Source organism: Xenorhabdus sp. XBWT (genome assembly GCF_059072735.1).
In genome coordinates, this window is record NZ_CM180990.1 from 2710561 (window position 1) to 2825903 (window position 115343).

Genomic DNA, 115343 nt, shown 5'->3' on the forward strand with positions numbered 1-115343 from the left:
CTGCAAGGTGCTGGATGCGTTCTTGCTGGTTGGTGATGAGGGCGGTTTGTTTAGAGAAATCATCAGACAATTCTTTATATTTCCTGCTGAGTTCCTCATAACCCTTCACTACTACCCAAAGTGCAGCCAGCAATGATACAGAAATGACAATAAATGCGTACAATTGCCATCTCATAACATCTCAAACGCTTTTTCAAACGTCGCCTCAGAATAAGGTTGCTCGCCGTTCTCGTGGTAGATAATAGATTTAGCCAGGGCAATCAGCGTCGTTTTGTTCACTTCAATGACTTGGTGAGGAACGACCCCCAGAGACTGAGCAACACCCTTGATATAAGCCGAAGTGTTGTTTTCGTTAGTGGGTGCCCAGCGGTCGATTATCTTCGCGACGGTCTGATAGCCTTTTTTGTGGTAGTTACATAACAACTTCATCAGTGCCCGGATACCATATTCAGGCGATTCAAACCGACAGAACCGCTTTTCAATACTTAGGTCATGCGGCAACTGACCCTGCCACTTATTCGCCGGATTATGGTCAATGTTGCCGGGGTTGTTATTGCGTAGGCCTCTGGTCATCTGTTCACCCCGAATTTGTTTTTGAAGAAGGTAAAGACCGCATCAAAAATAGAGCCGATCTTCTTGGTGCCCAAAAAGCCAATGAGGACACCGAAGAACTGGGCGAGACTCAGGGGCAGTTGCGCATATTCCAGCGCGTTAATAATCCCGACACTGATCGCCGCACAAATAAAGGCTTCTACTAACGAAGCTGTCCAGCTTGAACCGTCCCTTTTCTCTCGGGCAAGGGCGGTCGATGCCGCCAGAAACATCCCGCCAAGAAAGGGCGCATTGATAATTAACCAGTCCCAAACGTGAGACCAGAATTCCGCGTCTTTTTCAGTCATGCGCATATTCCACCCCATTAAGACAATGGGCTTCCGTGGGGTGAGTTATGATCGCCCCTGTGAGTTAATAATGAGTGGGAGGTCGTTATCGGAATTCCGATATCGGATGAATTTCAAGTAGTTAGATTGCCAGCCGCAATAGGAGATACGGAGGTACTGGGAGTGATTGCGGTGGCAAATTAGGTAATAAGCAATATCGAGCGCCCAAATATAGACGCTCTGTATTGGTTACTGTATGGAACCAGCTACAAGTCCACTTCGGCCTCGACAGACCGTGCGAACAGTGTCACCCGTTAGAGTGGTTATGTAAGCTTGATCTGTTTTTTTGATGTCGTGATAAATCAGGTTGCCGTTCTGGCTATTCTCGACACGGGCAATAACGCCCTCAGCGACATCTTTCGGGAAAAACTCCAGACGGTACATGTCTCCCAAGATCCATGACTCTTCTACTGAACGACCGTTTCTTTCTGTGATTAGCTTTAATGCGTACATGGTTAATTCCCTCATTGCGTAGGCAACAAAAAAGGCCACCTAAGTGACCTTTTGCTGATATCAAATTCATCTTTCATGGATGCTCTCTATACCAATCCGAGGAGTTGCTCGAATTGGTTGTAAACTCAACGCTGACAACTGTTCGTTTATCTCCCGCTCAGTCTGCCTAAACCGTGCCTCTTCCAGTTCAACCCCCAGCACCCGACGATTGAGTTTTAACGCCGCTTTCAGTGTCGCCCCGGAACCCATAAAGAAATCGGCTACCACATCCCCTGCCCGGCTGCTGGACTGGATAATGTGCGTCATCAGATCAAGGGGTTTTTCACAGGAATGTTTGCCCGGATAATACTGAACAGGCGCAAACTGCCAGACATCGGTATAGGGTACATCGGGTGTGACCGAGAACGGGCGGCGCAATGACGTGTAATTTTGTTGTGTCAGCGACTCTTTATATTGCCGTGATAAAAATTGATGTTCTGCCACCAGCTCATGATGTGGCCGGTTCAGTTTCCCGCGAAACAATACCTGTATTTTTGATAGTCCATTTCATTGGGTAATGACCATTGGCTCTCGCTGAACCAGTGGCGGGACATCTGCTTACCCGTTGCTTGGTTGATTTCTTTCAGCCTGATACCTGATGATTTCAGGGCATCACGGAAATAATCTATCAGGGGTTTAAAAACCTGCGCACTCAGTGCCTGATATTGCCGGTAACGTCCGTCAGATTTCGGGTGATCAAACCGCTGATAATGTTCAGCGAAAATTATTCGTTCCGTCGCTGGAAAATAGGTTCTGAGGATTTCTTTATTTTGTCTTAGCCACGGGCCATACGATTTTGCCCAGATAATATGGTTCAACACATTGAACCGTTCACGCACGAGCAGTTCCGTATCAGACGCCAGACGCGACCCACAGAACATATACAGACTGCCGTTGGGTTTCAGTACCCGCCAGAACTCGGCCAGTACTTCATCCAGCCACGCAAGGTATGCCGTGACATCTTTCCACTGGTTATCCCATTGGTGCTCTTTCATCTGATAATAGGGCGGGTCAGTGGCGATCAGGTCAATGCAGTTATCCACGTTAAAACCCCGGGCGATCTCCTGTTTAAAAGTCGCGGGTAAGGTATAGAAAATCATCGGATCATTATCATGAAGGCCTTTCTTTTCCCGATACCCAGCCAAATCTCGAATCGGTAAGTCCCGCTCATCATAGGGCAGAGGGGCATAGCGGCTCATACCATGAGCGTTAAGAAAGGAAACGGCCTGCTCGACAATCTGTTCAAATTCTTTATTGCCTGTCCCAAACTCCGCCACCCAGACATTAAAGATATATTGCAGCACATCGCGGCAATCCTGCGCGTTCCAGCCCGTGATGACCCGCCCCAACATTAAAGCCGCCTCCAGTACAGCAAAGCGGTCGCTGATCCGTTGTACCTGCTCACCATAACTTTCCGGTATTAGCTTGCCCCACCGTGATTGCGCCTCAATATAAGCCTGTCTGGCTTCCTCATGGTGTGACGATAGATAACCGATCCATTCCCGCCCTGCCGCACCATAATGTTCACGACAGCCGCGCTTTAACGCATCCGCATGCGCCTTACCATTTTCTGAACCGTGCAAGGTTTTAGCCCTTTCCATCGGGATATTCAGCAATCGGACTAATTGCCCGGCATTAATTTTAATCCCGGCCTCCATCAAGAACGTGGGGATATCTTTCTCACCGGTACTGATCGCCGCGGTTCGCCAGCTTGCCAAAGGACGGTTACCGCCTTCTTTTGCCCCCTGTATTTTCCCCTTACCATTAAACAGGGTATAGGCTGAGGTGTGGACATGCTTAGGGTTCGCACCCTGTCCTACCTCATCGAGTGACAACAGCCCGTCATTGTGTGCCAGGGCTTCATTGGCTATCCCCAGCGCGGTGCCATACCACGTCAGCCGTTGCTCATCCGGTTTACCGTATAGGCTGGTTGCAATATCTGCCGTCGTGGTTTTCCCGGCAGTCGATTGTGCATACAGATGGACACCAAACCCGTCCGTCCCCACAATCCCTATCATCGGGGCCGCTAACGCCGTCGCAATGCCCAGCATCATAAAGGGGTTATTATTTGCCAGCCGTACCACCTGTTCACGCCAGCTTTCCGTTGTCCCTGAAACGGTGTAAGCATGGGCGGCAGCGCTTCCCCCGTTAAACAAAACAGGCTGTTCAGGCTCGCCAATCACCGAACCGTCCGGCATGATATACGCCCCTTTATGCCAGCCTGATTTTGCCGTCATACTCCAGATTTCTTTTGTGTGGCTTCGTATCAGCCAGTCAGCCAGGATCGCTCTGAGGTTACTTTTTGTAGTCACCTGCACGCCCCCCGCCTTGAGTATTCGCCAGCCTTCGCGTTCTCCAATGTCGGCCGACGCCACCCTTTTAATGACCGGGTCTTTACCCTGAGCCGTGTAGCCCTGAACTCGAACACCCTCAACGCGGTGACGTTTTTTAGTCAGAAAACGGATGTGATCGGCATAGACATAAAGCCACTGACCATCCACAGCAATATGTTCGAAGGCTCTGACTGGTCGTTTACTGTACTGGACAAAAGGATTAAACTTATTGATTTTATTGTTTTTATTGGTCGACAACCCCTTGTCATTACCTGTCACGCGATAGAGCCAGAATCGCTGTTCTCTACCTGTGAGCTTTTTCGTTCTGACTGGCACATAACCAGCTTTACGCATTGCTAAACTAAACTCCGCATCATTCTTGTAATATTGGCGACGTAACTCATTTGATACTGAGACAGCGAAACTTTGTTTAGTCCATATCTCTACCCATTGACTCACTAATTCAATTGGCAACCCATTGACTAATATTCCGCTAGTCTGATTTTTGGCGTAGGTACGCCCCTGACCGGATAAAGCCATATTTTTCGATGTCATAGTTTTACCCTGTCTTAATTAATTTGATTTTCGGCTATAGGGGTTATTGACGTTCTCTACTTTGGGCGGATTGCGTATCCACCATAAAACATCGCTTAATAACCACGCACAAGAATTACGCCCGAAATGACAACGTGGCGGAAATAAACCTAATCCCTCTAATTTATGGCAATGGCTGCGAGAAATGCCGGATATCCTTTCTCTTTCCCTTTCTCTTATTCGCCTTTCATTTTCACCATAAACAGAAAGAATATATTTCCGCTGTTCGTCGGTGGGTAATATAAATTTGGGCATTACATCACCTCACCGCGCGATTCAGCGATACGTTGTGATATCCAGTCATCTATTTCTGATTCAATAAAAGCGACTGAGCGAGTACCGATTTTAACTTGCTTAGGAAATCTGTTATCTGCAATGAGTTTGTAGATCCATGCTTTACCGTAGCCGGTTCTGCGCTGAACTTCAGGTAAGCGGATAAGGGTTTCTTTAGGTGTGATAGTTGTTGGCATGTAGCCCCCTGTTATCTAGTCCTTGAGATGTTGTAATGGACGTTTTTTGATTACAGGGAATATTTTCATATCATAGTTCTGTTTTAGATAGACATAATCATAAAAATGATTTATCCAATAAGATCATAAAATTTAAAGTTCTGCGAGTTTCATGATATCTGAAAATCTCATATTTTTAAGGTGTTCATTTTTCTTTATATAGAACGACATAGCGCGCAAAAGATCACCAAAAACTATTATTACAACGAATGGCTTAACCGTGTCCTTAATCTGAACCCCACCAACCACATTTCCATCACTTAAAGGAAATAATAATCTAGCATATAATTCGTTGCTGATTTTTTTATTATTTATCTTTTCCCAAAGCATCAAATCAATGAAAGGAAACACTTTGTAAGAAAATATTTTTTTCAAAGAAGATAACCCAACTCTATTATTGCTTTTTTCTGGTTCATCTATTCCTGTACCTAGCCTCCATGTTTTTAGATGCTCTTTAAATTCTGTAACCAGCTCATCATCTGAGTAATCTCCTATGTTAAATTTAACAACCAACTCTTCATTAAACCAATCTCCCAAGTAACCAATATGATTTATACTTGTAAATATATTTCCATCAACTATTTTTATAGGATTATTAATCTCTTCTATTATATCACCTTGCCTTAATAAGGCTCTGTAGTAGGATACTAGATCTCCGACATTAAACAAATTACAAGACTCTCCTTCAATAGAATATTCATTGTATTCTTTATCAAGAAGATCGATGCATTTTATAGGGTGACCATTTATAATAAACTCAAATTCACTAATTTCATTGGAAGATTCATCTTTTATAACTTCACCCCACTCATCACAAAAATCATCGGGTGAATCTGAAATTATATCATGAGAAATTAAATCATCGTGATGAACTAATCCTTTCTCTAATCCTTTAAATATTAAAGTCCTTATTTTATTATCTATATCATCGTCTTTTTCATAATCATATAAATAAGTCACTCTGTTTTTTAGATCATCAATAACTTCTCATACCGTTAAATCTAATAATTTCTCATACCTACGCACATCAAACCATGACATAATTTCTTTAGGTTTTGCCCTTGTCATACCGCCACCTCACGTCCTCTATTGGTAGAAGCTATGCCAGTCCGTAGAGGTATACGGTTTTTCGGGATAGATTTATTCTTTAACGTCTTGGATAGTCTACTAAAGTCAATTATCGCTGTCTATTCATCCAGTTAAGCAAGTTTCTTAAATTTGCCATGTACCACATTTCCGCCTTGTTCGAGTGCGTCCATATAGTCCGCATACCATTGCAGCATTTCCCTTCGGCCATCCAGATATTGGGCATGGTTATACGTTCCACGAATAGAGTTCTTATCAACGTGTGCAAGCTGCGTTTCAATCCACTCAGAGGGGTAATTTTGTTCGTGCAAAATAGTACTCATGGTATGGCGGAATCCGTGGCTCGTTGCTTGACCGGTGTAGCCAATTCGCCTAATTAATAAATTTAATGCCATTTCACTCATAGGTTTATTTGTATCATTCCTGCCCTGAAAAACATATTTTCCTTGGCCTGTGATGGGCTTTAGCTGTTCTAAAATATCAATAGCCTGATTTGATAATGGAACAATATGAGGACGACGCATTTTCATTTTTGCAGCAGGTATTTCCCATTGCGCTTTATTAAAATCAACCTCTGACCATTCAGCATTGCGTAATTCACCGGGACGGGCACCAATTATCATTTGTAATCGCATCCCCATTTTTACGATGAAACTGCCTGTATAAGCATTTAAGGATTTATAGAACTCAGGGATTTCATCAACAGTTAAAAATGAATAATGTTCTTTTTTATGTGGAGCAAAAGCAGACACTAAATCCGGGGCGGGGTTATATTCAGCTCTCCCTGTTACTATTGCATATCGCCATACCTCCCCACACCGTTGACGAACTTTTCTGAGTTTCTCGGTCGCTCCCCGCTCGTTCATTCGTGATAAAACAGCCATAAGTTCCATTGGCTTAATCTCAGCAATAGGCCTATTGCCTATATATGGGAAAACGTCTTTTTCAAATGTTTCCATCATTTCTTTGGCATAAGAAGCTGACCACCTGTCTACGCGTTTTTCATACCATTCACGAGTTATATTTTCAAAGATGTTTTCTATTTGGTTTGCTGCGAATATCTTTTCGGTTTTTCTTGCTTCGCTGGGGTTGATTCCGTTAGCCACCAGCTTTCTTGCCTCATCGCGTTTAGTTCTAGCCTCAGTGAGTGTTACTACCGGATAAACTCCTAATGAGATCATTTTGGTTTTACCCGCAAATTGATAACGATATCGCCAGCCTTTAGAACCATTGGTATCAACCAACAAAGATAGCCCGTTACCATCCGCCAACGTATAGGCTTTTTCCTTTGGTTTGGCCCGCTTGATTACTAAGTCTGTTAGCTTCATAAACCACCCAATATTGTATAGAAAAATTGTAGAGGGAATTTCTATACAGAAAACTATACAACAAATTGTAGAGATTTAGAAAGACACTACTAGACTTCGATAGATGAGGGATTTGGTGAGTTAGTTGATTTTACAGGAGTTAATTAACTTGAATAGACTGTGAGAGATGTTCATTTGGTGCCCCCTGCGGGAATCGAACCTGCAATTAGCCCTTAGGAGGGGCTCGTTATATCCATTTAACTAAGGGGACTTTTTTTGATGCTGCTTTAACTTGTTTCGAGCTGCTCGAAGCTTACCTCTTTCTACCTGTTTTAATCAAGTTTTTTTCCTGTGGTTGTTCCATTTTGTTCTCTCTGGTTTTTAGTTGGCATCCGTTCGTTCACTTGTCATTGTGTACATAATCATGATTCAATTTGTGTACAAGTTATAATTATGGCATTGAGCGACACTAAACTGCGCAGCATTCACAACAAATCCTACAAAGGAACGCCTGAATTAACCGATGGTGACGGGTTGAGTGTCAGGATCACACCAAACGGAACTATAACATTCCAACACAGATACCGTTGGAATGGCAAACCAGTACGTCTAACTGTTGGCCGCTATCCTGAGATGTCATTACGGGATGCGCGAGTAGTGGTAGGCGAGATGCGCTCATTGTACACAAAGGGGCTTGACCCTAAAACGTATTTTTCTGGTTCATAAGGTGAGGCTACGCTAAAAGATTGTCTTGATTACTGGTGGGATAAGTACGCATCCACTTTAAAGCCCAATACGCAAATACTCTATCGATCTGTCGTGTACAACACAATGTACACACAATTTTTGTGTACACCCGTTGCCAGTATACCAGTGTCATCATGGGTAAAGTTTTTTGATAAGCAGGAAAAAGAAAACCCCAAAAAGGCTAGAGTGCTTTTGACTCAAATGCGTTCGGTCATTAACTGGTGCGTAGGTAGACAGTTCATCCCGTCATGCGAAGTTATGAAGCTCAGCGTGAAAAACATAGGTAAAAAACCGGATACTGGTCATCGGGTATTGACCTATACGGAATTATCCAAGATGGTATTTGAACATTACGCCCGCTCAGCAGCTTCAACGTGTCAGTGTTCGGACTGTCGCGGAAAGGGGCTTATCTACCAAATGAAAGACGTTGAAAAACATCCCGGCATTATTCGTGAAGACGGCACGGTGATTATTGCGCCGTGGATTGAAAAAGAGCAGATGGGGAGCTTTGCCAGAAATGCAACGGGAAAGGTATTCTGTCAAACCGTTGTCGCTGCAAAGGGCGGGGCTTCATACTTGATGAGGAAGAAACCGCTTTACGGGGTGTGCCTGTTCATAAAATCTGCCCACGTTGCTCCGGGCGGGGTTATAGTCGAGTGCCGTCGTCAGTGGCTTATACGGCAATTAAGGCTTACCTGCCTGATTTGAACGAAAGGACATGGCGTCGGAACTGGAAGCCCTTTTATGAAAAGCTGGTGGAAAAATGTTACACGGAAGAAAAACGCACTGAAAAAGTATTTAATGAGGTGACAAAATAAACAATTGCTTTTTGTCCGGCATTGGCTTAATATCTCCAAAAAGTGGGAACTTGTAACTATACTCACTACGAACTTTAAACCTCGCCCAATGCGGGGTTTTTTAATACCCTATTTTCAATAAAGGGTATTTTGCCAGCACCAAATTTCAAATTTACACCCCAACCGATACCCATGACTGCGGATAATCAGATTTTATAATATGTCACCCGATATTAAGGCGTATTAATCCCTGTATAACGGTATTAGATTGAATTAAAAATCTGACCTAAGTAATATTAACTGGCTGTTTATTAGTAGGATGAAATGACCTTGAACTTTAACAAATAATAAATGAGGGATTTATGTCTGAAGTTAATAAGCTAGATGATAAAAAATGTTCATTTGCTCCTGACCAATATCAGAAGGATGTGAAGATTGATAATGTCGCTCCAGTTGGGTCTTTCCCGTGGGCGTTGATTCAGGTGTATTTGAATAAGCCAGTAGGGCGTAGTAACTGGGATTATGGTGTATATCTTATCCCTGAATACGATAAATCCGGTGACCTTATCTATATTCAGCAATCAGGTACAGATGGTAGCTCCTCGACTTGGGTTCCTGAACCGAAAGATATGGTGGCTTGTGATTGGGAACCGGTGAAGATAAAACCAAAGCCAGTTGATTGCATGCTGTCTTTTGATCTTAAGGTAGAGACTGCGCGAGATGATCTTGATGATGGTGGCAATTCAAAAAATGATAATCAATATTGGGGATATGCGAGTGTTGGTTTTAACCTTGTATCTGCTTTCGGTACGTTGACTAACCTTCAAAGCACTATAGGGGTTGGAAGCATCTCAGAATTCTATTTCTCAGAGGTTCCCATCGGTAGCTTTTATGCAATAGAATTGGCAGTTGATACTGAAAACCAACTAGGCTTAAGGAGTAAGAGTCTTGAAGTAACGGTTAACGGTTCAACTTATAATCTTGGCTCCAGTCTTGGGAGTCCTCAAAATTTCTTCTTGTATGATCTTAGTGATGCAACAAAGCAACAACAAGGTGACCTGCTGAAATTAAGCGATTTACTGAAACAAAATGTAGGCAAAACACTGCATTTTTGCTTCAACTGGAAATAATCACCCAAATCTACACCCTGAATTCAAGACCTCGCACTCGCGGGGCTTTTTCATTTCTACCCGTCGTAAATCCAACTACCAAAAGATTTTTGGTAGTTCGAAATCCCGCAAGTCCGGGATGTTTAGATGAATATTTTAATCCCCCCGAATTCGGGGGTTTTACAACTCAAGCAGCACTGATCAATACTTTATTTCATTTAAAATCAATATATTACTTGTATTTTAACCATTTCGAGCAACACCTCGGATTGGTATAGAGAGCATCCATGAAAGATGAATTTGACGGTTTTATTCAACTCTCCGGTAATTCCAGATAGTTCAAATTTGAGGCTGCGCTCCGGTGCGGCCTTTTTCGTATCTGGAACTTTGGCGTAGAGGGTTCGCGCGGATGCCTGAAGAGCATCAGGACTCGGTTCGATTCCGAGAGGTTCCACCAAATGATGATGAACACACTACTTTGATAATTGATAAAATAATTTTATTAATCTTTGAATGGTGTGATCATTGACCAAGAAGCGCTTATTTATTAATCGTATTATCTCCTGGCGTACGCAACAATAGGAGAAAATGCATGAAATATTACGTTCATACTAAAACTGATAAGCAGGGTGATCATGAAGTACACCGTGAAGGATGTAACCGTATGCCACTCGATGAAAACCGAGTACATCTCGGAGACTTTACTGGCTGTCAGTCTGCTGTGAAAGAGGCAAAACGACAGGGCTACAGTGCTGATGGTTGTTACTGGTGTTCAACCGAATGTCACACATCCTGATATCAGCAATATGAACATAACTAAAGGTCACTTAGGTGGCCTTTTTTGTTGCCTACGCAATGAGGGAATTAACCATGTACGCATTAAAGCTAATCACAGAAAGAAACGGTCGTTCAGTAGAAGAGTCATGGATCTTGGGGGACATGTACCGTCTGGAGTTTTACCCGAAAGATGTCGCTGAGGGCGTTATTGCTCGTGTCGAGAATAGCCAGAACGGCAACTTGATTAATCACGACATCAAAAAAACAGATCAAGCTTACATATCCGAGAAGGCATCATCAACGACCGGGCAAAATTAAGGTATTTGCAGAATTACGTTAAAACACAATGTCAGTAGCCCCTAAATTCAGGGGCTGCGGGTGTTTGTGGGGAGGGTTATGGTTTTATTAACGTCGAGGACTAGGTGATCGGGCATGAGAACGCAATGTAGCAAGTATGTCATCGAAATCTTCATCTGTGGGATTATCGTATATAGGTCGTATTGGCGAAGTTGCGCGTACTGGCGGCATTGGCGTTCGAGGCGGAGATGGTGGTTGTGGGGCGCCCGGAGGCTGTATATTTGATGGCACTGGTGAATAATAAGGAGATGGACTTCTTTGTGGTTGTTGATGTGGAGAGGATTGTTGTGATGCTGAAACAGATTGCCTTCTGATAGCGCCGCCAGACTGATCAGTTGGTAAGAAATTAGAAGGCCCCGGCATATCTCCTTGTAGATAAGCCGTAATGCGACTTTGCTGTATTGCTTCCTGCATATCTTGTTCATACTGTAAAGATTGCGCTAGATGCCCCATTGTATCGCTAGATTGAGATGGTTGTGGGAGTTGAACAGCGTTTAGTGTCTGCGCTATAGGGTTAAAGCGATTCTGCTGGCTATATTGCTGAGGGCGAGACCTCATTGGACCACCACCCGGAGCTTGCGATATGCCAGATGGGTCGGGTTGAGGGGGTGGCAAGTTAGGTGGGCTAAACTGAGACGGAATTCCTGCGTGACTTTGCCGTCCTGCTTCTCGTTGCGCTTGTTGTTGTATTTGATCACTATGCATCGTATGTATATGCGTCTTCAAACCTCGCTGGTTCTTAGCAACGACACCACAATAGTCGCATTTAACCGGTAGTAGTTGCTGCTGTCGTTGTTGTTGGTCTGCTAGTAGTAGTAGTTGTTGTTGTTGTTCTGCTAGTAGTCGTTGTTGTCGTTGTTGTTCTGCTAGTAGTCGTTTCGTTGTTGTTGCTGCTGTCGTTGTTGTTCTGCTAGTAGTCGTTGTTGTTGTTGTTGTATTTGTGGTCCTATCTCTTGGGCGTGAGCTTGGGCTTGGGCATTTCCAGAATGCACTCTGTTATAATGATTGTACAAGTTTTCCAGAGAACGCAATATTTGTGAGCAACACTTGCATGGGTATATATTTTTAACCATAACATTCACCTTTATGTTTATACAGAGAATAAAAGCTTATTTATAACAACCTCTACCTCCGTCTCCACCACAAAACAAACGAATAATGTTTAACAATCAGTTATCCTTTGAAACTAAACCCAATATTTCTTTACCCATTCCCTTGAGTGGTTAAAGCAATAACGCATGCCGTCATCCCGTTCTCACCGCGTACCCAACGCATACGGTCTGGTGGCATTTTATTTCCAATTGTAGAGCTATCTCTATAGTTGATTTATGCGTCGGGTTATCGCCGTCTGCCTGTATTAGCTGTGACATGTTCCTTAGCATTGAGCGTATAGACAGAATCAAAAATAACCCATGCCACCGTTGACGACGGGCATCATCAGCAACATCCGCTGTAGGCAGAAGAAGCGGTGTGACAGCCGGAGAGACGGCCTGCATTGCCATCATGATTCACTGAGTTGTGATCGCCATGCGGTAGACCTAAAGTCTATCGGACATTACCCCTATTTAAGGCGGTAACAGACGACTTACGCAGAACTTTATACAGTCCCGACTAAAAAATGACGGGGTTATATCCAACACATCAGTTGAATATGCTAAATGGAGGCCAGAACATGCCACCGCGTATACCCAGAGCCTGCCGTAAGCAAGGCTGCCCCAAGACCACCACCGATCGCAGCAGCTACTGTCCTGACCATTTCCACACGGGCTGGCAGAACCACCAGCAGGGCAAGAGCCGACACGCACGCGGCTATTCCCACCATACTAAACCACCCCGAGCAGGAATCACGCAAAATCAGTCCTATTACCGAGGTCCTCACTTTGGCCGGAGTCGCCAATCTGACGGCCTCGGCAAAATCAATGGGTTATTGTATTGGCTGAGACAGGAACTGCTATCCGATCATCGGACTTTGCTGTGCTTACTGCACGATGAGAGCTTGAGTTTAAGCCGTCCAGTACATACGGAATTATCCCATATGTTAAATTGATATCCCTCCCAACCACTGCATCATTGGTGGGGTGGGTGGGTGATTTTTTTATTAAATGGCAGGTGATAGTTGCGGATATACGAGATGGACATTTTTTAAATTGTGTACATATTGGTGTACTTTTTATATATTAACATTATATATTTTTACTTTTAAAACATATAGTTAATTATTTATATCTCCATATCCATTTAACTAAGGGGACAACGGAAGCTAGTATACCTGTTTTTTTTGCTGGAGATAAGGCATGGCAAACTGTTTGGCCATATAATAACCACTCTTTTTGATTACCATTAATGAAAAATTGGCAGTATATTTAACATATTGGGTACATTGATCGGTATACGGTGTGAGAGTCAATGTCTAAAAGTAATTATGTGGAGAACTATATGAAGTATCGTCTGAGCGGGGTTGCTCTTACAGTAGTCTTACTGGTGGGATGTGCCAGTTCATCGAATACGGTGCAACAGGGGCGTCCAGATCCACTGGAAGGCTTTAACCGTGCTATGTTCAACTTTAATTATGATGTTCTCGACCCGTATGTTTTGCGACCGGTTGCTGTGGCCTGGCGTAATTATGTACCCGTGCCTGCGCGAAATGGTATTGGCAATTTTATGAGTAATCTTGAAGAACCAGCCAGTATGGTTAATAGTTTTTTTCGTGGAGATATCCATGAGGGCGCAAAGCATTTTAACCGTTTCTTTTTAAATACTTTGTTAGGTATGGGTGGGTTTATTGATGTTGCTTCTATGGCAAATCCTAAACTGGCAAAAGAAGATGTGTTGCGTTTTGGCAGCACATTAGGGTACTACGATGTGGGCTATGGTCCGTATGTTGTTTTGCCCGGCTATGGTAGTTTCACACTGCGTGATGAAGGCGGTAATTTTGCGGATATGACTTATCCTTTACTGAGTTATCTCACTGGTTGGATGTCGGTAGGTAAATGGATGGTTGAAGGAATAGAAACCCGTGCTCGTTTGCTGGATTCTGATGGCTTGTTGAAGAACTCTTCAGATCCTTATTTGATGATGCGTGATGCTTACTTCCAGCGTCATGACTTTATGGCTAATGGCGGCAAGCTGGAGCCAGAAAAAAATCCTAATGCCGCAAGTATTCAGGATGAATTGAATTCTATCGATTAGTTTGGAACTCATAACTAAAAAGGATAGCAAGTGCTATCCTTTTTAGATTACGGCATTCGAATAAAACGAATATTAGAACGTGTAGTTAAAGTTCACGCCGTACAACCATGCAGTTCCTTTGGAATCGAATTCATACGGTGTGGAAAAAGGTGCTGGCATATCTTCTTTCAGTTTTTCACTGACATGTACTTTTTTACCGCGCATATAGGAAATACCGACATCCACGGAAGCATCTTTATTAAATGCATAAGTGGTTCCCACACTTAACCAGAAACGATCTTGATCCGGGATGGAAATAGAACGATTTTGGGCTGGTACTGGGCTTTCATCAAAGGCGATACCGGTACGGAATGTCCAATTATCGTCATAATAGTAAGTTGTACCGAGTGAAATGCGGTAAGCGTCGCGGAAGCCTTCATGTTTTTGGAATAAGGTTGCTCCGTTGTCTTTGCTCTTACCGCGTAATTCTTTGAACTCACTCCAGCCAGTGTATAAGAAGCTATAGTGAATTGCCCATTGAGGTGCAACACGGTTATAACCAGAAAATTCCCACATATCTGGTAAGTTTAGATCCAGAGTACCCCTAATGGTATTTCCGGCAAGACCACCAGGGAATTTTACTGGCAAATCATTACTGTAATCCCCTTTTTTGAACTTAACTTTGACTTTTGAACGGTAAGTCAAGCTATAACGGTTATTCTCGTCATACTGATACAAAAGGCCTGCATTCCAGCCATGACCCCAATCTTTTCCTTCCAGCTTGGCGGCTTCGTCGCTTGGTGAGATATTTAGCTTCATCATTTTAGATAGGGCAGGACCCGCCTCACCCATATGGCGAGAGATTTTTGCATCGGCATAAACAGCATTGTAGCCTACGCCAAAGCTGAAATGATCGTCAAGTTTGTAAGCACCGCTTAGGTTTAAGTTCACGGTTTTAAGATCAGTTTTACCGCCAACCAGACCAGCATTATAGTTATTGCTGAAATTGGTCGCTAGGCCAAAGTTGGAAGTTGCGGATGCACCCACAAACCACTGGTCATTAATTGGTGCAATAAAATGCAGGTTTGGGATCCATGCATTTGGTGCGATATTTTTAGCATTAGTGCTCTTGCGAGTTACTGGAGATTCACCTGTAATATCAACATTCGGGTTGACATAAATTAAGCCGCTGGAAAATGAAGGACGATCAAATAAGGTCATGGCAGCAGGGTTACGACTGCCCACAGTCGCGTTGTCTGCAATGGCACCTTCACCAGAAAATGCCCGACCTAGTCCTGATGTTGAATATTCATTCAATTGAAAACCGGCAGCACTAGCATTGGATGAAAGAATTGCAACCGCCACTGCTAGTGCTGAACGTGTAAATAGGGTTTTCTGGCTCATAACCAAAACCTCATTGTTTAATTATTATTTAACATGCTACTCAAGTAGCTGAGAGCGCGGGATTGTAGAGTCGGTTTGCCATAATGACAAATCAGACCAGTGCACGAAGTATAGGCCTGATAATAGAATGTGTTGCAAGAATGTTTTTAAAATATAGCTAAAATGATTATCAAAATGGGACTTGCTTAACAAAAAACAGACAATCATTGTTAATCAAATGTAAATGGCTATTGTTTGATGTATTGAGATCAATAAATAGTGAGATAAATGGTTTCAAATCGCACGAACACTGGTTATCAGTAACTAAGGCAACGTACAATCATCAGTAAGTTTTTATCGTTGGAGAAAGAAAAATGACTGATGCAATTAACCGTTGTAGCGCGGAAGAAACGGCTGCTTGCTGTTGTGTTGATGTAGGAACTGTTATTGATAATGAAGATTGCACCGCTTCTTATCAGCGTATTTTTGCCAGTGAACAAGAAGCTGAATTGATGCTTAATACATTGACTGGAAAGGCGAAAGAAGTGGAATCAGATCCGTGCTTTATACACCATAAAATAGATGCTGTTGATGGCAGAATGCAATTATCTGTGGATTTTACTTTTAGTTGCCAGGCAGAAGCCCTGATTTTTCAGTTAAGATTGCGTTAATTCATCTCAAACAACGATTTTCCCGCTGTTTTGTCATTTCAGGCAGTGGGAGAGTTGCTTGTCAACAGTTGTAAATAATAGTCCTTTTTTGTATATGAGCCGCACATTCCCCATCCAAGTTGTATAAATTATAAATGCCTCAAAGTTGCGCTTGCTCGCATTTTTCGTTTATTCCTGTTTGCTATTTACCAACATTGCGTTAACAATGCTTCATCAGGTCTGACCTCTTGTGAGGTGAGTAAATATTTTTAATCAATCAATTGATTTAATTAATAATTATTGCAGGAGTTGCTATGGGTCGTTCTTCAACAAAAGTAACACAGCAAAAAGACCGTGTTGCTATTGTCAGCGGGTTGCGCATTCCTTTTGCGAAACAGGCAACTTTCTACCACGGTGTTCCGGCTGTCGATTTAGGGAAAGCCGTCGTCAGTGAACTGATCATTAGGAGCGGTTTATCGCCTGAGAAGATCGACCAATTGGTTTTTGGGCAGGTTGTTCAAATGCCGGAAGCCCCAAATATTGCGAGGGAGATTGTTTTAGGTACTGGTTTAAGTGTGAATACTGATGCCTATAGTGTTTCTCGTGCTTGTGCGACGAGTTTTCAGGCAATTGCAAATGTGGCTGAAAGCATTATGGTGGGTTCAGTGAATGTCGGGATTGCAGGTGGTGCCGATTCTTCATCTGTTTTACCAATTGGGGTAACTAAATCACTGGCCCGCACTTTGGTTGATATGAACAAAGCCAAGAGCCTGTCTCAACGACTAAAACTACTCAGTCGATTGAAATTACGAGATTTATTGCCAGTATCTCCGGCAGTCGCTGAATATTCAACTGGGTTGAGAATGGGAGATACAGCAGAGCAGATGGCAAAAACCTATCATATCAGCCGTGAAGAACAGGATGCCTTGGCGCACCGTTCCCATGTACTGGCTGCGAAAGCTTGGGAGCAGGGGCTTTTGAATGATGAAGTTGTGTCAGCACATTTTCCGCCGTACCGTGAAACTTTGTTGGAAGATAACAATATTCGGAAAAGTTCAGTATTGTCTTCTTACGCTAAGTTGCGTCCGGCTTTTGACCGTAAATATGGTACGGTCACAGCGGCAAATAGTACGCCGCTGACTGATGGTGCGGCAGCAGTTATATTAATGCGTGAATCGGTTGCTAAAGAGCTGGGCATGATCCCATTGGGATATTTACGTAGCTACGCATTTTCTGCGATTGATGTTTGGCAGGATATGTTACTGGGACCCTCTTATGCGACACCGTTGGCGTTAGATCGTGCAGGCATCACGTTGAATGAACTCACCCTCATTGATATGCATGAAGCGTTTGCTTCTCAAACACTGACGAACTTAAAAATGTTTGCCAGTGAGAAATTTGCTCGTGAAAAACTGGGGCGTAATCAGATGATTGGTGAAGTGGATATGGATAAATTCAATGTATTGGGTGGGTCAATTGCTTATGGTCATCCATTTGCTGCGACAGGAGCCCGAATGGTTACCCAAACATTGAATGAATTGCGCCGCCGTGGTGGTGGTTTTGGGCTAACAACTGCCTGTGCCGCAGGTGGATTGGGTGCAGCAATGGTATTGGAGGTCGAATAATGGCTCTGGCTGAAAAAGAAACCGTCATCTCAACAACGCAATCAAATCAATCAGTATTCAATTTTTCTGTCAGAGACGACAATGTGGGTGTCATCACTATTGATGTACCTGGTGATAAAGTGAACACCCTGAAAGCCGAATTTGTTGAACAGTTCCTGACAACGTTTGAGAAAGCACAACAATTTTCTGGTTTAAAAGGGTTGGTGATTATATCTGGAAAGCCAGATACGTTTATTGCCGGCGCAGACATCAGTATGATTGCTGGCTGTCAAACACAAGAAGAAGCGACAGAATTGGCTCAAAAAGGGCAAAAATTATTTGCACAAATTTCCAGTTATCCTTTACCGATAGTGGCTGCGATTCATGGAGCATGTTTGGGAGGAGGGCTGGAACTGGCATTGGCTTGTCATGCTCGCATCTGTTCTTTGGATGATAAGACACGACTTGGTTTGCCGGAAGTTCAGCTCGGGCTATTACCGGGTTCAGGAGGAACTCAGCGGTTACCTCGTCTGATTGGTGTCAGCGCCGCTTTGGACATGATATTGACAGGGCGTCAGCTTAAAGCTAGGCAGGCGAAACGGTTGGGTGTTGTGGATGATGCCGTTTCTTTGGATATCTTGCTCGATGTTGCTGTGCAATATGTTAAAAAAGGCAGTGCCAAACGCAAGCCATTGCCATGGTCACAGCGAATGATGGCAAGCACACTGGGTAGGCCGCTGCTGTTCCATATGGTGCGCCGGAAAACGCAAACGAAAACCCATGGCCACTATCCGGCACCAGAAAAAATCATCAATGTGATCCGCACAGGGTTGGAAAAGGGATCAGAACAAGGTTTTCAGGCTGAAGCCAAGGCATTCGGTGAATTAGCGATGTCACCGGAATCAGCGGCACTGCGGAGCTTGTTTTTTGCTTCAACTACTTTAAAAAATGAAACTGGCTCGTCAGAGCAGCCTGCGGAAATTAAACAGGTGGGAATTTTGGGTGGAGGCCTGATGGGTGGCGGGATTGCCAACGTTACCATAACCCGGGGCAATCTATCAGCCCGCATTAAAGACATTAATGAAAAAGGCATCAATCAGGCACTGAAATATACATGGGATCTTCTTTCTAAGCGAGTAAAACAGCGTCGTTTGAAACCCAGTGAGCGTTCTCAACAAATGTCTTTATTGACTGGAACCACAGATTACAGTGGATTTAAGCAAGCAGATATTGTGGTTGAAGCTGTATTTGAAGATTTGGTATTGAAACGTAAAATGGTTTCAGAAATTGAAGACAACACAAAACCTGAAACTATTTTTGCTTCTAACACTTCCTCGCTACCAATCCATAAAATTGCTGAAGTCTCAACGCGGCCTGAGCAAGTCATCGGCCTTCACTATTTTAGCCCTGTTGACAAAATGCCTTTGGTAGAAGTTATTCCACATGCAGGGACAAGTGAAAAAACAATTGCCACCGCTGTTTCACTGGCGAAAAAACAGGGGAAAACGGCGATTGTTGTCGGTGATAAAGCCGGATTCTACGTAAACCGAATTTTAACACCTTACATTAATGAGGCAGGTTATTGTTTGGTGGAAGGAGAGCCTGTTGATCATATCGACAAGGCTCTGGTTAATTTCGGGTTTCCTATTGGCCCAATTAATTTGCTGGACGAAGTTGGCATAGATGTGGGTACAAAAATTATCCCGATATTAGTGGAGCAATTGGGCGATAGATTTGCTGCCCCAGAGATTTTGGAAGCTATCTTAAAAGACAATAGGAAAGGCAAGAAAAATGGACGAGGTTTTTATTCATATGTGAACAAAAAAGGCTTCTTTAAGTCTTTTGGTAAAACTTCCAAAGAAGTAGACACATCCATTTATCCTTTATTAAAAATCAGGCCCGCAGCAAACATGTCACCTGTTGATATTGCTGAGCGTTGTGTGATGCTCATGCTGAACGAAGCAGTTCACTGTCTGGATGAGGGAATTATCCGAAGCCCTCGTGATGGCGATATTGGTGCTGTATTTGGCATTGGATTCCCGCCGTTCCTTGGAGGGCCATTCCGTTATATCGATCAGCTTGGCTGTGATAAGGTCGTGGAAGTTTTACGTCGTTTGGAATCAAAATATGGAGAAAGATTTACTCCGTGTGAGAGACTAATCCAGATGGCTGAACAGAAAAAGAAATTTCACACATAAATATATATTTTTTAAAAATCAAACAGATCGGCTCTTTTAATTAAGAGTCGATTTTTTTATGGAAAATAATTTAATAATTGATTATCTATGGTTTTTATTTTTCATATAAACAATGAATAATAAACAACAAAATAAGGCATATATAAATCGTTTTTATTTATTTTATTTGCCCTTAATTTAGGGCAGAATGCGTACAATAAGAGCTGACGCGTTTTTTATCAACTATTATTTTTTATCAACTATTAGTTTGATAATCTCATTTAGATTTACTTATTAATTCCATCCATCTATACCCAATAAGTTACAAGTTATGGTTTGGCGGAAAAGGTACTAATCCCACAGAATGACTTATTAAGTCTTTAGTAACTATGTGGTTGGGCTAGTTAAATTGACCACTAGAGCAGCAATTTGAAAGATGAAAGGTATAGCTAATGACTTGTCCCAAGAAAATTAATCGTGCTTTGCCTTGAGACAGCTTGCAATTAACTAGACGGTGAATTATGTACGTTTTTATTATGCGTCACGGTGATGCTACTTTAGATGCAATCAGTGATATAGCGAGAGAATTAACTCCACGTGGTTATCAAGAATCCCGGGAAGTAGCATGCTGGCTTTCAAAACAAATATCTGATATTGATTCTGTTTTGGTCAGTCCCTATATCCGTGCAGAGCAGACGCTAAAGGTGGTTCGCGAAAAATTGGTTCTGCCAGACAACCAAGAAGTGCTGGCTGAATTAACACCATCGGGCGATGTGGCACTGGTAGCCAGTTATTTACAGGTTCTGGCAACGCAAGGGCATAAAGCTGTATTAATCGTTTCCCATTTACCGTTAGTCGGTTATTTGGTTTCTGAGCTTTGCCCCGGACAAACACCCCCGATGTTTGCTACATCCAGCATCGCTTGTGTGGAATGGGAGCAGCAAACGGAGAAAGGTCGCTTATTATGGCAAATTTCTCCGGCACAGTTAGCCAACAAAACCTAACGTTATACAGAAGAAAAACTAACGCTGTGTAAGCTCATCCAGTTCTACCAAAATGAGCAATGCAGCGTTTCCTCCCCATTCTTTGGGAGCCTGGTGGAAAGCAATGATATCCGGATGTTGGGCAAGCCATAATGGCGTTTGTTGTTTAAGGATATGTTTGCCATGACCATGCATAACACAGGCACAATAAACATGCTCACGACGACAGGCTGCGATCAAAGCGCCTATTTCCTGCTTAGCTTGTAATTGAGTTAACCCATGTAAATCAAGGAACAGTTCAGGGGGATAATCCCCACGGCGCAATTTTTTCAATTCATAATGATTGGCACCTTCTTTAACATAGCGGGTTGCTCCTTCTGTATCGAGATTAGGCTGGAACTCATCAGAAAAATAGTAACTGGCATCAATCTGCTCTTGCATAAGGCGTTCAGGAGCAACATGACTGACTTTTTTTCTTTTCGGAGTATGCAAAACCGTATCGTGGACAATTCGGCGGGTTCCTATTACAGATTTTCTGAATAGTTCAACATCTTCTTCGTTTAGTAGGTTCTTCTTCTTCATTACTCGTCAATTCACTAACAAATTTTGATAAGTGTACCTGATTTTCTGTGATTTTTCTTAGAAGCTATCGTCTTAAGGAACAAGATAAACATAAAATGATTTGACAATCATGCTTGGTTATAAAATAAATGTATATACAACATAAAGGCTGATGTTAATAAGAAAAAATAACAGGAAGAGAGTAATGTCGATTGAACTGAAAGATACCGATGTTATTTGGCGTAATGCCAGACTTGCCACAATGAACCCTGCAATTAAGCACATTGATGGTAAAAGTAATTATGGAATGTTAGAGCAGCATGATCTGATTATCCGGGATGAGAAGATCTTGGCAGTTTTACCGACAGAGAGTGTGCCAAGCAAAAATTGTAAAATTATTGATGCAGAACAGCGGCTAATTACTCCCGGCTTAATCGATTGCCACACCCATTTAGTTTTTGGCGGTAATCGGGCATCTGAATGGGAACTGCGCTTGAATGGAGTTTCTTATGAAGAGATTAGTGCCAAAGGTGGGGGGATTAATTCAACGGTCAATGCAACGAGAAACAGCCCTGCCCATCAATTGGAAATCTCTGCTCAAAAGCGGCTTGATGCTTTGATTGCTGAAGGTGTGACAACAGTCGAGATAAAATCAGGTTATGGATTAGATCTGGATAATGAAGAAAAGCAGTTGAATGTCGTGCGAGCGTTGACACAGAAAAATCCCATCGAAATTAGCCCAACATTACTCTCAGCCCATGCTGTTCCACCCGAATACAAACACAATCCTGATGCTTATATCGATTTAGTTTGTGAAACCATTCTTCCTGCGCTTTGGCAGAAAAAGTTATTTGAATCTGTAGATGTGTTTTGTGAAACAGTCGGTTTTAATATTGACCAGACCAAGCGCGTGTTTGATACCGCAAAACGGTTAAATATTCCAGTAAAAGGTCATGTTGAGCAACTTTCTAATTTAGGCGGCAGTGAATTAGTGGCTGAATATCAAGGCTGGTCAGTTGATCACATTGAACACTTAGATGAAAAGGGAATTGAAGCCATCAGCCGCAGTGGAACAGCCGCAGTGTTACTGCCGGGAGCATTTTATTTCCTGAGAGAGACGAAGCGTCCCCCCATCGCATTATTGCGCCAATATGGTATTCCAATGGCTATTTCGACAGATTTCAATCCAGGTACCAGTCCATTTGCTTCTTTGCGTCTGATTATGAACATGGCTTGCGTGCAGTTTGGTTTGACGCCAGAAGAAGCGTGGCAGGGTGTGACGATCCATGCAGCCCGTGCATTAGGGCGAGTTGATAGCCATGGTCAATTGGCCGCTGGTTATATGGCTGATTTTGTTGTCTGGGATGCCGAGAATCCGGTTGATATTTTATATGAATTGGGACGCAATCCATTGGTTTATCGTGTTTATCGCGGTGAAATCACAAACCATTCTCACTTAGATAACGATTGCAATAATTAACAGTGGCGAGGAATAAAATATGAACTTATGGCATCCAACATCGGAGAATATTTGGCAAGGGCGTGATGATCTTGCGGAAGCTGAGAATGCTCTGCGAGTATTCCAGACAATAAAACAACCCGCCAGTTTTTCCCCAGAAGAGTTTCCTCACCATATTGCATTATTGGGATTTGAGTGTGATGAAGGCGTCAAACTGAATCAAGGACGTCCGGGAGCGAAATCAGGGCCTGAATATTTGCGTCAATCATTGGCAAATCTGGCTAGCTATGATGGCCATGAGCGGCTGGTGGATCTGGGAAATATCCGGGCTGATTCTGAAAAATTGAGTGAAGCACAAGAGGCGCTTAGTGATGTGGTATATGAGTGTCAGCATCATAGCATGAAAACGCTGATTTTTGGTGGCGGGCATGAAACGGCATTTGCTCATGGAATGGGGATATATCGCGCGTTTCCGACTCAGCGTGTTGGTATTATCAATTTTGATGCGCATCTGGATCTACGAAATTCGTTACAACCCACATCAGGAACGCCATTTAGGCAGCTTACTCACTATTGTCAGCAGCACCAGCGTCCATTCAATTACACTTGTGTCGGGGCCAGTTTGTCATCGAATACTCAAGCGTTATTGGATGAGGCGAATCATCTTGATGTCACAATTATTTGGGATACTCATTGTGTCGAGTCGATGCTGGATAAGGTACAACAGCAATTGCAAGATATAATTAATCAAGTTGATATTATTTATATGACTATCGATTTGGATGTGCTGCCAATTTGGCAAATGCCAGCAGTTTCTGCACCAGCGGCATTGGGTGTTCCGCTAGAACGTTTATTGCCATTGGTTCAACTCATCTGCCAGAGTAAAAAATTGCAAGCTGTGGATTTGGTCGAACTCAACCCCTTGTATGATATTCAAGGAATGGGAGGCAAGGCGGCGGCGCGTCTCGCATGGCAATTGGTGCACTGGTGGAATAGATAAAAGTGGAATAGATAAAAGTGGTATGGATAAAAAGTGAGAGGCAAGTAATTGTGGCAGCCAATTTATCAGGTGAATTTGTCAAGCCAATACCTTTGTATGCGAAAGTCAAACAAACAATTATTGAGAAAATTTATACAGGTGAATGGAAACCGCATGATAGGGTTCCTTCTGAAGCTGAATTAGTCAAGCAATTTCACTGTAGCCGCATGACTGCCAATAGGGCATTGCGGGAGCTTACAGCAGAAGGTTTTCTATTCCGCCTGCAAGGAGTCGGTTCGTTTGTTTCTGAGCCGAAAGGACAATCCGCTTTGTTTGAAATTCACAGTATTGCGGATGAAATTATCTCACGTTCTCATCAACATAGTTGTAAAGTACTGAAACTTTCTGAGGTGAGTGCCAATATAACGCAGGCTGCGGAATTTAGTATTGCGGTAGACGCGCCTCTCTACCATTCGATTATTTTACATTATGAAAATGATGTGCCTGTGCAAATTGAAGATCGCTATGTCAACGCTCAGGCTGCGCCGGAATATTTGAGGCAGAATTTCAGCCAACAAACTGCCCATGATTACTTATCTCAAGTAGCTCCTTTGACAGAGGGAGAGCATATTGTTGAAGCTGTTGCGGGAGATGCCCGTTCTTGCCGATTACTGCAAATTGAGGCAAATGTGCCTTGTTTGTTAATCAGCCGCCGAACTTGGTCGAAAGAATTTATTGTTTCTAGTGCTAAGTTATTGTTTCCCGGACATCGATATAAATTGAAAGGTCATTTTAGTTCATAATCTGTCCGTTAAACTGTAAAAAGCCTCTTTTACCTTCTTTGGGTTGAAGAGGTTTTTTTTATTAATTCTTGTAAATATAATGTAAACAAAATGTGATTTGAAACACAAAATCAGTAAAAACATTAGTCTGCTTCTCACAGAATATATCATCATCACCTTATTGATATTTATAATAAATGATAATGTGTTCCATATTATCGACTTTATCTGTGTCACATTTTTTTCTATTGAATATACATGTATATACAACTATACAATTAACAAAATTCATAAAGATAAAATAGGAAAACCGTGACGATGCAAAATAATAAATTCAGCAACGTAACCATTCGTGCCCCCAGAGGGGCGCAACTCACAGCAAAAAGCTGGCTGACGGAAGCCCCACTCCGCATGCTTATGAATAATCTTGATCCGGATGTAGCTGAAAATCCCAATGAATTGGTTGTTTATGGCGGAATAGGTCGTGCAGCCAGAAACTGGGAATGCTATGAAAAAATCGTTGAGACCCTGAAAAATCTGGAAAATGATGAAACCCTGCTGGTGCAATCAGGTAAACCAGTGGGCGTATTCAAGACGCATGAGAATGCGCCGCGTGTATTGATTGCCAATTCGAATCTGGTTCCACATTGGGCAACATGGGAACATTTTAATGAATTGGATGCCAAGGGATTGGCGATGTATGGACAGATGACAGCGGGTAGCTGGATATACATTGGTAGTCAGGGCATTGTGCAGGGCACTTACGAAACGTTTGTAGAAGCCGGCCGCCAACATTACAACGGTAATTTAACCGGACGCTGGGTATTGACTGCCGGGTTGGGTGGAATGGGCGGGGCACAGCCACTGGCAGCAACTTTGGCTGGGGCTTCTTCATTGAACATCGAATGTCAGCAAAGTCGCATTGATTTTCGTCTGCGTACTAAATATGTGGATGAACAAGCTGTTGATTTAGATGATGCTTTGGCCCGTATTGAACGCTATACCCGGGAAGGAAAGACTGTATCGATAGCATTGTGCGGTAATGCCGCAGAAATCTTGCCTGAATTGGTACGTCGTGGTGTCCGTCCTGATATGGTGACAGATCAAACCAGCGCACATGACCCGTTACATGGCTATTTACCGGTAGGTTGGACATGGGAGGAATATTGCCGTCGCGCTGAGACAGAGCCGGAAGTCGTGGCTCAGGCTGCGAAATCTTCCATGGCTGCGCATGTTGAAGCTATGTTGGCCTTCCAAAAACAAGGTATACCGACTTTCGATTATGGCAATAACATCCGCCAAATGGCAAAAGAATCCGGTGTTGAAAATGCCTTTGATTTTCCGGGTTTTGTGCCTGCTTACATTCGTCCCTTGTTTTGCCGTGGTATTGGGCCTTTCCGCTGGGCAGCACTTTCCGGTGATCCTGAAGATATTTATAAAACTGACGCTAAAGTCAAAGAATTGTTGCCAGATGACACCCATTTACATCGTTGGTTAGACATGGCAAAAGAGCGCATTAGTTTTCAGGGTTTGCCTGCGCGTATTTGCTGGGTGGGTCTGGGAGATCGCGCTAAATTGGGATTGGCATTCAATGAAATGGTACGCAGTGGGGAACTTTCCACTCCGATCGTGATTGGCCGTGACCATCTGGATTCAGGCTCTGTAGCCAGTCCCAATCGGGAAACAGAATCAATGCAAGATGGTTCCGATGCCGTTTCTGACTGGCCGTTGTTGAATGCATTGCTGAATACTGCAAGTGGCGCAACATGGGTTTCTTTACATCATGGCGGCGGCGTTGGTATGGGATTCTCCCAGCACTCCGGTATGGTAATTGTTTGTGATGGTACGGATGAAGCGGCAGAACGTATTGCTCGTGTATTGCATAATGATCCAGCAACAGGTGTTATGCGTCATGCTGATGCGGGTTATGAACTGGCTATCCAGTGTGCGAAAGAACAGGGACTGAACCTGCCAATGATTGATGTAAAATAAGGGAGCATTGTTGATTATGAAAAATATTACTATTCATCCGGGTCAAATGACACTTGAAGAATTACGCCATGTTTATCAGCATCCTGTCCACATTAAGTTAGATGAACAATGTTTCCCTGCTATTGAGAACAGTGTCGCGTGTGTGAATCGCATCATCAGTGAAAACAGGACGGCGTATGGTATCAACACCGGTTTTGGTCTGCTGGCAAATACCCGCATTGCAGAACACGATTTGGAAGAGTTACAGCGTTCGATTGTGATGTCTCATGCTGCGGGGGTTGGCGAGCCTTTAGCGGATGAGATTGTTCGGTTGATTATGGTGTTGAAAATCAACAGCCTTGCCCGAGGTTATTCTGGTATCCGTTTGGAAGTGATCCAAGGATTAGCCGCTTTAGTGAATGCTGAAGTATATCCCTGTATCCCGAGTAAAGGTTCAGTCGGGGCTTCAGGGGATTTGGCACCTTTGGCACATATGAGTCTGTTGTTGTTGGGTGAAGGTAAAGCCCGTTATCGTGGTGAATGGTTGCCAGCAAAAGCAGCTCTGGAGAAAGCCGGACTCAAACCCATTTGTCTTGTAGCAAAAGAAGGGTTGGCACTGCTCAATGGAACACAAACTTCAACGGCTTTTGCTCTGAAAGGATTATTTGCCGCAGAAGACTTACTGGCATCGGCGATTGTTTGTGGTGCGTTGTCTGTTGAAGCGGCTCTTGGTTCCCGTAAGCCATTTGATGCGCGTATTCACGAAGCCCGCGGTCAGAAAGGCCAAATTGATGTAGCAACCCTTTATCGTCTCGTATTGGAAGAGCAAAGTGGTATCTCTGAATCCCACAAAAACTGCCCGAAAGTTCAGGATCCTTATTCATTGCGTTGCCAGCCACAAGTGATGGGGGCTTGTTTAACCCAGATCCGGCATGCTGCTGATGTGATTATGGTTGAGGCTAATGCGGTTTCCGATAATCCTCTGGTATTTACTGAAGAAGATGAAGTGATTTCTGGTGGTAACTTCCATGCAGAGCCTGTCGCTATGGCATCGGACAATCTGGCTATTGCACTGGCAGAGATTGGTTCATTGTCAGAACGTCGTATTGCCTTATTGATGGATAGCAATATGTCTCAGTTACCGCCGTTTCTGGTCGAAAATAGCGGTGTGAACTCAGGTTTTATGATTGCACAGGTAACAGCAGCCGCTTTAGCCAGTGAAAACAAAGCATTGGCACATCCTTCCAGTGTTGACAGTTTGCCAACATCGGCCAATCAGGAAGATCACGTATCAATGGCACCAGCCGCTGGTCGCCGCTTATGGGAAATGGCAGAGAACGTACGCGGAATTTTAGCGATTGAATGGCTGACTGCTTGTCAGGGAATGGATTTTCGCCATGGCCTGAAGAGTAGCCCAATACTGGAAAAAGCCCGTCATATCCTGCGAAATAAAGTGACACATTACGATAAAGACCGCTTTTTCGCGCCGGACATTGAAGAATCTATTCAGTTATTGGCGGAACAGCAACTGTCTGCATTGCTGCCTGCTGGAAAAATCTTAGAAAATTAAATAAAAACACATCGTTTTAGGCCGGCTAAAACCGGCCTTATCGTAGTATTTATCTTTTCCAATCTATACCCAATAGATATCGATCCGCAGTGCGGCAGCAATGGAACAAATCGCCAAGCATATAGCTCACTATTTGACTGAAGGGAATAAACATAGCCAACAAAACGGTAGCTGGAAAATGGCGGGTATTAATAATAAAAGACATAAGGATAAATCATGCAAAACATTTCACAACTCAAGCGAGGCTTAAGTGTTCGTCACATTCGCTTTATGGCACTAGGGTCGGCAATTGGCACAGGGCTTTTCTATGGTTCTGCGGGAGCCATTAAAGCAGCGGGGCCAGCGGTATTGTTGGCCTACGCGATTGGTGGTGCAGCGGTTTTCATGGTCATGCGAGCGTTGGGGGAAATGGCAGTTCATCGTTCTTCTCCGGGTTCTTTCTCTTATTATGCAACTCAATATTTAGGCCCATTGGCGGGTTTTTTGACTGGTTGGACTTACGTTTTTGAAATGCTGGTTGTTTGTCTTGCTGATGTCACCGCATTCGGCATCTATATGAAACTCTGGTTTCCCCATGTCGATCAATGGATTTGGGTACTTGGCATCGTCTTTTTCATCGGTGCGATAAATCTGTGTAACGTCAAAGTATTTGGTGAAATGGAGTTTTGGCTTTCAATCATCAAAGTTGTTGCGATTATTCTCATGATTGCCGGTGGTTTTGCCATTATGCTGTATGGTTTCGGCCAAGAAGCCGCCCATGTCATTGGTCTATCAAACTTATGGGAACATGGCGGATTTATGCCAAATGGTATTGCGGGGGTGATCGCCTCGTTTACGGTTGTGATGTTCGCATTTGGTGGTATTGAAGTTATCGGTATTACAGCCAGTGAAGCAAAAAATCCGGAAAAATCCATTCCAAGGGCAATTAATGCGGTTCCGTTCCGTATTTTGTTGTTTTATGTTCTGACTCTATTTGTTCTGATGTGTATCTATCCGTGGAATCAGATAGGACAAAATGGTAGCCCATTCGTTCAGATATTCTCTAGTTTGGGAATTGAATCGGCGGCGAATATCTTGAATATCGTTGTGATTACTGCTGCGATTTCAGCAATCAACAGTGATATCTTTGGCGCCGGTCGGATGATGTACGGTATGGCTCAGGAAAAGCAGGCTCCCTCTTCTTTCACGCAACTGACAAAAAACGGTGTACCGTGGGTCACCGTATTAACCATGTCAGGGATTTTGCTGCTTGGTGTCGTTTTGAATTATTTGCTGCCGGAAAAAGTCTTTTTAATCATTGCATCCATTGCAACATTTGCAACCGTCTGGGTATGGCTGATGATTTTACTGTCACAATATATGATGCGTCGTAAAATGCCGGCAGAAGAAGCGAAACAGCTTAAATTCCCTGTTCCTTTCTGGCCAATCGCACCTGCTCTGACTATTGCATTTATGGCATTTGTGATTGCTGTATTGGGATATTTTCCCGCTACCCGAATTGCATTGGGTGTTGGAATTGTATGGATAGCCTTGCTGACCATCAGCTATTACCTCTGGGTGAAAAAACCAAATAACAGCTAACCAATCTCATACCACTCTATATACATAGGGTGGTTTTTACTTTATAGATGGGGTAGTTTTTACTTTCCCGAATACATTTTATTTTTAATCACGCTATCTTCCCTTGAAAGCCCTTTTTCTTAATACGATGTTTTGTTTATACCATTTCACCCTAAGACAATTCTCATGCTAAGGAAGCTGATTTGTGTTCGGGATCATGGCAAACTAACAATCTGATATATCTTTTTTGTTATTTGGAGGTGTTTTTTGGATAAGATTTTAGCCGATGAGGCTGTTGCAGAGCTGCATACCATCCTAGATATGTTGCGTTGGTCTACCAGCCGTTTTAACGAATCGAATATCTATTGTGGGCATACCACATGTCATCCGTGGGATGAAGCTTTGCAATTAGTTCTTCCCACGTTGCACTTGCCTCTGGATATTCCGGATTCAATGATGGCTTCACGTCTGACATCAACAGAGCGTCAGCGCATAGTGGAACTTGTCTTGCGCCGTGTTAATGAACGTGTTCCTGTTGCTTATTTGATAAATCGTGCTTGGTTCTGTGGTCATGAATTTTATGTCGATGAGCGGGTTTTGATCCCACGTTCATTGGTTAACGATGTGATTGAAAAACGCTTCGAAGGACTTATCTCACGTCAGCCATCAACAATTTTGGATCTGTGTACTGGTAGTGGTTGTATTGCCATTGCCTGTGCCCATGCCTTCCCAGAAGCTGAAGTTGATGCAGTTGATATTTCTCCTGACGCTTTGGCTGTTACAGAAATAAACATAGAAAATCATAAGCTTACCCAACGTGTCATCCCGATTCGTTCAGATCTATTTCATGATATGCCACCAATGAAATACGATATCATTATTACTAACCCTCCTTATGTCGATGAAGAAGATATGAGTGATTTTCCTCAGGAATACGATCATGAACCTGAATTAGCCATGGCTGCAGGTGTAGACGGGTTGGATTTGGCTCGTCGTATTCTGGCTACAGCCCCAGATTTTCTTGCGGAAGATGGAATACTGGTATGTGAAGTAGGTAACAGTATGGTACATCTGATTGAGCAATACCCTGACGTACCCTTTAAATGGCTAACATTCGAACATGATTATGGTGATGGTGTTTTCGTACTGACTCGCCAGCAACTCGTTGAGCATCACGAATATTTCCAGCAATTCAAAGACTGATATTTTTTTCATTCATCCAATGGTTAAAACGGATATTTCATATATACACTTCGTCTTTCAAACTGCCTCTTTGTTGGCTGCGCTCGCTCATCCCGGTCACATAGTTATCTATGCTCCCGGGGATTTGCTCTCTTGCCGTCGCGATGCAACTTGAATCCATTGTGTATAAATTGTATCTCTGTCCAATGACTCTCGCGCTATAGCTAAAAAGCGTTGCAGCCTAAAAGCTGGAAGGATAGAAAGGTAAATCAATTTGTTGAAATAAGATAGGTTTTAATCATTGGGTGAGTTATTGTTATTCGCTCTCTTTAAATGCATAAATAATGATGGCAGGGTAAGAATGGCAGGAAATAGTATTGGGCAGTTTTTTCGTGTCACTACGTTTGGTGAATCTCATGGAATCGCGTTGGGATGTATTGTCGATGGTGTTCCACCGGGCATTGCTATTACAGAAGCAGATTTGCAGATCGACTTAGACCGACGCCGCCCCGGAACTTCCCGTTATACCACACAACGCCGTGAACCTGATCAGGTTCGCATTCTTTCTGGTGTTTTTGATGGAGTAACAACAGGCACCAGCATCGGTTTGATGATCGAAAACACTGACCAGCGTTCACAAGATTACAGTGCAATTAAAGACGTTTTCCGTCCCGGACATGCTGATTATACTTATGAACAAAAATATGGATTGCGTGATTACCGTGGTGGCGGACGCTCATCTGCCCGGGAAACAGCGATGCGTGTTGCAGCAGGGGCGATTGCCAAAAAATACCTGTTGGAAAAACATGGTATTCTTATTCGCGCCTGCCTGACTCAAATGGGCGATATTCATTGCGAACTGAAAGATTGGGATCTAGTTGAACACAATCCTTTTTTCTGCCCGGATGAGAGCAAATTAACTCAGCTTGATGAATTATTGCGGGCATTGAAAAAAGAAGGGGATTCCATCGGTGCAAAAGTCACTGTAGTTGCTGAGAATGTCCCTGCGGGATTGGGAGAGCCGGTATTTGATCGCTTGGATGCTGATATCGCTCATGCACTGATGAGTATTAATGCAGTAAAAGGTGTGGAAATCGGTGATGGCTTCACTGTTGTTAACTTACGGGGCAGCGAAAACCGTGATGAAATCACAGCCCGGGGATTCACCAGTAACCATGCTGGCGGTATTCTGGGTGGGATCAGCAGCAGTCAGCCGATTGTTGCACATATTGCGCTAAAACCGACTTCCAGCATTATGGTGCCCGGCAAAACCATTAATCGTCAGGGAGAAGAAGTGGACATGGTGACACGTGGCCGGCACGATCCTTGTGTTGGCATCCGGGCTGTACCTATTGCAGAAGCAATGATGGCGATTGTGTTGATGGATCACTTGCTGCGTCAGCGAGCACAATGTGCGGATGTGACACAATCACTTCCTCGCTGGTAAATCAGGACAGTAAAGGATCGTCTGACATAAGCTCCGGTCGATGCCGAAAGACATCATAGTGATAGGCAAGCTGTTTCTTGGTGAAATAAATAATGGAATGGTCATTCTTAGGCCCGGAAATTTATGTTTTTCTTTTTTTGGTTGCAATAGTTGCGGGTTTTATCGACTCTATCGCCGGTGGAGGCGGGTTATTAACTATTCCCGCTTTGTTATCGGCGGGTGTTTCCCCTGTTCAGGCATTGGCAACAAGTAAACTACAGGCTGCCGGAAGTTCGTTCTCCGCCAGTCTTTACTTTATCCGCCGTGGTGTTGTGGATTGGCGCTCTCAACGTTTTGCGATTGTCATGACGCTGATTGGTGCTATGTTGGGCGCTTTGCTGGTTCAATTTGTATCACCTGATTTTCTGCGTTATTTACTGCCAATATTAGTGATGATTATCGGTCTCTATTTTCTCTTGGTGCCCAATATTGGCGCTGAGGATCGACAGCATCGCCTTGGCCCGGTTGCATTTGGTTGTTTGGCTGGTTGTGGCATCGGTTTTTACGATGGCGTGTTCGGGCCGGGGACAGGTTCTTTTTTCGCTCTGTCTTATGTCATGCTTTGTGGCTACAATCTGGCAAAAGCAACAGCCCATGCTAAGGTATTGAATTTTGCGTCCAATATCGGTGCACTGGGTTTCTTTATTCTTGGTGGACAAGTTTTATGGCTGGTGGGTTTTGTGATGCTGATAGGGCAAATGATTGGCGCTCGAGTTGGCGCCAGCCTGGTTTTAAGCAAAGGACAGAAGTTAGTTCGCCCGATGTTGGTAACAATTTCTTTTTTGATGAGCATGAAACTCCTCTATGAGCATTACGAAGAGACTTTCCGTACTTGGCTGGCATTTTATTTTTGATTTTAGGATCCTGAATTAATACATGACTGCACATCATTATCATCAACTGATTGAAATTTTTGATAATTGCTTTAGCGATGACTGTAATACCCGTTTAATAAAAGGTGATAATGAGCCTATTTACCTGCCTTCAGACGATGAAGTGAGCTATAACCGGATTGTATTTGCCCATGGTTTTTATGCCAGTGGGTTACATGAAATCTCACATTGGTGTATAGCAGGAAAAGAACGTCGTAAGCTGGTCGATTTCGGTTATTGGTATTGCCCGGATGGTCGTGATGCTCAAACACAAGGGGAGTTTGAAAAAGTAGAAATTAAACCGCAGTCGTTGGAATGGCTATTCTGTGTAGCCGCGGGTTTCTCCTTTAACGTAAGTTGTGACAACCTTGAAGGCGATTTTGAACCGGATCGTTTAGGGTTTCACCGGAAAGTGCATGCACAGGTCATGCAATATCTTGAAAATGGAATACCCACACGAGCAGAGCGCTTTATTCAGGGTCTACAATCGTTTTACAATACGCCTCCACTAAAAGCAGAACATTTTCCTTACCCGGAAGAGCTTTTTGCTAAATTGAAATAGATTTTGAGGAAAAATAATGCTCGCAGAGTTTGAAACACGCATTCTGGCGCAAATTGATGATATGGTCGAATATGCCAGTGATGATGAATTATTTGCTGGTGGATACCTCCGCGGACATCTGACACTGGCTGTTGCCGAGTTAGAACAAGAAGGCGCAAATACGGCTGAACAACTCCATCAACGTGTTGAAGAAAGCGTTCATAAAGCAATTAAAGCGGGTGAATTGACGCCACCGGATCAGGTTTTAATTTTGTCAACCTGGCAAAAATTATTGGACAGCGCGACAGCCTAATTGATTGACACAAAAGACTGACTTGTGACTACTCTCCAAATTGTTAGGTTGACAACTTTTCGTTATGTCAGTTGGAATGCCCCTTGTTGAGAGTGGATAAATTGAAATTTGCATCAGGTATGCTGTTTTCTATACCTGATGCAGAAGAATAGGCTGGTTTAAGGTTTTTCTGTTTTAATCGCCTTGCCACGCAGTAGTTTTCTAACCCAAAAGCGATTCGGATGTAAGGCGGCTAATGTTTCATCATCGAGTGGCAATGCTTCCCCAAAAATCTGGCTTGCCAGTAATTCAGCACTTAATGGTGCAGAACATAAACCGCGGGAACCCAATGCCCCAAGTACAAATAAATCAGGGTAACAAGGTGATTCCTCAATAAGTTCATCGGTATTTATCCGTTGAGACAAATCCGCATATTTCTCCATAACTTCACTAAAAACAGGAACGTTCCCAACCATTGGCATATGATCCCGAATAACACATCGTATGCCTTGTCTGGATTTTCCTTCCGAAATATTAACTTCATGTACCCAATCGACATCAGGAAAACATTTTAATAAACGAGCACGGTTTTCTTGCTGATCGGCAGATGAATATTGAGTATCCAGTTGCTCACGTTGGTAACTGGCGCCAATACAGTGATATTGGTTATGGGGATTAACGGGTGTCATATAACCGTCATAACACAATACACTTTTCAGTTGATTAAGACTGGCTGTGGTTGGGATATGGCTAACTTGACCACGGACAGCGGTGACAGGAAGTTTTTGAGTTTGCTCAAACTGTGATAGACAATGACCATTGGCAATAATGACAACATGATGATTTTTCTGTCGGATTTTTTGCTGTGAACTTTTTTGTTTTTGGTACTGAATATGTAACTGCCAGTCATTTTCATCTTGAATTAACTGGAGCACTTTATGATTGAAATGAACCGACATTCCACGTTGTTCGGCAAGTTTAATTGCTGCTTGAGTTAATTGTGCGGGGTATAACCAGCCACCTTGTGGGTAATGTATGCCGCGATAATTAACGTCTAATCCGCTGACTTGGCTTAATTGCTGGCGATCCATACCAAATGCAAGTTCTTCCGGCCATGATGTTTGCAGCATTTTGTCAATTTTTTTGCCACTTTTTTCATCGTAAGCTAACTGACTAACGCCACACCACTGATGGTCAAACAATATAGTGTTATTACTTAATTGGTCATACTGACGACGGGCAAAAGTAAATGCGGATGTGAAGAAATGCTCAAGTGGATCGTCATGGCCATTAAGCAGGGGATAGAGAGCAGCTTGCTGATTACCTGATGCATTCTGGGCCGGTTGCTCGTCCTGACAATATAACGTGACCTTTGCGCCACGGCGCAATAACGCCAGTGCAGTCAATGCACTGGCAATACCACCACCGATAATTGCAATATCATCAGTATGAGAAGCCGCCTGGCGGGCAAACCATGGTGTGTGAGCCAGTGAGAGCGGAGGATTTTCTGATGGAGATAAAATACCGGTCAGCATCTCTCTTTTACGTCCAAATCCTTTGATCTTCGAAACAGTAAAACCTGCATTTTGTAAACCCCGCCGGACGATTCCGGCAGATGTAAAGGTTGCAAATGTACCTTCTGGACGACAAAATTTTGCCATTGCAGTGAACAGCTGTTCGCTCCACATTTGTGGATTTTTGGAGGGAGCAAAACCATCCAGAAACCAAGCATCAACTTTTCCAGTCAGGCTTGAATTTATCTTAGGCAATAGATCATTGACATCTCCAAACCAAAGATCCAGAGTGATGGTATCATTATCAAGTATTAATCGGTGGCAGCCCGCAAGGTGTAAGGGCCATTGCTGACATAATTGCTCAGAAAACGCCTGAAGTTCCGGCCAACGCTGATGTGCTGTTTTCAGGTCTGTAGGCTTTAATGGGTATTTTTCAAAACTGATGTAATGAAGCCGTTTTAGAGGGGCTTCAGGGTATTGCTGTCTGAAGAGCGAAAAAGCTTGCCAAAGTGTCAAAAAATTCAAGCCAGTACCGAATCCCGTTTCAGCAATGACGCAGTTTGAATGGTTATGGGTGTTAAAGCGTTGAGGGAACTTATTACCTTTCAAAAATACATATAAAGTTTCTTCTAAACCATCTTGATTTGAAAAATAAACATCATCAAACTGTTCTGAAATAGGTGTGCCCTGCTCATTCCAGCTTAGGGCAGCGCTGCTGATAGCACTGTTTTTCACAATAATGCCTGTATTGTTGACAATAATATTATAAGGATTTTAGCGGTCTTCATCTGGTTGCACCACCCGTGTGAGAGCTTTATAACTAAGTCCAGATCAATGTTTCCATGAATTTTTAACCTGATCGGACTTGTTCGGCGTACAAGTGTACGCTAAAGTGCGGGGGAATAAATCCCGCAGGTAAACATATTGATGAGGTAAGTAATGAGACGTGCAGTAATCACTGGTCTGGGGATTGTATCCAGTATTGGTAATAACCAGGAAGAAGTGCTTGAATCTCTGAAAGAAGGCCGTTCAGGGATAACTTTCTCAGAAAAGTTCAAAGAAATGGGTATGCGTAGCCACGTTTGGGGCAATGTTAAATTGGATACATCAGGTTTGATTGACCGTAAAATCCAACGTTTCATGAGCGATGCCTCTGTTTATGCTTATCTGGCAATGGATGAAGCAATTAAAGATTCAGGTCTGTCCGAAGAACAAGTTTCCGATATTCGTACAGGTTTAGTTGTTGGTTCAGGTGGTGGTTCCCCTTATAACCAAGTTGCGGGTTCGGATGGTATGCGTGCCCGAGGGTTGCGTGGTGTTGGGCCTTATATGGTTACACGCGCAATGGCTTCCGGTGTCTCAGCTTGTTTAGCAACCCCCTTTAAAATTAAAGGTGTTAACTACTCCATCAGTTCTGCCTGCTCGACCTCAGCACACTGTATCGGCCATGCTGTTGAGTTGATCCAACTTGGTAAGCAAGATGTGATTTTCGCTGGTGGTGGTGAAGAATTGAGCTGGGAAATGGCTTGTGAATTCGATGCAATGGGAGCACTTTCCACTAAATATAATGAAACACCAGAACGGGCTTCCCGTACTTATGATCAGAGTCGTGATGGTTTCGTGATTGCAGGCGGTGGCGGCATTGTTGTTGTTGAAGAATTAGAACACGCATTAGCCCGCGGTGCGCATATTTACGCTGAAGTCATCGGTTATGGTGCCAATTCTGATGGTGCTGATATGGTTGCACCTTCTGGTGAAGGGGCTGTACGCTGCATGCAGATGGCGTTAGACAATGTTGAAGGTGGCGTAGATTACATTAATACCCACGGAACTTCGACACCAATCGGTGATTTGAAAGAATTGGAAGCCATCAGAGAAGTTTTTGGTGATAATACGCCTGCTATTTCTGCCACTAAAGCGATGACAGGGCATTCATTGGGAGCGGCGGGCGCTCATGAAGCGATCTACAGCCTGTTGATGCTGGAGCATGGCGTTATTGCGCCAAGTATCAATATTGCAGATCTGGATGAAAAAGCCGCGGGTATGAATATTATCACTGAGCCTACCAAACGCGAGCTAAGAACAGTCATGTCCAATAGCTTCGGGTTTGGCGGCACAAATGCATCCCTGGTGATGCGCAAGTATTCAGACTAATGCTTTAAAATTACCAGTTATACACAATGGATTTCAAGTTGCATCGCGACGGCAAGAGAGCAAATCCCCGGGAGCATAGATAACTATGTGACTGGGGTGAGCGAGCGCAGCCAACAAAGAGGCAGTTTGAAAGACTAATTGTATAAAATGAAAGCCAATCCATTGATTATGTGGATTGGCTATTTTAGTTATGATGCCACGATTTTATTGCGGCGTTTATTAATGATACGCAAAGCAGGTGGAATAATAATCACCAATATTGCCAGAATCAGCAAAACTTGAGCGATGGTACTGCTCCACAGGATCTCAAAATTTCCATTACTGATTGATAGCGCACGTCGCAGGTTCTGTTCCAGCATTTCGCCTAAGACAAACCCTAAGATGAGAGGTGACATTGGGAAATTCATTTTTCGAAGGATATAACCGAAAACACCTAACCCAATCATCAACATAAGATCGAATGTGGTACTGTGAACGGCATACACCCCAACTGACGAAATAATGGCTATTGAGGGAACCAAAAACCACATTGGAACATTCAGCATACGGGTAAATAGCCCGATCATCGGAATATTCATGATCAGTAATAAAATATTGGCAATCAGCAAGGCGGCAATAAGCCCCCAGACGATATCTGGTTGCTCAGTGAACATTGTGGGACCGGGTGTAATATTATAAAGCGTCAACGCGCCTATCATTACAGCGGTTGTTCCTGAACCGGGAACACCGAGAGTGAGCATCGGGATGAATGAACCACAGGCTGAAGCATTGTTGGCGGCTTCCGGCGCAGCCACCCCGCGAATATCGCCTTTGCCAAACGAATCACTGTTACCGCTAAGCCGTTTCTCCGTCATATATGTGATTGCACTGGCGATGGTTGCCCCGGCACCAGGCAATATACCGACGAAGAAACCAATTACTGATGACCGTAATGTTGGCCCAATACAGACTGAGGCTTCTTTTCGATTAAATAACAGGCGTCCGGTTTTGCTTATCACTTTTTGCCCGGTAGAAGTGCTTTCCAGCATCAACAAAATTTCACTGACTGAAAATAAACCAATTACGACAACGATAAATTGAATACCATCGGAGAGATGTACGCTATCGAAAGTGAAGCGATAGACGCCAGTGTTTGAATCTACGCCTACGGTAGCTAAACTTAAACCAATTAAAGCGGCCAATAACGACTTAACCGGGTTTTGGCTCATCATGCTGCCGAGACAGGCAATGGCAAAAATCATCAGTGCAAAATACTCAGCGGGTCCGAATGCCAAAGACCATTGTGCCAGAAGAGGGGCAAATAAGATGATGCCAATGATAGCAAGAAGTGAACCACAGAATGAACTGACGGCAGAGATGGAAAGCGCAATACCTGCACGCCCCTGTTTTGCCATAGGATAACCGTCCAGAGTTGTCATAATAGCAGCAGCATCTCCCGGCACATTCAGCAGTATCGAGGAAATACGCCCCCCATATTCACAACCAATGTAGACAGTTGCCAATAAAATCAGGGCGGATTCAGCAGGTAATTTTAATGCAAAAGCCAGTGGCAGCAGGATTGCTACCCCATTAATGGGGCCAAGACCGGGTAGTAAGCCAACAATAGTGCCAATAAAACAGCCGATTAACGCAATAATCAGATTTTTGGGAACCAGTGCTACTTCAAAACCCTGACTCAGATATAACCAAGTATCCATCTTTGTCTCCTTAACTGAGCCAGTGACCTATGGGTAGAGTGACATCTAACAGACGATCAAAGGCAAAAAAGAGTGAAATTCCAAGAAATATGCCGGAAATAACTGCCGAGAGTAACGTGGCGTTAAATAGCAATGCTACGCTGATGGTCAATAATATTGTTGCCAGAGGAAATCCCAGCCATTCAAACAACCAGGCATAAATGACCAGTGATGCAATCAACAAAACTAAGCGACGTAACACTTGTGGTGTTGGCCAGTAGACAGGATCAGTTTTTTTAAATAGTAATAAGAATGAACAGAATGCCATTAATGAAATAATAATGATTGGGAATGGTCGCGGACCCAAAGGTTCGTAGCTATATTCACTATGAATTCCCCAGGCAATAAACAGCCCTATTCCACATAGCACCAGCCACACAGTAGCAAAGATACGATCGCTCATGATGGTACTCCTGCTACTTTGCTAAACCAAAGGATTTGGCCATATCATGGTATTGGACAACTTGTTTTTTCACATACTCATCCAGTTCGTTGCCAGTCATATTGAATTCAAACAATCCACGCAGATCGCGCTGTTTTTTGAACTCGGGAGTTTGCTGTAGCTTTTTAAAGGTATCGATCCACCATTGGTATTGCTCATCAGAGACTTTCGGGCCTACATAAAAACCTCGGATAACTGGCCAAACAAGGTCATAGCCTTGCTCTTTTGCTGTTGGAATATTTGCCAGATTGCCGTTCAGGCGTTTATCAGCATAGACAGCAAGAATGCGAATTTTGTCGCCATTAAGATAAGGTAAGGTTTCACCCAGATCGCCAGAAACAACTTGAATATGGTTGCCCAGCAGGGCCGTGATGGGTTCTCCACCGCCTTCAAATGCGACATAGCGCATTTTGCGGGGATCAATACCCACTTCTTTTGCCAGTAATGCTGTTTTCATCCAATCCTGACTTCCGATAGAAGCACCTGCACCAAATACAATTTTGTCGGGTGCTTTTTTGAAGGCATCCATCAGGTCTGTCAAAGTTTTGTAAGGAGAATCATAGCGCACAGCAATCATACCGTAGTCTGTACCCACACTGGCCAGCCAACGTACATCATTGACGTTGTAACGGCCAAACTTTCCTTGAGCAAGATTCAACAGAGAACCGCCGGAAAAAGCGACAATCGTACCCGGTTCAGCAGGTCGCTGAGCGATGATGGCATTGTAGGCAACCGCACCGACACCACCGGGCATAAATGTGACTCTCATTGGAGAGTTGATGGCATGGGTCTCCAATAGTGAAACCTGAACTAATTTGCAGGTTAAATCAAAGCCGCCACCCGGCTTGGCTGGAGCAATACATTCAGTTCTACCGGGAACGTTGGTGGCAAAGGCATGAGTACAAAGGAGTAGGCTTGCAGCGATTAATAATGTTTTGAATGTTTTCATTTTGATTCCTCACAAAGCGCCGGTAAGGGAGATGAGTGACAAATTCCTGGCGCATGCTTATTTATAATAATGAAACCTTTCAATTACCTTTCATTAACAAAAAAATTATCTGGATGTGACATTAGTCGCCTAATTTGCGCAGAACTTCGCATTGGCATGTTAATAAGATGTTTCTATTTTTATTAACCTACAAACAATTTCTAAATGTTAAGATTGCAATTGTGCAATAACTCCGGCTTTATCTCTTTGGTTGATTTTTTATATTAGGGGCTGTTGATGTTTTAAGGTCATAATTCAATCAACCCACATTGGCAACCAGACAATGATAAACGCCAGTGCCACCATGCTGGCATAATTCCGTTCAAGTTTATCGTATCTTGTTGCTATTGCTCGGAAATGTTTAATTCTGGCAAACGCATTCTCCACCCAGTGACGATAACGGTATAAACATTTATCAATGCGTTGGTCTGCTTGTCGACTATTTTTGCGATAAGGGATCACCGGAGTGGCTTCGCATTGTTCAATAAATATTCTGAAACGCTGGCTATCATACCCTTTATCAGCGATAACCGCTTCGGATGGGGGAGACTCAGAGACAAGTCTTTCTGCGTGGACACTATCGTGAACCTGACCACCCGGTAATCCTCCCTAAACTTTTTACCAGTAACCAACGCTGCGGAACCTCCCCGTAACGAGTATCATCGCTAAAAAGGCTTCGCCGTGGGAAACCGAGTGGTCGGCATATTTAGGTAAAAGGACATCAATCATGCGGGGTAAACCGACTTCATGACAAAAGGCGGCGACAAGGCCAAGATGATCGAGACGTTGGATAGCGGGTTCAGCGAGAGACATATTGGGCTTCCGACAAATAAAAGTAATAGATCAAACCTCACGATCGCCGTCAACCTAGTTTTGGGAATAAAGCAATACACTGTGCAGTCAATCACATTATTTTTAAATCAGAAATGAGGTGCGGAATGACGGCTAAATGGATCTTGGTTGAAAGCCCGCCACAGCTTTTGCCAATGGCCTCATCGTCATCTGAAGCGGCTCCGGCACTATGCTGGTGAACCCGGACGATAGTTCCATCAATAAACAGCCATTCCGTCTCAGTAATTTTAGATAACCATTTGAAAATAAGCTGTAAAACACCTTTCTTCGACCAAGTATTAAAACGCTGAAAAACGCTATTCCAATTGCCGAATTCTGGCGGCAAATCACGCCAGGGAATGCTCGTTCTCATCCGGTAAAGAATACCTTCCAAGGTCAAACGGTGTTCAGGTTTGTCATAAATCCATCCGGTGTGTTGCATCAATGCAGATAGTTTATTCCAATGGAGATCTGTTAACATAGCTCACGGCATGATGGTGAGGTCTGGTTGTTTTTGGCGAAAGTAATTATACCAAATCATCATGCTGCCTAATAATCCCTCGCTAAACGTCAACACGCCCTAGTATTGGCCTATATGATCGTAAGCGTACGGGGAACCCCACTTAGCCAAGGCAAATTCACTGATTAAAATAGTTTCACCTCTTCTTATGATGGAAAAAGTCTACATGAGCCAATCCAAGTTTACGCAAGCAGAGTTTTCAAATCGTTCATATAGAGCATAAAAAGCCTTGCGGCATTTATGCTCTCGGATCAACCTGAATTTCATCAAGAAAAGAATCGAGGAACTGCTTCATACGCGCAACCCTCTCATGAGCCATCTGTTTACCTGATTGTGTCTGAAATCCTGAGCCAATCTTAAATAGTTTGGTATAGAAATGATCTACGGCATAGGTTTTATCATCATATTCACGCTGTTTTGCCAGAGGATCATGAAAATCATACAATGAAGAACCCATGCGGCCAGAGGTATAGAAACAGCGGATAACACCAATCAAACCAATTGAATCCAATCGATCGGCATCTTGTACTATTTGAGCTTCTAATGTTCTGGGAGTTAATGCCGCAGAAAAACTATGTGCTTCAATGGCATGGTAAACGGCGGTAATATCTTCCTCACACCACTTTAATTCTTTCAGTATTAATGCTGCTTTTTCTGCTGCCATACGAGAAGCCAGATGACGGTTTGGCGAGTTTTTTTCAACACTCACACAATCATGCAGCAACACTGCGGTGAATACGAGTCGTAAGTTACCCGATTCTGTTTCACAAATTTTTTGTGCGTTTTTCCATACTCTATAGAGATGAGCAATATCATGAGCACCGTCATCACCTTCTATAGCTATAGGTAACAATTGTTGAGCTAAATTTTCAAAGGGTGAAAAAGATAACATAGTCAAAATTTCTCCAATGAATAAAAAAAATATCTTACCCAACTCCGTCTGAGTTGCCACTTTGATTCAGTGCCTGTTAAATTAAACTTGGGTTAAATTCTTTTCAGCACAAATTAATTTTCCATCCAATAATGTCTCTATTGGTGTCCGACCACAACACATTCTTCCTTGATGAGTGCGATGATTATTATAGTCGTCTATTCATTCGTCCAGATCTTTTTGTAAATCCGACAATGAGTTATATACTCTCTTTCAGAAAGAGAGTTACCTCTTGGTTTCTTTGATTTAAGATTCAGCACCTTTAATCAAAGTGGGTAACTCTCTTCTTTTTAAATCGAAATGTCAGGTCTAATCTGAATTAATCCCAATACTCTTTAGCCATAAAAGCTTCATTATTATGTTTATACTCGCAAACCTCATCAAAGAAATAGGCGATTTGCTTCGCCGCTTCGTTGGAATCAGCTGCTCTATGGATTATATCTGCACCTGTCCAAACACTATATTTTTGCCTTATTGAACGTGTAGTGTCTTCTTCTGGGTTTGAGTAAGCTCCGGCGAAGTTAAATATACTTCCTAAAGCATTATGTCCACTCAGAACCAGCAAAGTTGATGGAGCTGACTGCATTACCGTTTTGAACTGATTATGGAAGGGCTTACCCAAAATTTTGGGATATAAGAAGTAAAAGTCTTCGTCATTTAGCACCAAAGAACGGATATTATGTATTTTGAATCCTTTTTCTTCAAATTCAGTGATAATTTTCCCTATAAGCCCTCGATGAACAGCATCTGGCTTGATTAAAATAAGGCTTTTTTCTAGCATGAAACCTTCTCCAGCATTTCAATTATAAAGTCGATTTCTTCCTGCAAAAGATCTGGATGGGTAGGAATGGTTATCAGATTTTTGAGGACAGTATCTCCTTTTTCAATACTGCCATCATAAAATTTATTGAGGATACCAAACTTATACTTAGCCTCCCCATATTTTAGAAAATCCGTTTCAAATCCCATATCTTTTAGTACCTCATGAACATTGCCAAGGTCTCTATGATATTTATCTTTAAGTACTAGGTTGTAGTAGTTAGGTTGTCCTAGACAATCAATTTCTTCAAATCTCGTATTAACTATACCTTCCTTGATTTTCTCGGCGTTCTCTCTACGAATAGTAAGTTCATCATACACACGTGTACATCTTGAGATACCTAAAGCCGCTTGGAGTGAACCTAGTTTGAAATTCAAGCCAAATGACAAACCATTAAGGTTCCCAAGGTTGACTATTTCTCGCAAACGCTTGGCTCTTTGAGGAGACGAAGGAATGATAAAACCGCCTTCTCCAGTAGAAAGGATTTTCTTATCATGAAGAGAGAAGCAACCATAATCAGAGAAAGTTCCAACCAGACGACCAGTCTTAAATGTACTGAAGTGAGCTTGCGCAGCGTCATCAATAACAATGATGCCTCGACTCTTACAAACTTCAGCAATCTCATCATAATTGACTGGATATCCCCATAGAGGGACGACTATTATGGCCTTAGTTTTTTCATTAATTTTACTTAGCAAATCGTCAATCGATAGTTCAGTTGTATGTGACGTTTTGGTATCAATAAAGACAGGCTTAGCTCCAACTGACAGGATCGGAAACGTTGTAGGTATCGTCGTATAACACGGAACTAAAACTTCATCATCAGCACAAATGTCTTCAGCCATTAGGCTAGCAACAAGTGCACTCGTTCCACTAGAACAACAGACTACATCATCAACTGCGAACAGCTCCGCTATTTTTTTCTCAAATTGCTCAACAGTATCGCTTTTCCCTGAAAGCTTACCTAGATCCAATACTTTTTCTAGCTCAATCAGATCGTTGCTATGAGGTTTCTTTTTATAACTGTCATTAATTTTCATGGTAATACAATCCCCTTAATATCCGTTTTAACCACTAGGTCCTCTTTTTCATAGAGGTAATATCGATGCAACTTTCGACTAAAGTTCTCCTCAGAAATAAACTCTCGACCATGGATGCACCTCCTGTTGTTTACGATGAGTAACTGGTTGGTTTTCAGCGCAATCTTTTGGCACAAGCGTTGATATAATGAAGAAAGCTTTATCGCACATTTTTTTGCTTTCTCTGTTTTATAAGTCTTTATTGAGTTAGAAAATCGAACTTGAAAAAAGCCATCAGAAAAATGAAGGATAGGCTTCCAAGAACTATCTAACTTGTTGGATTCCACAACAAATGATTTTTGCCACTCAAATACATAATTTGGTGAACTAAGCTCGCAAATTTCATCATCATTCATGTGACATAAAATTTCTTCAATATGACAGACTGTGGTTCCCACATCACTGCCACAAATAGAAAGAAGTGCTACATAGTTTGGGATTATCGACAGACCGCTAATTTTCTTCCACTCGGTATCGAATGGAAGAAAGCTTGCATCAGTGTGACCTCTTAACTTTTTTCTAGATTGAACAATGCCTTCTTTAGGGGATAGGATAGACGCGACATCCCCTAAAATCTCAGACCGAAATCCAAAGGTATGCATGCCTATAGTGTTTCGAATATAATCAGTGAACACATCATCACTGTGGCCAAGATATGAAGGTGTATCAACACACACCCAACCTTTAGCACTTAATTCTGAAAGTACTTTGGTGTTATTCATAGACAATGAAATCTCCAGTTATTTGCCCGTAAAAACAACCAATATTTATTTCCATTTTGAAAACTTTACTTTCGTCTACTTTCTCATTTTCAAACAAACGATAGAATCTTGCAGGAGAGCCTCTATCAAATAGTTCTCGTGATTTAGCGGCTGGATCGTCTGATATTAATGTAACGCACTCTTTATCAAATTGAGAAAGGTCTGGAGTACTAAATTCCCATGAAACCATTTTGACTATGTCTGCACCACTTGAATATTTGGTAATGTCAATTTCATTAGCTTCAATATATTTGCGAAGCTTTGCAATAGCAGGATCCAATCCATGTGAACTAATTAACGTTCTCACTATGTGCTCACATGCTTTAAAATCGCTATTTTCAAGCAGAATGAGAAGATCTACAAAGTCCCTAATTGTTAGATAATCTTTGTCGTAAATTTGAATAAGTGTTATCAAAATAGAATTAAGATCACTAACTACGTTGACATACGTTCCTCTCAAAATAGTGTTGTAGCAGCCAGAATATAACGATTGTAGCAATATTCTCGAACCATTATCATCGATTGGATAGTGCTCAACATGGATTTCAAATCCACGATCATCATCTTTCCCTTTCGTATATCGGAATGATTTATAAACTTTTCCTGTAACAACATCCTTTATCCAAATAGTACTGGAATATATATCGTATCCATACTTAATTAACAAAGCATCAAGCAATGGTAAGTGATCTTCTAATACTACCAAGTCTGCGTCAAAAGCGAATCTCGAGGCACTTTCATGATAAAATCGCTCTACAGATAACCCCTTTAAAACTAAAACAGAATTTTTTAGTTCTGAGGATTTAGCTATATTGTTAAGTACGATCGATTTTTCTTTCTTTTCATTTTCAATATGACAATGCTCTTCGCTACTCTGGCCAGTTGCATATACAAACATTGACAGAATCTTCTCTTTGAAAGCAGACTCTTTATTTAATACCGATATATATTTCTTACTTGCTTCAGGCAACCAACCATTTAGACAGTAATTATAGTATGAATCAATTACTTTAGATTTATTCATTGTTTTTTTTCCTTGAAAAAAAAGCTAAATAGAATGGAATGAAAACTAGTGAAAATTAATACTTTTCTCACTGCTCTCGTTATATATATTAACTTTTATAGAATCATTAAAATAAACAATATTATTAATTCATTTAGTAATTGTAACAATTTAATTTCATAACTTAAGCTTATTTACATTAGTTTATTAATTATGAAATAACATATAAAACATTAACCTCATGCTCATTTTATAGAGATTTCATTTATCATTAACATTATCAATCTCTAACAGATTTATGATGATTTGATGAAATACATTAAACAAGACATTTATTTACTAAGTTAATAATTGAATTCATATTAGAAAAATCATCAAACGTCAGATCTTCATCTAATAAATTAATATCAATATCATTTTCCAAATGAACAATCAAAGAAACAATTTGAAATGAATCCAAATCATCAAGTGATCTTATTTCAGATTTCTTCATAAAATCAATTACTATTCTTTCAATATCTAAATTTGATTTTTTTCCCATAACTCCAACTTTTTATAATTTACCTTTCCACTTATTAATGTAGGCACAGATTCAATACAAACAATTCTTTTCACTTTAACATTTTTAATGAACTCGTGCTCAAATATTTTACCTTCGTTTTTAGGTTGATAGAAAATTGTAATTCCAGTATTGCAATCTATATTTTTGTCATAATAAAGAACGACAAAAACCAAAGGATTATTGTTTTTTACTCTTAATTGTTCTTCAAGACCTTGAAGATCAATTCTATGTCCCATGATCTTAGTCTGCCGATCTACTCTTCCCTCAAAATATACGTCACCATCTAATATAGTTACTAAATCTCCTGTGTCGTAATATACTTTACCATCGACTTTCACAAAACTATTCTTTGAGGAACCTATATATCCATTAAAAAGTTGAGGTCCTGACAACAATAATTTGTATAGATTTCCAGATAAATGCTCAGTTTTGTATGACATGTTTCCTAAAGCTCGGCCAAGACTAGGGGGGGATTCAGTACCCACATCACTTATCATACATGCGATTGTTGTTTCAGTTGGTCCATATAAATTAAATATCTTCTGACAATTAGATATTTGTGCCCAAGAGGTTACGACGTGTTTTCTTAATAATTCCCCGCAAAACAAAGAAACTTTTAAACTAGACAACTGATATGATTTTGGTTTGAGAGAAATCAACATCTGAGCGAGTGTAGGAACAGAAAACCAATAAGTAAGCTTATTATTTTCTACCTTATTTAGTAATTGTCCAATTTTTTTTGTTTCTAGAGGAGTTATAGAGCTTGCACTCCTCCAACTTAGAAATAGATCATGATAAAAAAGATCAAAAACTGGAGAAAATGTATTGGTCAATCGTTCGATACCTTTTTCAATTTTCAATTCCTTATAGATATTATCAATATAATGTTTTAAGGCTAAATGTGTAATCGGAACTCCTTTAGGCAAACCAGTAGAGCCTGATGTGAACAATATGTATGCAGTTTTTGCTGGCATAATAACTGAACCGTTTTTGTCTACTTTATGTTTTATATCACATACACTAAGATCTTGATTGATCCTGATATCAGCTTTAACTGTATTAATTATTCGATCTTTATATTCATCATCCCAATCGGAAATCAAAGGAACTATCGTATTCTTGTTTTTCCACATTGCCGAAAAAATAGAATACATATTTATATCCTTTCTTTCAATATCAATAGCAACTACTTTCTCTCTCACTTTAGAGAAGTAGTCTGAAAAATAAACAACCTTAGAAAGGAACTCACCATATGTAATTTTAATGGGATGATCTCTATAAAAAATAGACTGAGAAAAATTATTTGTTGAATAATACAAATATTCAATTACATTGAATGACATAATTCCTCCACTACATTATTGAACATAGGATCAATCTTCAAGAAGGAAAAGTCCTCAATATAGGAGAAAGCACTCGTTCCTATTTCATCAGTTACAAATCCACCTTTACCTATTACTTCAAATAACTTGTATGGACCAACTAAATGTATAGCTGCGAGGATACCACTTTCGGACGCTTCAAAAGGGAGTTTCTTTTCATTATTTATATATTTTACTAAGTTAACTAAATCAAATTTCATACCTATAAGGTTACATAATTTATTAATCCCGCTAGCCCATATAGCATAAATAATAGCGGTCTGTTTATTTGGTTCATATAGGTCTTGAAAATTATTAACACCAAATTTTCCTGTAAAATCACCTTGCCACATATTATATGATGTACATATGAATGATTCACCTTTAGGACAGTCAAATAGTTCCAATTTATTATTGCCTTTCCATGTATATTCAGGATGAACAAAATCATAGTAAACCTTATAGGTTCTACCATTGATCTCCATATCTTTAGGGTTGTATACTCCTAAAGAAAACAAAGCAGATTCACCAATCTGTATTCCTACAAATCCCCAAGGATTAATCACTCTAAAACAATTCTTTTCTAGAGAATCATGACTCAAACCATCATAAGTAATATTAATTCCTAAACTATTGAAATACTGCTCATATGACATGTATGTTAAAATAGGAGCTCCATTAATTTGATTTCTTATTATTTTACCTGGATTTTTAACCAAGAAATACTTGACGGCACCTCTAGAATTAAAACCTTTTTTATATATATCTAGATGATCTGGATTTATCCCAGATTCTTTGTAAAGGACATTTTTTAATAGATCGTATTTGGAATTTATCATATTATTTAAAATTTAAATTGTGTGAATTATTAAAGTTTTCAATTAACAAATAAAATAACCCTCTGATATAATTCTCTTCGTAATCAAGAGAAGAGAAGTCTAGAATTAAATCACAATATTCAGAGTCCACAATAAGTCCAATACCTATATGCATAATTCGATATGCTCCACTATCATTAACTAAAATCTTACATTTATACTGTGTATTAATTTTTCCTGTAAACCATTTTTTATTTATTACATTTAGACAAATTGATGGAAATTGTATACCAACCTCTCCATATTCAGTGTTACTAGCAAACAGAGTATTAGTATCGCTACCATATAGAGTGTTCATCAGTACTCTGGATTTGATATCGTTAACACAGTAACCATTTTTGCTCTTTTTTATTATTAACGGCCGCATCTCGTTCAACCATCCTAATGTATATCTAGGATCTATCGAATGAGTAGGTTCTCTTCCATGTTGATTTAATCCTATATATAAGTGTTCTCCTCCAAAAAAATCATCAAATGACGATGCAATGGATTTAATTAAATGGGCCGTAATCATATTGTCTGATGTAGATCTTAAAACTTTATGACGAAGAGCTAAGGTGCTGGACTCTAATTTCATATCTCTAATTGGAAATCTCGATTTCTCAGAGTTATGAATTTCTAACTCACAGTATTCTTTTATAAAATCTAAATTATATTTATTATTTTTTGATGTTTTACCAAGTTTAGAAGATACAAAGTTTTTAATATGGTTCTTCTCATATAAATCCCAGCTAGCATCTTCCCCAGATAACAAATTTGAAATCATCCCATTGGAAAGCGCATCAGATAAAAAATGATTTACGACAAAGAAAAAACTTAAACCATTAGTGGTCTCTTTTAAAAATAAAATAAGTGGTTTTATCAAATTATAATCAGATAATATTTCATGCTTATAATCTTCATAAGCCATTATCTTTATTGTTACCTCACCTACAGGTTTAACACGCAAGTCAGTTGTTATCGTGTAGTGAATAAATAACTCAGGGCATACTTTTGCCAACCTTGATAAGTTAGAATTTAGTTTTTCTTTAGCTTCATTACCATATATATGAAATTCTGGCGTTGTTAATAGCCATTTGTAAAACTCAGAATTACGGCGATCTATAAAAGTAACTCGATTTGATAGTATATTTAAGTAGTATTCCACCACTTACTCCAAAAGGGTTGATCATTAATAAATTATTGCACTAGAGTGCAAGTTAGTAATTAATACTCAATTAGCCGCCATTAGTAGATAGAATACAACTAATTTGTAAATTCATATCACTTCACTTTCCAACTTTAATATTTGTCTATTTAGCTGTGCCTTTGCTGTCGGAAATTTATCGAAGAAATCAGACTGCTCACAAAGTAATTTGTGACATTCTTTAATTCTTTTATCATTGAATTTACTTGATGTTAACTGATTAATGGAATGTTTGTTTATCTCAATGTAAATCTGATTTATAGGCACCGGATGAATATTGTTCTTTAACAAACGAATAACTAGTTCTGTATCTTCTATGTATCTGTATTTTGGATTAAAGTACCCGATTTCCTTAAGTACTCCTCTTGCGCAAGTAAGTCCATATCCGGTGCCAATCCTTAAAGCTGTCACTGCCAAATCTGAAAAGCTATCATATTCAATAGGAAATTTTATATCGAATTGACTTACACATGATTCGGATACTCGATCTAAAACCCTCACACTGGACCAATAAAAACAAGATTTATCAATGCTATTTAAAATTTCATTATGTAATCTTTCCAAATAATCAGGTAACATTATATCATCATCATCTAGGAAAGTTATATAATCTCCACTTGCATGTTTACATCCAATACTCCGACAAAAACCTGGGCCATTACCTAAATTACTTTCAATAACTGTCACATTAGGAATATGTGAAAAAATGTCGACAATAGATTTTTCTGCATCATTAACTATTATTATTTCTTTATTCAAGAATTTCTGTGAATTAACGCTATTAACTGCATTCAGTAGCATTGATGGCCTATTAATTGTTGGAATTATTACTGATATTTTCATAATTTTCCCTTATATAATTAAATTGATGACACATATATGATACTAACTACCGTTATATTTTCACCTTTCACTATCAATGCGGAAATACAGTTTACAAAGCATAGAAGGCTATAAATTATTCCTAGCTAATAATATCAATTAGAGATATCATTAGTTTTATAAAGTTAGTATTTCCGTAATATACATACTATTCACTTCTTATTTGGCATAAGTAACACTGTTTTTTTGTAATGTAAAACAATTTATTCACAGAGATTCACAAAAAACAACAATCGTGTGAAATTTATCACATATATGATTTGTTGTTTTTTTAATTCCTTGCCCATCTAAGAAATTTAAGAAACAATCTCTCTCCAAGAGAATTAGTTGTAGTGGCATATAGATTTAGTGACCTATATGATGTATGTATTCGAATCCGCGTCATAAACAGGTGACAAGAGCATACTCGATGTATTCAAACGTGAAACAAAAAGCCATTGAGTGGATAAATAAAACATGGATAAATGGATATTCCAGCTCAAACAATCACTGCAAAGTGGCTCATCTAAGGCATATAATAATTTTTTGTGATTTATTTGGTATCGTCGTTCTACACAGCTCCCACCTTAAGAGATTTCAGATATATACAGTTATTATTAAATAAAGAGGTATATGACATGAATACTACAGTTACAAATTCAAAAATTTTATACACATTAACTTCCTTATGTAGAACTGATTATGAAAATGTGAATAAAAGTCAATTGATTGGTATCATGAATCACACGGAATTTCCTTGGGATCGGTTCCTTTCAATAGTCAATAGGCAAAAAATTGTAGGCATCGTCTATAAATCTCTGTCTGAGATGAAACTACTGCATCTAGTGCCTTATAGAATAGCAAGTGCTATAAAATATATTTATTTAGCAACAAATAAGAGAAACAAAGTACTTATAGAAGAGTTGTTTACTATTTTAACGGCATTTAAGGAGAAAGGAATTGATATAAGACCTCTAAAAGGCTCTGTTTTATTGGATTTGATATATACCGATTATGGTACACGAACACTAAACGACTTGGATTTTTTTGTTAGCAAAAATGACTTAAAAAAATTACCAAAAATAATGAATGATTTAGGTTATATTCAGGGCGAGTATAACGTCAATGACAAAACTTTAACTGAACTTGGTCGTGAAGATAAATTAATGTGGAAAGTAAAGATGTTTAACCTTCCGCCATTTTGTAAAATCCACCCAGAGCCCAATGTTGATATTATATCCATAGATTTTACTTTTGGACTGTCATTTTCTGACAATAAGGACATTAATGAAAAGCTCCTATCAACTTATTCTATTCTAAATAACAAAAAAACATTATCCAGTGTTGATTTTTTTATTCATTTATGTGCTCATTTGTATAAGGAGGCTTCAAATGAAGCGTGGGAAAATTTTGCTCAAGATATCAATTTGATAAAATTTTGTGATGTTAGAGAATATTATTACTTCTTGTCCAAAAAAATAGATAATGATGACATTATATCTAGAGTGAATGAGTTGGGTGTTGAAAAAGCATTCTCTTTCTCAATACTCTATTCGTCTATTTTATATAATGACAATAATTTAGCTAAACTTTTAGAAGGAATAAATTATTCAAAATATAACTTCCAAGAAGTATACACTCAAAACAATGAGATAAATAAGATAAAGTTAAATTCAGTAAGTGAATCTGTTCTACTTATAAAATAGTGATAGACATACTCTCGGTTTATAATAAAATACTATGAAAATTAGTGAAATATTAAGACTGGCCATCCCCATTTCCATTCAGAGTTTGGTTTTCTCTTGCTTAGGTTATATTGATATTTTTATGATATCTGAGCTAGGGGAGTCCCATGTCGCCGCAATTGGAATTGCGGCTAAAATAACATGGCTAAACATTACATTGCTTATATCGTTAACTGCCACTTTATCTATATTTTTATCGAATTATGTTGGCTCTGGAAATGTAAAAAATCAAACTTCAATAATACAAATATCTCTATTTTGTTTATTAACAGTATCTACAATGCAGTCTGTTATTCAGGCATTACTTTCTTATCATCTATCTTCTGTTTTTACTGATAATTTAGAAGTCTCACTTCTTTGTTCAAGCTATTTAAAATACACTTCTCCTTTATATTTATTTAGTTCACTATCACTAACTATTGACACAATCAATAGATGTCATAAAAAACCATCCATATCAACAAAAATAACCATTCTAGAGGTCATAATTGCGGTTTTCTTAAATTGGGTTATGATATATGGAAATTTATCATTCCCTGAGATGGGTATCATAGGTGCAGCTTTATCAACAACAATAGCTAGAATAATTAGAACAATTGTTGGCTATTATATATTAGTAAAAATTTATACCTATAAGTATTTTATAAAAAAAATATATTTAAATTCTTTCAAGCCACTAGTTATTGATTATTTTTCAAAGTTTCTACCTATTTTATTGACCAATATAATATGGTCTCTTGGAATCGCGACGTATCAGTTTCTTATTGGAAGACTAGGGGTTGCTTATATAGCTCTACACTCTGTTATTTCCACCGTAGAATCCGCATTCTTAGCAATATCTTGGGGAGTAGCTACTTCATCTGGAATATTAGTTGCTAGAAGACTAGGATATGGATATAGCATAGCTGAGCTAGATAAATATTTAAAGAAGCAGAAGTTATCAGTTTACTTATATTCATTGGTAACTAGCGTGACTTTCTTTATAGTACTCTATAATTTTTCAATATATTATAATGTAAGATATGATTTTATATATCTATTGCTTTTCCCATTGATTTTTTTGCTAAAATGCATATCTGTATATTATCTAACTATACTTCAAAATTGCGGTGATACAAAAAATAACCTAAAATTGAATTTTATCTGTCAATGGTTAGTATCCATACCAATTTCAACTATTCTTATAATACATCTAAATTGTACTTATATTTCAATTTTGACTATGCTAATTATTGAAGAGTTACTCAAAGTTGTCTTTTTGCATGTTAGGTTGAAAGATTTGTCATGGATTGATGATGTTAAATTGACTAAGGGCTGTTGACGTTTTAGAAGGGAATTTAAACAACATAATGGTCTGGTATTATTGTCTTCGCACAAAAATTATTATCCCAGACCATCATGCCAAAGAATATCATCAGATATCATTATGTCTTGGATTCACATATTAAGTGCAACATCGTAATGAACGAAGTAAATGAGTGGGGATACCTTTAAATAACTCATTCGGTGTTTTGTAATCTCGTGTTTTACGAGGACGATTGTTTAATCGGTTTGCCACAAGGTTAACCTCCAGCTCTGATACTTTATTGAAATTAGTTCCTTTTGGGAAGTAATCTCTGATTCATCCATTAGTGTTCTCATTGATCCGTCATTCCGCACCTCATTTCTGATTTAAAAATAATGTGATTGACTGCACAGTGTATTGCTTTATTCCCAAAACTAGGTTGACGGCGATCGTGAGGTTTGATCTATTACTTTTATTTGTCGGAAGCCCAATATGTCTCTCGCTGAACCCGCTATCCAACGTCTCGATCATCTTGGCCTTGTCGCCGCCTTTTGTCATGAAGTCGGTTTACCCCGCATGATTGATGTCCTTTTACCTAAATATGCCGACCACTCGGTTTCCCACGGCGAAGCCTTTTTAGCGATGATACTCGTTACGGGGAGGTTCCGCAGCGTTGGTTACTGGTAAAAAGTTTAGGGAGGATTACCGGGTGGTCAGGTTCACGATAGTGTCCACGCAGAAAGACTTGTCTCTGAGTCTCCCCCATCCGAAGCGGTTATCGCTGATAAAGGGTATGATAGCCAGCGTTTCAGAATATTTATTGAACAATGCGAAGCCACTCCGGTGATCCCTTATCGCAAAAATAGTCGACAAGCAGACCAACGCATTGATAAATGTTTATACCGTTATCGTCACTGGGTGGAGAATGCGTTTGCCAGAATTAAACATTTCCGAGCAATAGCAACAAGATACGATAAACTTGAACGGAATTATGCCAGCATGGTGGCACTGGCGTTTATCATTGTCTGGTTGCCAATGTGGGTTGATTGAATTATGACCTTAAAACATCAACAGCCCCTAGGTATCAGTCAATAAAGAATAAATATAGATCTGGCTCACATGGCAAGATGTAATGAAAGTATTGCGCACGATGGCAGAGCAGAGGGAGATGTTTTTAATATGCGTCTTTTATTAGTTGAAGATCATCCTGATTTATCACATTGGTTATATAAGGCATTAAGTCATTCTGGGTTTGTAGTTGATTTGGCTGAAGATGGTGTTGTGGCGGATCAGCTTTTGCAGACTGAAAATTATGCCTTACTGATTCTGGATGTTGCTTTGCCGAGGTTGGACGGTATCTCTTTGTTATTGCGGTTGCGGAAACGGGGGCAAAATTTACCTGTCTTGTTATTGACAGCTAACTCGGGTGTTACAGATCGTGTGAAGGGGTTGAATTCAGGTGCTGATGATTATTTAACCAAACCTTTTGATTTTCAGGAATTGGAGGCTCGCATACGTGCGTTGTTGCGGCGTAGCTCTGGTATTCAACAAGAAACCCTGAAATTCGGCTCATTGGTTTATGAAGATGAAGGTTATTTCTTATTGGATAATGTACCGTTAGCACTTACTCCCAGAGAATTATCAGTTTTAACAACTCTGTTTCAGCGCAGGGGGCGTCCTGTTTCGAAACAACTATTGTTTGAACAGGTATTTTCTCTGTCGGACGATGCAAATCCACAGAGCATTGAACTGTATGTACATCGATTACGGAAAAAATTACTCAACAGTGATGTAGGAATCGGAACATTACGTGGATTGGGATATCGGTTAGAGCGGCAGGAGCAATGAAATATTTCAAAATACCACGGTTATTATTCCATCAATTACTGTTGTTTTTGGGGGTGCCGTTACTGTTATTTGGCTGTGCTTCGGTTTATAGCCAGTATATTAGCGTGAGGAATGCCACAACGCTGGCTTATGATCGGACATTGCTTGCGTCAGCAAGGACGGTTGCAGAACGTTTGATTGTCGAGAACAAACATTTGATTGTTGATGTGCCTTATGTTGTGTTGGATAGCTTTGAACGAAATACGAATGATCGACTTTACTATCAAGTTATCTCGCCAGAAGGTAAAACGATTTCTGGTTATGGTGACCTCCCCCCCATACCAAAAAATATCCGGCGTTCACCATTGTATACGGCGCTTGCGTATTTTTATGATGCGGAATATCAGGGGAAGCCGATACGTGTGGTAGCGATGTACCAGCCCATCAATGAAGGAGGCATCATGGGCATGGCATTGATATTGGTGGCTGAAACGGTGATTTCCCGCCAATACATGGCCCAGCAATTACTGATTTCTTCGTTAGTAAGCCAAGGGTCAGTCGTATTGCTGACATTGCTCCTTGCTTACATCCTGCTAAAACAATTATTTAAACCATTGAGAAAACTCTCTGGCATTATGATCCACCGCTCCGCCAATGATCTTACCCCTTTGCCGGATATTTTGCCGTGGCCTGAACTCTCGTTATTACTCCGGGCCTTCAACCGATATATCGAACGGTTGAAGCTAATGATGAGTCGTCAGGAACGATTCAGCGCTGATGCATCCCATCAACTCAGAACACCTCTCGCTGTATTGAAGACTCAAGTTGCAGTGGCGCACAGTGAGCAAGATCCTACCCAGAGAGAAAAAATTCTGGCAGCGATTAACAAAAGTCTGGATAACATGATTTCACTGACTGAACGCCTGTTGCAACTGTCTCAGCTTAAAGTACATGAAAAGGAAGCCATACAGAATTATCAGCCCGTCAATATCGTAGAATTGTTGCAGCAAGTCTGCTTTTCCCGTCTGCAACAAGCAGAAAGTAAAAAGATAGATTTGGGCTACGAAGGGGAGGAGAGCTTATGGATCAAAGGTGAGCCTTTATTGCTGGCGGAAATGTGTGCCAATTTATTGGACAATGCCATCAAATATACCCCACAGGCGGGAATCGTGACGGGCAGGATCAGCATGAACCCAGACAAAAAATATTGTTGTCTTGAAATCGATGATTCAGGGCCGGGTATCGCACAGGAAGACATTGGTCAGTCGCTTATGGCTTTTAACCGTCTGGATAACGCGGCAGGGCTGGAAGGGACTGGACTGGGGCTGACCATCGTCAAGGAAATCAGCCTGTATCACGGTGCCACTCTCCAGCTTCTGCCCAGTGAGGCACTGGGGGGCTTACTGGTCAGAATTGTATTCCGGCTTTCTGCGTGTGAGCGGGATACGTAACCGCTGTGCGAGTATCACGCCTGCCAGCACAATACCTCCTCCAATGAGGTGGTAGCTGTGCATTTTTTCATTGAGAGCTACGATAGCAATAATGGCAGTGAATACTGGAGCCAGATTCATAAAGATCGAAGTCATGTTTGCACCAATGCGAACCACACCCTGTATCCACAGATAAGGTGCGAGAATCGATGCCGGAATGCCGGCAAACAAGACAAGAGAGATATTATCGGCTGTTAGCCGGACATTTTCTGCCATCATGAAATTGGGCAAAAGCAATAAAACACCGAAGCCAATTTGTACGTAAAGTGATTGCCAGTTAGGTAATGGAATTGCCCAGCGTTTTGTCAATACGCCATATAAAGCGTAAGACGCTGCTGCAATAAACATCATGATCTCTCCAATGCCCAGACCATGTTGTAATAAGGAAGCCGGTTCTCCCTTGCTGACCAGCCAAACAAGTCCGAATAGAGAGAGCATCGTGCCGAGAGTAATACCCACTGTAGGGGGGACTCGTAAAGCAAAGATACTGATGATGACAGTCAATAATGGAATCAATGAAGTGAAAATGCCTATCAGTGTTGCACTGACCGTATGGGCTGCATAGTAAGCAAGGCTTTGGTTGAGCACCATCCCCAGAGAACCAAGAATCAACAGCTTCCACCAATATTGGGCCACTATTTTCCGCTGTTTCAGGACAGGCAATAAGATAAAGGGAGTCAAAGTCAGGAAGGCAATAAACCAGCGGTAAAAAGCAATTGCAGCCGGTTCAATTAAGGTTGCGGCAGCTTTACTGACAACCGCATTGATTGACCAGATCAATACAGCGATGAGGGGAAACAATAGATTCTTCATTGAGCTAATTTTTTATATGAGTGTATCGTTTATCTAGTTTAGCAATGACCGATTTATTATATATACCGATAATCAGACAACAGATGTGGTAATTAGGACAAGATGCTTTTTCTTGATTATCGTATGCAATAAAGGTTTCAGGAGTAGAAATGGTCGAACAGATGGTAGCGAATCAAGCTGTGTTTCAGCCGATAATACCGGATATACTCTCTTTTCGTGATGAAACACTGAATGCAGAGACGGAATGTAGGTTACATACCCATCCTTTTGGGCAATTAATTTATGTGGTTTGTGGCGTAATGGAAACGCAGGTGGGGAAGCAGCGGTTTCTTGCCCCGCCGGAGTTTTGTATCTGGATACCAAAAAATATTGCGCATTCAAGTTATAACCGGAAAGCATTGCGATTTTGGATCATTGACATATCTCCTCAGTGGACTGATACCTTACCCCAACAACCCTGCATTATTCGTCTGAACAGTATATTCAGTGCCATTATGGTGGATTTTTTTGAGCGGAAGCTCCTCCAGCCTGAAACAGAAAAAGATAAGCGCCTTGCCCAAATATTAATTGATCAATTGGAGATATCACCAAAGCAGTGTACTTATTTGCCTTCTTCAAAAGACAAGTTACTAGGGCCAATATTGCAGTCACTGGAATGTAACCCCGCAGATAATACTTCCTTATCGGAATGGGCAAAAAAACGGTATACCTCAGAGAGAACATTATCACGGCGTTGCCGACAGCAATTGGGGATGTCATTTGGCGAATGGCGTCAGCGATTACGTTTCCTGCACGCCATTTCTTTATTGGAGCAGGGTAAAAATGTTTATGAAATCGCGTTTGATGTGGGTTATAGCTCACCATCGGCTTTTATTGCTATGTTTCAGCAGATTGCGGGTACAACACCGGAGCGTTTCAGGAAAGGGTGAGCAGAAAATAGGAAAAGTCCCAGCAAATTTTATCCCTGCGTCTTTCGGGTTGCAGTCAACAAAGCTGTAACTCGAAATCCATTAGGGTATATGAAGATAAAGTGGCAAAATAGCAGGTCACGCCCATTTAGCCGTTGGATGAGAAAAGTGAAAATTTTAGTTGATGAAAATATGCCTTATGCTGAACAACTTTTTCAGCAATTGGGTGAAGTACAGGCAATTCCGGGTCGTCCAGTACCTGCGGAGGTTTTGGAACATGCGGATGCCTTTATGGTGCGTTCGGTCACTAAAGTCAATGAATCCTTGTTGCAGGGCAGTTCCGTGAGATTCGTGGGGACTGCCACTGCGGGTATGGATCATGTTGATCAGCAATGGTTGTCACAGGCGGGAATTGGTTTTTCTGCTGCGCCGGGATGTAATGCGATTGCTGTGGTTGAATATGTGTTTTCTGCACTGGTGCTGTTGGCTGAGCAAGATCAGTTTCAACTTAAAGATAAAACGGTCGGTATTGTTGGGGTTGGCAATGTCGGAGGGCGTTTGGCAGATAGGCTGACGGCTTTGGGCGTGAAAACTTTGCTGTGTGATCCTCCCCGGGATGATCGTGGCGATGAAGGTGAATTTTGGCCGCTGGAAAAATTGGTAAAAGAAGCGGATATTCTGACTTTCCATACACCTCTTAATCAATCAGGTGCTTACCAAACCTATCATTTGGCAGATGCAGAGTTACTTTCTGCATTGCCAGACAACCGAATTTTAATTAATGCCAGTCGTGGTGAAGTGGTTGATAATCAAGCGTTACTTTCCTTGTTGCAAAGTGGCAAAAAATTGCGTGTGGTACTTGATGTTTGGGAACCAGAGCCTAATCTTTCACTACCTCTGCTGGCTTTAGTTGATATTGGTACGCCTCATATTGCAGGTTATACCTTGGAAGGCAAGGCTCGGGGTACAACTCAGGTGTTTGAAGCTTATAGTGAGTTTTTGGGACAACCCCGTCAGGCGGAATTGGCTGATCTGTTGCCTGAGCCTGATTTCAGCCAGATAACCCTACAGGGTGAAGTGACACAACGTGTTCTGAAGCGTTTGATACATTTAGTGTATGATGTGCGCCGTGATGATGCACCTTTACGTCAGGTGGCGGATCAGGAGGGTGCTTTTGACCAGCTACGCAAACATTATCCTGAACGTCGGGAATGGTCTTCCCTGACAGTGCATTGTGATTCAGCGGAAAGTGCTCAACTACTATCCAAACTTGGGTTTAATGCAAAATTGAGTTTAACCCTAAAATGATTTAATACAGGCAGGGGGTTCCTGCCTGTCAGCAAAATGAAGAAGTGGAGAAAACCAACATGTCTGAAGGTTGGAATATTGCGCTCTTGGGTGCAACGGGCGCAGTAGGCGGAGCGATATTCGCGTTATTGCAGGAGCGCCAATTTCCGGTTGGTGAACTGCATCTTCTTGCCAGTGAGCAAAGTGTTGGAAAAATCCAACGTTTTAACGGCAAAAACATCACTGTTCGTGATGCTGAAGAATTTGACTGGTCACAAGTACAACTCGCATTTTTTGCCGCGACGATGGAAGTCACGGCACAACACATTGAAAGGGCAACAGAAGCCGGTTGTCTGGTTATCGACAGCAGTGGTTTGTTTGCAGCAGAGCCGGATGTGCCTCTGGTTGTTCCGGGTGTTAACCCGCATGCGCTGGCTGAGTATCGTAACCGTAACATCGTTGCGGTGGCAGATAGCTCAACCAGCCAAGTTTTGACTGCCATCAAGCCATTGATCGATGTGGCTGGTATTGCGCGTTTACATTTGACTAATATCCTGCCGGTTTCCGTGCACGGGAAGGCTGCTATCAATGAATTGGCGGGGCAGAGTGCGCGGTTATTGAATGGCATCCCACCGGATGAAGGTCGTTTCAGCAAACAATTGGCATTCAATTTATTGCCTTTATTGCCTGATGTTGAAGGGGCTGTATATGAAGAGCGCCGCATTGTGGATCAAGTCCGTAGAATATTGCAGGACGAAGGTTTGCCAGTTTCTGTAAGTTGTGTTCAGTCTTCCGTCTTCTATGGCATTGCACAGATGGTAAGTTTGGAAACATTGCGTCCGGTTGGTATGGAAGAAGCGCATGGCGAATTTGAACGTATTGAAGATATTCAGGTCTCAGAAGAAGGCGATTATCCAACTCAAGTAACAGATGCTTCAGGGCATGATGGCTTAAGCATTGGTTGTCTGCGCAATGATTATGGTATGCCAGAAATGCTACAGTTCTGGTCAGTTGCCGATAATATCCGTTTTGGTGGCGCACTGATGGCGGTTGAAACCGCAGAAAAACTGGTGCAGGAGCAATTTTACTGATGTCTGATACAGAGCTGAGTCAGTCTGTGCCAGAGGCAAAGAAAGTGAAAATTGCACTGGGGATTGAATATGATGGCAGCCGATATTATGGTTGGCAGCGTCAGCAAGAAGTGAAAAGCGTACAGGAATGTTTGGAAAAGGCTTTATCGAAAGTAGCGAATGAGCCTATTGCAGTCTTCTGTGCCGGCAGAACGGATGCGGGGGTACACGCAACCGGGCAGGTTGTGCATTTTGAAACTTCGGCACAGCGTAAAGATGCAGCATGGACAATGGGGGTTAATACCCATTTGCCGCCGGATATTGCCGTGCGCTGGATTAAAACGGTCGATGATGAGTTTCATGCCCGTTTCAGTGCAACAGCTCGTCGTTATCGCTATGTGATTTTCAACCATCGCTATCGTCCGGCAGTACTGGCAAAGGGGGTGACGCATTTTCACTATCCATTGGATGAGGAAAAAATGCATGCAGCCGCACAAAGCTTATTGGGAGAAAATGACTTTACATCTTTCAGAGCGGTGCAATGCCAGTCCAACTCACCGTGGCGCAATATGATGCACATTAATGTCAGCCGACACGGGCATTATATTGTCGTGGATCTTAAGGCGAATGCCTTTGTTCATCACATGGTACGTAATATTGTTGGCAGCTTGCTGGAGATTGGTTGTGGTAATCAGAATATCGGATGGATGGCTGAGCTGTTGTCACTGAAAGACAGAACAAAAGCGGCGGCAACTGCCAAAGCTGAAGGTCTGTATTTAGTGGCGGTAGATTATCCCGCGCATTTTGGTTTATCTGAACCTACTATGGGGCCACTATTTCTGGAAAATGATTTAGTTTCTGGCTAATGATTTAATCTGACAGTTTCAAAATGTGACAGGGATGTTCGGGCATAACGAGGAATATTATGGAGTTTTTAACTCATTTTGTTGATTTTGCTAAATTCATTGTCGATTTTATTTTACATATTGATGCTCACTTAGCTGAGTTGGTTGCCAACTATGGTGATTGGGTATATGGAATTTTATTCCTGATTATCTTCTGTGAAACAGGGCTGGTAGTTACCCCGTTTTTGCCGGGAGATTCCCTGCTGTTTGTGGCTGGTGCGATATCTGCGTTAGATTCAAATGATCTCAATGTGCATATTATGGTCGCCTTAATGATTACTGCTGCCATAATTGGTGATGCGATAAACTATACCATCGGGCGAATTTTTGGTGAAAAACTATTTGCCAACCCGAATTCAAAAATATTCCGCCGCAGTTATTTAGACAAGACTCATGAGTTTTATGAAAAACACGGTGGAAAAGCCATAATTTTGGCGCGGTTTGTGCCAATTATTAGAACATTTGCGCCGTTCGTCGCAGGAATGGGAAAAATGTCTTATCGTCATTTTGCTGCTTACAATATAATCGGTGCCTTTATCTGGGTGCTATTATTCACTTATGCTGGTTATTTATTCGGTGATATGCCAGTGATACAGCAGAATCTGAAACTATTGATTGTTGCAATTATCTTTATTTCTATTCTGCCCGGCATCATAGAAATTTGGCGTCATCGTCGCGCGGCGTCAAAAAAAGCAGTAGATAGTAAATAGGTAACTGTTAACAGGTTTGAACAGTTTTTTATCCACCCTGCAATAGCATTGTGGTTTAATGATACGTAAAACAAAAGCTGGCATCAGCCAGATTCAGACGGAAAGGTTCATTAATGAGCTGGATTGAAAAGATTCTAAATAAAAGCAAAATAATGCAAACTCGTAAGGCCAGTATACCTGAAGGAGTTTGGACAAAATGCGATAGTTGTAGTCAGGTACTTTATCGTGCTGAATTAGAGCGTAATCTTGAAGTGTGTCCGAAATGTGACCACCATATGCGCATTTCAGCCCGCCAGAGACTGGCTACATTTTTGGATGAAGGCACCGGCACGGAATTAGGCAGTGAGCTGGAACCTAAAGATATTTTGAAGTTCCGCGATATCAAAAAGTACAAAGATCGTCTGGTTGCAGCTCAGAAGCAGACACAGGAAAAAGATGCACTGATCGTGATGAAAGGTGCGTTGCATGAAATGCCTGTTGTAGCGGGTGCATTTGAGTTTAGCTTTATGGGTGGTTCAATGGGTTCTGTCGTTGGAGCACGTTTTGTTCGTGCGGTTGAACAGGCTCTGGAAGATAACTGCCCGTTTGTCTGTTTTGCTTCCAGTGGTGGCGCGCGTATGCAGGAAGCCCTGATGTCACTGATGCAGATGGCAAAAACCAGTGCTGCGTTGGCAAAAATGCAAGATCGGGGCCTGCCTTATATTTGTATCTTGACTAACCCAACAATGGGTGGTGTAACGGCAAGTATGGGGATGCTCGGTGATATTAATATCGCTGAACCTAAGGCATTGATTGGTTTTGCTGGTCCTCGCGTAATCGAGCAGACAGTTCGTGAAAAATTGCCGGAAGGTTTCCAGCGCAGTGAATTCCTGCTGGAAAAAGGCGCTATTGACATGATCGTACGCCGTCCTGAAATGCGTGAAAAAGTTGCCAGCCTGATTGCAATGTTGACACACCAACCACAGCCAGGCACAAAAGCGGAGCCAACAGTAGAAGTCGTTGTTGAGCCTGCTGATGTCGAAACTGATATAAACATCAACACTAATAAAGAAGATGTCTGATACTTTGCAAACTCCTCAAGCCACGTCGCCATTGATGACGTGGCTTTCCTATCTGGAAAACCTGCATACCAAAGCCATTGATATGGGGCTTGAGCGCGTGGGCAAGCTCGGTAAACAATTAGGTTTGCTGAATCCAGCGCCAAAAGTCATCACGGTATCAGGTACCAATGGCAAGGGGACAACTTGCCATACCCTTGAATCCATTTTTCTGGCCGCAGGGCTTAAAGTTGGCGTATATAGCTCTCCGCATTTAGTACGCTATACCGAAAGAGTCCGTATTCAGGGCAGGGAACCGGCAGGGCAGGATTTCTGCCGTGTATTTGCGGAAATAGAAGCCCGGCGTGGTGATATTTCACTGACCTATTTTGAATATGGCACGCTGGCGGCCTTACAGCTTTTTAAGGAAGCGGATCTCGATGTCGTGATTTTGGAGGTTGGTCTGGGTGGTCGCCTGGATGCGACCAACATTGTAGATGCAGATATTGCCGCAATCACCAGCATTGCACTGGATCATACAGATTGGCTTGGTGCTGATCGTGAGCACATAGGTCGCGAAAAAGCAGGTATTTTCCGCCGTGGACGATTTGCGGTAGTGGGAGAGCCAGATATGCCACATGCGATTGCTGAAGTCGCTGATGAATTGGGCGCGAAGCTCTTTCGTCGTGGCGTTGACTGGCAATTCTCACAGGAGGTAAATAACTGGAACTGGTTAACCAATGATCAGCAATTCAATGAGCTACCTTTACCCAATTTGCCGTTGGCAAATGCCTCGACAGCAATGGGGGTAATTCATTGCTTGTTACAAGAAGACGATAAAGTCAGCCGAGCCATTGATGAGAAAGCAATCCACGCAGGATTGAAAAACACTCAGTTACCCGGACGTTTCCAAATTATCAGAGAAAATCCACTGGTTATTCTGGATGTCGCACATAATCCCCATGCCGCGGGGTATTTAGTACAGAAACTGGCAGAGTTGCCCCGTTCGTCAAACCGTAAAATTCGTGGTGTGGTTGGTATGCTGTCAGACAAAGATATTGCCGGTACACTGGCTTGCCTTTCTCAACAAATTGACGAGTGGTACTGCGCATCACTGTATGAATCGCGGGGGGCAGAAGCTGAGGTATTAGCCGGGCACCTTGCGCACCCACGGACATTCGCAGAAGTGGGGAAAGCATGGCAGCAGGCAATGGAAGATGCATCAGAGCAAGATGTCATTGTCGTCTGTGGTTCTTTCCATACCGTTGCTCATGTTATGGAGGCTCTGGAGGAGGAAAAGGGACGTGGCAAGTAAATTTCAAAATCGCTTGGTTGGAGCAGTCGTTCTGGTAGCATTGGGCGTGATTGTATTGCCCATGATATTTGATGGTGATAAGAAATATAACGAAGACCAGTTTGCTTCTATCCCATTGGTGCCGAAACTCGGAGACGAAGAGAATATTGATTCGATTCCACCGCTGACACAGGATATGCCGTCCACACCACCGGAGGGCGCAGCGGAAGCAATGCAAATACAAGAACAGCAGCAACAGTTAGATGCAGAAATACTTTCTGACTCTTTATCTTCAGAGACAGCGCCGATGACACCGCCTCCTGTGGCTATCCCGCAAGAGCGTAAAGGGACGGTGAACGCTGAGCCACCGGTTCAGCAGAAAGTAGAAACCAAACCACAGCCTAAACCTGAACCGCGTCCTGAAAACAAACCAGAAATTAAGCCGAAGCCAGTAGAGAAGGCCCCGCTGGCAATGGCCTATGTTGTCCAGCTTGGTGCATTGAAAAATGCGGACAAAGTGAACGAAATAGTGGCAAGGCTACGTCTTTCGGGGCATCAGATATACACAATTCCTTCTTCTCCGGTTCAGGGGCAGCTGACACGGATTTATGTAGGTCCCAATGTGTCAAGGCAGAAACTTGAATCTATTTTGTCCGAATTAAAGGATTTAACGGGATTACAGGGGCAAATAAAAAATTACAAGCCATAATCGGATTGGAATGTCACGGGGAGCGAAAAGCTTCCCGTAAAGATACAATAAATTATTTTTAATAGATTGATAAATCTACTACGCAAACGTTTTCGTTTTCTGTTAGAATGCGCCCGACTTGAATGCCGGGAGCCTATTTTAGGTTAAAATATGGTCTGGATTGATTATACAATTATTGCCATCATTGGTTTTTCGGCACTGGTTAGCCTGATCCGTGGTTTTGTTCGCGAAGCGCTTTCCTTAGTAACCTGGGGATGTGCTTTCTTTGTTGCAAGCCACTTCTATACTTACTTGGCGGAATATTTCACCCGCCTTGAAGACGAGCTGGTGCGTAATGGAGTAGCGATTGCTATTTTGTTTATTGCAACGCTGATTGTCGGCGCGGTAGTAAACTATGTAATTGGTTCACTTGTACAGCGGACTGGCCTGTCAGGTACTGATCGGGTTCTTGGGATCTGTTTTGGGGCATTGCGCGGTGTATTGATTGTGTCTGCCATTTTGTTTGTTGCAGATTCTTTCACGCCACTTCCTAATAGTCAGGATTGGCAACAATCACAGCTAATCCCACAGTTCAGTCAAATTATCAGGTGGTTTTTTGACTACCTGCAAAACGCGTCGAGTTTCCTGCCGGAGAGATAACGCCTCTCCGCTTGGCTGATGAGGAAAGACTACATGTGCGGTATTGTCGGTATCGTCGGTTTTACACCGGCCAACCAGTCGATTTATGATGCATTGACGGTGCTTCAGCACCGTGGGCAAGATGCAGCAGGCATTGCGACTATTGATAGTAACAATGAATTCCGTTTACGCAAGGCCAATGGTTTGGTCAAAGATGTGTTTGAAACACGGCATATGTTGCGTTTACAGGGAACAATCGGGATCGGTCATGTCCGTTATCCAACAGCGGGCAGTTCGAGTGCATCAGAAGCGCAACCTTTTTATGTTAACTCTCCTTTTGGTATCACGCTGGCACATAACGGTAATCTGACAAACGCACATGAATTGAAAAAAATGCTGTTTGAAAATGCCCGCCGTCATGTCAATACCACCTCAGATTCTGAAATCCTGTTGAATATCTTTGCTAACGAATTAAGTCAGTTCCCACATTTTCCGATAGGGCCTGACGATATTTTCGCGGCAGTAGCGGAAATGCACAGAAAGATCCGTGGTGCATATGCTTGCGTTGCCATGATTATCGGGCATGGATTGGTCGCTTTTCGTGATCCGCATGGCATCCGGCCTCTGGTATTGGGGAAACGTACACTGAAAGATGGTCGCAATGAATATATGGTGGCATCGGAAAGTGTGGCATTAGATACATTAGGCTTCGAATTTCTGCGTGATGTAGCTTCAGGTGAAGCAATTTATATCACTGAGAATGGGCAGTTATTTACCCGCCAGTGTGCGGAAAATCCTTCCTTAACGCCTTGTATTTTCGAGTTTGTCTACTTTGCCCGTCCTGATTCCTTTATTGACAAGGTTTCGGTATATAACGCACGGTTGCGCATGGGTAAGAAACTGGGTGAAAAAATTGCCCGTGAATGGGAAGACTTGCATATTGACGTTGTTATCCCCGTGCCGGAAACATCTTGTGACGTTGCGCTGGAAATCGCTCATATTCTGGATAAACCTTACCGTCAGGGATTTGTCAAAAATCGTTACGTAGGACGCACTTTTATCATGCCCGGTCAGCAGGAGAGACGTAAATCTGTTCGTCGGAAGCTGAATGCCAATCGTGCCGAATTCCGTGGTAAAAATATCTTGTTGGTAGATGATTCCATCGTGCGCGGGACAACCTCAGAGCAGATTGTAGAACTGGCTCGTGAAGCCGGTGCCAAGAAAGTTTACTTTGCCTCGGCAGCCCCGGAAGTTCGTTTCCCTAACGTCTATGGCATTGATATGCCGAATGCCAATGAACTGATTGCTCACGGTCGGGAGGTGGATGAAATTCGCCAGCTCATTGGTGCTGATGCGTTGATATATCAAGACCTACAAGATCTTATTCAAGCGGTACGGGAAGAAAACCCGGATATCGAAAAATTCGAATGCTCTGTATTTGATGGTATCTATGTAACGAAAGACATTGACCAGATTTACTTGGATTATCTGGAAACATTGCGAAAAGATGATGCCACTAAAGTCCTCGGACAGAACGAAATTGAGGATCTGGAAATATATAATGAAGGATAATATCGTTATTATCACTCAGTTATACCCAGAACCTTAGAGGAAAAAATGAAAAAATTGATTGTCGGGCTGACCGGAGCAAGTGGTGCGATTTATGGTGTCAGGTTACTGCAAGTTTTGCAGCCAGTAGAAGGCATTGAAACGCATTTGGTGATCAGCCAATCGGCTCGGCAGACATTGGCATTGGAGACAGACTATACCTTACGGGATGTACAGGCTTTGGCCGATTCAGTACATGATAACCGGGATATAGCCGCATCCATTTCCTCAGGATCATTTAAAACATTGGGCATGGTTATCTTGCCTTGTTCCATCAAAACTCTATCGGGCATTGTGCATAGTTATACCGATGGCTTAATTACCCGTGCTGCTGATGTTGTCTTGAAAGAAGGCCGCAAATTGGTATTGGGGGTGAGGGAAACTCCCCTTCATTTGGGCCACTTAAGGTTAATGACGCAGGCGGCTGAAATCGGGGCGGTGGTTATGCCCCCTGTTCCCGCATTTTATCATCGTCCTGAGAGTATTCAGGACATCATCGACCAGACTGTTAATCGTGTGCTTGATCAGTTCGATATCGATCTACCAGAAGATCTATTCAAGCGTTGGCAGGGTGCTAAACCTACAGGAATATGACCTGATAGAATTTCAAGTTGCAGCTTTAGCTTTAATAGCTGCAACTTGAAAGATAAGCCAGAAAGTTGAACGTGTGATTCAGATTTGGTTCTCAAATTTGGTTGGCGTTAGTTTCTGCTTTTAATATATCTTGCAAAGCTTCTTCTAACCGGAAATAACGGAAGCCGAATCCTGCCTCTTCCAACCTCTTGGGTATGGCTTGTTGCCCACCTAAAACTAAGGTCGCGGCTTCCCCCATCATCGCTTTTAACATAAATTCAGGGACACGAACGAAAGCAGGGCGATGCAATACACTCGCCAGTATGGCGCTGAATTGATCATTATGGATGGGATAAGGTGATGTTATATTGAAGGGACCATCTAACTCAGGTGAGACCAGCAGGTAATAGATAGCATTGACCATATCCTCAATGTGTATCCACGGCATATATTGTTTACCATGACCGATTGCACCACCTAATCCCAAGCGAAACATTGGCAGCATTTTTTGCAGTACGCCGCCTTTTTTCGCCAGCACAATACCTGTGCGTAGCAGACATACACGGGTTTTATCACTTTTCGCCTGCAAAGCAAGCTGCTCCCAGCGTGCACAAAGTTGATGGGAAAATTCATCGTGCGGCTGATCATTTTCGGTAACAACTGATTGCCCTTGATCACCATAATAACCAACAGCTGAACCAGAGATAAAGACAGACGGAGGAGATTCACTGTCGTTGATCAATGAACTCAGCTGTTCAGTGATCTGCCAGCGACTTTGACAGACTCTTTCTTTTTGCTTAGAAGTCCAACGCTTATTGACGATAGGTTCGCCAGCAAGATTAATCACAGCATCAAAACTATTCAGATCGTGTCGGTCATTTAACGTTGTCCAACATTCAACGAGATCGGAAAACAGAGCGTACACTTTTTGTGGTGAACGACTCAGAATGGTGATGGAATGGGAGAGAGAAAGTAGCTGACAGGTCAAGCGATGACCAATCAACCCCGTTCCTCCCGTAATTAAGATACGCATAGCCACCCCCTGTGACAAAAATAGATAGCCAATATGACTATAGCAGGGGATGACTTAAGTGACAGCGAAATATGCTGCTATCTGTAATCAATATCAAGTTTTACGGTGAAAAATTTTGTCATTAAGTGAATTTTTTGCATAGATTACATTTAAGCGTCATTGTAAGCAGCTAGTGTAGCAGGCCGCTGCTTGATTTTATCAAGCCACTTTTCGACGGCGGGGTAATTTCCTATATTAATTTTCTGGTGCTCATGACATTTCGCCCATGGATAAGTAGCAATATCTGCGATGCTGTATTCGCTTCCTCCCAAATAGGGCGTTTTTTCCAGTTGAGTATTCAACACATTATATAAACGTTGTGACTCTTCCACATAGCGTTTAATCGCGTAAGGTACGACTTCAGGGGCGTAGCGATTGAAATGGTGATTTTGCCCGAGCATTGGGCCAAATCCTGCAACTTGCCAAAACAGCCATTGTAATTGTTCTGTATGTTCCCGGGGATTCTTGCTTAAAAGCTGGCCTGTTTTATTTGCCAGATAAAGTAAAATGGCACCGGATTCAAAGACAGAAATGGCTTTTCCACCATCTTCGGGTTGATGATCGACAATAGCGGGGATCTTGTTATTGGGGGCAATGGCAAGAAATTCAGATTTAAATTGTTCGCCTGTACTGATATTGATGGAGTGGATAGTGTAAGGTAGGCCGACTTCTTCAAGAAATAGCGTAATTTTATAGCCGTTGGGAGTGGGAGCATAATACAGATCTATCATATAACCTCCAGTAATAATAACTCACTGTTAAATATAACTATGTTACATTACCACTGTTTATCCGTAAGATGTTATAAGTTTCTTGTATCAGTGTTACTGATTTTGTTTTATTAAGTTATGATTTTTAGGCCTCGTCAACTGAGGCATACAGTAAAAACTGGCATGCAAATCGTTTATTAAAGGTTTTTAGGATGGAGCAAGAAAAATCAGTAAGTATTGAGTGGGTTGATATCGTCAATGAAAATAATGAAGTGATTGCACAGGCAACCCGCCAACAAATGAGAGCGCAAAACCTGAGACATCGTGCTACTTACATTGTTGTGCATGATGGTATGGGCAAAATTTTAGTCCAGAATCGTACAGAAACGAAAGACTTTTATCCGGGTAAATTAGACGCAACGGCAGGTGGTGTCGTAATAGCGGGAGAAAATCTGCTCGATGCTGCTCGTCGGGAAGCAGAAGAAGAACTGGGGATTGCCGGAGTTCCCTTTGCCGAGCATGGTGTTTTTTACTATGAAGAGAGCACTTGCCGGACATGGGGAGGGTTGTTCAGTTGTGTCAGTCATGGGCCGTTTGCACTACAGGAAGAAGAAGTCACGGCTGTTTATTGGTTAACACCGGAAGAAATTACCGCCCGTTGTGATGAATTTACACCGGATTCACTTAAAGCTCTTGCCTTATGGTTAGCTCGCAATAATCAGACACTATTGCCTGAAGATTGAAAGTTTTTATCCTATAACTATGCCTTTCATTTTTTGAGTTGTAGTTTTGTTGTCTGCACACTCACTCACCCCGGTCACATAGTCAGCTATGCTTCCGGGGATTAATGAAAGGCTCCTGCCTTTGGCTGGGCAAATTCGTTCCCGACGAATTTGTCATTCCCTTGCCGTCGCGCTGCATCTTAGAACCTATAGAGTATGATCGGTTTTTTACTATTAATTCCAATAAAATATTAAGAAGTTAAGGATGATAAATGAACAGTTGTTTGCCATGAAAAGTCCGGCTAAGCACAGTAGATTCCCGAAAGTTCAGATGTAGTTTTGTCTGGAGCTAACATATACAGTGGATTAAGCAAGGTAATATCCCGAATACGAACACGACTCAATCCAGCGGCTCTAAACCAACACTCACTATCACTCAGCCACTGTTCAACATCAGGCTGAACGGGCTGTCCAAGGTCAGAACTGTAGACAACATTATTCACTTCTGATAATACTTCAAAAAAATCCTCAGTTGTCTGATAACCAAGATAAACGGTTAATGCTGTCTGCTCCACGTAAAGCCAGTCGTGTTTACCTAATGCTTTAAGGTCTTTTGCTTTTAATCTGGTCATAGGGCTGGCAGGTTGGTTTAGCATGAACTTACATCCCCCCTCAGCGGTAATAGCACTAATGAGTTGCATAACTTCATAACTTGAAGCATGGCCGGATGACAGAACAACATTATGTTGCTGTGCAAAACGAATTAACTCATGGATTTCGTGATGCAACTGCCCATTGCTATCAACAACAGACAAAGGTTGCTGAGCTAAAGTCTTCGCAGAAGCATTTGCCCAAGCACGTTTCATTACACTTTTATGCTCTGTCGGAACAATGGTTGGCAGATGAACCAACAACCGTGGAGCATGATGGAACTGATATTGGCTCAGTGACTGAATAATGGGGTTAATCGCCAGCCCTCCAGCCGCAGAGTTCAATACTACCGAGCCAAAAACCGGAAGTTCTTTTTCTTGTGCCAGTGACGACAAAGCTGCAACACTCCCCAAATGGTTTTTAAGTACCACTCCACCACCTTGTCGAGAGTATTCCCTCCCTGCTTCAAGTACATTGTACCGTCGAATATAACTATCGGGGCGAGCATGATAATGTACATCAAGAAAACGAAGTTTTTTCTCCCAGTATTCTATAAACAACTGATTCATGATACAGGTTTCCAAGGTACGGCATACCCCAGTTTTTCACGGGCGGTAACTAGATCTTCTCCGTTAGTTATAGCTTCAATAATAGCCTGTTCAGTTTTATCAACATTTCCTGCACGCTCAATAACCGTAAGCAAATGCTGCTTTGGAATCACTAGCACACCATTATCGTCCGCAAAAACCCAGTCTTCTGGCGATACCTCTACACCACCAATATTCAGAGTGCACTGTGTTGCAGCTATCTGGGTTCGATTCTTTCCTGATACCATATAAATCCCAGTTGAGAATAAGGGATATGCTAATCTGCGAACTTCAGACAAGTCTCTGGCTGATCCATAAATGACAGAACCTGCAATTCCTTTTTGTATCGCTTTAAAAGTCAATATATTGCCCCAACTTGTACAATCAATACGACCCTGATTATCAACTACGATTACAGATCCAGTAGGGACTTCATCAATATAGTTTCCAGCATTCAGAAAATTACCTTGTTCGGGAATGATGGGTTCATAGCGTACAGTAAATGCGGGGCCTGCTATTTTAGTTCCGGCATTACGGGGCACAATTCCAGCCAACCCAGCAGAAATATATAAACTATCCATTGCATCTGATATGGCAGCACTATCAAGCTGCATTAAATGCGCTTTGATTTGTTCAAATTGCATTACATTTCCTCTTTTTTGGATGCACGTGCGCACAGGACACTCCAAGCGGCATATTCAGGTATAGATTGTTTCAGTAGCAACTTATTGCATGGAAAATCCATAGCATGTTGCTGCCCTTCATTATCTATGGTTGTCAGAGTCATCTGTCCAATCATCTCTTCACCAGATAAAAATTCACTGATAGATGGAAAAGTAGTTATGTTCACTAAAAGAGATTTTGATAGGGGATTGATTGGGAGTTTTTTGTATAGCGTTGTGTGTAGATATGTACTTAATTCATCGTCATCTGTAAGCCAGTCAATACGATATTGTTCACTTAGTTTTTCAAGAGCAGTCATCTGGCAATTGCTGACCAATTTGCCTTCAAACATAGATTCAAAATCAGCTATTTTCTGTGTGGAAAGAGGAAAATCAGCCGGAGTAAGAATTTGCACTATTACATAAGGCGCTTTCCATAAATAATGAATATTGCATTCGATGCCATTAAAGAATTTGTCCACCATCACACCTACTTTACTTTCACTAATGCTGATTAGCGTCCAGTGGTAGCTATGCTCTCTCATGTTGGTTACCGGAGAAACAGGGTGCTTTTCTGACAACATTAACCGCATCTGGGATGGTGAGCCTGATAATAAAACTATTTTGCTACCATCAACATTAAGGCTGAAACCAGATGCTGTGCCTGTCATATTAGGAATAACTTCTGTATTGGGTGGCATCATGGCTTGGCGTTGATTTGAAGGATCGCAATATACCCCCAGTTTTTCCAATTGCTTCTGTATTTCCACCCAGACATTGTCGCGTATTTCCAAAGGATTGCCAGTTATTCTCACTATCGCTTCGCGGGTTTTATCATCTGCTGTCGGGCCAAGACCACCACATACGACGATGAGAGCATCCTGCCCTAATCGGCGAATCACCGAAGTAGCGATTTGGTTAATATCATCAGCACAAACCTGATGTTGTTTCACTTTATATCCCTGAACCGTGAGATATTTACTAATCTCCTGAAGATTTGTATTAGGGCATTTACCATTCAGTAGTTCATCACCAACAGTAATAATTGACGCAGAATAGTTAGTATATTTTTTATTTAACGTACTAATAATAGCCTGTGCCATCTGTTGAGTTGTTGCACTTCCTCCCAGATCATAAGTAACCGTTCGCCCTTCACGTATTACATTATCTACCGCATGGTTAATCTGTTGCGCTTCATCAATAAAGCCTAGGTGTTCCAATAATAATGCTATTGTGTAAAACATCGCTGCCGGATTGGCTTTATTTTTCCCTGCCATGCTAGGTGCGCTGCCGTGTACAGGTTCAAAATAGGCAATATCACAGCCAATATTAGCGCTAGGTGCTAAACCAAGTCCGCCCATAACACCAGCTGCCAAATCAGACAAAATATCACCAAACATATTCTCAGCAACAATGACACCAAACTCATGAGGTTTTTTTACCAGCCATAAAGCCACGGCATCCACATTGTGGATATCTGCTTTTATCTCAGGGTAACGTGCAGCAATAGTATCGAAAATACCTTTTGCAAAATGCCCGCTTTCCCGCATTACATTTGGTTTATCAGCAAATGTTACACGGATATAGTTATTTTGCTTTGCATATTCAAATGCAGTGATAAACAAGCGTTCCAAACCAAAACGAGTTTGTAAACGAACTGACCATACAGCCTCATCAGGGCCATATTTATCTATATTTGGATGCTGTAACCAGATCGCAGTAGTAGCAGTAATTCCTCTGAAATCGAACCCCGCATAGAGTCCTTCTGTGTTTTCCCTGATAACACAACAGCGAAAAGGTTTACGATCCCCTTCCACATAACGAACTGGCCGGATATTTGCGTATAATCCCAAGTGCTGACGTAATTGGATAACCGGTGATACATAATTTCCCGCTTTTTCACGCAGATGTACTGGCAACGCTTGTAACGCTTCTTCTTTACCTTTGCTGGTAATAGAACCGAGTAACACGGCATCTACAGAGGCTATTTTTCCCCAAGTACTTGCAGGTACTGGATTACCTTCTTTTTCCCAACATGTCCAACCGATATCTCCCATTGTTAATGTCACAGGAAGGTTTAGAGCTTGAAAAATGGGGAGGGCAGCATCGCATACCTCCTGACCAATGCCATCTCCGGGTAAAACAAGAATTTTTTTGTTCATAAGATTCAGAGCCAATTATTAATTATATTGTTAGTAAATACAGGATTATCTTCCCAAAGCCGCATTCCTGCTCCCTCCACGACAATAAAACAGTGTGTAGGATGAGTGCGGACTACCTGATTACTTACTGTAGCCAACTGTGAACATCCGCCAATTATGCTTAGAAATTTTCCTTTGTAATTACATAATGTTGTCCTGGCATCCAGTTGTAACAGTAGTGAGAATCCTGTCAGCATGCGCTTTCGGGCAGTACTTCTTAAATGGTCAGGTATAGAGGGCATTTGGGCATGTGGCATCCCATCTTCAGGAACAACAAAGTCATATAACAATGAAATTGCTTCATCCAATTGATTTTTGTTCAGCAAATCTATTAATTGTTTTAGCTTATTGGCCAGTAATGAATCGGTATATCCAGGGCCACTGATTGAGATTATCCCCGTGAGTTTTTTCAGACGTGGTGCAAGCAACTGCACTAACGTACCGGACATCGCAAACCCGACAAGTAGATAAGGTTGGGTGAAACGCCGGTTGAGTTCAGACTCAATAGTATTTATGGCATGTTCAGGTTCAATTGAGTTTATTAAGGCTAGTGTATCGATAATAGACACCTGATATCCCATTTTCTGTAACAACGAGAATAATGGAGTACAGAAATCTCCATGATCCCAAAGTGGCATCACAGGTGCGAGAATGACCGCTTCAGGATTGGGGTACATTGTATTATTATTGTTCTGTGTCATGTCGTTGCTTCTTGTAGAGACTTTATGATACGGAACACATGGTTAACACCGAGTGGTAACCCTTCTTCAAGAGTAGTTTTGTTATCTACATTTAGGTTGTATATGCCCATCAATATGTCTATAAGATTGTGTTTGGCAGCAATGAAAGAATGGTGGGATTGGAAATCATCGAGTTGGGTGAGTATTTGTCCAAGATCATATTGCTTGTTATTCTGGCTGAAGTTAAGAAATGATAGTCAGCTTTCTATATTGAGATTACCTGCTCCTTTTCCTATTCCTAACAAAGAACTATCAATGAAATGAGCGCCTGCTTTTATTGCTTCAATGCTGTTTGCCATAGCAAGGCTCAAGTTATCGTGAGGATGGAATCCCACTGGTAACTGTGTGGTAGCCTTTAATTTATAAACCAATTTTGATACTTGTTCAGGGAACAAACTACCGTTTGAATCTGCCAAGTAAATAATATTAGCACCGGCTTGTTCACATTGTTTGGTAACTTCAATAATTTTACTGATAGAAAGCTGACTCACTCGTGTAAAGTTAATACTCACTGCCATTCCGATAGCTCGAGCAGTCTCGCATAATTTCAAACATAGCTGTGGGTCATCAGCCTTGATACATAATCTAAGCAAACTAATGCCGTTTTCTTTCAGCGCGAGGATATCATCAGAATTGATATTGTGTGAGTGAGCAATAATAACCAATCTTGCTTCAGGAACGGCTTTATGAATATTCTGAATATAGCTATCAGGTGATAAACCTGCCAAACCAATATTAGGTATAGGTTTAAAAGAGCCGTTACGATAACCAATTTCGATCCACTCTATTCTACTTTTGACTAATGCCTTAACATGTCTTATGGCATATTCTGTTGTAAAGTTAAAATTATTTAGATATCCACCATCACGTAGTGTAACATCAATATTATTGACCATTTAATTTATTCCTATTTAGTTTCTATGATTACTTTTTTATTCTGGTATCCAATCAGATAAATAATGCTACCGATGAGTGAAAAAGTTGCGATGATAATCGCGACGGTTTTGGGTTCATGGTGGGATAGATAACCAATAAATAATGATGTTATTGCTGCACTTCCTAATTGCAAAGTACCCATTACACCTGAAGCTGTTCCAGCTAATTGGTTATGAGTGGCAATAGCTGATGCCGTACCCAATGGCAGTAAAAAACCATTTCCGAAGGTTAATATTGATATTGTTAACATAGATGAAAATAAGGGATCAGGATTAAATAACATCTGTATAGCGAATGAAATTCCTCCAATGGTAAATAAGATATAACCATATGAAATGGTATTTTCTATTCCTTTTTTATGCGTTAATTTTTTAGCAAAAAGGTTGCCAGATACATAACTAAGAGAAAGAATAATATAGGTATAGCCAACATATTTCTCTGGTAATCCCATAATAGTAAGAATAAATGGTGATTCGACTAAATAGGAAAAATAGGTCGCATAAGCAAAGCAAGGTATAGCAGAATAATAAAGAAATTTCCTATTTACCAATACATAATAAATGTTAGTGGTGACACTTTTTGGATTGAGTTTTTGCCGCTTTTCTGGGGGTAGAGATTCTTCCAATACCAACACACATAGTATAAGTGTGGCTGTTATAAATAAGGTAAGAAACAGGAAACAAGCTTTCCAACCATAGAGTTCAGTTAATACACCGCCAATCATTGGCGCTATAGCGGGAGACATGCCCACGAAAGGAAAGATGATGAGGTATAAATGGGCAGCTTCTTCTTTTTTCATTAAATCATTAATAATGGCGCGGCCTAATGTAATACCCGCACAAGCACCTAAGCCCTGAAATAAGCGTAATATCAATAACTCACTGATATATGTACTATAAAAAATACCAACAGTTGAAATTAACCATATTATCATACCAGAAATAAGTACTTTTTTTCTCCCAAGACAATCACTTAATGGCCCGTAAATCAATTGAGAGAAGGCTATTCCAAATAAAAAAATGGCTATTGCGCTTTGTATATTAGACTTGTTAACATGATAATAATCACCCATTTCACTTAGGGCAGGTAGGAAAATATCAGTCGAAATCAATCCCCCCATGGACAAAAAAGTAATTAAAACGATAAATAAAAATGAAGGTTTTCTGTTCATTATTAATTAACCAATTTTATAAAAGATGATTTTTTAAAACAGGAGTTTATTCATAACTATATGGATAATTATAAAATCCCTTGTTTATGGTTTGGTGAAAATTTCAATTTCTATTATTAACAATAATTGTTATTAGATAAGATATATGAATTTGTGTAAACTCAAGCTAAACGATATAGTGTTTATTTTTAATTAAGTGTTTTCATTGCATAATAAATGAAAGTATTGTTTATCATTGAAGAAAATGAATGAGTCTTTTCTATAAGGAGAAATGATTTTTTACTAAAAAGCACTAGGAAGGTAATTGTATTTAAGGATTTTGTTAATTGTTATTTTAATGGTTTGTTTTTTGTGATTAATTTTAAAATAAAAAACACCATAACATAAATATAATTATTGAACTACAGAGATAATGAAGATGAAATGGTTATTATAAAAAATGTGATTAACATCTTGCTAATAATTAATGTATAATCAATATGTTATAATAAATAATTGGTCATGTGTTTAGAATATATGGTGAAACACTTTTTAGGTGTTCTGAATATACATACATTGTGAAATTAATATATATCTTAACTTTTTCTGTGAGTAAGGAAATGATCTACAATGTTGGAATAATGAGGATAGAAAGTACGGATTTTCATCAGAACTCATTGAAGCTGATGTTATGAACTTCCGCTCCTCACGGAGTAAGATGGAAATTCATCAATCAAATCCAACCAGCTTTGAGAGAGGATTATGCCTAATCTCATCATCGTTCTTGATATTGCCAAGAATATTTTTCAGGTTTATCGAACGAACCATCGGGGTATAGCCACTATTAAACGTAAATTATGTCGAAACAATGTATTGAGTTTTTTTGCAACTCTTGAGCAGGCACTCATCGGAAATGATACTAATGATGCTGCTGCTATCTGTATGGCGGTAACAAGACCGGATATTCACTGCGTGCCCAAAAAAAGTGCTGAGCAGCAATCATTACAGTCATTGCACCGAACGCGGGAAGGGGCTATTCAGGCAAGAACAGCAAAATCAAATCAGATCCGCAGTCTTTTTTCAGAAGAAGGCGTTATATTTCCGACCGGACTGTCTTCACTAAAAAAAGGTCTCTTTGAGTTTATCGAGGACGGTGAATCAGCGATAACCCCTATCCTGAGAAATCTGGGCATGATGTATCTTGAACAATTATCCTGTTTACAGACGTGGATCAGTGAACTTAACGAAATGATTGACGTGTATTTCAAAGATAGCGATGTCTGCCAACGGTTGACCACCATTCCCGGTATTGGGCCGGTGATCGCCAGAATATCGTGGGTGATATGGGTGATATGGGTGATATACCAATCGTAATTGAAGGTGCTTGATTTTTCGTTCCTATCAGATCAAGATTGTGTCTATAAAAATTACCCTGACAGATGCTCAAAAAAACGCGCTCGAATTGATGCATGATACGACTCGTGATGGACGTGTGCGTGATCGCATTAAGGCCGTGCTTTTGGCATCGGAAGGCTGGACTGCCCAAATGATTGCCCAGGCTTTGCGTATTCATGAAAGTACGGTGAGCCGCCATCTGAAAGACTACTTTTCTGAAGAAAAACTGGCCCCTGAAAATGGTGGCTCTGCAAGTCGTTTATCTGCCGAACAAACGGTAGAACTTGTTGAATATCTGACGGCCAATTTGATGCACACCACCGCGCAAATTGTGGATTATGTCTGGGCACACTGGCAGGTGACTTTCACGATATCCGGGATGACAAAATGGCTCCATCGTCAGGGATTCAGTGACAAAAAGCCGATGGGAACGCCGCATAAATTCGACGCGGATAAACAGCAACAATTTATTGAGACTTACAACGCGCTGAAAACGAAATGTGGTCGGCATGAGCCAATTTTGTTTATTGATGCTACGCATCCTACCCAATCCACAAAATTAAGTTACGGTTGGATGAAACGCGGAAGAGAGCAGGTCAAAGTGGTTGAAACGACAGGAAGCCGTACTCGCCTCAATCTCATGGGGGCGCTCAATTTGCAACGGATTGAAGAGACCGTTATTCGTGAATATCCGACGATTAACGCCAAAAATGTCGTCCTGTTTTTCGGTGCCATCCGGGAAACGTATCCGCTTTCACAAAAAATTCATCTTATTCTGGATGGAGCTGGTTACCATCGCGCTGAAATCGTTAAATTTTTCGCCGAGGTTCTGAATATTGAGTTGCATTATCTGCCGCCTTACAGTCCTAATCTCAATCCGATTGAGCGATTATGGAAGTACGCGAATGAACAGATACGCAACAATGTCTATTTCCCGGATGCAAAAACATTCCGTGAAACATTTCATCATTTCTTTCATGTCACCTTCCCCGAAAAAATAGAGGAATTGGCTACTCGGCTGACGGATAATTTCCAAACTTTAATTCCTGCATCTTCAAGTTAATTGCGTATATTAACGGGTGAAGAAAAATTCAGGGTAGCATAATAATTACAGAGTAATGGAGTCGTTTTTAGCTTTATTGATCTTGCTAATTGCGCGGGAAAAGTAAGATGGGAGATTGGTCAGACTGACACCGGAAAAACCTGATATAGTCAACGATCAAGAATGAATAATGATGGATAACATTTATTGTAAGAATGAAGATTTTCCATTGGTAGTAATTAATTAAAAAATAGGCATGTATATAGAGTGCACGCCTATTTTATCAGCCTTTTTCTATTTCAATAATATTGAAAAAGAGTAATGAATTTTTATTTATAATTTCAGGATTATCTTACTTATGGGTAGTAAAATTTTCCAGATACAAAATAACTTGATAGTCTGATGCGTTTTCAAACCGCATGTAGGGAGGTTTTGTTGTATCATAAGTAATGATATCAAGGCCAGAACCATTATCTTTAAAATAAATAGCACCCTGAGTAACAGGAATGTGGTTCTGATCAAATACCGCGACGGATGTAACATATTCCTGACCATCTTTCGGTATTAAGCCAACGATTTCATAACCTCCATTTGAATAAATTTCTACTGCTTTAGGGATTTTGTAAGTTTGGATATTTGCCCTGAAAACTTGATCTACACCTGATTCGTTAATTAACTTCACTGCTAACAGTTCACGGTTTGATGGTGATACAACAAATTTAGATAATCCTTGAATATCACTAATATCGGCTTGGCTTGTGTCCCATTCACGATAAATTTGCCCGGACTGATTATCATTGCCATGTCGCCAGGCAAACACAATTGAGTTCGTGCCAATTTCAACGGAAAGAAATTTATCATTTAATGGAGTACCAATTAAATTTACTTCTGTACTATTTTCTGGATATTCATAGGAATCTCCAGCATAATTCTTTTGAGTATAAAATATAGCACCATTGACTAATTTGTCTTTAGACATGATTGTTTTCTCCAGATTTTTATTGTGGTAGTGAATGACCAGAATAAGGAAGCTGGATTTTATGTCAACATAATGAGAGGGTTTTATATTGAGGCCTGATTTTAAAAAATATTAATTTAAATTTGGACTATTGCTGATAATTAAATAATGCCGTTTTTATTTGTAATGTATATTATTATTAGAGTTGAGTTAAATTTAATAGTATTCCTTTTTACCGTAAGTATAGCTTATAATATTCTGGTAAAAACACTCGGCGCTCTCATTTTGAATAAAATTAACAGCATTGATTATCTGGTTACAGTAGATATTCAGGTATTCAGTTAGTTGCCCGATATTAAACATCTCTTTTCTTATCACAAACAGATGTGGAAACACAGTACAAAATTTTCAGTATAATAAGAGCGCCGTATATACGGCGCTCCCAAATATCTTAATGATCTTGCTTAATGACTATGTCATCCAGTAATACTTTACCCAACGATCGAATATTGGGTTGTTGCAGAATAGTATCATGGGAACCTGTAATATTAATCACGGTCAACTGAGCGGGCGGGATGATCTCATCCCAGCCAAGCGCAATGCTATGTTCAGCATCTGGTTCTTGTTCCGTCGCCCTGAATAGGGTCACATTCATGCCATCAGGACATATCGACGGAGAATGGTAATAAGCGGCAACTGAGATATTGTGGTATAGATGCAGATGTTGCCTGATATTCTCAGGAGAAATGCCCTGCGGCAGCAGGTTATTCTCTTGGGTCAGCATTAACACTGCATTGTAATCACGCTTAAGTATCAGTTCTTCGATTTGTTCTCCCAAACTACCGGAAAGATTGTCTGGTACGTGTTCGGTGAAAGTAAAAATTTCATCAAACTCTAATCCAGCCACCACTTTTTCTTGAGTAAACGTATTTTCATAGGTGGAATGGGTATCAAGCAAACCGACAAAATGCACGGTTTCACCCTCCGCAATCAGGAGACAGGCCATTTCATAGGCAATCGAGCCTCCGACAGACCAGCCAGCAAGGCAGTAAGGCCCGTGAATTTGTGCCTGACGGATACATTCAACGTACTCTTTAGCCATCTCTTTCAAACTGATTGGGGTATCGTCTTCCTCCTGTACATCATTGGCGACGATCCCATAAACAGCCATCTCCTTATCATCAATATACGGGGCGAGTTCGTAAGCATAATCAACGCCGCCTCCGACAGGATGAACAAGGAACAGTGCAGGTTTGGCGTTATCTGCGTGGTTACCTTTGCGACTATCTTGACGACTGCCTTGACGAACAGTCACTAAATTTGTTTGTTGGGTCAGAGAGGCTCCCAACCGGATAAACGCGGCAAACTCACTGATGGTCGGATGGGCAAGGAAATCACGTACTGCGACATTAATATTCAAAGCCTGACGCAAGCGTGTCACGATTTGCAGGGTTAACAGAGAATGCCCACCCAATTCGAAGAAGTGATCGTGTCGGCCAACACGTCCTGAACCGAGGCATTCTTGCCAGATGTTAGCCACGATATTTTCCATTTCTCCGATTGGCGCTTCGTACCCTTGTGTAATGATGGCGGATTCATCCGGTACGGGTAGCGCCTTACGATCCAGTTTGCCGTTGGCAGACAGCGGGAAAGCATCCAATATGACAAACGCGCTGGGGAGCATACTTTCCATCAAGCGGACACTTAATTGCTCACGCAGTTGGGAAGGTGTGAGCGTGACGCCTGATTGTGGAGTGACATATGCTACCAGACGTTTGTCACCACTTTCTTCTTCGCGGGCAATGACCACCGCATCGCTGACCCCTTTGCAGGTAGCCAATTGTTCTTCTATTTCACCCAATTCAATACGGAAGCCGCGTATCTTGACCTGAAAATCATTGCGTCCCAGATATTCAATCATGCCATTGGGCAGCCAGCGTCCCAAATCTCCCGTTTTATACATACGGGCATCAGGTTTTTCGCTGAATGGATCGGCAACAAATTTCTCTGCGGTTAAATCAGGCCGATTCAGGTAACCCCGGGCAACCCCCGCGCCGGCAATATGGATTTCACCGCTCATACCGAGAGGGACAGGCTGACCGAGCATATCCAAAATATAAATGCGGGTGTTGGGCAGCGGATAGCCAATCGGAATGCTATTGGTCAACTCAGGAGCATGATGCTTATCCAGCGTCAGAGCTGTGGCTATGACTGTTGCCTCAGTCGGGCCATAGGTGTTGATCCAGCAGCAGGACTGTGTTTCCGGCATAGATTGCCAGCTTATTAAATGCCGCAGTTCTGCTTTTTCACCGCCGACAATCACTGTACGCAGGTGTCGGCCGAATCCACAGTGTCCTGCTGCTATTTCTTGCACCCATAGGTGCCAGAAGGCCGTCGGCATATCTATGATGGTGATTTGCTGTTCATTTAACAGGGCGACAAATTCTTCATCCGGCACACGGATATGAGCAGGGCGCAGAACCAAAGTAGCACCTGAGGCAAGGGTCGGGAAAATATCCGATACCGAGGTGTCAAACGCCACGGTGGCAAATTGCAGGATACGATCTCCCAATTTGGGTTCACTGGTATTGTGTTGCACATGGATAAAGTTCACCACATTGCGGTGTTCCAGCATCACCCCTTTAGGCTGTCCTGTTGAACCTGAGGTATAAATAATATAGGCCAGATGGTGCGGATGAAGCCCCAATTGACCGATATCAGGATTATGTTCGGGTTGCTTCGCCACGTTACCACGGTAAGTATCATCGTCCAGCAACCAGACGGTCATTCCCTGTGTTGGCAAACGTTCTTGCAAGTGTTTCTGAGTCAGTAATAACGCGGATTGACTGTCTGATAACTGATAGGCCAACCGTTCAGCAGGATACTCTGGGTCGAGCGGAATATAACCGGCTCCCGCTTTGAGAATACCGTACATGCCAATAATCATATCCAGACTGCGGTCAACATAAAGTGCCACGCGATCATCGGGGCGTACGCCCGCTGCAATCAGGTGATGTGCCAGTTGGTTAGCATGGCGGTTCAGTTCCGTATAACTCAATTGTTCATGACCGAACACCAGTGCGGTGGCATCAGGCGTGCGTTCCACCTGCTGTTCGAACAATTGGTGGATCAACATATCCTGCGGATAATCCAAATCAGTGTCGTTAAAATCCTCCAATACCTGAATGCGTTCTGCCGGAGGCAGAATATTGATTGACCGGATTGATTGTCCGGGGGAACGTTGCAGTGCCTTCACAATGCCTTTCAGTGCTTCATTGACATAAGCATTGATGCGTACAGGGTTAACTTGCCGGTTGCATTGGGCCGTGATTTCGTAACCGTCATCAAAATCGTCCACATCCAGCGACAGCGGATAGTTACTGCGTTCTTCAATTTCCACTTGTTGAATGCCTTCCCAAGCTGTTGAACCGGATTGTTCATCATCACGCGGACTGTGGCGGAAATTGAGCAGGTTGTTAAACAGTGGCAAAGATGCCTGAACACCGCTGCAACGCTGGGCTATTGCCAGAGGTGTCTGTTCATGTTCCAGCAATTCACTTAAGTGTTGATAGGTTTCCTGTACCACTTGCAGAACAGAGCGTCCCTGTAATTGAATACGGACAGGCAGGGTATTGATAAACATACCAAGAACCTGAGAAGCCCCCGTGCCTCCTTGCAACCGTCCCAGTAAAACGGTACCGAAGACCACATCCTCACGACCACAGCATTGTGCCAATACCTGTGCCCATGCCACGTGGAACAGGACGGCTGAACTGATACCCTGTTTACGGGCACAATCACGGATTTGCTGTGCAAGTTCACTGTCCAGAGTGAAGATATCTTCCACAATTTCATCACGCTCATCGCGGCTACCGCCCTGAACATCAAACAATCCAAAAGGTAGGGTCGGTTCTTCTATATCCCCCAATAATTGCTCGAAATAGGCTTTATGGACTTCGATCGGAACCTTACGAATTTGGGCAATAAAATTGCGGTAAGGCAGGGGAGAGGGCAGTGTGTCTTCTTCGCCCAAGAGAATCGCTTGTATTTCACCAAAAATGATTTCCAGTGACAGATGGTCACAAACCAGATGGTGATGTAACAAACTCAGCCACCATTGTTCAGTCTCAGGATCTTTGGCGATATAAGCTGCCAATAGTGGCGCTTTGGTGATATCTAATCGTATCGTATCTGGGTTGGTCAGGCGCTGTAATTGCGTTTTAGCATTTTTACCTGATAGTAGCGTGAATTCAGTAACCGGTAGCGGAGCGTCACGGAGTACAACTTGCACGGGCATGGGCAGATTTTTCCAATGGAAAGCACTGCGCTGGATATCATGCCGATCAATAACCTGCTGAAGTGCTTGCAAGAAACTATCCAGCAGAGTCCGGCTGTTAAAGCCCATGAGAATGTTTTCGAGATAAGTATCGCCTTCTTCTTCCAGTAAATGGTGGAACAGAATACCTTCCTGCAATGGCCCGAGTGGGTAGATATCCTGAATATTGGAAATACCATCCGGTACTTGGGCAACAATCTGGTCAATCTGTTCTTGTGTTAAATCCACTAAGGGCAGCATATCAGGTGTAATGATCTGGCTGTCTGCATGGATCAAATTAGGCGGAACAGCCAGTTCGTCAGTATCATGATCACTATTCTGGCTTAGACGAGTGCTCATGGAGGCCAGTGTCGGGGCAGCGAATACGGCACTGACATCAATGGACAGCCCCTGTTGACGCAGCTGTTCAATCAGGCTGACCACCAGAAGGGAATGTCCACCTAATTCAAAGAAGTTGTCATAACGCCCGACCTGCTCTAATTTCAACAGGGATTGCCAGACAGCCGCCAGTTTGCGTTCGATTTCGCCTTGCGGTGCTTCGTACTCCCGACTGACTGTGGAGGCATGATCCGGTGCCGGCAACGCTTTGCGATCCAATTTTCCGTTGGCGGACATCGGGAAGGTATCCAGCATGACAAACGCACTGGGAAGCATATAATCCATCAGGCCGATGCTGAGTTGTTCGCGCAGGTTTGCCGGTGTGAGCGTGACACCGGTTTGTGGGATCACATAGGCTACCAGACGCTTGTCACCATTCTCTTCTTCACGGGCGATAACCACCGCATCGCTGACACCATCACAGTGTGCCAATTGCGCTTCAATTTCACCCAGCTCAATACGGAAACCGCGTATCTTGACCTGAAAATCGTTGCGTCCCAGATATTCAATCATGCCATTGGGCTGCCAGCGCCCCAAATCACCGGTTTTATACATGCGGGCATCGGGTTGTTTACTGAATGGGTCAGCAACAAATTTTTCTGCCGTCAGTTCTGGTCTGTTCAGATAACCACGGGCGAGGCCTGCCCCGCCAATATGGATCTCACCGCTTACTCCGACAGGAACAGGTTGACCGAGATTATCCAAAATATAGATGCGGGTATTGGGCAACGGGCGACCAATCGGAATATTGTCAGCAATATGCGGAGAATGTTCGTCATTGATCGTCAATGTCGTGGCAATGACCGTCGTTTCAGTCGGGCCATAGGAGTTGATCCAGCGGCAGGATTGGGTTTCCGGACTGGACAGCCATCCCGCTAAATGGCGGTATTCCGCTTTTTCTCCGCCAACAATAATAGTATGCAGATAGGAGCTGAAACCGCTGCGTCCCGCCATCATTTCCTGTACCCAGTGATGCCAGAACGCGGTTGGCATATCCATGATGGTGATTTTCTGTTCGCGCAAGAATGAGACAAATGTCATATCCGGTATTCTGATATGGGGCGGACGCAGAACCAGTGTGGCACCGGAAGCAAGGGTCGGGAAAATATCAGATACCGAAGTATCAAATGCCACAGTGGCGAATTGCAGGATGCGATCACCCGGTTTTGGGTTGCTGGTTTGGTGCTGGGCGTGAATAAAATTCACCACATTGCGGTGTTCCAGCATCACCCCTTTAGGCTGTCCTGTTGAACCTGAGGTGTAAATAATGTAGGCCAGATGGTGCGGCTGAAGCCCCAACTGCCCGATATCAGGGTTATGATCCGGCTGTTTTGCCACGTTGCCGCGGTAAGTTTCATCATCCAGCAACCAGACGGTCATTCCCTGTGTTGGCAGGCGTTTTTGCAAATGTTGTTGGGTCAGCAATAACGCAGGCTTGTTGTCCGCTGGTTTGCTATCAAATAGTTGATAAGCCAGACGTTCGGCAGGGTATTCCGGATCGAGCGGAATATAGCCCGCACCGGCCTTGAGAATACCGTACATGCCAATAATCATATCGAGACTGCGGTCAACACAAATTGCGATGCGATCATCAGGACGTACGCCGGACGCAATCAGGCTATGTGCCAGTTGGTTGGCGTGCCGGTTCAGTTCCGCATAACTCAGCTGGCTATCACCAAAAACCAGCGCGATGGCATTTGGTGTGCGTTCTGCCTGTTGTTCAAACAGCTGGTGAATAAATGTATTTTGCGGAAGATCTGCGGCGGTATCATTGAAAACTTCCAGCAATTGATTGCGCTCTGTCTGTGACAGGATATCAATTGCTTCAATAGCATGTTCAGGTGCGTGTCGCAGTGCTGCCACAATCCCTTTCAGTGCTGCATTCATATAGGCATTGATGCGGGCCGGATTAATCTGCTGACTGCATTGGGCAATGAGAGAAAAGCCATCATCAAAATCATCCACATCCAGTGACAGCGGGTAGTTACTGCGTTCTTCACTCTCCAGCTCTTGAATGCCCTCCCAGGCCATTGATAATAATTCTTCATTTTCACGTGGGCTGTGACGGAAGTTGAGCAGACTGTTAAACAGCGGCAATGGAGCCTGAATACCACTGCAACGCTGGGCAACGGCCAATGGTGCCTGTTCATGTTCCAATAATGCGCTTAGTTGCTGATAAGTTTCCTGAACGGCTTGCTTAACGGAACGCGCCTGTAACTTGACGCGGATAGGCAAGGTATTGATAAACATGCCAAGTACTTCGGAAGCACCGACCCCGCCCTGTAAACGTCCCAGAAGTACCGTACCAAATACCACATCACTCTGTCCGCTGCATCGTGCCAGTACCTGTGCCCATGCTACATGGAACAGCACAGCAGAACTCATGCCCAATTGTCGCGCGCACTCGCGTAGATTGCAGGCCAGTTCGCTATCCAGCGTGAAGATATCTTCAACTATTTCATTGAAGTTTCCGCCCTGTACATCAAGTAATCCAAACGGCAAGGTCGGTTCTTCCACATCGCCCAACAGTTCGCGGAAATAAGCCTGATGCACTTCCAGCGGCACTTTGCTGATCTCGGCGATAAAATTGCGATAAGGCAAAGGTGTCGGCAGGTTTTCACTCTCACCTAACAACAGAGATTGTATTTCACTGAAGATAATATCCAGCGAGATATGGTCGCAAACTAAATGGTGATACAATAAAGAAAGCATCCATTGTTCGGAAACGGGATCCTGAGCAATATGAGCCGCCAGTAATGGTGCTTGGGTGATATTCACCCGCACAGCACTGGTATCGGTGAGACGGCGCAACTGTGTTTCGGCATTTTCTTCTACTGACAGCGTATGTTCAACAATCGGCAACGGAGCCTGACGATAGACGATTTGCACTGGCTTGAGGAGTTCTTTCCAGTAGACAGCACTGCGTAATATATCATGTCGATCAATCACATACTGGAGAGCCTGTAGGAATCTATCCAGTCGCGCCCGGCTGTCAAAAACCATTAAATGGTTATCCAGATAGAGATCACCGTCTGTTTCCAGCAAGTGGTGGAACAGAATGCCTTCCTGCAAAGGTCCCAATGGATAGATATCCTGAATATTCGGAATACCGCCCGTTACGTGGTCAACAATCTGGTCAATCTGATGTTGCTCTAATTCCACCAACGGCAGCATATCAGGGGTAATGACCTGACTATCTTCGAAGATCAGGTTCGGCGGAACTTCCTGCATGGTGGCGGTTTGGTCGGTATTTTGACGGATAAGGGCGCTCATTGCGACCAGTGTTGGCGCAGAGAATACAGCACTGACATCAAGAGACAGACCTTGCTGGCGTAGCTGTTCGATCAGATTCACAACCAGCAATGAATGCCCGCCCAGTTCAAAGAAGTTATCTTGGCGTCCCACTTGTTCTAAATTCAGCAGGGATTGCCAGATTGCCGCCAGTTTTTGCTCGGTTTCTCCTTGTGGCGCTTCATATTCACGGCTGACGATAGCTGTCCGATCAGGTGCCGGCAGCGCTTTGCGATCCAATTTTCCGTTGGCGGACATCGGGAAAGCGTCCAGCATGACAAACGCACTGGGGAGCATATGATCCATCAATCGGGTACTGAGTTGCTCACGCAGGTGAGATGGGCTGAGCATAACACCGGAGTGTGGGATCAGGTAAGCCACCAGACGCTTATCTCCCATACCCTCTTCACGGGCGATCACCACCACATCGCTGACACCTTCACAATTTGCCAGTTGTGCTTCAATTTCGCCCAATTCAATGCGGAAACCACGTATTTTGACCTGAAAATCATTGCGTCCCACATACTCAATCATGCCATTAGGCAGCCAGCGACCTAAATCACCGGTTTTATACATACGGGCATTGGTTTTTTCGCTGAATGGATCAGCAACAAATTTTTCTGCGGTTAAATCAGGCCGATTCAGATAACCACGGGCGACACCGACACCACCGATGTGGAGTTCACCGCTCACGCCGACAGGAACAGGCTGCCCGTGTGTATCCAGAATATAAATATGGACATTGGGCTGCGGATAGCCAATCGGAATATCGTGAGCAAGGTACGGGGCGTGTTTATCATCCGGTGTTAAGGACAATGGTGTTAAGGTCAATATTGTGGCGGTAACCGTTGTTTCAGTCGGGCCATAGGTGTTGATCCAGCGGCAGGATTGCGTTTCCGGATTGGACATCCAATTCATTAAGTGGCGGTGTTCTGCCTTTTCACCCCCGACAATAACGGTATGCAGATAAGGGCTGAAACTACTGCGACCCGCCATCATCTCTTGTACCCAGTGGTGCCAGAACGCAGTGGGCAGATCGATGATAGTAATTTTCTGTTCCCGCAAGAAAGAGACAAAAGTGTTATCCGGTATTCTGATATGAGGCGGACGCAGAACCAGCGTCGCGCCGGATGCAAGGGTCGGGAAAATATCAGATACCGAAGTATCAAATGCAATAGTGGCAAATTGCAGGATACGATCACCCGGCTCAGGTTCACTGGCTTCGAACTGAGCATGGATAAAGTCCACTACGTTGCGGTGCTCCAGCATGACACCCTTGGGCATTCCGGTCGAACCGGAGGTATAAATAATATAGGCCAGATGGTGTGGCTCAAGCCCCTGCTGATGGGCATCAGGGTTGTGGTTTGGTTGTTGTGCCACATTTTCTTGATGACTTGCATCATCCAGCAGCCAAACATTCATACCTTGTAGAGGTAAACGGGCCTGTAAATGTTGTTGAGTCAGCAATAACACGGGCTTGCTGTCTGATAACTGATAGGCCAGACGTTCAGCAGGGTATTCTGGATCGAGCGGGATATAACCTGCACCGGCTTTGAGAATGCCATATATACCAATGATCAAATCGGGCCTGCGATCAGCGCAGATTGCGATGCGATCATCAGGACGAACACCAGAAGCTATCAGATGATGAGCCAATTGGTTGGCGTGCCGGTTCAGTTCCGCATAGCTCAGTTGGCTGTCACCAAAGACCAGCGCGGTAGCATCGGGTGTCCGTTCCACTTGTTGCTCAAACATTTGGTGAATTAGCAGGGTTTCTGGATATGGCAGGACGGAATTATTGAAATCCAGTAACACTTGGGCGCGTTGTTGCGGTTGCAATAGCGGTAAATTTTCTACCCGTTGTGAATCATCCTCAACCATCGCGGTCAACAAAGTTTGCAGGTAACTGGCGATGCGTTCAACGCTGGCATGGTCAAACAAGTCGCTAGAGTATTCTAGGTCGGCGATTAAACCATTATCCGTGTCATTCAGCGAGAGTGACAGGGCGAATTGTGAAATGTTTTCGGTGGGATTGATGGCACTGATCGTTGCTCCCGGTAATTCGATATCCTGTTGTCCCGGTGTATTGTCTACCGACATCATGACTTGGAAGATCGGGCTGTAGCTGAGACTGCGGGGCGGTTTCAGCACTTCGACCAGTTGCTCGAATGGCAGATCCTGATGCGCATAGGCTTCTAGGGCATGGTTTCTGACCTGTGCCAGCAAATCGCTGATAGTTGGATTGCCATCCAACTTAACCCGCAATGCTAATGTATTGACAAAGAAACCAATCAACGGTTCCAATTCGCGGTGCTGGCGGTTGGCAACGGGGGTGCCTATTACAACATCTGTTTGTCCGCTGAGTCGGGAAAGCAATGTTGCCCATCCTGCCAGCAGAGTCATAAATAAGGTTGTTCCGTGGCGCTGGCTGAGGGTTTTCAATCCGGTACTTAATTCTGGTGATAGGGCGATATCAATACGTCCCCCACCGTAACTTTGTTTTTCCGGTCGCGGTCTGTCAGTAGGCAGTTCCAGAAGCGCAGGGGCACCCTGCAACGTATCACGCCAGAAATTCACCTGTTTTTCCAGCACCTCACCCTGTAACCATTGTCGTTGCCAAAGGGCATAATCGGCATACTGAAGAGTCAGGGGAGGCAGGGGATCATCCTGTCCTTCACTGAATGCATGATAAAGCGTGGATAGTTCATCTAACAGAATATTGAGTGACCAGCCATCGGAAATAATGTGGTGCTGCGTTAACAGCAGAATATGATCTTGTTCAGACAAACGGAGTAACCGCCCCCTAATCAGGGGGCCTTGTGAGAAATCGAAAGGTTGGCTGGTTTCCTGCTGGGATATTTCTTCAACAGCTGTTTGCTGTTCTTTTGTTGGCAGGGGGCTGATATCTTCGATAGCCAAAAAGAAACCGGAATCGGGTTCGCCGATGATTTGTCTGGCCTGGCCTTCCGCCATATTGATGGTAGTGCGCAAAATTTCATGACGGGTGACAACTCTGTCCAATGCGGCTTGCAGGGCATTCAAATCTAAATGCCCTTGCAGGCGAAGGCCACCGGGAATGTGGTATGCCGTCTGCGCCGCAGGATCTAACTGTGCCAAGAGCCACAAGCGCTGCTGTGCCCAAGAAAGAGGGAGGGTCTGTTGATCCGCACTTCTTGGCATAATCTGGTTTTTTTTCGCAACCTGACTATTCTGGATGCGTTCTTTAATTTTTTTCTGGAGTACTGCTTGTCTTAGTTTAAGCAGGGTCTGTTCGTTGTTACTCATTTAATTAATTATCTCCGTTTAACAGGGCACGCAGTTCATCTTCAGACAAGTTCTCCAATTCGTTTTGCAGTGACTCGATATCTTCTGGTGCGAAAAAGGTTTCAATTTGTCTTGACTCGATAAGTGCAGCGAGTTCAGAAAGTGTTGAATGAGCAAAGATGTCTGGAATTGATATTTCAAGGTGGAATTCATCACGCAGCCTTGCCATTAGTTGAATAATGGATAAGGAGTTTCCACCCAGATCAAAGAAGCTGTCATGGCGTCCCACCTGTTCTAATTTCAATAAAGTCTGGAGGATGACGGCAACCTGTTGTTCGATTTCTCCTGCGGGCGCTTCGTATTCACGGCTGGCGATGGCAGTACGATCAGGAACCGGCAGGGCTTTGCGATTGACTTTTCCACTTGCAGTCAGAGGGAAAGCGTCCAGAATGACAAATGCGTTGGGCATCATATAGCCAGCCAGATGGGTATTAAGCTGTTCACGCAAGCTATTGACATCCGGTGTAACATCGGGTTGCGGAATAACATAGGCCACCAGTCGCTTATCACCGTTATCTTCTTCACGAGCCACAACCAGCGCTTCCCTGACACCGGAGCAGGCCAGCAGTTGCGTTTCAATTTCGCCCAGTTCAATGCGGAAGCCACGGATTTTGACCTGAAAATCATTGCGTCCCAGATATTCAATGGTGCCATCAGGCAGCCAGCGCCCCAAATCACCCGTTTTATACATGCGGGCATCCGGTTGCTTGCTGAATGGATCGGAAACAAACTTCTCCGCAGTTAAATCTGGTTGATTCAGATAACCCCGGGCAACACCCGTACCGGCAATATAGATCTCTCCGCTCACACCGAAAGGAGCCGGATGACCAAGGGTGTCCAGAATATAGATTTGAGTATTGGCGTTTGGATAGCCAATCGGAATAACGCCGTTGATTAGATTGGAGCGGTTATCGATCAGGTGAGTGGCTATCACCGTGGTCTCAGTTGGGCCATAAGTATTTATCCAGCGGCAGTTCTGAACCTCTGGAAGCGACTGCCAATCCATCAAATGGTGGTATTCGGCTTTCTCTCCGCCAACAATGATTGCACGTAAATAAGTGCTGAAACCGGTGCGGCCTGCTTTCATTTCCTGTACCCAGTGATGCCAGAACGCAGTCGGCAGATCGATGATAGTAATCTTCTGCTGGTTCAGATAATCAACGAATTCCGTATCCGGTACACGAATATGCGCGGGGCGCAGAACCAGCGTTGCACCGGCTGTCAGTGTTGGGAAAATATCGGATACCGATGTATCGAATGCGACTGTTGCAAATTGCAGGATGCGATCTCCCGGCTGAGGCTGGCTGATCTGATGCTGAGCATGGATAAAGCCTGCTACATTGCGGTGTTCAATCATCACGCCTTTTGGCTGTCCTGTTGAGCCGGAGGTATAAATGATATAGGCCAGATGGTGTGGTTTAATCCCCAATTGTTCGGCGTCAGGATTATGCACCGGCTGTTGTGTCATGCTGTTCCGGTGGGCGGCATCATCCAGTAACCAGAAGGACACATTCTGTAGCGGTAAGCGTGCCTGTAAATGCTGCTGGGTCAGCAGTAATACCGGCTTGCTGTCAGATAACTGATAGGCCAGTCGATCAATGGGATATTCTGGATCGAGCGGAACATAGTTCGCACCGGCCTTGAGAATCCCCAGCATGGCAATGATCATATCTGGACTGCGTTCAACACACAGAGCCACGTGATCATCAGGGCACACGCCGAAGGCAATCAGGCTATGTGCCAGTTGGTTGGCGTGGTAATTCAGCTCTGAGTAACTCAGTTCGGTATCACCAGATACCAGCGCAAGAGTATCAGGTGTCCGAGCCGCTTGTTGCTCAAATAATTGGTGAATCAGCATATCCTGCGGATAGGTTTGTTCAGTGTCGTTAAAATCCACCAATAGTTGAATGCGCTCTGCCGGAGGCAGGATTTCGATCGCTGCGATTGAGTGTTCCGGTGCATGTTGCAATGCAGATACAATCTCTTTCAGCGCAATTTCCATATAAGCATTCAGGCGAGCCGGGTCGATCTGCTGACTGCATTGTGCGGTGAGGGCGAATCCATCATCAAAATCATCCACGTCCAGCGACAGCGGATAATTACTGCGCTCTTCCCCACTGAGAATTTCCACGCCTTCCCAGACCTGTGATGTCGATTCCATTTCGTCATGTGGACTATGGCGGAAATTGAGCAGGCTGTTAAACAATGGCAATGGTGCCTGAATACTACTGCAACGCTGGGCGACTGCCAGTGGCGCCTGTTCGTGATCCAGTAATTCACTCAATTGCTGATAGGTTTCCTGTACGGCTTGCTGAACAGTGCGTGTCTGTAATTGAACACGGACAGGCAGAGTATTGATAAACATACCGAGCACTTGTGACGCGCCAATCCCGCCTTGCAAGCGTCCCAGCAGAACCGTGCCGAATACCACATCATCCCGTCCACTGCATTTCGCCAGTACTTGTGCCCATGCAACATGGAACAATACCGCTACACTCATGCCCTGCTTCTGGGCGCACTCCCGAAGATTGTGAGCCAGGTTGCTATCAAGCGTGATGACATCTTCCACTATCTCGTTATGTTGGCCTTCATCATGGTTGCTACTTTCATGACTCCCACTTTGCACATCCAACAATCCGAATGGCAGAGTAGGTTCATCCACATCGCCCAACAGTTTGCGGAAATAATCCTGATGTGCTTCCAGCGGGACACTGCGGGTTTGAGCGATAAAATTACGATAAGGCAGCGGGGCGGGTAAGCTGTCTCCTTCTCCCAAGAACAGGGCTTTCACTTCATTGAAGATCATATCCAGTGATACGTGATCGCAAACTAAATGGTGATGCAGTAAGGAGAGCAACCATTGTCCAGATTCAGGATCTTGAACAATGTGCGCTTCCAGAAGAGGGGCTTTGGTGATATCCATCCTGACTGTGCGCGGGTCGGTAGAGCGGCGTAACTGTATCTCAGCCTTTTCTTCCGTGGATAATGTGAGTTCCGTAATTGGCAGTGGCGCACGACGATAGACCACTTGTACGGGTTCCGGCAGCTCCTGCCAATGGACAGCGCTGCGCAGGATATCGTGCCGATCAATTACCTGCTGGAACACGTGTAAGAAGTTATCCAGGCGTGTCCGGCTGTCAAAAGCCATAAGCTGGCTGTCCAGATAAATATCACCTTCTGTTTCCAGCAAATGGTGGAACAGGATGCCTGCCTGCAAAGGTCCCAGAGGATAAATATCCTGAATATTTGTGACACCCTCCGGCACGAGGTTAACTACGCTGTCAATCTGGTCTTGCGTCAATTCCACCAGTGGCAGCATGTCTGGCGTAATGGCCTGACTATTTTCACTGATCAGATTCGGCGGAACAGTCAGTAAGGTGACACCCTGAACAGTATTCTGATTTAAGCGGGAACTCATGGCTGCCAGTGTTGGCGCAGAGAAGACGGCACTGACTTCAAGGGACAGGTTAAGCTGACGCAGTTCTTCGATCAGATTGACCACCAGCAGCGAATGTCCACCCAGCTCAAAGAAATTGTCATGGCGCCCCACCTGTTCCAGACCCAGCAGGGATTGCCAGACCACAGCCAGTTGTTGTTCGGTTTCACCTTGTGGCGCTTCGTATTCGCGGCTGACGATGGCTGTACGATCCGGTGCCGGCAGTGCTTTGCGATCCAGTTTTCCGTTGGCGGAGAGGGGGAAAGCATCCAGCATGACAAACGCACTAGGAAGCATATGTTCCATCAGGCTGGTGCTCAGTTGCTCACGCAAATGGGACGGGCTGAGAGTGACCCCTGATTGTGGGATTAAATAGGCAACCAGACGCTTATCACCCATGCCTTCTTCACGGGCAATCACCACAGCATCACTGACGCCTTCACAAGCCGCCAACTGGGTTTCAATCTCGCCCAATTCAATACGGAAACCGCGTATCTTGACCTGAAAGTCATTGCGTCCCAGATATTCAATGGTGCCATTGGGCAGCCAGCGTCCTAAATCCCCCGTTTTATACATACGGGCATCCGGTTGCTTGCTGAATGGATCGGAAATGAATTTCTCTTCTGTTAAATCTGGTCGGTTCAGATAGCCACGGGCAACCCCTGCGCCGCCAATATGGATTTCTCCGCTTACCCCGATGGGAACTGGCTGACCATGCGTATCCAAAATATAAATGCAGCTATTAGGCAACGGATAACCAATTGGAATTGTGTTTTCGAAAGAAACAGATTCTTTGTTATCCAATTTCAGGGTGGTGGCAATGACGGTTGTTTCAGTCGGGCCATAGGAGTTGATCCAGCGGCAGGATTGCGTTTCTGGACTCGACAACCAATTCATTAAGTGGCGGTACTCCGCTTTCTCGCCACCAACAATAATGGTGCGCAGGTAAGGACTGAAACCACTGCGGCCTTCCGTCATCTCCTGTACCCAGTGATGCCAGAACGCGGTTGGCATATCCATGATGGTGATTTTCTGCTCGCGCAAGAATGAGACAAATGTCATATCCGGTATTCTGATATGGGGCGGACGCAGAACCAGTGTGGCACCGGATGCAAGAGTCGGGAAAATATCAGAGACTGATGTATCAAATGCCATAGTGGCAAATTGCAGGATACGATCTCCCGCTTTGGGTTCGCTGGTTTTATGTTGCGCGTGGATAAAGTTCACTACATTGCGATGTTCCAGCATCACGCCTTTGGGCTGTCCGGTCGAACCGGAGGTATAGATAATATAAGCCAGATGGTGCGGATGAAGCCCCATTTGGCGGACATCAGGATTATGGCTGGTTTGTTGTGCCACGGTATTGCGATGGTTTGCATCATCCAGCAACAAGACGGGAATGTCTTGTACTGGCAAGCGAGCCTGTAAATGTTGCTGGGTCAGCAATAATGCAGGTTTACTGTCTGACAACTGATAGGCCAGACGCTCAGCAGGGTATTCTGGATCAAGGGGGAGATAGCCCGCTCCGGCCTTGATAATACCGTACATGCCAATGATCATGTCCGGACTGCGATCAACACAGATAGCAATACGGTCATCAGGACGGACACCTGAGGCTATCAGGTAATGCGCCAGTTGGTTGGCATGGTGGTTGAGTTCGGCGTAACTCAGTTGGCTGTCACCAAAGATAAGCGCAATCGCATCAGGGGTCTGTTCCACTTGTTGCTCGAACAGTTGATGAATCAACTTATCTTGCGGATAACTCAGCGCAGTATCGTTGAACTCCACCAATAACTGGTTGCGCTGTTGTGGTTGCAGCAGTGGCAGGTCTTCCACTTTCAGTGAATCATCTTCGACCATCGCTGCCAGCAGAGTTTGCAGATAACTGGCAAGGCGCTCAATGCTGGTACGATCAAACAGATCGCTGGCATATTCCAGTTCGCCGGCTAATCCATTTTCGGTATCATTCATGGAAAGTGACAGATCAAAATGAGTACTTTGGCGGGTAGAAGGCAGTTCATCCAGCGTTAAATCCAATAACTCAAGCGATTGCTGTATTGGTGTGTTATCCAGCGCGAGCATGACCTGAAAAATCGGACTATGGCTCAGGCTGCGTGGTGGTTGCAGGGTTTCAACCAGTTGCTCGAAGGGCAGATCCTGATGGACATAGGCTTCCAGTGCATGGGCTTTCACTTGTGCCAATAATGAGCTGATTGTGGGGTTGTCTTCCAATTTAACCCTGAGTGCCAGCGTATTGGCGAAGAAACCGATCAAGGGTTCTAATTCACTGTGCTGTCGGTTAGCGACAGGTGTCCCAATAACAATATCCTGTTGATCACTGATGCGGGAAAGCAAGATTGACCAAGCTGCCAGTAATGTCATAAATAGGGTGGAGCTATGGCGCTGGCTCAGTGTTTTTAGGCCATCACTCAACTCAGGGGAGAGGGTAAACGCCACCTGATCCCCACGATAGCTCTGCACCGCAGGACGTGCTCTGTCTGTAGGCAATTCCAATAAAGCTGGCGCACCTTGCAGTGCATCACGCCAGAAATTTACTTGTCTTTCGAGGACTTCGCCCTGTAGCCACTGACGCTGCCAAAGGGCATAGTCAGCATACTGGAGTTTCAGCACCGACAGAGGATCAGGCAGCCCCTGATGGAAAGCACGATAAAGGGTAGTCAGCTCATACATCAGGACATTCAGTGACCAGCCATCTGAAATCATGTGGTGCTGGGTTAATAACATCACATGTTCGTCTTCTGCGAGTTGCAGCAGTTGACCGCGAATTAATGGGTCAGTTTCAAAGTCAAAAGGATGGTTGCTCTCAAACTGTGCGGCTTCATCAATGGCGGTTTGTTTTTCTGCGTCAGTTAACCGGCTGAGATCTTTGAACGTTAAATTAAAACCGCAGTCAGCTTCCGCAATGATTTGCTGAGCGACACCATCTGTCATTTTTATCGTCGTACGCAAAATTTCATGACGGGCAATAATTCTGTCCAATGTCGCTTGCAGGGCACTCTGGCTCAGGTTACCTTTCAGACGCAAACCGCCGGAAATGTGGTATGCCGTCTGGGCGGCAGCATCTAACTGAGCCAGGAACCATAGGCGTTGTTGGGCCCAGGATAGCGGAATAACCTGCTGCCGGTTGGCCGGTGATATTGTTTGTTGTGCTAATTGCTGTGCCGGCGGGTTAATTGTATTTAATGATTGAGCCAAATCCGCCAGAATTGGATGAGTGAATAGATCCTGTAAATCAACTTTAATATTGAGTGCCTGACGTAAACGGGAAGCCATCTGCACTGTCAGTAAAGAGTGCCCGCCCAATTCAAAGAAGTTGTCATGACGTCCCACCTGCTCCAGTCCCAGCAGGGATTGCCAGACTTCTGCCATTTTCTGTTCGGTTTCACCTTGAGGTGCTTCATATTCCCGACTGGCAATGGCAGTGCGATCAGGTTCTGGCAGGGCTTTGCGATCCAGTTTGCCGCTTCCGGTCAGCGGGAACGCGTCCAGCATGACAAATGCGCTGGGGATCATGTACTCCGCCAGGTAGGTGCTTAGTTGTTCACGTAGCTGCGCGGGTTTCAGTGTCACATCAGGTTGTGGTATGAGGTAGGCTACCAGACGTTTATCACCCGTCGCTTCTTCGCGGACAATCACCACGGCATCTTTGACGCCTTCACAGGCCGCCAGTTGTGCTTCTATTTCGCCTAGTTCAATACGAAAACCACGTATTTTGACCTGAAAATCATTGCGTCCCAGATATTCGATGGTACCGTTTGGCAACCATCGGCCCAAATCACCACTTTTATACATGCGGGCATCGGGGTATTTGCTGAATGGGTCGAGTACGAAGCGTTCTGCTGTCAGCTCCGGCCGATGCAGATAACCACGGGCAACGCCCGCACCGCCAATGTGAATTTCTCCGCTGACACCGATAGGGACTGGCTGACCATAGGTATCCAAAATATAAATTTTGCTATTGGCGTTTGGATGACCAATCGGAACAGAGCCGGTGATGTGATACGAATCTTCTCCATTCAGAATCAGGTTTGTTGCTGTAACGGTGGTTTCAGTTGGGCCGTAGGAATTGATCCAGTGGCAGAACTGAGTATCCGGCAATGATTGCCAATCCACCAAGTGGCGATATTCTGCTTTCTCCCCGCCAACAATCACGGTATTCAGATAGAGGCTGAAACCAGTCCGGCCCGCTTTCATCTCTTGTACCCATTGGTGCCAGAAAGCGGTTGGTACATCTATAATGGTGATCTGGTGCTGATTCAAAAAATCGATAAATGCTGTATCCGGTACGCGGATATGGGCAGGGCGCAGAATCAGAGTCGCTCCCGCTGCCAGTGTTGGGAAAATATCAGACACGGAGGTGTCAAATGCCATTGTTGCAAATTGCAGTATGCGATCTTCTGGCTGAGGCTGGCTGATCAGGTGTTGGGCATGAATAAAACTGATCACATTGCGGTGTTCCAGCATGACCCCTTTGGGCAGACCGGTTGAACCAGAGGTATAGATGACATAGGCCAGATGGTGTGGCAAAAGACCCAGTTGACTGGCATCAGGATTATGGATCGGCTGTTGTGCCAGAGTATCCTGATGATTTTTATCATCCAATAACCAGACCGGAACGTCCGCAACCGGTAAATTAGCCTGCAAGTGTTGTTGGGTCAGCAGTAACTTCGGTGTGCTGTCTGATAATTGATAAGCCAGTCGTTCGGCGGGGTATTCTGGATCTAATGGAACATAACCCGCTCCGGCTTTGAGAATGCCGAACATGCCAATGATCATATCCAGACTGCGATCAACACACAGAGCTATGCGATCGTCTGGTCGTATACCAGATGCTATCAGGCTGTGAGCCAGTTGGTTGGCGTGTTGGTTCAGTTCCGAATAAGTCAGTTGGGTATCTTGGTATACCAGTGCGATAGCGTCAGGTCTTGATTCTGCCTGTTGTTCAAACAGCTGGTGGATCAGTTTATCCTGAGAATAAACCAGTTCCGTGTTGTTAAAATCCACCAGTAATTGTTTGCGCTGTTGTGGCTCCATCAACGGCAGTTCAGCTACTCGTTGAGTGTCATTTTCTACCATTGCCGCCAGTAAGGTGTATAAGTGACCCGCCATGCGCTCAATCGTGGTATGGTCAAACAAATCACTGGCATATTCCAGATCGCCCACTAAACCTTCTTCAGTCTCATCAAGGCTCAATGTCAGGTCAAAATAAGAGCTGTCCCTGATTAACGGCCGTTCATCCAGTATCAATCCGGGTAACTCAAAATGCCGTTGTCCCGGCGTATTATTTGTTGCCAACATAACCTGAAAGATTGGGCTATGGCTCAAACTGCGTGATGGTTGCAGGGTTTCGACCAGTTGTTCGAAAGGCAGGTCTTGATGGGCATAAGCATTGATTGCCTGTTCTTTCACTTGTGCCAGCAGTTCACTGACGGTGGGGTTATGGTGCAACTGCACCCGCAGAGCCAACGTATTGACAAACAAGCCGATTAAAGAGGCTAATTCTGGTTGTTGGCGGTTGGCGACAGGAGTACCGATCACAATATCGTCTTGACCGCTGACGCGAGATAACAGAGTGGCCCATCCGGCCAATAACGTCATGAATAAAGTCGTACCATGGCGTTGGCTGAGATCTTTTAATCCCGCCTGTAATGTGGGTGGCAGAGTCAGGTTTACTCGCCCGCCGATATAACTTTGTTTTGCCGGACGTGGCCGGTCGGTCGGCAATTCCAAAAGGGCGGGAGCATCCTGTAAAGTGTCTCGCCAGAAATTGACCTGTTTTTCCAGCACCTCGCCCTGTAGCCATTTTTGTTGCCAGAGAACATAGTCAGCATACTGGATAGTCAGATCAGGCATTGGATCTGTCTGCCCTTGGCTGAATGCGTGATAAAGCGTGGACAGTTCATTCATTAGTATGCTGACTGACCAACCATCGGAGATAATGTGATGTTGGGTCAACAGCAGAATATGCTTATCTTCTGCCAGTTTCAGCAATCGTCCCCGTACCAGTGGGCCATTAACAAAATCAAAAGGATGGTTTGCCTCAAGATAAGCCGCTTTCTCAATCACCTTTTGCTGTTCTGGGGCCGGTTTTTCTGAAGAAAGTTGACTCAGATCTTCTTGTTTCAGGGAAAACCCACAGTCTGGGTTACCGATGATTTGCTGTGCTTCATCATCTACCATAGCAATAGTCGTACGCAAAATCTCATGGCGTGCGACGATGCGATTCAAGGCGGCTTGCAGGGCATTTAAATTCAGCTTGCCTTGCAGGTTAAGACCTGCCGACATATGGTACGCTGCCTGTGCTGCCGGATCTAATTGAGCGAGGAACCATAAGCGTTGCTGTGCCCAGGATAAGGGCACGCCATTACTGCGAGCCTGAGTCATGATTTCTGTTTTTTGAGTCGGCTGGCGGGTTAGTTTTGCTAATTTGGCTAACTCAAGTAGTCTTCTGCGTTCAGCTAATGGTAGAGATGAGAGCTCATTATTGTTCATTTTTTATCACCATTTAAAACAAATAAAGTAAGACCTAATTCATTGATTTATAAATGTCTTGAAGAGACGCTGAATCAAATTGCTCTAATAGAGAGTTGATAATGCATTCTTCAAGCTGACAAAGAGTCGGGTGTGAAAACAGCTGATGAATGGATAAGCCAACATCAAATGTTTTCTTGATCTGCGACTGTAGTTGTAGAACCAACAATGAATGACCACCAAGTTCGAAGAAATTGTCATAGCGACTTATCCGGTCTAGTCCCAGCAATGATTGCCAAATAGCAGCCAATTGCTCCTCGGTTTCGCCTTCTGGTGCCACATATTCCTGGGTTGACATGGCTGAGTGATCGGGAGTAGGCAATGCCTTGCGATCGAGTTTGCCATTCGGAGAAAGAGGGAAAGCTTCCATCCTGACAAATGCGCTCGGTATCATGTAATCAGCGAGATCCTTGCTTAACTGCTCGCGCAGTTGAGAAATACTGGGTGTAGTATCTTTATCGGGGATCAGATAGGCGATCAGTCGCTTGTCTCCCGTTTCATTTTCACGGGCAATAACCACAGCTTCACGAATGCCGGTGCATTGGGTCAGCCTGGTCTCAATTTCACCCAGCTCAATACGTAATCCGCGAATTTTGACCTGAAAATCATTACGTCCCAGATAGGCGATGCTGCCATCAGGTAACCAGCGTCCCAAATCACCGGTTTTATACAGGCGGGCATCAGGATCGGTACTGAATGGATCGGCAACGAAGCGTTCTGCGGTCAATTCAGGTAAATTCAGGTAGCCACGGGCGACACCGACCCCACCGATATGAATTTCACCAGCGATTCCTACCGGAACCGGTTCCCCGTGTGTATCGAGAATATAAATCTGAATATTGGAAATAGGGTGTCCAATCGGTACTTGTCCGATATGGCGATCCGGAACGCATTGCCAAGCGGTGACATCAATGGCAGCTTCGGTTGGCCCATATAAATTATGTAGTTCACTATGAGGAAAATGGGACAGACATTGCTGCTGCAAAGCATAAGGAAGTGCTTCTCCGCTGCATAAAATCTGGCGCAGGGAATCGCAGCGTTTGGCAGGAATGTAATAGAGAAAACTCTGTAGCATGGAAGGCACGAAATGGAGCGTAGTGATACCGCGTTTTTCTATTTCTTCCAATAAGTAATAAGGCTCTTTATGTCCCCCCGGACGCGCCATCACTAATTGAGCACCGAACATCAGGGGCAGGAAAAACTCCCAGACGGATACATCAAAACTGAATGGAGTTTTCTGCAAAACCCGATCCTGAGGGGATAATTGATAGGTATCCTGTGCCCACAGCAAACGGTTTACAACACCCCGATGCTCATTCATGACCCCTTTGGGTTGACCTGTAGAACCAGAGGTATAGAGCACATAGGCCAAATGACGGGATGTCAGCCCTAAATGGGAAGCATCTAAATTATTGATTAATTCGCTGGTGATATTGGCCTGAACAGTTGGATTATCCAAAACCCAGACAGGAATCTCGGTTGCAGGCAATTGCTCTTGCAAGCCGTGATGGGTCAGCAGGATCACTGGCTCACTGTCTGACAGGATATAAGCAAGTCTGTCAGTCGGATATTCTGGGTCGAGTGGTACATAAGCCGCACCGGATTTTAAAATACCCAGCAGGCCAATAACCATATCCAGACTGCGTTCCATACAAATGGCAACGCGATCATCCGGGTGAATTCCCGCACCGACAAGAGCATGGGCGAGTTGGTTGGCGCGTTGGTTCAATTCCCTGTAGCTAAGTTGTTCATTGTCAAAACTCAGAGCAATTGCATCAGGAGTACATTCCGCTTGCTGTTCAACAAATTGGTGGATCAACATGTGCTGCGGAAAAGGCTTATAGGTGTCATTAAAACCACGAAGAATTTGCTGGCGTTCCTGCTCATCCATCAATAGCAAACGATTAACTGCTTGCTGTTCGTCATCTGCCATTGCCGTTAACAGGTTCAAGAGGTTCTGCATGAGCTGGGAAATGAAGTCAGCATCAAATACTGCGGTATCGTAATAAAAGGCATAACGGATTTGATTATCGACTTCCAGAATATTGACCATCAATGGAACGGGTACATCCGCGTAGTAAGGATGGGGGAAAGGCTGTAATTCTGCGTTACCCCAATGCACCGTCACTGTGTTATCTTCTGCCATCCAAAGTTCGGGCAGGTCATCAACGTATCTGGCTTTTTGAAAAATCATCACTGTCTGGAAAACAGGGTGAACTTCAGTATTACGCTGTAATTGCAGTTGTTCCAGTACCTTGGAGAACGGATATTTCTGGTTCTCAATACCTCGCCGGATGGTTCTTGTGGCCTGTGTAATATGTTCTTGTACTGACATTTCATCGTTGATTTGGCAGCGCAGGGCGACGGGGTTGATAAATTCACCGACCAGTTTTCCCCAACGAGCGCGGCTTCGGCCCGGCATAATAGAGCCGATAATAATGTCATCCTGTTCAGTATAACGATTCAGGAGAACTTGATAGGCGGCAAGAAAGATGGCGAACAAGCTGTTGTCATATTTTGGTGTCAGCGTCTGCAATTTCTTTGCCAAGGATTGGGGGATTTTCTTATATAAAGAAGTTTTTCCTGTGGCGGGTTTGGTACAGTTTTTAGGGGGCCATTGTGAAACCGCTAAATTGCCGGCTAATTTATTTTGCCAGAATTGTTGTTGTTTTTTGGCTCCGGCACTTTTTAACCATTTCTGTTGCCATTCCACATAATCGTTAAAGCTATGTTCTGATATAGGATCTAATGGTTTTTCAGACAGCAGAGCATCAAGTTCATCCAGCAATACCCAATAAGACCAGCCATCAACGGCCAGATGATCAAATGTCAGCACCATTACGCTTTCTTGCTGATTGTACTGATACCAACTGGCATAAACCCGTAGTGGATATGACAAATCAAATACATGCCAGCAGTCGTCCTGAACACATTGCTGAAGCGTTTCTTCGCTGAGGTTTTGTGCATCATGTACTGCAAGTGTGATTTTACAACTGTCTGCTATGCAATAGCCCAGTTCACCATTATGGAGTCCAAAACTGGCCCGTAGCAGAGGGTGTCTTTGCACCAATTTATTGAGAGCTTCTTCTAATCGTTTGGCTGTCAAGCCTTTAATGCGAACACAAAATGCACTATTATTCTGACCACGTTTGTCAGGGTCAATTTGATATTGAAACCAGCGACTACTTTGCGCTTCCGATAAAGGAAATGATTTCAATTTTTCAGGGTAATTCATTCTATAGCTCCCTTTTTATGGGTATATTAAAAATAAAAACATGAGAACTGATAAAACAAAAAATCACACTTGAAGTTAAACTAATAAAAATAACTCTCCGAAATAGATTTATAATCTATTTCTGTTAGTAAGGAGTTTTGGCACACCCAGAACAAACGACATAAAAATACCTGACCATTCTAATAAAAAAGAACAGTCTTATTTTAAATGTGTTTCCCAATTCCTTTTCAGTTCAGAAAGGAATTGGGTTCTGTACGATATTAGATGATTTTACATTAAATTATTTTATTCCACATTTCTAATAATGTTTTTCTAACGCATCTAATTTTATTATGGGTGTTATGTATTAAGTTTTATTATACCTGTCGTCTTTCAAGTTGCAGCTTTGTTGGCTGCGCTCACTCACCCCGGTCACATAGTTATCTATGCTCCAGGGGATTTGTTCCTTGCCGTCACGCTGCATCTTGAAATCCAATGGGTATAGATCTGGTGATTTTCCCTTCATGTTTTAACTCAAAATTCATTGGATATAGAAAGTGAAATAAGAGCCTATATTATTAGGCTCTTTGTGATGAGCTTCACTTAATTTTATTTTCAAATGGATTAATGGATTTTATTGCTTATTTCTTTAATATTACCATCTTCCAATTTAATAATACGGTCGGCAACATCAAAGTAAGCATCATCATGACTGATAATGATGACAGTTTTACCATTGGCTTTTAATTCAGGCAGCAATTCAGTATAGAATAAACGTTTAAATACGGGATCTTGGTCTGCGGCCCATTCATCAAACAGATAAATAGGACGATCTTCCAGATAAGCCGAGACTAAAGCCAGCCGTTTCCGTTGACCTGCCGAAAGATTGGTTGTGGAAAAACCACCATCAACGATTTTAACTTTGTGCCCCATGTTTAATGCTTCAATATAATGTGTCGCTTTTTCGGTAACGTCCGAATCACTATTGAGCAATTGCTCGAATAAATGATAATCGGAAAAAACAGCAGAAAAGAATTGACGATAATGCTCATTGTTAGCTGGTGTTACCTGTACACCATTTAGCGAAATAAAACCGGATTCTTGTTCAAACAAACCGATAAGTAACATCGCGAGTGTTGTTTTACCACTGCCATTACCACCGACAATAAAAACAATTTCACCTTGCGATATTTTCAGACTCAATGGGCCGAGCGCAAACTGTCGATCCTCTTTATCCGTCGTGTAATGGTGGACGACATCTTTCAGTTCAAGTTCCATTGAGTGTTGGTTATAGAATGGATTAGAACTTTCAGTTTGCACGGACATAGCTTCTTCTAACTCATCGTCAAGACGGCGCATTTTATTCAATGAAACTTCTGCTTCTCTTAATTCAGGGATTGCCCCAATCACTTCACTGATGGGACCTGATAAGAAGAGAACAAGTAATGAGACAGTAAAAAGCGTTGATGGCTCTTGAGGAAGCCAAATAGGAACGACAAAAACGATGATGCCAATGGTGACATAGAATGTGACGGAACTGGCATTTATGACCCATGCATAGTTGGAATTCGCTTTGATACAGATCTCTTGGAATACCTTAGCTGCTGGTGCGATAACTTTATCGATAAAAAGACTGCCTTTCTGTTTATTGAGTTGTAGTTCTTTGCTTCCATCAATCAGGCTTTGGAAATTAAGGTATATCTTATCCACTTGATCACGCATTAATGTCATCAGGTGTAATGGATATTTTTCCCATATATAAAACAGATACATTGAGATAAGGCTTAATATAGCCAAAATGACAAACAGTTCCCAGGATATCCAGGCTAAATAACTAAAGCAGGCCAAGATTAAGGTGACATTACCAAAAACGCTGGGTGCCAGCATAAAGGAGTGTACAAATACATCGACATCTTTAGTTAAAACTGCCAATAAGCCGTGTCGTCCGAGTTTATGCAGTTTTTTTAGTGGGGCACGTAGAATTTTACTACTCAAACTCAGACGCAATGAATAAATCGTAGATTGTGCTAAATGAGATAATGTGATTTCTGATACTGTTTTAGTAATAAAAAATATAAAACACATACCAAAAAAGCCTAAAAGAAACATAGTTAGGTTGATCTGTTCTGTAACACCCTGGCTGATCATGCCAACTATAGAAGCACCGGCAAACCCACTAATTAATGCGCTTATTGTCGATACCAGCAGTAATACCCAAGATTGACGATATAAATAAGCTATTAGAGTCATAAAAAACAAGCCATTGTCAAAGGTTATAATTAATATGAAAATTCATATATCTGTCTACACAATCCACTATGGTTGTTTTTTTCTTATCAAACTGCAAGCGTGATTTATAGCACGGCAATATTAATAAATATAATTTCAATTAAAATTATTTTCTAATGCAAATGATAACTTACTTAAATTAAGTAGATAAATTATCTTAGGTATATTTTTACACATAAATAAAAATACGATCATAATCACGATGCTATATCATCAATTAGCTGTTTTTGTTCAATAAAGTGGCTGGATAGCCACTTTATATTTTAGTGTAAGATAATAAATATATACTTCGTCTTTTAAACTTCAGCTTGAAATCCAATGGGTATACATTGGGTGTAATTAAATTGAATGACAGGAAGTACCCAATGAAAAAATCAGGTAATCAGTAATTGCAACCTGCCATAAAATAATACTTTTCATTACGAACCCCCCATTTTTCATTTTGATTAGGTTCTAATAACATATGGCCTTCTTGAAAATTAAAACCATATTCATGGTAAACATCTCTGGAATTGGGTGCTGGCGTCAATTGGATATTTCCATTTTTACCTAGTTCGTTTGATTTATTTACTGCATACTCTATCAGTAATATACCACAGCGTCTTATACCGATATGCATAATGAAATCCTGAACTTTGGCCGGCTCTGTGATTCTTAAAAAATCATTGGTGAGCATCAATGTACCAATTGGTGTTTCTTGATAAAACATAACATAAAAATAATGATTTATTGTATTTGAAATGCTGTCAAAGTTACTGTATATAATATCATTCATATCACAAAGTAATCTGTAGGTCATTTTACCTCGTGAATACCAATTTTTCTGATCTTTATTTAACTCTTCCGTTTGTTTCGGCTCTATAAGCCAATCACCATTAATGATATTCGTTCTTATTTTGTTAACACAATATATAGCATCTTGATGTCCAACTTCTCTGATAGTGATGTAATCTTTAACATTAAATGTGCTTGGTGCCACTTCTAGGCTTGATCCATAGCAAGCGGGCCGAGTCAGTGGCCCTTCTATTCCTGAGTCTAATATGCTGAAAAATTTTGATTTAAGTATCATGATGTACCTTCCAATAATAATGTAAAATACATTAATGTAATTTTATTAAATAAAATTTTATAAATTTAAGTTATCTATTTTTTCACTCTCTACTATTGTTTTGTGGGTTGAGAAAAAACCGTATTCAATAATGTTTCAACAAATAAATAAGCATTCAGAATGTTGGGGCACTTACTTACTCCTCTCAGTAAGAGGAATATAGAAATGCCATAATTGTTTAATTTTATTGAATCAGGGTGTTGACTGAGGGAAATGAACGTAGCCAACAAAACTGCACTTGAAAGACGATGTGTATATTAACGTACAGTTAATCTACTGACTTAACACACCAGATAATATTATTGAAGTACTTTTCACGAACAATGTGATAACTGGCATGTGTGTAAAAAATATCGCTGATAAGATCACCTGCTTGAAGCCAGCACACCTTTCAACAGTTACTGTATCCGGTAAGAAAAAACAGTTCTCTGATAGTTATTTTTGGTATCATTTTATTTAATCTTTTGATTTTAAATAATATTATAGATGTCCAGAGTAAAAATTGTTAATTGCAAACATATTTTTTGGATCATGACCATAATTTATGGTCATGATTTATGAATAACTATTGAACAAAATTACTTCATTTCGGTTGGCTTCTGTTCTGCATCTGCTTATATTTATCTTTTTATGCATAAACGATGCATAAATTGAAAATAGAGTCATTTTTATAAATTGTGAAAAACATCATAAAGTAAATTCATTGTGATTTTATTGTATTGACTTTGTTAAAACCCAAAGAGATTATGGGGTTAATTACCAATCAAAAAAGATAAAAAAGATATTACAAGAGAGTTTATTGTAAAGGCATCATTGAAAACTAATCAAAACATCGAATAGATAATCTAAATGAATCCATTAATAAAAAATTATATTTAATAATATAGAATTTAATTTTTTATCCTAATTACTTGAGGAAAAACTAATGACGAACACGATTCAAAGAAATTGGTTTGACCAGTACATGGTTCCCTGTTTTTCACCAGCGAAATTTATTCCGGTCAAGGCAAAAGGCTCTCGTGTATGGGATCAGGATGGGAAAGAGTACGTTGATTTTGCAGGCGGAATCGCCGTTAATTCATTAGGTCATGCCAATGATGAATTAAAAAATACATTAATATTTCAAATGGAAAACATATGGCATATTGGTAATGGTTACACCAATGAGCCTATTTTAAAATTAGCAAAAGCTCTGGTTGAAAATACATTCGCAGATAAGGTTTTTTTCTGTAATTCCGGTGCGGAGGCAAATGAAGCTGCATTAAAAATTGCCAGAAAACATGCTTTGGATAAATATGGCAGTCATAAAAGCGAAATTATTTCATTCGAAAATTCGTTCCACGGTAGAACATTATTTACTGTAACGGTCGGAGGCCAGCCAAAATACTCTCAGGACTTTGCTCCTCTGCCACAACAAATTACCCACCTTCCATACAACGATATTGATGCTATCAAAGCACATATTTCAGAGAACACCTGTGCCGTGATTGTTGAGCCTATTATCGGTGAAGGTGGTGTGATCCCTGCTGACCCTGCCTTTTTGAAAGCATTGCGTGAATTGTGCGATCAACATCAGGCAGTGCTGATTTTTGATGAAATTCAAACAGGCATCGGACGTACCGGTTACTTGTATGCTTATGAGGAAACTGGTGTAGAACCCGATATTCTGACTACTGCCAAAGGGCTTGGCGGCGGCTTCCCGGTTGGCGCGATGTTAGTCAGGCAGTATATCGCAGAAGCATTCCAGCCGGGTTCTCACGGCACAACATTCGGCGGAAATCCGCTGGCGGCAGCCGTTGCCAATAAAGTGATTGAGCTGGTGAATCAGCCGGCATTTCTGGCTGGCGTGCAAGAGCGCCACCATGAGTTTATCCGTCGGATGTCCGAGCTTAATCAACGTTATCAAATCTTCAGTGAACTCCGCGGTAAAGGGTTATTGCTGGGGGCTGAGCTAAATGAAAAATATCAGGGCAAGGCGAAAACCCTGACCAATATCGCTGCGGAGGAGGGATTAATTGCCCTGATTGCCGGCCCTGATGTGTTGCGTTTTGCTCCTGCGTTAAATATTGAACCGCAGGATATCAATGACGGTTTCATCCACCTTGAAAACGCCCTCAAGCGATTTGTTCAGGAATAAAGCCGATTTGAGGTGATACCATGATGCTATTTAGATCCGTTCAACATGAAGATTTAGGGGATATCCTCAATCTTTCGTCCCGTGCTGGCGTTGGCCTGACGACGTTACCGAATAATCAGGAATATCTGGCGGCACGGATTTCACGCAGCATTGATTCTTTCAACGATGCAAAGGGGCGGGCACAACAAGGTTTTTTATTTACCTTGGAAGACACGGAAAAGCATCGTGTTGTTGGTGTGAGTGCGCTGGAAGTTGCGGTCGGGCTGGAAGAGCCTTTCTACAATTTCCGCGTACAAAGATCAGTACGTTCCTCCCGTGAGTTAGGCATTTACAACACATTTGAAACGCTGATAGTCGGGCAAGATTATACTGGATGCAGTGAACTGTGTACGCTGTTCCTTGACCCTGATTATCATGGGGGGAGCAATGGTGTTTTTCTTTCCCGAAGCCGCTTTCTGTTCATTGCTGCGTTCAGGCACCTGTTCTCAAAACACATTTTTGCGGAAATGCGCGGGGTCGTGGATCAGCAAGGTGAATCTCCCTTCTGGAATGCACTCGGGCATCACTTTTTTAATGTACCTTTCGCCGAAGCCGATTATTTGACAGTGCTTGGCTCCAAAACATTTATTGCAGAGCTGATGCCATTCCATCCAATTTATGTCCCTTTGTTGCCAGAAGAAGCGCGCCAAGCCATCGGACAAGTGCATGAAAATACTTTGCCTGCGCGCGCCATTCTGGAAAAAGAGGGGTTTGCTTACCACGAGGCGGTGGATATTTTTGATGCCGGTGCCATTCTGGATGCAGAGATAGATAATGTACGCACAATCAAAGCCAGCCGGCTTGTACATGTTAAAAGAAGCGAGAATGCGTCCCGATCACAGGATGGCCTGCCGTACATTGTTTCTAACCTGCATTTTCAGGATTTCAAGGCACTTCTCCTGCATCTTTCTGCTCCTCAGGATAGTGATGAACTGCGGCTTACCTCCGAGGAAATGGAGGCACTCCATCTGGATGATGGCGATTCGGTACGTTTTGTTTCTCTGTTCTCCTAAACGCTTTCACAATTAAGAGCAAGCGCTTAAGAACAAAAGCGCTTTCGCAAAATTGAGGGTTTTCATAATGAATCATCAGGCAAATTACATTGGCGGTGAATGGATAGCAGGGCAAGGTCTGCCCGTTATTAAAAATTCTCCTGTTGACCAGCGAGTTTTATGGCAGGCAAATGGTGCTTCTGCTTCTCAGGTGGATGAAGCCTGTCAATCAGCCCGCAAAGCATTTCCTGAGTGGTCCCGGTTAGGGGTTGAACAACGTATTGCAATTATTCAGGCATTTGCTGATTTGCTGACACAGGAAAAAGAAAACATTGCCCGCGTGATCAGTGAGGAAACCAGCAAACCACTGTGGGAAACCCGGACAGAAGTCCAGTCGATGGTAGGTAAAATTGCTATCTCCGTTGAAGCATGGGAACAGCGGACAGGGTATTCCGAAACGACTATGCCCGATGGCAAAGCAATATTGCAGCATCGTCCCCACGGCGTGATGGTGGTTTTCGGTCCCTATAATTTCCCCGGTCATTTACCTAACGGGCATATTGTTCCGGCATTGATTGCCGGTAATACACTGGTATTTAAACCCAGTGAGCTGACGCCGGTAACGGCGGAGAAAACCGTGGAATTGTGGATAAAGGCGGGGTTACCTGCCGGGGTATTGAATTTGGTTCAGGGAGGCAGGGAAACTGGCGGTGCATTGCTGGAAAACCGGGAAATTGACGGCGTGCTGTTCACTGGCAGCGCGGCAACGGGATTCCACTTCCATCGTGTACTGGCGGGTCAACCAGAAAAAATGTTGGCGCTGGAGATGGGCGGTAACAATGCCTTGATTGTGGATGACTATGATTCACTTGATGCTGCCGTTTATACCATTATTCAATCTGCTTTTATTTCCGCAGGACAACGCTGTACTTGTGCCCGCAGGTTACTGGTAAAACGGGGGGCAAAAGGTGATGCGCTGATCCAACGGTTACTTGATGCCGCAAGTCAGATTGTTCCAGCCCATTGGGATGCCGAGTCACAGCCTTTTATGGGAGGTGTAATTTCTTTGGCAGCGGTGGGAAACCTGCTGGAAGCTCAGGCGAAATTGTTGGCAACGGGGGGAATTGCACGACTTCCCCTGACTCAGCCCGATCCTCATTCAACCTTTATGACACCGGGCATCATTGATCTGACAAATGCCAAAAGTGTTCCTGATGAAGAATATTTTGGCCCCTTACTGACATTAAGACGTTACGACACTTTCGACGAAGCCATTTCCGTTGCGAATGATACGCGGTTTGGACTGGCCACCGGCCTGATTTCTCCTGATGCCAGCCTGTTCAAGAAGTTATTGCAGGAGGCGAGGGCTGGGATCGTGAATTGGAATAAGCCGTTAACAGGGGCATCCAGCAAGGCACCTTTTGGTGGCATCGGTGCATCGGGGAATCACCGCCCCAGTGCCTATTATGCGGCGGATTATTGCGCCTGGCCGATGGCTTCCCTGACGGCTGACAATGTGGTGTTACCTGAAACGCCGGCGCCGGGACTGGGTTTTTTAGGATGTCAGAGGTGATTATGTCGGGAATTGAAGCAAATTTTGATGGTCTGGTGGGGATGACTCACAATTACGCTGGGCTGTCGACAGGTAA

87 protein-coding genes, 2 tRNA genes and 9 pseudogenes (2 of these 98 only partly in view) are annotated in these 115343 nt (G+C 42.8%); 48 read left to right on the forward strand and 50 right to left on the reverse strand.

The features are described 5' to 3' along the window. The 11 genes from AC5JQI_RS11835 to AC5JQI_RS11885 all read right to left on the reverse strand — a co-directional run. A protein-coding gene (locus AC5JQI_RS11835) for a lysis protein (protein ID WP_493912310.1) crosses the window boundary here: on the reverse strand, nt 1-175 show its beginning. It extends 272 nt beyond the left edge of the window; 175 of the gene's 447 nt are visible here — the first part of the coding sequence; it begins with the start codon at nt 173-175; the stop codon falls past the left edge of the window. Further along, complete coding sequence (locus AC5JQI_RS11840) at nt 172-573, reverse strand: structural protein (RefSeq protein WP_493912311.1); 402 nt, start codon at nt 571-573, stop codon at nt 172-174. The genes AC5JQI_RS11835 and AC5JQI_RS11840 overlap by 4 nt, the downstream gene beginning before the upstream one ends. After that, the gene (locus tag AC5JQI_RS11845; protein ID WP_275384524.1) at nt 570-899 is read right to left on the reverse strand and encodes a phage holin, lambda family; all 330 of its coding nucleotides are present in this window, start codon (nt 897-899) and stop codon (nt 570-572) included. Before AC5JQI_RS11845 ends, AC5JQI_RS11840 begins: the two co-directional genes overlap by 4 nt. A 228-nt stretch (nt 900-1127) precedes the next feature. Next, entirely contained in the window at nt 1128-1391 is a 264-nt protein-coding gene (locus AC5JQI_RS11850; RefSeq protein ID WP_493912312.1) for a hypothetical protein, read from the reverse strand. Nucleotides 1392-1457: 66 nt separating this feature from the next. Continuing rightward, nucleotides 1458-1874 (reverse strand): DNA methyltransferase, encoded by a 417-nt coding sequence (locus AC5JQI_RS11855; protein ID WP_493912313.1) that lies wholly within the window; start codon nt 1872-1874, stop codon nt 1458-1460. Nucleotides 1875-1894: 20 nt separating this feature from the next. Further along, nucleotides 1895-4318 carry a DUF927 domain-containing protein gene (locus tag AC5JQI_RS11860; protein WP_493912314.1) on the reverse strand — a complete coding sequence of 808 codons (2424 nt, stop codon included), beginning with the start codon at nt 4316-4318 and terminating at the stop codon, nt 1895-1897. A gap of 18 nt (nt 4319-4336) precedes the next feature. Beyond that, nucleotides 4337-4612 (reverse strand): helix-turn-helix transcriptional regulator, encoded by a 276-nt coding sequence (locus AC5JQI_RS11865; RefSeq protein ID WP_493912315.1) that lies wholly within the window; start codon nt 4610-4612, stop codon nt 4337-4339. Then, nucleotides 4612-4827 (reverse strand): helix-turn-helix transcriptional regulator, encoded by a 216-nt coding sequence (locus tag AC5JQI_RS11870; RefSeq protein ID WP_493912316.1) that lies wholly within the window; start codon nt 4825-4827, stop codon nt 4612-4614. Before AC5JQI_RS11870 ends, AC5JQI_RS11865 begins: the two co-directional genes overlap by 1 nt. A 132-nt stretch (nt 4828-4959) precedes the next feature. Continuing rightward, nucleotides 4960-5826: a DUF6387 family protein gene (locus AC5JQI_RS11875; RefSeq protein WP_493912317.1), complete on the reverse strand. Its 867-nt coding sequence runs from the start codon at nt 5824-5826 to the stop codon at nt 4960-4962. Between the two features lie 239 nt (nt 5827-6065). Beyond that, nucleotides 6066-7280, reverse strand: a complete 1215-nt coding sequence (locus AC5JQI_RS11880; RefSeq protein ID WP_493912318.1) for a tyrosine-type recombinase/integrase — start codon at nt 7278-7280, stop codon at nt 6066-6068. A gap of 175 nt (nt 7281-7455) precedes the next feature. Further along, nucleotides 7456-7530 (reverse strand) — tRNA-Arg (locus AC5JQI_RS11885). 182 nt (nt 7531-7712) lie between these two features. On the opposite strand from AC5JQI_RS11885, the pseudogene AC5JQI_RS11890 reads away from it, so the two are divergent. From AC5JQI_RS11890 to AC5JQI_RS11915, 6 genes and pseudogenes are all read left to right on the forward strand, one after another. Continuing rightward, nucleotides 7713-8345 (forward strand): annotated as a pseudogene (locus AC5JQI_RS11890) (Arm DNA-binding domain-containing protein); the annotation flags it as partial. A 233-nt stretch (nt 8346-8578) separates the two neighbouring features. Beyond that, nucleotides 8579-8824 carry an antitermination protein Q gene (locus AC5JQI_RS11895; protein ID WP_493914669.1) on the forward strand — a complete coding sequence of 82 codons (246 nt, stop codon included), beginning with the start codon at nt 8579-8581 and terminating at the stop codon, nt 8822-8824. 341 nt (nt 8825-9165) lie between these two features. Then, nucleotides 9166-9933, forward strand: a complete 768-nt coding sequence (locus tag AC5JQI_RS11900; RefSeq protein WP_493912319.1) for a Thoeris anti-defense Tad2 family protein — start codon at nt 9166-9168, stop codon at nt 9931-9933. Nucleotides 9934-10293: 360 nt separating this feature from the next. Next, nucleotides 10294-10369: transfer RNA gene (locus AC5JQI_RS11905), tRNA-Phe, on the forward strand. 135 nt (nt 10370-10504) lie between these two features. Next, the gene (locus AC5JQI_RS11910; protein ID WP_493912320.1) at nt 10505-10708 is read left to right on the forward strand and encodes a hypothetical protein; all 204 of its coding nucleotides are present in this window, start codon (nt 10505-10507) and stop codon (nt 10706-10708) included. Between the two features lie 74 nt (nt 10709-10782). After that, entirely contained in the window at nt 10783-11007 is a 225-nt protein-coding gene (locus AC5JQI_RS11915) for a hypothetical protein (protein WP_493912321.1), read from the forward strand. 87 nt (nt 11008-11094) lie between these two features. Here the strand turns inward: AC5JQI_RS11915 and AC5JQI_RS11920 are convergent, their stop codons facing one another. From AC5JQI_RS11920 to AC5JQI_RS11930, 3 genes are all read right to left on the reverse strand, one after another. Beyond that, complete coding sequence (locus AC5JQI_RS11920; protein WP_493912322.1) at nt 11095-11751, reverse strand: hypothetical protein; 657 nt, start codon at nt 11749-11751, stop codon at nt 11095-11097. Between the two features lie 161 nt (nt 11752-11912). Next, a complete protein-coding gene (locus AC5JQI_RS11925; protein ID WP_493912323.1) occupies nt 11913-12119 on the reverse strand; it encodes a hypothetical protein in 207 nt (68 codons plus the stop codon). Nucleotides 12120-12290: 171 nt separating this feature from the next. Further along, complete coding sequence (locus tag AC5JQI_RS11930) at nt 12291-12551, reverse strand: hypothetical protein (protein ID WP_493912324.1); 261 nt, start codon at nt 12549-12551, stop codon at nt 12291-12293. Nucleotides 12552-12718: 167 nt separating this feature from the next. Between AC5JQI_RS11930 and AC5JQI_RS11935 the strand changes: the two genes are divergently transcribed. Both AC5JQI_RS11935 and mlaA read left to right on the forward strand, forming a co-directional pair. Then, nucleotides 12719-13093 (forward strand): hypothetical protein, encoded by a 375-nt coding sequence (locus AC5JQI_RS11935; protein ID WP_493912325.1) that lies wholly within the window; start codon nt 12719-12721, stop codon nt 13091-13093. 389 nt (nt 13094-13482) lie between these two features. Next, complete coding sequence (gene mlaA / locus AC5JQI_RS11940) at nt 13483-14235, forward strand: phospholipid-binding lipoprotein MlaA (RefSeq protein WP_493912326.1); 753 nt, start codon at nt 13483-13485, stop codon at nt 14233-14235. Between the two features lie 72 nt (nt 14236-14307). Here the strand turns inward: mlaA and fadL are convergent, their stop codons facing one another. Further along, the gene (fadL, locus tag AC5JQI_RS11945; protein ID WP_493912327.1) at nt 14308-15618 is read right to left on the reverse strand and encodes a long-chain fatty acid transporter FadL; all 1311 of its coding nucleotides are present in this window, start codon (nt 15616-15618) and stop codon (nt 14308-14310) included. A 353-nt stretch (nt 15619-15971) separates the two neighbouring features. Here fadL and AC5JQI_RS11950 point away from each other — a divergent pair, with 353 nt between their 5' ends. The 4 genes from AC5JQI_RS11950 to sixA all read left to right on the forward strand — a co-directional run bounded on the left by AC5JQI_RS11950 (nt 15972) and on the right by sixA (nt 21032). Then, nucleotides 15972-16268 (forward strand): YfcZ/YiiS family protein, encoded by a 297-nt coding sequence (locus AC5JQI_RS11950; RefSeq protein WP_493912328.1) that lies wholly within the window; start codon nt 15972-15974, stop codon nt 16266-16268. Between the two features lie 293 nt (nt 16269-16561). Further along, nucleotides 16562-17872 carry an acetyl-CoA C-acyltransferase FadI gene (gene fadI, locus AC5JQI_RS11955; protein WP_493912329.1) on the forward strand — a complete coding sequence of 437 codons (1311 nt, stop codon included), beginning with the start codon at nt 16562-16564 and terminating at the stop codon, nt 17870-17872. Beyond that, the gene (fadJ, locus tag AC5JQI_RS11960) at nt 17872-20049 is read left to right on the forward strand and encodes a fatty acid oxidation complex subunit alpha FadJ (RefSeq protein WP_493912330.1); all 2178 of its coding nucleotides are present in this window, start codon (nt 17872-17874) and stop codon (nt 20047-20049) included. Before fadI ends, fadJ begins: the two co-directional genes overlap by 1 nt. Before the next feature lie 500 nt (nt 20050-20549). Next, the gene (sixA, locus tag AC5JQI_RS11965) at nt 20550-21032 is read left to right on the forward strand and encodes a phosphohistidine phosphatase SixA (protein WP_493912331.1); all 483 of its coding nucleotides are present in this window, start codon (nt 20550-20552) and stop codon (nt 21030-21032) included. 18 nt (nt 21033-21050) lie between these two features. On the opposite strand, the gene smrB is transcribed toward sixA, so the two are convergent. Further along, entirely contained in the window at nt 21051-21593 is a 543-nt protein-coding gene (gene smrB, locus AC5JQI_RS11970; protein ID WP_493912332.1) for an endonuclease SmrB, read from the reverse strand. A 184-nt stretch (nt 21594-21777) separates the two neighbouring features. Between smrB and hutI the strand changes: the two genes are divergently transcribed. The 11 genes from hutI to AC5JQI_RS12025 all read left to right on the forward strand — a co-directional run bounded on the left by hutI (nt 21778) and on the right by AC5JQI_RS12025 (nt 34287). Beyond that, entirely contained in the window at nt 21778-23052 is a 1275-nt protein-coding gene (hutI, locus tag AC5JQI_RS11975) for an imidazolonepropionase (protein WP_493912333.1), read from the forward strand. A gap of 19 nt (nt 23053-23071) precedes the next feature. Further along, entirely contained in the window at nt 23072-24031 is a 960-nt protein-coding gene (hutG, locus tag AC5JQI_RS11980; RefSeq protein WP_493912334.1) for a formimidoylglutamase, read from the forward strand. 50 nt (nt 24032-24081) lie between these two features. Then, nucleotides 24082-24813: a histidine utilization transcriptional repressor HutC gene (gene hutC / locus AC5JQI_RS11985; RefSeq protein ID WP_493912335.1), complete on the forward strand. Its 732-nt coding sequence runs from the start codon at nt 24082-24084 to the stop codon at nt 24811-24813. Nucleotides 24814-25104: 291 nt separating this feature from the next. Further along, a complete protein-coding gene (gene hutU, locus AC5JQI_RS11990; RefSeq protein ID WP_493912336.1) occupies nt 25105-26784 on the forward strand; it encodes a urocanate hydratase in 1680 nt (559 codons plus the stop codon). Between the two features lie 16 nt (nt 26785-26800). Beyond that, nucleotides 26801-28333 carry a histidine ammonia-lyase gene (gene hutH, locus AC5JQI_RS11995; protein WP_237387361.1) on the forward strand — a complete coding sequence of 511 codons (1533 nt, stop codon included), beginning with the start codon at nt 26801-26803 and terminating at the stop codon, nt 28331-28333. A 216-nt stretch (nt 28334-28549) separates the two neighbouring features. Beyond that, nucleotides 28550-29914: an amino acid permease gene (locus tag AC5JQI_RS12000; protein WP_493912337.1), complete on the forward strand. Its 1365-nt coding sequence runs from the start codon at nt 28550-28552 to the stop codon at nt 29912-29914. A gap of 246 nt (nt 29915-30160) precedes the next feature. Next, on the forward strand, nt 30161-31096 hold the full coding sequence (gene prmB, locus AC5JQI_RS12005; protein ID WP_237387363.1) for a 50S ribosomal protein L3 N(5)-glutamine methyltransferase: 936 nt from the start codon (nt 30161-30163) through the stop codon (nt 31094-31096). 340 nt (nt 31097-31436) lie between these two features. Next, nucleotides 31437-32522, forward strand: coding sequence for a chorismate synthase (gene aroC, locus AC5JQI_RS12010; protein WP_237387364.1), 1086 nt, complete (start codon nt 31437-31439; stop codon nt 32520-32522). A 92-nt stretch (nt 32523-32614) separates the two neighbouring features. Continuing rightward, on the forward strand, nt 32615-33415 hold the full coding sequence (locus AC5JQI_RS12015) for a sulfite exporter TauE/SafE family protein (RefSeq protein ID WP_493912338.1): 801 nt from the start codon (nt 32615-32617) through the stop codon (nt 33413-33415). Between the two features lie 22 nt (nt 33416-33437). Next, the gene (locus AC5JQI_RS12020) at nt 33438-33995 is read left to right on the forward strand and encodes an elongation factor P hydroxylase (protein ID WP_237387366.1); all 558 of its coding nucleotides are present in this window, start codon (nt 33438-33440) and stop codon (nt 33993-33995) included. 16 nt (nt 33996-34011) lie between these two features. Next, entirely contained in the window at nt 34012-34287 is a 276-nt protein-coding gene (locus AC5JQI_RS12025; protein WP_237387367.1) for a YfcL family protein, read from the forward strand. 158 nt (nt 34288-34445) lie between these two features. On the opposite strand, the gene mnmC is transcribed toward AC5JQI_RS12025, so the two are convergent. Further along, nucleotides 34446-36515 carry a bifunctional tRNA (5-methylaminomethyl-2-thiouridine)(34)-methyltransferase MnmC2/FAD-dependent 5-carboxymethylaminomethyl-2-thiouridine(34) oxidoreductase MnmC1 gene (gene mnmC / locus AC5JQI_RS12030; protein WP_493912339.1) on the reverse strand — a complete coding sequence of 690 codons (2070 nt, stop codon included), beginning with the start codon at nt 36513-36515 and terminating at the stop codon, nt 34446-34448. A 204-nt stretch (nt 36516-36719) separates the two neighbouring features. On the opposite strand from mnmC, the gene fabB reads away from it, so the two are divergent. Beyond that, nucleotides 36720-37934 carry a beta-ketoacyl-ACP synthase I gene (gene fabB / locus AC5JQI_RS12035; protein ID WP_237387369.1) on the forward strand — a complete coding sequence of 405 codons (1215 nt, stop codon included), beginning with the start codon at nt 36720-36722 and terminating at the stop codon, nt 37932-37934. A 188-nt stretch (nt 37935-38122) separates the two neighbouring features. Here the strand turns inward: fabB and AC5JQI_RS12040 are convergent, their stop codons facing one another. The 17 genes and pseudogenes from AC5JQI_RS12040 to AC5JQI_RS12120 form a co-directional block, all read right to left on the reverse strand. Beyond that, nucleotides 38123-39631, reverse strand: coding sequence for a tripartite tricarboxylate transporter permease (locus AC5JQI_RS12040; RefSeq protein ID WP_493912340.1), 1509 nt, complete (start codon nt 39629-39631; stop codon nt 38123-38125). 10 nt (nt 39632-39641) lie between these two features. Continuing rightward, entirely contained in the window at nt 39642-40073 is a 432-nt protein-coding gene (locus tag AC5JQI_RS12045) for a tripartite tricarboxylate transporter TctB family protein (RefSeq protein ID WP_237387371.1), read from the reverse strand. Between the two features lie 13 nt (nt 40074-40086). Beyond that, nucleotides 40087-41061: a Bug family tripartite tricarboxylate transporter substrate binding protein gene (locus AC5JQI_RS12050; RefSeq protein ID WP_493912341.1), complete on the reverse strand. Its 975-nt coding sequence runs from the start codon at nt 41059-41061 to the stop codon at nt 40087-40089. Between the two features lie 294 nt (nt 41062-41355). Continuing rightward, a pseudogene (locus tag AC5JQI_RS12055) lies at nt 41356-41703 on the reverse strand (transposase); the annotation flags it as partial. Between the two features lie 51 nt (nt 41704-41754). Continuing rightward, nucleotides 41755-41913 (reverse strand): annotated as a pseudogene (locus AC5JQI_RS12060) (DUF4277 domain-containing protein); the annotation flags it as partial. Between the two features lie 127 nt (nt 41914-42040). After that, a pseudogene (locus tag AC5JQI_RS12065) lies at nt 42041-42412 on the reverse strand (IS5 family transposase); the annotation flags it as partial. A gap of 277 nt (nt 42413-42689) precedes the next feature. Next, nucleotides 42690-43343 (reverse strand): HD domain-containing protein, encoded by a 654-nt coding sequence (locus AC5JQI_RS12070; protein ID WP_493912342.1) that lies wholly within the window; start codon nt 43341-43343, stop codon nt 42690-42692. A gap of 81 nt (nt 43344-43424) precedes the next feature. Next, nucleotides 43425-43580: pseudogene (locus AC5JQI_RS12075) on the reverse strand (IS481 family transposase); the annotation flags it as partial. Between the two features lie 121 nt (nt 43581-43701). Continuing rightward, a complete protein-coding gene (locus AC5JQI_RS12080; RefSeq protein ID WP_493912343.1) occupies nt 43702-44163 on the reverse strand; it encodes a nucleoside-diphosphate kinase in 462 nt (153 codons plus the stop codon). Continuing rightward, the gene (locus AC5JQI_RS12085) at nt 44157-45242 is read right to left on the reverse strand and encodes a DegT/DnrJ/EryC1/StrS family aminotransferase (protein ID WP_493912344.1); all 1086 of its coding nucleotides are present in this window, start codon (nt 45240-45242) and stop codon (nt 44157-44159) included. The genes AC5JQI_RS12080 and AC5JQI_RS12085 overlap by 7 nt, the downstream gene beginning before the upstream one ends. Then, nucleotides 45239-46003: a Fe(II)-2OG oxygenase family protein gene (locus AC5JQI_RS12090; RefSeq protein WP_493912345.1), complete on the reverse strand. Its 765-nt coding sequence runs from the start codon at nt 46001-46003 to the stop codon at nt 45239-45241. Before AC5JQI_RS12090 ends, AC5JQI_RS12085 begins: the two co-directional genes overlap by 4 nt. Further along, the gene (locus tag AC5JQI_RS12095) at nt 45996-47066 is read right to left on the reverse strand and encodes a nucleotidyltransferase family protein (RefSeq protein WP_493912346.1); all 1071 of its coding nucleotides are present in this window, start codon (nt 47064-47066) and stop codon (nt 45996-45998) included. Before AC5JQI_RS12095 ends, AC5JQI_RS12090 begins: the two co-directional genes overlap by 8 nt. A gap of 298 nt (nt 47067-47364) precedes the next feature. Continuing rightward, nucleotides 47365-47586: a hypothetical protein gene (locus tag AC5JQI_RS12100; RefSeq protein ID WP_493912347.1), complete on the reverse strand. Its 222-nt coding sequence runs from the start codon at nt 47584-47586 to the stop codon at nt 47365-47367. After that, on the reverse strand, nt 47565-48950 hold the full coding sequence (locus tag AC5JQI_RS12105) for an AMP-binding protein (protein WP_493912348.1): 1386 nt from the start codon (nt 48948-48950) through the stop codon (nt 47565-47567). The genes AC5JQI_RS12100 and AC5JQI_RS12105 overlap by 22 nt, the downstream gene beginning before the upstream one ends. Continuing rightward, entirely contained in the window at nt 48935-49807 is an 873-nt protein-coding gene (locus AC5JQI_RS12110) for a hypothetical protein (protein ID WP_493912349.1), read from the reverse strand. Before AC5JQI_RS12110 ends, AC5JQI_RS12105 begins: the two co-directional genes overlap by 16 nt. A 1-nt stretch (nt 49808) precedes the next feature. Beyond that, the gene (locus AC5JQI_RS12115; protein WP_493912350.1) at nt 49809-50993 is read right to left on the reverse strand and encodes a hypothetical protein; all 1185 of its coding nucleotides are present in this window, start codon (nt 50991-50993) and stop codon (nt 49809-49811) included. A gap of 111 nt (nt 50994-51104) precedes the next feature. Next, nucleotides 51105-51875: a glycosyltransferase family 2 protein gene (locus AC5JQI_RS12120; RefSeq protein WP_493912351.1), complete on the reverse strand. Its 771-nt coding sequence runs from the start codon at nt 51873-51875 to the stop codon at nt 51105-51107. Between the two features lie 656 nt (nt 51876-52531). Here AC5JQI_RS12120 and AC5JQI_RS12125 point away from each other — a divergent pair. Continuing rightward, complete coding sequence (locus AC5JQI_RS12125) at nt 52532-53599, forward strand: nucleotidyltransferase domain-containing protein (RefSeq protein ID WP_493912352.1); 1068 nt, start codon at nt 52532-52534, stop codon at nt 53597-53599. A 34-nt stretch (nt 53600-53633) separates the two neighbouring features. Further along, a complete protein-coding gene (locus AC5JQI_RS12130; protein WP_493912353.1) occupies nt 53634-54959 on the forward strand; it encodes an MATE family efflux transporter in 1326 nt (441 codons plus the stop codon). A 123-nt stretch (nt 54960-55082) separates the two neighbouring features. Here AC5JQI_RS12130 and AC5JQI_RS12135 read toward each other — a convergent pair. Next, a pseudogene (locus AC5JQI_RS12135) lies at nt 55083-55283 on the reverse strand (transposase); the annotation flags it as partial. 132 nt (nt 55284-55415) lie between these two features. Between AC5JQI_RS12135 and AC5JQI_RS12140 the strand changes: the two are divergent. From AC5JQI_RS12140 to AC5JQI_RS12155, 4 genes and pseudogenes are all read left to right on the forward strand, one after another. Further along, nucleotides 55416-55574 (forward strand): annotated as a pseudogene (locus tag AC5JQI_RS12140) (DUF4277 domain-containing protein); the annotation flags it as partial. A gap of 51 nt (nt 55575-55625) precedes the next feature. Beyond that, nucleotides 55626-55973: pseudogene (locus AC5JQI_RS12145) on the forward strand (transposase); the annotation flags it as partial. A 129-nt stretch (nt 55974-56102) separates the two neighbouring features. Beyond that, on the forward strand, nt 56103-56771 hold the full coding sequence (tctD, locus tag AC5JQI_RS12150) for a transcriptional regulator TctD (protein WP_237387376.1): 669 nt from the start codon (nt 56103-56105) through the stop codon (nt 56769-56771). Continuing rightward, complete coding sequence (locus tag AC5JQI_RS12155) at nt 56768-58201, forward strand: sensor histidine kinase (protein ID WP_493912354.1); 1434 nt, start codon at nt 56768-56770, stop codon at nt 58199-58201. The genes tctD and AC5JQI_RS12155 overlap by 4 nt, the downstream gene beginning before the upstream one ends. On the opposite strand, the gene AC5JQI_RS12160 is transcribed toward AC5JQI_RS12155, so the two are convergent. Then, the gene (locus AC5JQI_RS12160; RefSeq protein WP_493912355.1) at nt 58151-59053 is read right to left on the reverse strand and encodes a DMT family transporter; all 903 of its coding nucleotides are present in this window, start codon (nt 59051-59053) and stop codon (nt 58151-58153) included. The genes AC5JQI_RS12155 and AC5JQI_RS12160 overlap by 51 nt on opposite strands. 149 nt (nt 59054-59202) lie before the next feature. Here AC5JQI_RS12160 and AC5JQI_RS12165 point away from each other — a divergent pair, with 149 nt between their 5' ends. The 11 genes from AC5JQI_RS12165 to AC5JQI_RS12215 all read left to right on the forward strand — a co-directional run bounded on the left by AC5JQI_RS12165 (nt 59203) and on the right by AC5JQI_RS12215 (nt 69793). Continuing rightward, nucleotides 59203-59982, forward strand: coding sequence for an AraC family transcriptional regulator (locus AC5JQI_RS12165; protein ID WP_493912356.1), 780 nt, complete (start codon nt 59203-59205; stop codon nt 59980-59982). A gap of 147 nt (nt 59983-60129) precedes the next feature. Then, entirely contained in the window at nt 60130-61269 is a 1140-nt protein-coding gene (gene pdxB, locus AC5JQI_RS12170; RefSeq protein ID WP_493912357.1) for a 4-phosphoerythronate dehydrogenase PdxB, read from the forward strand. Nucleotides 61270-61328: 59 nt separating this feature from the next. Beyond that, entirely contained in the window at nt 61329-62339 is a 1011-nt protein-coding gene (locus tag AC5JQI_RS12175; RefSeq protein WP_493912358.1) for an aspartate-semialdehyde dehydrogenase, read from the forward strand. Beyond that, nucleotides 62339-63184, forward strand: coding sequence for a tRNA pseudouridine(38-40) synthase TruA (truA, locus tag AC5JQI_RS12180; protein WP_493912359.1), 846 nt, complete (start codon nt 62339-62341; stop codon nt 63182-63184). The genes AC5JQI_RS12175 and truA overlap by 1 nt, the downstream gene beginning before the upstream one ends. A gap of 59 nt (nt 63185-63243) precedes the next feature. After that, nucleotides 63244-63933 (forward strand): DedA family protein, encoded by a 690-nt coding sequence (locus AC5JQI_RS12185; protein WP_237387873.1) that lies wholly within the window; start codon nt 63244-63246, stop codon nt 63931-63933. A 113-nt stretch (nt 63934-64046) separates the two neighbouring features. Next, nucleotides 64047-64994 carry an acetyl-CoA carboxylase, carboxyltransferase subunit beta gene (gene accD, locus AC5JQI_RS12190; RefSeq protein ID WP_237387874.1) on the forward strand — a complete coding sequence of 316 codons (948 nt, stop codon included), beginning with the start codon at nt 64047-64049 and terminating at the stop codon, nt 64992-64994. After that, nucleotides 64987-66285 (forward strand): bifunctional tetrahydrofolate synthase/dihydrofolate synthase, encoded by a 1299-nt coding sequence (gene folC, locus AC5JQI_RS12195; protein ID WP_493912360.1) that lies wholly within the window; start codon nt 64987-64989, stop codon nt 66283-66285. The genes accD and folC overlap by 8 nt, the downstream gene beginning before the upstream one ends. After that, entirely contained in the window at nt 66275-66973 is a 699-nt protein-coding gene (dedD, locus tag AC5JQI_RS12200; RefSeq protein WP_493912361.1) for a cell division protein DedD, read from the forward strand. The genes folC and dedD overlap by 11 nt, the downstream gene beginning before the upstream one ends. Nucleotides 66974-67123: 150 nt before the next feature. Further along, nucleotides 67124-67612: a colicin V production protein gene (gene cvpA / locus AC5JQI_RS12205; protein WP_323853413.1), complete on the forward strand. Its 489-nt coding sequence runs from the start codon at nt 67124-67126 to the stop codon at nt 67610-67612. A gap of 33 nt (nt 67613-67645) precedes the next feature. Then, complete coding sequence (gene purF / locus AC5JQI_RS12210; protein WP_237387878.1) at nt 67646-69163, forward strand: amidophosphoribosyltransferase; 1518 nt, start codon at nt 67646-67648, stop codon at nt 69161-69163. A gap of 45 nt (nt 69164-69208) precedes the next feature. Next, a complete protein-coding gene (locus AC5JQI_RS12215; protein ID WP_237387879.1) occupies nt 69209-69793 on the forward strand; it encodes a UbiX family flavin prenyltransferase in 585 nt (194 codons plus the stop codon). A 91-nt stretch (nt 69794-69884) separates the two neighbouring features. On the opposite strand, the gene AC5JQI_RS12220 is transcribed toward AC5JQI_RS12215, so the two are convergent. Together AC5JQI_RS12220 and AC5JQI_RS12225 are read right to left on the reverse strand one after the other, a co-directional pair. Continuing rightward, nucleotides 69885-70805, reverse strand: coding sequence for a TIGR01777 family oxidoreductase (locus tag AC5JQI_RS12220; RefSeq protein ID WP_493912362.1), 921 nt, complete (start codon nt 70803-70805; stop codon nt 69885-69887). Between the two features lie 149 nt (nt 70806-70954). Further along, on the reverse strand, nt 70955-71575 hold the full coding sequence (locus AC5JQI_RS12225) for a glutathione binding-like protein (RefSeq protein WP_493912363.1): 621 nt from the start codon (nt 71573-71575) through the stop codon (nt 70955-70957). Nucleotides 71576-71766: 191 nt separating this feature from the next. Between AC5JQI_RS12225 and yfcD the strand changes: the two genes are divergently transcribed. After that, entirely contained in the window at nt 71767-72297 is a 531-nt protein-coding gene (yfcD, locus tag AC5JQI_RS12230) for an NUDIX hydrolase YfcD (protein ID WP_493912364.1), read from the forward strand. A 281-nt stretch (nt 72298-72578) separates the two neighbouring features. Here yfcD and AC5JQI_RS12235 read toward each other — a convergent pair whose 3' ends face one another. The 6 genes from AC5JQI_RS12235 to AC5JQI_RS12260 all read right to left on the reverse strand — a co-directional run bounded on the left by AC5JQI_RS12235 (nt 72579) and on the right by AC5JQI_RS12260 (nt 79224). Next, nucleotides 72579-73496, reverse strand: coding sequence for a DUF6282 family protein (locus tag AC5JQI_RS12235; protein WP_493912365.1), 918 nt, complete (start codon nt 73494-73496; stop codon nt 72579-72581). After that, nucleotides 73493-74158 carry an RraA family protein gene (locus AC5JQI_RS12240; protein ID WP_493912366.1) on the reverse strand — a complete coding sequence of 222 codons (666 nt, stop codon included), beginning with the start codon at nt 74156-74158 and terminating at the stop codon, nt 73493-73495. The genes AC5JQI_RS12235 and AC5JQI_RS12240 overlap by 4 nt, the downstream gene beginning before the upstream one ends. Further along, nucleotides 74158-76338 carry an isocitrate/isopropylmalate dehydrogenase family protein gene (locus AC5JQI_RS12245; RefSeq protein ID WP_493912367.1) on the reverse strand — a complete coding sequence of 727 codons (2181 nt, stop codon included), beginning with the start codon at nt 76336-76338 and terminating at the stop codon, nt 74158-74160. The genes AC5JQI_RS12240 and AC5JQI_RS12245 overlap by 1 nt, the downstream gene beginning before the upstream one ends. Nucleotides 76339-76343: 5 nt before the next feature. Further along, nucleotides 76344-77078 (reverse strand): hypothetical protein, encoded by a 735-nt coding sequence (locus AC5JQI_RS12250; protein ID WP_493912368.1) that lies wholly within the window; start codon nt 77076-77078, stop codon nt 76344-76346. A 236-nt stretch (nt 77079-77314) separates the two neighbouring features. Beyond that, the gene (locus tag AC5JQI_RS12255) at nt 77315-78013 is read right to left on the reverse strand and encodes a hydroxymethylglutaryl-CoA lyase-like TIM-barrel protein (RefSeq protein WP_493912369.1); all 699 of its coding nucleotides are present in this window, start codon (nt 78011-78013) and stop codon (nt 77315-77317) included. A gap of 11 nt (nt 78014-78024) precedes the next feature. Then, complete coding sequence (locus AC5JQI_RS12260; protein WP_493912370.1) at nt 78025-79224, reverse strand: multidrug effflux MFS transporter; 1200 nt, start codon at nt 79222-79224, stop codon at nt 78025-78027. A 741-nt stretch (nt 79225-79965) separates the two neighbouring features. Between AC5JQI_RS12260 and AC5JQI_RS12265 the strand changes: the two genes are divergently transcribed. Both AC5JQI_RS12265 and AC5JQI_RS12270 read left to right on the forward strand, forming a co-directional pair. After that, nucleotides 79966-80577 carry a transposase gene (locus AC5JQI_RS12265; protein ID WP_493912371.1) on the forward strand — a complete coding sequence of 204 codons (612 nt, stop codon included), beginning with the start codon at nt 79966-79968 and terminating at the stop codon, nt 80575-80577. A 46-nt stretch (nt 80578-80623) separates the two neighbouring features. After that, nucleotides 80624-81661, forward strand: a complete 1038-nt coding sequence (locus AC5JQI_RS12270) for an IS630 family transposase (protein ID WP_493914670.1) — start codon at nt 80624-80626, stop codon at nt 81659-81661. A 331-nt stretch (nt 81662-81992) separates the two neighbouring features. Here AC5JQI_RS12270 and AC5JQI_RS12275 read toward each other — a convergent pair whose 3' ends face one another. From AC5JQI_RS12275 to AC5JQI_RS12300, 6 genes and pseudogenes are all read right to left on the reverse strand, one after another. Beyond that, on the reverse strand, nt 81993-82619 hold the full coding sequence (locus tag AC5JQI_RS12275) for a beta/gamma crystallin domain-containing protein (RefSeq protein WP_493912372.1): 627 nt from the start codon (nt 82617-82619) through the stop codon (nt 81993-81995). 430 nt (nt 82620-83049) lie between these two features. Beyond that, nucleotides 83050-93888, reverse strand: a complete 10839-nt coding sequence (locus AC5JQI_RS12280; protein ID WP_493912373.1) for a non-ribosomal peptide synthetase — start codon at nt 93886-93888, stop codon at nt 83050-83052. Nucleotides 93889-94042: 154 nt separating this feature from the next. Then, nucleotides 94043-103768, reverse strand: a pseudogene (locus AC5JQI_RS12285) (amino acid adenylation domain-containing protein); the annotation flags it as partial. Nucleotides 103769-103910: 142 nt separating this feature from the next. Next, on the reverse strand, nt 103911-107150 hold the full coding sequence (locus AC5JQI_RS12290) for a non-ribosomal peptide synthetase (protein WP_493912374.1): 3240 nt from the start codon (nt 107148-107150) through the stop codon (nt 103911-103913). 603 nt (nt 107151-107753) lie between these two features. Continuing rightward, entirely contained in the window at nt 107754-109379 is a 1626-nt protein-coding gene (locus AC5JQI_RS12295; RefSeq protein ID WP_237386954.1) for a cyclic peptide export ABC transporter, read from the reverse strand. A gap of 421 nt (nt 109380-109800) precedes the next feature. Further along, nucleotides 109801-110487 carry a hypothetical protein gene (locus tag AC5JQI_RS12300; protein WP_493912375.1) on the reverse strand — a complete coding sequence of 229 codons (687 nt, stop codon included), beginning with the start codon at nt 110485-110487 and terminating at the stop codon, nt 109801-109803. A 964-nt stretch (nt 110488-111451) separates the two neighbouring features. On the opposite strand from AC5JQI_RS12300, the gene AC5JQI_RS12305 reads away from it, so the two are divergent. From AC5JQI_RS12305 to astB, 4 genes are all read left to right on the forward strand, one after another. Continuing rightward, a complete protein-coding gene (locus tag AC5JQI_RS12305; protein WP_493912376.1) occupies nt 111452-112663 on the forward strand; it encodes an aspartate aminotransferase family protein in 1212 nt (403 codons plus the stop codon). 20 nt (nt 112664-112683) lie between these two features. After that, the gene (gene astA / locus AC5JQI_RS12310; protein ID WP_493912377.1) at nt 112684-113715 is read left to right on the forward strand and encodes an arginine N-succinyltransferase; all 1032 of its coding nucleotides are present in this window, start codon (nt 112684-112686) and stop codon (nt 113713-113715) included. A gap of 67 nt (nt 113716-113782) precedes the next feature. Then, the gene (gene astD, locus AC5JQI_RS12315) at nt 113783-115267 is read left to right on the forward strand and encodes a succinylglutamate-semialdehyde dehydrogenase (protein WP_493912378.1); all 1485 of its coding nucleotides are present in this window, start codon (nt 113783-113785) and stop codon (nt 115265-115267) included. A gap of 2 nt (nt 115268-115269) precedes the next feature. Next, nucleotides 115270-115343 carry the beginning of an N-succinylarginine dihydrolase gene (gene astB, locus AC5JQI_RS12320; protein ID WP_493912379.1) on the forward strand. 1270 nt of this gene lie beyond the right edge of the window, so only the first 74 of its 1344 coding nucleotides appear in the window; the start codon lies at nt 115270-115272; its stop codon lies off the right edge, out of view.

Excerpts from the sequence above, each read along its gene's own strand:
- AC5JQI_RS11840 (WP_493912311.1), bottom strand. The coding sequence starts at position 573 with ATGACCAGAGGCCTACGCAATAACAACCCCGGCAACATTGACCATAAT.
- AC5JQI_RS11845 (WP_275384524.1), bottom strand. The coding sequence starts at position 899 with ATGACTGAAAAAGACGCGGAATTCTGGTCTCACGTTTGGGACTGGTTA.
- AC5JQI_RS11850 (WP_493912312.1), bottom strand. The coding sequence starts at position 1,391 with ATGTACGCATTAAAGCTAATCACAGAAAGAAACGGTCGTTCAGTAGAA.
- AC5JQI_RS11860 (WP_493912314.1), bottom strand. The coding sequence starts at position 4,318 with ATGACATCGAAAAATATGGCTTTATCCGGTCAGGGGCGTACCTACGCC.
- AC5JQI_RS11865 (WP_493912315.1), bottom strand. The coding sequence starts at position 4,612 with ATGCCCAAATTTATATTACCCACCGACGAACAGCGGAAATATATTCTT.
- AC5JQI_RS11870 (WP_493912316.1), bottom strand. The coding sequence starts at position 4,827 with ATGCCAACAACTATCACACCTAAAGAAACCCTTATCCGCTTACCTGAA.
- AC5JQI_RS11880 (WP_493912318.1), bottom strand. The coding sequence starts at position 7,280 with ATGAAGCTAACAGACTTAGTAATCAAGCGGGCCAAACCAAAGGAAAAA.
- AC5JQI_RS11900 (WP_493912319.1), top strand. The coding sequence starts at position 9,166 with ATGTCTGAAGTTAATAAGCTAGATGATAAAAAATGTTCATTTGCTCCT.
- AC5JQI_RS11910 (WP_493912320.1), top strand. The coding sequence starts at position 10,505 with ATGAAATATTACGTTCATACTAAAACTGATAAGCAGGGTGATCATGAA.
- AC5JQI_RS11915 (WP_493912321.1), top strand. The coding sequence starts at position 10,783 with ATGTACGCATTAAAGCTAATCACAGAAAGAAACGGTCGTTCAGTAGAA.
- AC5JQI_RS11920 (WP_493912322.1), bottom strand. The coding sequence starts at position 11,751 with ATGCATAGTGATCAAATACAACAACAAGCGCAACGAGAAGCAGGACGG.
- AC5JQI_RS11925 (WP_493912323.1), bottom strand. The coding sequence starts at position 12,119 with ATGGTTAAAAATATATACCCATGCAAGTGTTGCTCACAAATATTGCGT.
- AC5JQI_RS11930 (WP_493912324.1), bottom strand. The coding sequence starts at position 12,551 with ATGATGGCAATGCAGGCCGTCTCTCCGGCTGTCACACCGCTTCTTCTG.
- AC5JQI_RS11935 (WP_493912325.1), top strand. The coding sequence starts at position 12,719 with ATGCCACCGCGTATACCCAGAGCCTGCCGTAAGCAAGGCTGCCCCAAG.
- mlaA (WP_493912326.1), top strand. The coding sequence starts at position 13,483 with ATGAAGTATCGTCTGAGCGGGGTTGCTCTTACAGTAGTCTTACTGGTG.
- fadL (WP_493912327.1), bottom strand. The coding sequence starts at position 15,618 with ATGAGCCAGAAAACCCTATTTACACGTTCAGCACTAGCAGTGGCGGTT.
- AC5JQI_RS11950 (WP_493912328.1), top strand. The coding sequence starts at position 15,972 with ATGACTGATGCAATTAACCGTTGTAGCGCGGAAGAAACGGCTGCTTGC.
- fadI (WP_493912329.1), top strand. The coding sequence starts at position 16,562 with ATGGGTCGTTCTTCAACAAAAGTAACACAGCAAAAAGACCGTGTTGCT.
- fadJ (WP_493912330.1), top strand. The coding sequence starts at position 17,872 with ATGGCTCTGGCTGAAAAAGAAACCGTCATCTCAACAACGCAATCAAAT.
- sixA (WP_493912331.1), top strand. The coding sequence starts at position 20,550 with ATGTACGTTTTTATTATGCGTCACGGTGATGCTACTTTAGATGCAATC.
- smrB (WP_493912332.1), bottom strand. The coding sequence starts at position 21,593 with ATGAAGAAGAAGAACCTACTAAACGAAGAAGATGTTGAACTATTCAGA.
- hutI (WP_493912333.1), top strand. The coding sequence starts at position 21,778 with ATGTCGATTGAACTGAAAGATACCGATGTTATTTGGCGTAATGCCAGA.
- hutG (WP_493912334.1), top strand. The coding sequence starts at position 23,072 with ATGAACTTATGGCATCCAACATCGGAGAATATTTGGCAAGGGCGTGAT.
- hutH (WP_237387361.1), top strand. The coding sequence starts at position 26,801 with ATGAAAAATATTACTATTCATCCGGGTCAAATGACACTTGAAGAATTA.
- AC5JQI_RS12000 (WP_493912337.1), top strand. The coding sequence starts at position 28,550 with ATGCAAAACATTTCACAACTCAAGCGAGGCTTAAGTGTTCGTCACATT.
- aroC (WP_237387364.1), top strand. The coding sequence starts at position 31,437 with ATGGCAGGAAATAGTATTGGGCAGTTTTTTCGTGTCACTACGTTTGGT.
- AC5JQI_RS12015 (WP_493912338.1), top strand. The coding sequence starts at position 32,615 with ATGGAATGGTCATTCTTAGGCCCGGAAATTTATGTTTTTCTTTTTTTG.
- AC5JQI_RS12020 (WP_237387366.1), top strand. The coding sequence starts at position 33,438 with ATGACTGCACATCATTATCATCAACTGATTGAAATTTTTGATAATTGC.
- AC5JQI_RS12025 (WP_237387367.1), top strand. The coding sequence starts at position 34,012 with ATGCTCGCAGAGTTTGAAACACGCATTCTGGCGCAAATTGATGATATG.
- fabB (WP_237387369.1), top strand. The coding sequence starts at position 36,720 with ATGAGACGTGCAGTAATCACTGGTCTGGGGATTGTATCCAGTATTGGT.
- AC5JQI_RS12040 (WP_493912340.1), bottom strand. The coding sequence starts at position 39,631 with ATGGATACTTGGTTATATCTGAGTCAGGGTTTTGAAGTAGCACTGGTT.
- AC5JQI_RS12045 (WP_237387371.1), bottom strand. The coding sequence starts at position 40,073 with ATGAGCGATCGTATCTTTGCTACTGTGTGGCTGGTGCTATGTGGAATA.
- AC5JQI_RS12050 (WP_493912341.1), bottom strand. The coding sequence starts at position 41,061 with ATGAAAACATTCAAAACATTATTAATCGCTGCAAGCCTACTCCTTTGT.
- AC5JQI_RS12070 (WP_493912342.1), bottom strand. The coding sequence starts at position 43,343 with ATGTTATCTTTTTCACCCTTTGAAAATTTAGCTCAACAATTGTTACCT.
- AC5JQI_RS12080 (WP_493912343.1), bottom strand. The coding sequence starts at position 44,163 with ATGCTAGAAAAAAGCCTTATTTTAATCAAGCCAGATGCTGTTCATCGA.
- AC5JQI_RS12085 (WP_493912344.1), bottom strand. The coding sequence starts at position 45,242 with ATGAAAATTAATGACAGTTATAAAAAGAAACCTCATAGCAACGATCTG.
- AC5JQI_RS12090 (WP_493912345.1), bottom strand. The coding sequence starts at position 46,003 with ATGAATAACACCAAAGTACTTTCAGAATTAAGTGCTAAAGGTTGGGTG.
- AC5JQI_RS12095 (WP_493912346.1), bottom strand. The coding sequence starts at position 47,066 with ATGAATAAATCTAAAGTAATTGATTCATACTATAATTACTGTCTAAAT.
- AC5JQI_RS12100 (WP_493912347.1), bottom strand. The coding sequence starts at position 47,586 with ATGGGAAAAAAATCAAATTTAGATATTGAAAGAATAGTAATTGATTTT.
- AC5JQI_RS12105 (WP_493912348.1), bottom strand. The coding sequence starts at position 48,950 with ATGTCATTCAATGTAATTGAATATTTGTATTATTCAACAAATAATTTT.
- AC5JQI_RS12110 (WP_493912349.1), bottom strand. The coding sequence starts at position 49,807 with ATGATAAATTCCAAATACGATCTATTAAAAAATGTCCTTTACAAAGAA.
- AC5JQI_RS12120 (WP_493912351.1), bottom strand. The coding sequence starts at position 51,875 with ATGAAAATATCAGTAATAATTCCAACAATTAATAGGCCATCAATGCTA.
- AC5JQI_RS12125 (WP_493912352.1), top strand. The coding sequence starts at position 52,532 with ATGAATACTACAGTTACAAATTCAAAAATTTTATACACATTAACTTCC.
- AC5JQI_RS12130 (WP_493912353.1), top strand. The coding sequence starts at position 53,634 with ATGAAAATTAGTGAAATATTAAGACTGGCCATCCCCATTTCCATTCAG.
- tctD (WP_237387376.1), top strand. The coding sequence starts at position 56,103 with ATGCGTCTTTTATTAGTTGAAGATCATCCTGATTTATCACATTGGTTA.
- AC5JQI_RS12155 (WP_493912354.1), top strand. The coding sequence starts at position 56,768 with ATGAAATATTTCAAAATACCACGGTTATTATTCCATCAATTACTGTTG.
- AC5JQI_RS12160 (WP_493912355.1), bottom strand. The coding sequence starts at position 59,053 with ATGAAGAATCTATTGTTTCCCCTCATCGCTGTATTGATCTGGTCAATC.
- AC5JQI_RS12165 (WP_493912356.1), top strand. The coding sequence starts at position 59,203 with ATGGTCGAACAGATGGTAGCGAATCAAGCTGTGTTTCAGCCGATAATA.
- AC5JQI_RS12175 (WP_493912358.1), top strand. The coding sequence starts at position 61,329 with ATGTCTGAAGGTTGGAATATTGCGCTCTTGGGTGCAACGGGCGCAGTA.
- truA (WP_493912359.1), top strand. The coding sequence starts at position 62,339 with ATGTCTGATACAGAGCTGAGTCAGTCTGTGCCAGAGGCAAAGAAAGTG.
- AC5JQI_RS12185 (WP_237387873.1), top strand. The coding sequence starts at position 63,244 with ATGGAGTTTTTAACTCATTTTGTTGATTTTGCTAAATTCATTGTCGAT.
- accD (WP_237387874.1), top strand. The coding sequence starts at position 64,047 with ATGAGCTGGATTGAAAAGATTCTAAATAAAAGCAAAATAATGCAAACT.
- folC (WP_493912360.1), top strand. The coding sequence starts at position 64,987 with ATGTCTGATACTTTGCAAACTCCTCAAGCCACGTCGCCATTGATGACG.
- cvpA (WP_323853413.1), top strand. The coding sequence starts at position 67,124 with ATGGTCTGGATTGATTATACAATTATTGCCATCATTGGTTTTTCGGCA.
- purF (WP_237387878.1), top strand. The coding sequence starts at position 67,646 with ATGTGCGGTATTGTCGGTATCGTCGGTTTTACACCGGCCAACCAGTCG.
- AC5JQI_RS12215 (WP_237387879.1), top strand. The coding sequence starts at position 69,209 with ATGAAAAAATTGATTGTCGGGCTGACCGGAGCAAGTGGTGCGATTTAT.
- AC5JQI_RS12220 (WP_493912362.1), bottom strand. The coding sequence starts at position 70,805 with ATGCGTATCTTAATTACGGGAGGAACGGGGTTGATTGGTCATCGCTTG.
- AC5JQI_RS12225 (WP_493912363.1), bottom strand. The coding sequence starts at position 71,575 with ATGATAGATCTGTATTATGCTCCCACTCCCAACGGCTATAAAATTACG.
- yfcD (WP_493912364.1), top strand. The coding sequence starts at position 71,767 with ATGGAGCAAGAAAAATCAGTAAGTATTGAGTGGGTTGATATCGTCAAT.
- AC5JQI_RS12235 (WP_493912365.1), bottom strand. The coding sequence starts at position 73,496 with ATGAATCAGTTGTTTATAGAATACTGGGAGAAAAAACTTCGTTTTCTT.
- AC5JQI_RS12240 (WP_493912366.1), bottom strand. The coding sequence starts at position 74,158 with ATGCAATTTGAACAAATCAAAGCGCATTTAATGCAGCTTGATAGTGCT.
- AC5JQI_RS12245 (WP_493912367.1), bottom strand. The coding sequence starts at position 76,338 with ATGAACAAAAAAATTCTTGTTTTACCCGGAGATGGCATTGGTCAGGAG.
- AC5JQI_RS12250 (WP_493912368.1), bottom strand. The coding sequence starts at position 77,078 with ATGACACAGAACAATAATAATACAATGTACCCCAATCCTGAAGCGGTC.
- AC5JQI_RS12255 (WP_493912369.1), bottom strand. The coding sequence starts at position 78,013 with ATGGTCAATAATATTGATGTTACACTACGTGATGGTGGATATCTAAAT.
- AC5JQI_RS12260 (WP_493912370.1), bottom strand. The coding sequence starts at position 79,224 with ATGAACAGAAAACCTTCATTTTTATTTATCGTTTTAATTACTTTTTTG.
- AC5JQI_RS12265 (WP_493912371.1), top strand. The coding sequence starts at position 79,966 with ATGCCTAATCTCATCATCGTTCTTGATATTGCCAAGAATATTTTTCAG.
- AC5JQI_RS12275 (WP_493912372.1), bottom strand. The coding sequence starts at position 82,619 with ATGTCTAAAGACAAATTAGTCAATGGTGCTATATTTTATACTCAAAAG.
- AC5JQI_RS12280 (WP_493912373.1), bottom strand. The coding sequence starts at position 93,888 with ATGAGTAACAACGAACAGACCCTGCTTAAACTAAGACAAGCAGTACTC.
- AC5JQI_RS12290 (WP_493912374.1), bottom strand. The coding sequence starts at position 107,150 with ATGAATTACCCTGAAAAATTGAAATCATTTCCTTTATCGGAAGCGCAA.
- AC5JQI_RS12295 (WP_237386954.1), bottom strand. The coding sequence starts at position 109,379 with ATGACTCTAATAGCTTATTTATATCGTCAATCTTGGGTATTACTGCTG.
- AC5JQI_RS12300 (WP_493912375.1), bottom strand. The coding sequence starts at position 110,487 with ATGATACTTAAATCAAAATTTTTCAGCATATTAGACTCAGGAATAGAA.
- AC5JQI_RS12305 (WP_493912376.1), top strand. The coding sequence starts at position 111,452 with ATGACGAACACGATTCAAAGAAATTGGTTTGACCAGTACATGGTTCCC.
- astA (WP_493912377.1), top strand. The coding sequence starts at position 112,684 with ATGATGCTATTTAGATCCGTTCAACATGAAGATTTAGGGGATATCCTC.
- astD (WP_493912378.1), top strand. The coding sequence starts at position 113,783 with ATGAATCATCAGGCAAATTACATTGGCGGTGAATGGATAGCAGGGCAA.